We start from the raw sequence: 115,343 nt of genomic DNA, 5'->3' as shown, positions 1-115,343 counted from the left end.
CATTACCGGTCGTTACGGTTGATATGCCCGGATTTCTCATGTGGGCCGCTTTTGAATTTATCGGGCATGTGGAGTGCTAAATGGATAATCTGAATCTGAATAAACATATTTCCGGTCAGTTCAATGCTGAGCTGGAATACATTCGCACCCAGGTGATGACCATGGGCGGGCTGGTAGAGCAGCAGCTCTCCGATGCGATCACCGCCATGCACAACCAGGACAGCGAGCTGGCCAAACGCGTTATCGACGGCGACAAAAAGGTCAACATGATGGAAGTGGCGATTGATGAGGCCTGTGTGCGCATCATCGCCAAACGCCAGCCGACCGCGAGCGATCTGCGTCTGGTGATGGCCATCATTAAAACCATCGCGGAGCTGGAGCGCATCGGCGACGTGGCGGATAAAATCTGCCGTACCGCGCTGGAAAAATTCTCCCACCAGCATCAGCCGCTGCTGGTGAGCCTGGAGTCGCTTGGCCGCCATACTGTGCAGATGCTGCATGACGTGCTGGACGCCTTTGCGCGTATGGATCTCGACGAAGCGGTACGTATCTATCGCGAAGATAAAAAAGTCGACCAGGAATATGAAGGCATTGTGCGTCAGCTGATGACCTACATGATGGAAGACTCCCGCACGATCCCGAGCGTGCTGACCGCCCTGTTCTGCGCCCGATCCATCGAGCGCATCGGCGACCGCTGCCAGAATATCTGCGAATACATTTTCTATTTCGTGAAAGGCCAGGATTTCCGCCACGTAGGCGGCGACGAGCTGGATAAACTGCTCGCCGGTAAAGATCCGAAAGAATAAGCCTGTCGCCCTCGCCGCGCGCGAGGGCCATTTTGGGGCGCGTGTCGCCCCTTTTGCGGATTTTACTCAATACTATAAGGGGTTACCGAGCCCGTTATAAAAGGATGAATCCGTGAAATTACCTTCCCGTACCGCTCTCGCCCTCGCCGCCCTGATTGGCTGCGCCAGTTTACCTGTCTTCAGCGCGCCGCTGCCGGCAACGCCCGATCTGTCTGTTCCGGTCAGTCATTACATCACGCAGGTCAACCCGGATAAATCCATCACCTTCCGCCTGTTCGCGCCCAATGCGCAGCGTGTGGCGGTAGTGCTCGGCGCGACGGCGGACAGCCAGGTATCGCATGAGATGCGCAAAGAGGAGAACGGCGTCTGGAGCTGGAAAAGCGCGCCGATGGCGCCGGAACTGCACGAATATTTCTTTGATATCGACGGGTTTCGCTCCATCGATACCGGCAACCCGTATGTGAAACCGCAGCGCCAGCCGAATACCTCGCTGATTCTGGTGCCGGGCAGCATTATTGATGACCGGGCGGTGCCGCACGGCGACCTGCGCACGCTGACGTACCACTCCGGCGCGCTGAAATCGGAGCGGCGGGTGTATGTCTGGACGCCGCCGGGCTACAGCCGCGAAAGTGAGCCGCTGCCGGTGCTCTACTTCTATCACGGCTTTGGCGATACTGGTCTTTCCGCCGTTACTCAGGGCCGGATCCCGCAGATGATGGATAACCTGCTGGCGGAGGGCAAAATCAAACCGATGCTGGTGGTTATCCCGGATACCGAAACGGATATCGCCAATGCGGTGCCGGAAAACTTCCCGCCCGCTGAGCGACGCAAAGATTTCTACCCGATTAACGCCCGCGCGGCGGATAAAGAGCTGATGAACGATATCATTCCGCTGATCGGGCAGCGATTTAATGTGCGTCAGGATGCGCAAGGGCGCGCGCTGGCGGGGTTATCGCAGGGCGGCTACCAGGCGCTGGTGTCCGGCATGACGCATCTGCAAAGCTTCGGCTGGTTGGCGTCACTGAGCGGCGTGACTACCGCCACGGTGCCGAATGACGACGTGACGAAACAGCTCTCCCGCACGGATGAGGTAAACAGCCAGTTGCGGAACTTTACGCTGGTGGTGGGCGAGAAAGACAGCGTGACGGGCCGCGATATCGCCGGGCTGAAAACCGAGCTTGAGCGCGACGGCGTAAAATTTGATTATCACGTTTACCCGGGACTGGGCCATGAGATGGCCGTATGGCGTCCGGCCTATGCCGAGTGGGTGCAGAAGCTCTTCTGACGGCATCGATGTGGACTGAGTTATAGGTGGGTGCGCTGACGCTTACCCTCCCTACAAAATTCTGCAACCACTTCGTAGGGCGGGTAAGCGTAGCGCACCCGCCGTTGCCAGACGGTTATCGCGTCACATCCCAGCCGCGCGCCCGCCACAGCGCAGGCAATTGCGCCAAATCGGTAAACACCGTCACATTCGGGTGCTCCAGCGGCGGGTTATGCGGATCGGCGCAGAAGTAAAACACCTGCATCCCGGCGGCGATGCCTGCTTTTGCGCCCGCTGCGGAATCATCCACCAGAATGCAGCGATCCACCGCCACCTGCATGGCATCGGCGGCGAAATGCATCAACGCCGGATCGGGCTTCCAGCGCTGAATATCGTAGCCGCTGAACAGTTTGTCAGTGAAATAGCGCAACATGCCGGTTTTACCGAGCGACTGCTGCATTTTGCTCACCGGGCCGTTTGAGACGATACACATCGGCACCGTCACTTTCTCAAGCAGCGCTGCGGCACCCGGGATCTCTTCCAGCTCTGCGTCAAAAAGGCGCGCCACTTCCGCGCGATACACCGGTTCGAGTTCGGCTTTCTCCAGCTGCACGCCATATTCGGCATTGATGGTATCAATGATTTCGTAAAGCTTTACGCCCTTAAAGCGCTTAAACACCTCTTCCAGCTCAAGGGTGATGCCCGCCCGGGCGAACATGTGCACATAAGCGCGGGAGCAGATAACTTCGCTATCCACCAGCGTACCGTCGCAGTCGAAAAATACCGCTTCAATTCGGGACATGCCGTTTCCTGTTGTTGCAAGTTGAACGATTACTCTAAGCGCTTTGCGTCACGCAATCGATGCCGTATAAGCAAATTCAATGAAAAAAAGTCTGTAACGACCGTCAATACTGCGCCGTTTTGGTATAGGATAGCGACGAATTTTTCCCCTCCTTGTACGGAATTAGAGAATGAGCCAACAACCGACGTCCCAGGCCGAAGGGCAGGGATTGCTTGAGCGCGTGTTTAAGTTACGCGCGCACGGCACTACGGCCCGCACCGAGGTCATTGCCGGGGTAACCACCTTCCTGACGATGGTGTATATCGTTTTTGTAAACCCGCAGATCCTCGGCGCGGCTGGCATGGATACCAGCGCAGTATTTGTCACCACCTGTCTTATCGCCGCGTTCGGCAGCATTCTGATGGGCCTGCTGGCAAACCTGCCGGTCGCGCTGGCGCCCGCGATGGGCCTGAACGCCTTCTTCGCGTTTGTGGTCGTTGGCGCGATGGGGCTCTCGTGGCAGGTAGGCATGGGCGCGATTTTCTGGGGCGCTGTGGGTCTGCTGCTGCTGACTATTTTCCGCGTGCGTTACTGGATGATCGCTAACATTCCGGTGAGCCTGCGTATCGGCATCACCAGTGGCATCGGTCTGTTTATCGGCATGATGGGGCTTAAAAACGCGGGCGTTATCGTCGCGAACCCGGAGACGCTGGTGACTATCGGCAATCTCACCTCCCACACCACGCTGCTTGGCGTACTGGGCTTCTTTATCATCGCGATTCTCGCCTCCCGCAACATTCACGCGGCGGTGCTCGTCTCCATCGTCGTGACCACGCTGCTGGGCCTGGCGTTTGGCGATGTGCATTTCAACGGCGTGGTATCAGAGCCGCCGAGCGTGATGACGGTGCTGGGCCATGTCGATCTCGCGGGTTCGCTGGATATCGGCCTCGCCGGCGTGATTTTCTCGTTTATGCTGGTCAACCTGTTCGACTCCTCCGGTACGCTGATTGGCGTGACCGATAAAGCCGGGCTGGCGGATGAAAGTGGCAAATTCCCGCGCATGAAGCAGGCGCTGTATGTGGACAGCATCTCCTCTGTAGCGGGCTCGTTTATCGGAACGTCCTCTGTGACCGCCTATATCGAATCTTCGTCCGGCGTCTCTATTGGCGGACGCACCGGCCTTACCGCCGTGGTGGTCGGTCTGCTGTTCCTGCTGGTGATTTTCCTCTCGCCGCTTGCGGGTATGGTGCCGCCTTATGCTGCCGCCGGTGCGCTGATTTACGTCGGCGTGCTGATGACGTCCAGTCTGTCGCGCGTGAAGTGGGACGACCTGACCGAAGCCGTGCCGGCGTTTATCACCGCCGTCATGATGCCGTTTAGCTTCTCGATCACCGAAGGCATCGCGCTGGGCTTTATCTCTTACTGCGTGATGAAGATTTTCACCGGTCGCCTGCGCGATCTGAACGCCTGCGTGCTGGTTGTGGCGCTGCTGTTCCTGCTGAAAATCGTCTTTATCGACGCGCATTAATCAAAAAGGCCAGCGAATCGCTGGCCTTTTTATTATCAGCGGCTCACCCGCCTGATGTACTCTGCAAACGCGGTCAGCTGGCCGGTCAGGTGATCCAGCGTACTCTGATCCACCACCTCGCCGGTCTGCGTATCGACTTTGTTCTGAATCGCCCCGCCCATAAACTCCGGTTTGTTCATCACCATCGCATCGAGAAACACCAGAATCTGGCGCAGATGATACTGGCAGCGCGCGCCGCCGATGGCGCCCATTGAGCTGGTCTGGATAAGCACCGGCTTGCCTGCGAGCGGCTGGTCGGGCAGACGCGACAGCCAGTCAATAGCGTTCTTCAGCCCGCCTGGCACCGAATAGTTATACTCCGGCGTTACAATCACCACGCCGTCCGCCTCGCGGATCTGCGCGGCTATCGCTTCCACCGTTTGCGGAAAGCCTTCTTCCTGCTGAATATCGGCGTCATAAATCGGGATATCGCGAATGGAAGGCAGTTCAGCGACCGTCATACCGGCGGGCGCCAGTTTCGGCAGCGTGCGGGCCACCATCGCGTTAAAGGAGCCTTTGCGCAGGCTGCCAATCAGCGTCACTACTTTTAGCGTATCAGACATAGAAACCTCCAGGATGGTTAAAGCAGATTAGTTGATAATCATCGCTTTTTCCGAGGGCAGGCTGGTAAAGCGCATCAGACGCGTATCGGGGCTGGTGCTGCGTTTGCGCATATCCGGCAGGCTGCGCCAGCCCTGCACGCTGTCATATTCCCACAGATAGAGCTTTTCAATGGCGGGCGATACCGCGACCGTCCAGATCAGCACATCTTCGGCGTCGCAGGCGGCCTCGACCAGCGGAAACTGCGCCACGCGCAGCTTGCCGGAGCCCGGCAACAGCTGAAATTGCTGGCCGTCATCGTGCTGCTGACCCGTCAGCTTCAGCAGGCTGCGGCGCAGCGTCACCAGCTGCGTGCGCGCTTCCAGCGGATCGTTTTGATTATCTATCCAGATGGTTTCATTTTTGCTGAGCGTGTGGCCGGTTTGCGGCGCGAGCGGATGCGTAAAGGTACGGGTGGCGGGCTGCAATTCCATATCGAGCCCGCAACAGCCTTCTGTGGTGATCGCCACACCCAGCATATTGCCGGTATGGGCGAGCGAGAAATCGGCAAGCCCGGCGTCGGTAAAGCGCGGACGGCCCTGCTCATTCACCACGATTTCAGGCAGTACCGGAATGCCGTAAAGCATAAACACCAGTTCAGCCAGCAGCGAGCGCGATGCCAGAAAGCGGCCTCGGCGGTGCTCCGGCAGGTGCTGCGCGGCTTTCAGCGCGTCGGCGGAAAGCCTGGGGGAGAGACTGAATTCGGGGCCAAGCGTCCCTCTTGCAAAATGCGTTGCCATTTTTCACTCCATGATAATGGTCAGTAACGGTTAATTATCGAATTGGTAAATGCGTAATCTGCAACTCATCAGCCCGATAACGTTTAGGTTTTAATGCCTAATCCGGACGCTGAAAAGTACTCTGTCAGGACTTTTACAAAATTATCGCACAACGTAAGGCAACGCACGGGTAAAAAGGCGCCATCCTGCGCCTTTACGGTAGCGGCAACTTAAGCGGTCAGTGGGATCTCTGGGAGATGCACCACATTGTTATAGAACGATTCCAGATCGTGTTCGGTCAGGATCGGCTCTTTCATTATCAGATGCACATCAAGGATATCTTCAAAGCCCGGCAAAATGTTCAGGCCGTTCGCCAGTGCCAGGTCCTGAGAAATAATCCCGATGCTGCTAAAGCTTTTCATCAGGGAGACGGTAATCAGCTCGCTCCCGGAAAAAATCACGCTCGCCTCCTGAAGGAGCGGCTTATGCCGGGCGGTGAACTTATCAAAACTCGCCGAATAGGGGCACTCCGCCAGCGGCTGCACCAGCGTGGTGGCGGTCGCTGCGCTTTCCGCCGAGCAGGCCGCAATCACTTTGATGTGCAGCCCGGTCAATTTAATGCTGTAGAAGCCAGGCGGTACGTTTCCGCCCAGCACTACCGCAATGTCCGTCTCGTCTTTTGCGATTTTCACCAGATTTTCCGGTGATTCCGACGTGCTGAAAATCACGCTGTAATCGCTCAGCTTGTCGATCATAAAGTTAATGATTTTCTTGTTGGTATCGACAGAGAAGGTGCTGTTGAGGGCAATTCGGATGGGGGTTGTGGTGCTTTTTTTAAGCTGTTCGGCTTTCAGACGCAGGTGTTCGGAAGTTTTGACGACGTTCATAATATAGGGCAATAAATGCGTGCCCTCAGGTGTTAGTACCACACCTTTATTATTGCGGTTAAATATTTTAAAGCCGAAATACTCTTCCGCTTTGTTGAGCTGCGCCGCCAGCGCCTGAATAGTGAGGTTAGCCTCTTCCGCGGCGCAGGTTAACGAACCCATCTGCGCGGTTTTCAGCAGATTCCTCAAAACCTTAATATCCATATGTCACCCCATGACGTGCCGGTCTTTCCTTTATATCAACCACCATAAGAATTATCAATTGATACGCGGTCATTACGCTGGCTGAAAACTCCGGTTTTACCTGTTTTTTCGGTCAGATAGTCCTGAAACAGCCCTGTTTAAAATGATTATTAAGGTGACTGAAAAAGAATTGAATATAAATAACTTAATTAGCTGGTAGTTTAACACAAAACCTCCCTACCACCCTGGATGAATATAGAATATATGTTACAGCTCAATAAAAACATCGGCGATGACCTGAGAAAAAATAAAGCGGTAAATGTTCTGGGTTCTGATTTCTCACTCAGTGGCGGATTTAGCGATTTCGTTAAATTTACGCAAAGCTGGGAAACCATGGGCGTGGATAAATTTTATGGTCAGGCCGATCGCGGCACGCGGTATCGCCGTTACAGTGATTTTGATTACAACCCGGTAACCAAAATATTAACACCACTCGGCCATCGCCCTTATGAGCAGTCGGTAGAACACAATAAATATGTCGGTGGTATTGAGCGTCATTTTGATGATATTACCACCGAGGTACTGCACTCTCCGGTATTACGCTCACTGGTAGAGCTGGATTTCAATGTATATAAAGAAATTCTGCCGCCAGAATTGCATAATGAAGTCTGGCAGTGCCAGATTCATCAAATCCGCATTGAGATTAAGCCGGGGTGCGAACTGGAGATTACGCCGGAAGGTATTCACTGCGACGGCTACCCGTTCAGCGGCGTGCACTTCTGGGGGCGTCATAACGTCGAAGGCGCCATGAGCCAGGTCTTTAAGAAAGATGGCACGCTGGTGGATTCAGGCACCTATCGCAATATTCTGGATACCACATTCTTCCTTGACCGTGAAATGCTGCACTACGTCACCACGGCGTTCAACCCGACAACAGACGCAATGGGTTTTCGTCAGATTATTGCCGTTTCATTTTCAAGGCCGGGGACGGAATATGATATCGTCAAATAAACTCCAGCTTGTTTCCTCTGATGTTGATAAAAACGCGGCGCCAGATGGATTAGTTATTTCTAAAGCGACAATTAACGATGCCTGCAATATCGTCAGCTTTTTAAAATTCTTTAAAGAGGTGGCTTTTTGCGAATGGCAGGATGAAGAACATATTCGCAAAATCGTTGCGGCGGATAATGCCCGCTGTTATTTGGCGAAAGACCAGAATGGTGTTCTGGTGGGCGCTATTATTGGCGGTATGCTTGGCACGCGCGCCACGTTAAATCACATCGCGATTTCACCCATTTTTAGAAATAACAAAATTGGTACGGTACTGACGAAAACCATTCTGAACGATTTTTATCTCAGCGGTATTAAACGTGTCTTTCTGTTTATTGAAGATAAAAACCAGGTCGCGTTCAATTTCTGGCGCTCCCAGGGATTTCAACCGACTACAGGAGAAACGACGTGCGAACTGGATCTTTAAAAAACCTCAATTACGCCGAACGTAGCGATGTTAAAGAGAGCCTGCTGAACGCCTCGCCAATCATGGCGGGGTATTTCGTTGTCGCGTTTGTGTTTGGCGTGATGTGTCTGAACGCCGGGCTGCCGGTCTGGTTTCCGGCGGCGATGTGCCTGTTTGTTTACGCGGGTACGGCGCAGTTTGCTGCGCTGGCGCTGCTTACGTCGGGCGCTTCGCTGCTGCCCATCGTGCTCTCGACGCTGCTTATCAACTCCCGACATATTTTAATGTCGATGTATATGTCGAAGAAACTCGGGCCTGTTGGAATGTCGGGGCTGAAAAAATCGCTCTACGCATTCGGACTCACCGATGAATCCTTTGCGATGCACAGCCAGCGTCTGGAAAGCCGTATCGCCACGACGGCGAGTTATCTGCTGAGCTTTAACGCCTTTTGTCACTTGTCATGGATTGCGGGCGGGTTCGCGGGTGCCGTGGCCTCGGAGTATCTGGCGAAATTCATCAGCTTCAAGCTCGATTATGCACTCACGGCCATGATGCTGTTCGTGCTGGTCGCGCTCTGTAATACCGCCGGTAAGCGCCTCGTCGCACTGGTCTCGATTGCGACCACGATCGGTATGAATTTCATCCATATTTCACCGTTGAACGTCTTCGTGGCGACAGCGGTCGGTTGCGGAGTCGGCGTATGTCTCAAGAAATCTTCCTCCTGATTGTTATCTTCTCCATGATGGCGGTGACGTTTGCCATCCGGCTTATTCCGCTGCATCTGAGCCCGGAGCGCACGCCGCGCTTTATTAACGCGGTGATTGAGTACATTCCGGCGGCGGTGATTTCCAGCATTACGATCCCGGCGCTGTTCTTTCCACAAAACGCGGGGTTCAGTTTATATAACGCCAGCGTTCTGGCTGCGCTTCCCGTCGTATTCACCGCCTGGTTTACGAAGAATTTAATTGTCAGCGTGGTGGTGGGCGTTATCTGTCAGGTACTCGCCAGTCATTTTATTTTTGGGTAATTCACCGCTTCGGCGTACGGATAAAGGATCGACGCTATTAATGAAACGTATTGCCTGCGTGGCCTGCCTTGATCCGAAATTTTCTGTGCATGCGCATACCTTTTTACGTGCCGTGGTGCTTGCCAGACATGGTCAGTGGGTCAAGGATGCTCAGATCAGGCTGTTTGACGACGGCGGCAGTCGGGAGGGCGCGTTACGCGCGGCGCGGGAGATAGCCGCGTGGGGGGCGGATGCTGTCGTCGGGCATTATGTCTCTTCCGCCGCCGATGCCGCCGCGCCTGAATACGCCAGACTAGGCGTGCCGCTGTTTCTCCCTGCCGCGACCGCCAGCCATCTTACGCGCAACGAGACGACCTGGCGGCTGTGCGATAACGACACTGACTACGTCGCCTGGCTGAGAGAGCAAGTAGCCCAGGCGCAGTGGCAGGTCGCCACACCTGAACATGACGGCTCGCTGCATGGCATTAGCGTGTCGGAACAGCTGGCGGCAGCGCTGCCGATTACGCCTTATGGCGCGACGCGGATATTTTCAGGCCGCTACGCCGCGTCGGTTCGTTACGCCATTCGCTGGGCGCATATTGAACTGCCGGGGCGGCTTATTCTGACAGACGACGCAGGATCGCCCGCGCTCGTGCCGGATTTGCTGGCGCACGGTATCGATCCGGATCGGCACGACATCCTGATCGCGGGTATCAGTCCGCACCCTGCGGGCGAAATCGCCCATTTTGTACGCCAGACCTGGCAGCGGCGCTGGGGCGGAGAGCCGGGCGCGTATTTATGGGAAACGCTGGCGGCTATCCAGACGGCGGCAGCATTTCCATACATGCCCGCCCGCACCGTATTAGGGCCGCTGCACTTCGATGCACGGCGCGAGAGCCGCCCTAAAAGTTTTCGGCTCTGGCAGGTCACGCGCCACGGTTTTATCGCTTATCAGCCCATGCCGGAGACGATATGACGTCGCGCTCCGCGTTGGCTGCCGTTTCAACGTTACCCATCTGACTACATGAGGAAATTATGTCAAACCTTGAGCAACTGGCGTATTACCAGAAAAAACTCTCCTTTGAAGCCGATTCATGGGATCTCTATCTCGCGCTTAACGCCGGGGAAAATATTGTCGTCGTGGATGGCCGTAACGAAGAGGCGTACCAGCGCGAGCATATTCCGGGCGCAATTAACCTGCCGCATAAGGCGCTGTGTTTTAACAACACCGCGGAGCTCGATAAATCCAAAGTGTATATCTGCTACTGCGACGGCATCGGCTGCAACGGCTCAACCAAAACGGCCATGAAACTGCTGACGCTGGGGTTTCAGGTGAAGGAGCTTATCGGCGGGCTGGACTGGTGGAAACGCGACGGCTACGCCACTGAAGGGCATCAGGGCCGCGACGGTACGCCGGTCAGCTGCGGCTGCTGATGTACACCGCGTAAGAAAGGTCATGACGGGGAGCGGCTGAAAATGCCGTTCTTTTTTGGCCTGAACCATGCTGCTGGCTAATAAGATCGGTTGTTAAAAACCCGGTTATCGCTGCGTCCGCACATTCATTTTATGAAGCGCAATCAGGTTGATATTGCTGCCAATAATTAACGCTACTGGCGGGAAAATAAGTTACATTTTGCAAAGCCGGTTGGTTGTAAGTTTCGTTATTCAGGAAAGAAGTTTACCGTGCGATGAGGGTGCAAAAAATATGAAAAAAACGGCCCTGTTTTTTCTGTTGGCGGTTTTTGTTTGCCCTTTAACGCAGGCAAGTGAATGTACCCAGGAGAAAGCAGAAGCGGCAGAAAACGCCGTAGATAACCTCAAAACATGGGCAGAGACTTACGAGAGTTATATGCGTTATTCGTCATGTGATGAGGGAAGTATTGGCGAAGGCTATTCTGAAACGATAATTCGTCTTTTGGTTGACCACTGGAGTGAATTACCGACTTTAGATGCACTGGGAAAACGCAACGCGTCGTTCGGACGTTGGGTGCTCAGTCATATCGATTCCACACTCGGTTCTGACGATCTGCAAAAGGTGAGCGATACCGCCAAAATGCAATGCCCATCAGGGCACGTCGCACTTTGCAAGGAAATTGCCGTAGCGGCTTCTGAAGCGATTAATAAAGGTTAATCTGCCTTTAGAATGTCAGTCGAAATATCCCTCATCCAGAAAATAAAAAACCCGCATTAACAGACAGTTAATGCGGGTTAGTGAACGTTCACGTACGAGGATGGGCTAAAACTTACTTACCAATACAGAAGCTGGAGAAAATACGGCCCAGCAGGTCGTCAGACGTAAATTCACCGGTGATCTCGCTTAATGCCTGTTGCGCCAGGCGCAGTTCTTCGGCCAGCAGCTCGCCAGCCCAGGCGCCCAGCAGCTGCGCTTTGCCCTGTTGCAAGTGGTTCGCCGCGTCTTCCAGCGCCTGGAGATGACGACGGCGCGCCAGGAAGCCGCCTTCCATGCTGGTATCAAACCCCATGCTTTGCTTCAGGTGGCTGCGCAGCACGTCCACGCCGTCGCTGGTGCGTGCCGAAAGACGAATAAGTGAGTGACCATTCACTTCGCTTAAGCCTGGGTGTTCGCCGGTCACGTCCGCTTTGTTACGCACCACGGTAATCGGCAGTTTCGCTGGCAGGCGGGCGATAAAATCGGGCCAGATCTGCGCCGGGTCGGTGGCGTCGGTCGTCGTACCGTCAACCATAAACAGCACACGGTCGGCCTGTTCAATTTCCTGCCAGGCGCGCTCAATGCCGATGCGCTCCACTTCATCGCTCGCCTCGCGCAGACCCGCGGTATCAATGATGTGCAGCGGCATACCATCGATATGAATGTGCTCGCGCAGCACGTCGCGGGTCGTGCCCGCGATATCGGTGACAATCGCCGCCTCACGGCCCGCCAGCGCATTCAGCAGGCTCGATTTGCCAGCGTTCGGGCGACCGGCAATGACCACTTTCATCCCTTCGCGCAGCAGGCTGCCCTGACGCGCTTCGGCGCGTACCGCGTCGAGATCGCCTATCACCTCGTTAAGCTGCGCCTCGATTTTGCCATCGGAAAGAAAGTCGATCTCTTCATCCGGGAAATCGATAGCCGCTTCGACAAAAATGCGCAGGTGGGTCAGCGCTTCAACCAGGTGGTTTACGCGTGCGGAAAATGCGCCCTGCAGGGAGTTCAGCGCCGAGCGCGCCGCCTGTTCAGAGCTGGCGTCAATCAGATCGGCGATGGCTTCCGCCTGGGCGAGATCGAGTTTGTCGTTGAGGAACGCCCGCTCGGAGAATTCGCCGGGCTTCGCGATACGCACGCCGGGAATAGTCAGAATGCGCTTTAGCAGCAGATCCAGAATCACGGGGCCGCCGTGACCCTGAAGCTCCAGCACATCTTCGCCGGTAAAGGAGTTCGGGCCAGGGAACCACAACGCGATGCCCTGATCGAGCGCGGTGCCGTCCGCGTCCTTAAACGGCAGATAGTCGGCATAGCGCGCTTTCGGCAGTTTGCCGAGCACCGCCTGCGCCACGTCCCGCGCCTGTTGGCCGGAGACGCGAAGAATGCCCACGCCGCCGCGTCCGGGAGGCGTCGCCTGGGCGACAATGGTGTCGTTATGGCTCATGGTCTTTCTGTCACTCTGTCTGGCGGGGGAGTTTTGCCTGCCCCACGTAAAGAAAAAGGCGGTCATCAGACCGCCTTCCATTTTAGCGTTGCCCTGACCGAATCAGGATTTCTTCTTCTCGCGGCTGTGCAGACCGCGTTTTTCCAGACCGCGGTAGATCAGCTGCTGCTGAAGGATGGTCACCAGGTTGCTGACGATATAGTACAGCACCAGACCGGACGGGAACCACAGGAAGAAGACCGTAAAGATGACCGGCATAAAGGTCATGATCTTCTGCTGCATCGGGTCGGTCACGGTGGTCGGCGACATCTTCTGGATGAAGAACATGGTCGCGCCCATCAGGATCGGCAGAATGTAGTACGGGTCCTGTGCGGAAAGGTCATGGATCCACAGCGCGAACGGCGCGTGACGCAGTTCCACCGAGCCCATCAGCATGTAGTACAGCGCAAGGAAGATTGGCATCTGGATCAGCAGCGGGAAGCAGCCGCCCAGCGGGTTCACTTTCTCCGCTTTATACAGCGCCATCATCTCCTGACTCATACGCTGCTTATCGTCACCCAGACGCTCGCGCATAGCCTGAATCTTCGGCTGCAGCAGGCGCATTTTCGCCATGGAGGTGTACTGCGCTTTGGTCAGCGGGTACATCACGCCACGAACGATAAAGGTGATGGCGATAATCGAGAAGCCCCAGTTGCCCAGGAAGCTGTGGATCCATTTCAGCAGTTTGAACAGCGGCTGAGAGATGAACCACAACCAGCCGTAGTCAACGGTCAGGTCGAGGTGCGGCGCAACGGCAGCCATTTTGTCCTGAATTTCCGGCCCTACCCACAGGGTGCTGGCAAGCTTGGCGGTCTGGCCTGGCTGAACCTGAACCGGCTCAGATTTATAACCGATAGCCGCAACGCCATGACCCAGATCGGCAGTATAGAAGTTGCTGGTTACGTTGCTGGCCGGAACCCACGCGGTCGCGAAGTACTGCTGGAGCATCGCTACCCAGCCGCCTTTAGCGTTCACGTTCAGGTTTTCGTCGTCAGCAATCGTATCGAACTTATATTTCTCGTACTTCTCGTCCGGCGTGGAGTAAGCCGCGCCGCGGAAAGTATGGAGAGCAAAGTTGTTGCTGCCAGTGTCGCGATGGCTCGGCAGATCGATGGTTTGCTTCAACTGACCGAACGAAGAGACTTCGAGCGGCTGGGTGCCGGCGTTCTTCACGTCGTAACCCACATAGACCGCGTACTGACCGCGTTTCAGGGCGAACGTTTTGGTGAAGGCGTTGCCTGCCGCATCGGTGAAGGTCATCGGGATCAGCAGTTCGTCCTGGCCGTCAGCCAGCACATAGGTGTCGCGCTCAACGTTATACAGCGGGCGACCCTGGTTGTTATTCGGGTTGTCCGGGCCGTTACGACCGGTCAGGCCGCTCTGTGCCTGATAAATGAAGTTCGGCGTGGTTTCCAGCAGCTGGAAAGGTTCGCTGGAGCCCAGCTCTTTCGGGTATGCCAGCAGAAGCGCCTGCTCGATGTCGCCACCACGGGTATTGATGGTAAGAGAAAGGACATCGGTCTTAACGGTAATGAGTTTCCCCTGGCCACTGGCCGGTACGCCCTGGCTTGCGGCGCTACCCGCTGCGGTGGTCGTAGTCTGCGTGGTCTGCTGAACCTGGGGTTTTGGAGCTTTATCTTGCTCCCAGGCTTGCCAGATCATGAAAGACACGAACAACAAAGCGATGACAAAAAGATTGCGTTGCGAATCCATCGTTAGTGTTCTCTGGTATCAAAAGGTCCTGGCGGGACGGGGTCGTCTCCACCCGGGTTCAAAGGGTGGCATTTTAATACGCGTTTCACTGTCAACCAACTGCCTTTTAACACCCCAAACCTGCGCAATGCCTCAATTCCGTACTGCGAACAGGTGGGGTGAAAACGGCAATGCGGCCCGAGAAGCGGACTGATGAAGCGTTGATAGACCCGGATGAGGGCTATCAGGAGCCGCGAACCAGGCGACAATGACGACGCCATAATTTTTCCAAAGCTTCCGAAAGCTCCCGGTTATCGAGGTCGGCAATCCCGCGCTTCGCCACCACCACGAAATCCATTGAAGGGAGTTCATGCTGACGTAAACGGAAGCTTTCACGCGTCAGACGTTTAATCCGATTGCGTTCGTGGGCGCGTTTAACGTTTTTCTTGGCGACTGTAAGACCGATGCGGGGATGCCCCAGCGAATTAAGGCGGCCGAGGATGGTGATTTGCGGCGTGCCAGCCCGTTGTGGCTGCTGGAAGACGAAGGTGAATTGAGCGGGAGTTAACAAACGTAACTCCCTGGGAAATGCGAGCTTAACCACTAAAGGGTTAGCTATTACTTGGAAACGGTCAGACGAGCGCGGCCTTTAGCACGACGACGTGCCAGAACCTGACGACCATTTTTAGTAGCCATACGAGCACGGAAGCCGTGAGAACGGTTGCGCTTCAGTACAGACGGTTGAAAAGTGCGTTTCATGGCGATTTCTACCTAAACTTGAATAAATTCACTGACTTTGCGTATGCGCGAACGGCCTGCCGGACGACTTACGCCAAAGTAATCGACGATTAAAGAGGCCGGATTGTAATAATTGTACACTCCGGAGTCAATTCACTTTCCTTATTTCCCGCGCTTTTCTCCTCACTTTGAGGATAAAAAACACGCAAAATTCAGGCGATAAACCGCGCTTTACGCACCGGGTGGGGAATTATACGGGCTCGCCGCCAAAGCGCAAGGATCGTCGCGGATCTTCCTTAGATCGATAACGCGATAATTTCCGGATCGTCATTAATTTTTCCGATATGCCGGGTAAAACGTGCCGCAGCCATCAAAGGATCGATTACACTTAAGCGTCCTGACGCAGGCCTGTGGATAAATCGGGAAGAATCTGTGAGAAACAGGAGATCTCTGGCTCGCTTTAGGCTATGATCCGCGGTCCCGATCGGGATCCCTGATCTCAGCCTCGGGTAAAAAAACCGCAAATAGCGGTTCGCACGCCTCCCGGCTCGGGGCTTGTCGGCGTGTGTCAACAATCATGAATGTTTCAGTCTTCGTCTTTTATCGACTTTTGTTCGAGTGGAGTCCGCCGTGTCACTTTCGCTTTGGCAGCAGTGTCTTGCCCGATTGCAGGATGAGTTACCAGCCACTGAATTCAGTATGTGGATACGCCCCCTACAGGCGGAACTGAGCGATAACACGCTGGCTTTGTATGCGCCAAACCGGTTTGTGCTCGATTGGGTAAGGGACAAATACCTCAATAATATTAATGGATTACTGAATGATTTCTGCGGCTCTGACGCGCCGCTGCTGCGCTTTGAAGTCGGCACCAAACCCCTGACGCAGACGACAACCGCGCCCGCAAGCCAGACCGTAAGGCCTGCGCAGGCCGCGCCCGCGGCGGCGCCCGTACGTCCGGCGTGGGATAACGTGCCCGCTCCCGCAGAGCCGTCCTATCGCTCGAACGTCAACGTCAAGCACACCTTTGATAACTTCGTTGAGGGTAAATCTAACCAACTGGCCCGCGCGGCGGCGCGTCAGGTGGCGGATAACCCCGGCGGCGCGTATAACCCGCTCTTCCTTTATGGCGGCACGGGTCTCGGTAAAACGCACCTGTTGCATGCGGTGGGCAATGGCATCATGGCCCGCAAGCCCAACGCCAAAGTGGTCTACATGCACTCTGAGCGTTTCGTTCAGGACATGGTAAAGGCGCTGCAAAACAACGCTATCGAAGAGTTCAAACGCTACTACCGTTCGGTGGATGCGCTGCTTATTGATGATATCCAGTTCTTCGCCAATAAAGAGCGATCCCAGGAAGAGTTTTTCCACACCTTTAACGCCCTGCTGGAAGGCAATCAGCAGATCATTCTCACCTCGGATCGTTACCCCAAAGAGATCAACGGGGTTGAGGATCGTCTGAAATCGCGCTTCGGATGGGGGCTCACGGTAGCCATTGAGCCGCCGGAGCTGGAAACTCGCGTGGCGATCCTGATGAAAAAGGCGGATGAGAATGATATCCGCCTGCCAGGTGAAGTGGCCTTCTTTATTGCCAAGCGTCTGCGATCCAACGTGCGTGAGCTTGAGGGCGCGCTGAACCGCGTGATCGCCAACGCCAACTTTACCGGCCGCGCGATCACTATCGATTTCGTGCGTGAGGCGCTGCGCGATCTGCTGGCGCTCCAGGAAAAACTCGTCACTATCGACAATATTCAAAAGACGGTGGCGGAGTATTACAAGATCAAGGTCGCGGATCTGCTCTCCAAGCGGCGCTCCCGCTCGGTTGCGCGTCCGCGCCAGATGGCGATGGCGCTCGCCAAAGAGCTGACCAACCACAGCCTGCCGGAGATCGGCGATGCGTTTGGCGGCCGCGACCACACTACGGTGCTGCACGCCTGCCGCAAGATAGAGCAGCTGCGTGAGGAAAGCCACGATATCAAAGAAGATTTCTCCAATTTAATCAGAACATTATCTTCGTGACGCTATGAAGTGACGCTATGAAATTTACCGTTGAACGTGAACACTTATTAAAGCCGCTCCAGCAGGTCAGCGGCCCGCTGGGCGGTCGTCCGACGCTGCCTATTCTCGGCAACCTGTTGCTTCAGGTCGCGGATGGGGCGCTGTCGCTGACCGGCACCGATCTGGAAATGGAGATGGTGGCGCGCGTCGCGTTGGTGCAACCGCACGAGCCGGGCGCCACAACCGTACCGGCCCGTAAATTCTTTGATATTTGCCGCGGCCTGCCGGAAGGGGCGGAAATCGCCGTTCAGCTGGATGGCGACCGTATGCGCGTGAGTTCAGGGCGCAGCCGTTTCTCGCTGTCTACATTACCTGCGGCGGATTTCCCGAATCTGGACGACTGGCAGAGCGAGGTGGAATTTACGCTGCCTCAGGCGACCATGAAGCGCCTTATCGAAGCCACGCAGTTCTCCATGGCGCATCAGGATGTCCGTTATTACCTCAATGGCATGCTGTTTGAAACCGAAGGCGAAGATTTGCGTACGGTGGCGACCGACGGCCACCGTCTGGCGGTCTGCTCAATGCCGGTCGGCCAGCCATTGCCGAACCATTCGGTGATCGTGCCGCGGAAAGGGGTGCTGGAGCTGATGCGTATGCTCGATGGCGGCGACGCCCCGCTGCGCATCCAGATCGGCAGCAACAATATTCGCGCGCACGTCGGCGATTTTATCTTTACCTCGAAGCTGGTCGATGGCCGCTTCCCGGATTACCGCCGCGTACTGCCGAAAAACCCGGACAAAACGCTGGAAGCTGGCTGCGATATTCTCAAACAGGCCTTTGCCCGCGCGGCCATTCTGTCCAATGAGAAATTCCGCGGCGTGCGTCTGTACGTAAGTGAAAATCAGCTCAAAATCACTGCGAATAACCCTGAGCAGGAAGAGGCGGAAGAAATTCTCGACGTCACCTACCCGGGCACGGAGATGGAGATCGGGTTTAACGTCAGTTACGTGCTGGACGTGCTGAACGCGCTTAAATGCGAGAATGTTCGCATTCTGCTGACAGATTCAGTATCGAGCGTGCAGATAGAAGATGCGGCGAGTAGCTCCGCGGCCTATGTTGTTATGCCCATGCGTCTGTAGAGTTTCCAAAAGGGGCTGGTTTACTTGCCATTTCGCCTCCCGGCAGTGCTCGAAATGCTCACGTACTATGTGTACGCTCCGCTTTCTGCGCGCTGTCGGTAACCGAACTGGCTGCGACACCAACGCCCCTGTCTCTGAGAGTATGCACGCCCTGGACCGGAAAAGTTCTTAATGTCACTGACGCGTCTCCTTATTAAAGATTTCCGCAATATCGAAAACGCGGATCTTGCGCTCTCTCCCGGTTTTAACTTTCTGGTTGGCGCGAACGGCAGCGGGAAAACCAGCGTGCTGGAAGCGATTTACACGCTGGGCCACGGACGCGCGTTTCGCAGTCTGCAAATCGGGCGCGTGATCCGCCATGAACAGGATGCCTTTATTCTTCACGGGCGACTGCAGGGCGACGAGCGCGAAGTCTCGGTCGGCCTGACGAAAGATCGCAACGGCGACAGCACGGTGCGCATCGACGGCAGCGACGGTCACAAAGTGGCCGAGCTGGCGCAGCTAATGCCGATGCAATTAATTACCCCGAGGGGTTTACTTTGCTCGGCGGCGGCCCCAAATACAGAAGAGCATTCCTCGACTGGGGATGCTTCCATAACGAACCCGGCTTCTTTGTGGCCTGGAGCAACTTAAAGCGCCTGCTCAAACAGCGCAACGCCGCGCTGCGACAGGTGACCCGCTACGAACAACTGCGCCCGTGGGACCGTGAACTGGTTCCGCTGGCCGAACAGATAAGTCAGTGGCGCGCCAGCTACAGCGAGGCGATTGCTAACGACATGGCCGATACCTGCGCGCAATTTTTGCCGGAATTTTCGCTTACCTTCTCTTTCCAGCGCGGCTGGGAGAAAGAGAGCGACTATGCCGACGTGCTGGAGCGCGGTTTCGAGCGCGACCGGATGCTCACTTATACCGCGCATGGCCCACATAAGGCCGATTTCCGCATCCGCGCCGACGGCGCGCCGGTGGAAGATACGCTGTCGCGCGGGCAGCTCAAGCTCCTGATGTGCGCGCTGCGTCTGGCCCAGGGCGAGTTTCTGACTCGCGAAAGCGGGCGACGCTGCCTTTATCTGATAGATGATTTTGCCTCTGAACTTGACGATGCCCGTCGTGGGCTTCTGGCGCAGCGCCTGAAGGCTACGCAGTCGCAAGTCTTTGTCAGCGCGATCAGCGCTGAACATATTCTCGACATGACGGACAAAAATTCGAAGATGTTCGCTGTCGATCAGGGTAAAATAACGGATTAACCCAAGTTAAAATGAGCGAGAAACGTTGATGTCGAATTCTTATGACTCCTCCAGTATCAAAGTCCTGAAAGGGCTGGATGCGGTGCGTAAGCGCCCGGGTATGTATATCGGCGATACGGATGACGGCACCGGTCTGCACCACATGGTATTCGAGGTGGTAGATAACGCTATCGACGAAGCGCTCGCGGGTCACTGTAAAGATATCGTCGTGACTATCCATGCCGACAACTCTGTCTCGGTATCGGATGACGGGCGTGGCATTCCGACCGGTATTCACCCGGAAGAAGGCGTTTCGGCGGCGGAAGTTATCATGACCGTGCTGCACGCGGGCGGTAAATTTGATGATAACTCCTATAAAGTCTCCGGTGGTCTGCACGGCGTGGGCGTCTCTGTGGTTAACGCTCTGTCGCAGAAACTGGAGCTGGTGATTCGCCGCGAAGGCAAAATCCATCAGCAGACTTACGTGCACGGCGTACCGCAAGCGCCGCTGGCAGTGACCGGCGATACCGAACAGACCGGTACTCAGGTCCGTTTCTGGCCGAGCCACGAAACCTTCACCAACGTCACTGAATTTGAATATGAGATCCTGGCGAAGCGCCTGCGCGAACTCTCATTCCTGAACTCCGGCGTTTCTATTCGCCTGGTCGATAAACGCGACGGCAAGCAGGATCACTTCCACTACGAAGGCGGCATCAAAGCGTTCGTTGAGTATCTGAATAAGAACAAAACGCCGATTCACCCGAACATCTTCTATTTCTCTACCGAAAAAGACGGCATCGGCGTGGAAGTGGCGCTGCAGTGGAACGACGGTTTCCAGGAAAATATCTACTGCTTTACCAACAACATTCCGCAGCGCGACGGCGGTACGCACCTGGCGGGCTTCCGCGCGGCGATGACCCGCACGCTGAACGCCTATATGGATAAAGAAGGCTACAGCAAGAAAGCGAAAGTCAGCGCCACCGGCGATGACGCACGTGAAGGCCTGATTGCTGTCGTGTCCGTTAAAGTGCCGGACCCGAAATTCTCCTCCCAGACCAAAGACAAACTGGTCTCCTCTGAGGTGAAAACGGCGGTTGAACAGCAGATGAACGAACTGCTGGCGGAATACCTGCTGGAAAATCCGAGCGACGCCAAAATCGTGGTCGGCAAAATCATCGACGCCGCGCGCGCCCGTGAAGCGGCCCGTAAAGCGCGTGAGATGACCCGTCGTAAAGGCGCGCTGGATCTCGCAGGGCTGCCGGGCAAACTGGCGGATTGCCAGGAGCGCGACCCGGCGCATTCCGAACTCTACCTGGTGGAAGGGGACTCCGCGGGCGGTTCTGCAAAACAGGGCCGTAACCGTAAGAATCAGGCGATCCTGCCGCTGAAAGGGAAAATCCTGAACGTGGAGAAGGCGCGCTTTGACAAGATGCTCTCTTCCCAGGAAGTGGCGACGCTGATTACCGCGCTCGGCTGCGGCATTGGTCGTGACGAATACAACCCGGATAAACTGCGCTACCACAGCATCATCATCATGACCGATGCTGACGTCGACGGCTCGCACATCCGTACCCTGCTGTTGACCTTCTTCTACCGTCAGATGCCGGAAATCATTGAGCGCGGCCATGTGTATATCGCCCAGCCGCCGCTCTATAAAGTGAAAAAAGGCAAGCAAGAACAGTACATTAAAGACGACGAAGCGATGGATCAGTATCAGATCTCTATCGCGCTGGACGGCGCGACGCTGCATGCGAATGCCAGCGCGCCTGCCATCGCCGGCGAAGCGCTGGAAAAACTGGTGTCTGAGTACAACGGCGCGCAGAAGATGATCAACCGTATGGAGCGCCGCTACCCGCGCGCGCTGCTGAAGGAGCTTATCTATCAACCGACGCTGTCCGAAGAGATGCTGGCCGATGAAGCGAACGTCACCCGTTGGGTCTCTGCGCTCATCACCACGCTCAATGAAAACGAGCAGCATGGCAGCGTCTGGAAATACGATATTCGTGAAAACGCGGAAACGCATCGTTTCGAGCCGGTAGTTCGCGTGCGTACGCATGGCGTCGACACCGATTACATCCTTGACCACGAGTTCGTGACCGGCGGCGAATACCGTCGTCTCTGCACGCTCGGCGAGAAGCTGCGCGGTCTGATTGAAGAAGACGCGTTTATCGAGCGCGGCGAACGCCGTCAGCCTGTGGCAAGCTTCGAGCAGGCGCTGGACTGGCTGGTAAAAGAATCCCGTCGCGGCCTGTCTATTCAGCGTTATAAAGGTCTTGGCGAGATGAACCCGGAGCAGCTGTGGGAAACCACGATGGATCCGGAAAGCCGCCGTATGCTGCGCGTGACGGTAAAAGACGCGATTGCGGCCGATCAGCTCTTCACCACGCTGATGGGCGATGCCGTTGAACCGCGTCGCGCCTTTATTGAAGAAAACGCCCTTAAAGCGGCGAATATCGATATCTGATAATCGCTGCCGCGCTTACCCGCCCTGTGAAACTTTACTGCAGGGCGGGTATGCACAGCGCCTCTGCCACTCCTTTTCCTCTCATCTCACTATGAAATAAGCGGCACTTCGCGCGGCAATCCCATCCCCTTTTCTCGCCCCGACTGCTACTGTGTTTTGAGCACAATCGCGTTAGCATGCGAAAAGACTCATTTATGCAGGGGAACTCATGGCTATCAAACTTATCGCAATCGACATGGATGGCACATTACTGCTGCCCGATCACACCATTTCACCCGGCGTGAAAAACGCCATCGCCGCGGCCCGCGAACAGGGCATTAACGTGGTGCTGACGACCGGCCGTCCGTTTGCAGGCGTAGAGAGTTATCTGCGCGAGTTGCATATGGATAAACCGGGCGACTACTGCATCACCTATAACGGCGCGCTGGTGCAAAAGGCGAGCGACGGCAGCACCGTGGCGCAAACCCCGCTCAGTTATGACGACTACCGTTATCTGGAGCAGCTTTCGCGCGAGGTGGGTTCGCACTTCCACGCGCTCGATCGCACCACGCTCTATACCGCGAACCGCGACATCAGCCGCTATACCGTGCATGAATCTTTTGTCGCCACCATTCCGCTGGTGTTCTGCGAGGCGGAGAAAATGGACCCGGACATGACCTTCCTGAAGGTGATGATGATCGACGAGCCGGAAATCCTTGATAAAGCCATTACGCGCATCCCGCAGGACGTCAAAGAGAAATATACCGTGCTGAAAAGCGCGCCTTACTTCCTGGAGATCCTCGATAAGCGCGTCACCAAAGGCACCGGCGTGAAAGCGCTGGCGGAGGTTTTAAACATCCAGCCGGAAGAAGTGATGGCGATAGGCGATCAGGAAAACGACATTGCGATGCTGGAATATGCGGGCGTTGGCGTGGCGATGGAAAACGCCATTGATGCGGCAAAAGAAGCGGCAAATTTTGTGACCCGTTCAAACCTGGAAGATGGCGTCGCGTACGCGATTGAGAAATTCGCCCTGCGTTAAGCGGGAATGTTGACGCGCCGCCCGTTACTGGCGGCGCGTCAGAAAGGCGCTTTCGGCTGCAAAGCCATCTTCAGCCTCGCCTCGCCTGAAAGAGCGGGGTTGCCCCCGCCCGACAGGTTGCTACTTACCGGATTCGTAAGCCAGAAACGCAGCAAACTCCCTTTGCCCGTCCTTCAGCCTCAGTTCGCACAGCGAATGACGCGTCAGAAATGTGAACATTAACAACGTTATACATATCATTAATACACACCAGAACAGGGTGCTTCGCAGCAGTTTCATGGCCTTCTTCTCCTTGCCTTTCGGCGGGTAAGAGGCTACGCTGATGGTGTCTAGGCATCAGTGGGCCTCGTTGGTTAATTGAAAAAATTACCTTCGGGGCTTTCTTCTTTCTGCCTCACCATCACTGCATTTCTGCCGACAGCATGAGGCAAAAAGCCTCAAGCGCCGCCGCCATTATAAATCGTCCATCCTGCGTCAGACTAACGAAAACCTACGGGCATTTTGCTGAATTTTCACGTCTTTTGTGTAACGTTTTCCCGTAAATCACGTCTTTTTAGGATCCATCTCTCTACCTGATGAATCACACCCTGCGCGTTCTTCCGATATATCCTTTTGTCGTTTTTGTGATCTAAATTGTAGTACAACCATAATTGATTGTACTACATTGAACTCATCAGCACGGCCACCCGCGTCACGGTTGTACTTCAAAAATGCGGCGAAAATCGGCGGTCAGGGTAAAGTAAGCGAAGAAACCTCGCGTGAAAGGAACCCATAACATGACCAAAACCGATCGCATCATTGTGACGCTGGGCCGCCAGATTGTTGGCGGGAAATATGTACCGGGCGCGGCACTGCCCGCTGAAGCGGATCTGTGCGAGGAGTTTGAAACCTCGCGCAACATCATTCGCGAAGTGTATCGCTCGCTGATGGCGAAGCGGCTCATTGAGATGAAGCGTTATCGCGGCGCGTTTGTCGCGCCCCGTAATCAGTGGAACTACCTCGATACCGAGGTGCTCCAGTGGGTGCTGGAACATGACGACGATCCGCGCCTGATTGCCTCGATGAGCGAAGTGCGCAACCTGGTTGAGCCGGCTATCGCCCGTTGGGCGGCAGAGCGCGCCACCTCAAGCGATCTGGCGCGTATTGAGGCGGCGCTGAATGACATGATTGCCAACAACCAGGATCGCGACGCCTTCAACGAGGCAGACATCCGTTATCACGAAGCGGTGCTGGAGGCGGTGCATAACCCGGTGCTGCAACAGCTCAGCGTGGCGATCAGCTCCCTGCAGCGGGCTGTGTTCGAGCGTACCTGGATGGGCGATGAGGCCAACATGCCGAAAACGCTCCAGGAGCATAAAGCGCTGTTCGATGCGATACGGCATCAGGACGGCGAGGCGGCGGAGCAGGCGGCATTAACGATGATTGCCAGCTCGACAAAAAGGCTTAAGGAAATCACATGACATCTCGCTACATCGCTATCGACTGGGGTTCCACCAATCTGCGCGCCTGGCTTTACCAGGATGAACAGTGCCTGGAAAGCAGGCAATCGGAGGCGGGCGTCACCCGCCTCAACGGCAGAACCCCCGAAGCGGTGTTAGCGCAGGTGACCGAAGGCTGGCGCGATGACGCCACGCCCGTGGTAATGGCGGGCATGGTCGGCAGCAACGCAGGCTGGAAAATCGCCCCTTATCTGCCTTGTCCGGCCCGTTTTGCCGATATCGGCAGCCAGCTCACCACGGTGGCGGAACGCGTCTTTATTATCCCTGGTCTGTGCGTGAGCCGGGACGATAACCGCAACGTCATGCGCGGTGAGGAAACCCAGTTGCTCGGCGCCCGCGAGCTGGCCCCCGCGCCGCTCTACATCATGCCCGGCACGCACTGCAAATGGGTACAGGCGGATGCGCAGCAGGTAAATGATTTCCGCACGGTAATGACCGGCGAGCTGCACCATCTTTTGTTAACCCATTCATTGATTGGCGCGGGCCTGCCTGAACAGCAGTCGGACGCCGATGCTTTTGCCGCGGGCCTTGAACAGGGCGCTGAAACCGACGCGCCGCTGACCCGCCTGTTTGAAGTTCGCGCCGCCCATGTGCTGGGAAGCCTTGCCCGCGAACACGTCGCCGAATTTCTTTCCGGGTTGCTGATTGGCAATGAAGTGGCAAGTCAGCTTCGCCACTGGCAGCCAGGCCGCACGTCCCCTCTCACGCTGGTCGCCAGCCCTTCGCTTGCCAGCCGTTACCAGTGCGCCCTGTCGCTGCTGGGATATACGGCCCGGGCGCTTGAAGGCGACCGCGCATTTCAGACAGGCATAAGGAGTCTCGCTCATGCAGTGGCAGAATAAACTTCCGCTCATCGCCATCCTACGCGGCATCACGCCCGACGAGGCGCACGACCACGTTGCGGCGGTCATCGACGCCGGGTTCGACGCAGTGGAAATCCCGCTTAATTCGCCGCAGTGGCGCACCAGTATCGCCGCGATGGTCAAAGCGTTTGGCGATCGCGCGCTGATTGGCGCAGGCACGGTGTTAAAGCCGGAGCAGGTGGATGAACTGGCAGAGATGGGCAGCAAGCTTGTCGTCACGCCCAATATTCAGCCGGAGGTTATCAGGCGCGCGGTGAGCTACGGCATGACCGTCTGCCCGGGATGCGCCACGGCGACCGAGGCGTTCAACGCCCTCGAAGCGGGCGCGCAGGCGCTGAAAATCTTCCCGTCCGCCGCTTTCGGCCCCGATTACATCAAAGCATTAAAAGCCGTACTGCCGCCGGAGATCCCGGTGTTTGCGGTCGGCGGCGTCACGCCGGAGAACCTGGCGGTGTGGCTGAAAGCAGGCTGCACCGGCGCCGGGCTTGGCAGCGATCTCTATCGCGCCGGACAGCCGGTTGAGCGCACGGTCGCGCAGGCGAAAGCATTTGTTAAGGCGTATCGGGAGGCAGTGCAATGAAAATAACCAAACTAACGACATACCGTTTACCCCCCCGTTGGATGTTTCTGAAGATTGAAACTGACGAAGGTGTGGTGGGCTGGGGCGAGCCGGTCATTGAAGGACGGGCGCGGACGGTCGAGGCGGCGGTGCATGAGCTGGGCGAATACCTGATTGGCCAGGATCCGGCGCGCATCAACGACCTGTGGCAGGTGATGTATCGCGGCGGCTTTTACCGCGGCGGCCCGATCCTGATGAGCGCTATCGCCGGTATCGACCAGGCGTTGTGGGATATTAAAGGCAAAGTGCTGAACGCGCCGGTGTGGCAGTTAATGGGCGGTCTGGTGCGCGATAAAATCAAAGCGTACAGCTGGGTTGGCGGCGACCGTCCGGCAGAAGTTATCGCCGGTATTAAAACGCTGCGCCAGATAGGTTTTGATACGTTTAAATTAAACGGCTGCGAAGAATTAGGCATTATTGATGATTCGCGTAAAGTCGACGCGGCGGTGAATACCGTGGCGCAGATCCGTGAAGAATTTGGCAGCGATATCGAATTTGGGCTTGATTTCCACGGTCGCGTCAGCGCGCCGATGGCGAAAATATTAATTAAAGAGCTGGAGCCGTACCGCCCGTTATTTATTGAAGAGCCGGTATTAGCCGAGCAGGCGGAATATTATCCGCGTCTCGCCGCACAAACGCATATTCCTATTGCGGCGGGCGAGCGTATGTTCTCGCGCTTTGAATTTAAACGCGTGCTGGAAGCGGGCGGGCTGGCGATTCTGCAACCCGATTTATCGCATGCGGGCGGCATTACCGAGTGCGCGAAAATCGCCGCGATGGCGGAGGCGTATGACGTCGGCCTTGCGCCGCATTGCCCGCTCGGGCCTGTCGCGCTGGCGGCCTGTCTGCATATCGATTTCATCTCGCGCAATGCGGTGTTCCAGGAGCAGAGCATGGGCATCCACTATAACCAGGGCGCCGAGCTGCTTGATTTCGTTAAAAATAAAGATGATTTCAAAATGGAAGGCGGTTACTTCCAGCCGTTGATGAAGCCAGGGCTTGGCGTGGAGATCGACGAAGAACAGGTGATAGCGCGCAGTCAGCAATGCGCCGACTGGCGCAATCCGTTGTGGCGGCATGCCGATGGTTCCGTTGCCGAGTGGTAATGTCCGTCATATTTCGCGCTGTGGGGGCGTTGGCTTCGCTAATTCGCCCCAGTCACATAGTTTACTATGCTCCTGGGGACTCATTATCTTGCCGCCTTGTTGCAACACGAACTATTCAGGACAATGTAATTCCGGCTTTTGCGAAAATTATTTCGCGTATTGATTAAATGAAGATTAGCCCGGCTCGCCGGGCGGTAAACCCGAATATAAAAACACACCCTCTGTATTTTACAGGGCATGGTGAGCGGCCTCGCTATGCCCTTATTCTGGAGACAGAACGTTATGGATATTTCTGTAACTGCTGCAAAACCGGGGCGTCGTCGTTATCTGACGCTGGCGATGATCTTTATTACCGTGGTGATTTGTTATGTCGACCGCGCCAATTTAGCCGTCGCGTCGGCGCATATTCAGGAGGAGTTTGGCATCAGCAAAGCGGAAATGGGCTACGTCTTTTCCGCCTTCGCCTGGCTCTATACGCTCTGCCAGATCCCCGGCGGCTGGCTTCTCGACCGCATGGGCTCGCGGCTGACCTATTTTATCGCCATTTTCGGCTGGTCGGTGGCGACGCTGTTTCAGGGCTTCGCAACCGGGCTGATGTCCCTGATTGGCCTGCGCGCCATCACCGGCATCTTCGAAGCGCCCGCGTTCCCGACCAACAACCGTATGGTGACCAGCTGGTTCCCGGAGCAGGAACGCGCCTCGGCGGTCGGGTTTTACACCTCCGGGCAGTTCGTCGGGCTCGCGTTTCTCACGCCGCTGCTTATCTGGATCCAGGAGCTTTTAAGCTGGCACTGGGTATTTATCATCACCGGCGGGATTGGGATTATCTGGTCGCTCGTCTGGTTTAAGGTGTATCAGCCGCCGCGGCTCACCAAAGGCATCAGCCAGGCGGAGCTTGATTACATCCGCGACGGCGGCGGCCAGGTGGACGGCGACGCGCCCGCCGCGAAAGCCGGGCGTCAGCCGCTCTCCCGCGCCGACTGGAAGCTGGTGTTCCATCGCAAACTGATAGGCGTCTATCTCGGCCAGTTTGCGGTCACGTCCACGCTCTGGTTCTTCCTGACCTGGTTCCCGAACTATCTCACGCAGGAGAAAGGCATCACGGCGCTGAAAGCGGGCTTTATGACCACCGTGCCGTTCCTCGCGGCGTTCGTCGGCGTGCTCCTCTCCGGCTGGGTGGCGGACCGTCTGGTGCGTAAAGGCTATTCGCTTGGCGTGGCGCGCAAGCTGCCGATTATCTGCGGTCTGCTGATCTCCACCTGCATTATGGGCGCGAATTACACCAACGATCCGACGTGGATTGTGGTGCTGATGGCGCTCGCATTCTTCGGTAATGGTTTTGCGTCGATCACCTGGTCGCTGGTGTCGTCGCTGGCCCCGATGCGGCTGATTGGGCTTACCGGCGGCATGTTTAACTTCGTCGGCGGGCTGGGCGGTATCACGGTGCCGCTGGTGATTGGTTATCTGGCGCAGGATTACGGCTTTGGCCCGGCGCTGGTGTACATCTCGGTCGTGGCGCTCATCGGCGCGCTCTCTTACATCCTGCTGGTCGGGGAGGTGAAACGCGTCGGCTGAGGCCGTCACGGAAGGCAGGGACGCCTGCGACGGAATGCGCAGATAACGCGCCGCCGGTCACCGGCGCGCGTTACGTATCAACATATAACAACCATAAACCTGCCGGGTTTGCCACGGCAGGAAAAGAGGGTTCTGCTATGCATACCGATCTGTACTCGACCACCCTGCGGCAGCTTAACGCGAAGATAATCCCGTTTATCATCCTCTGCTACTTTGTCGCTAACCTCGATAAAACCAACATCTCCATCGCGGCGCTGCAAATGAACGCCGATCTCGGCCTGAGCGCCAGCATGTATGGCCTCGGCGTCGGGATGTTCTACATCTCCTACATCATTTTTGAAATCCCGAGCAACGTCATCATGACGAAGGTGGGCGCCCGCATCTGGATAGCCCGCATCATGATAACCTGGGGCATCGTCAGCGCCGGGATGTCGCTGGTGCAGACGCCAACGCAGCTCTACGTCATGCGCTTTTTGCTGGGCATGGCGGAGGCGGGCTTTACGCCGGGCATCATCTATTACATCTCCTGCTGGTTCCCGAAGAGTAACCGCGCGCGGGCGATGTCGTTCTTTTACATGGGCTCGGTGATGGCGTCGATCATCGGCCTGCCGATCTCCGGCTCTATTCTGAACATGCACGGCATCGCCGATATCGCAGGCTGGCGCTGGCTGTTCGCCATTGAGGGCATTCCGGCGATAGTGCTCGGCATTATGGTGCTGTGGCGACTGCCGCAGACGCCGGACCACGCCCCCTGGCTGTCGACGGAACAGAAAGGCTGGCTGAAGGCGCAGCTGGCGCGCGACAACGCGGGCGTGGAAGTCGGTAATAACCACAGCTGGCTGAGCGCGCTGAAAAACAAAACTGTGCTTCTGCTGAGCCTGGTCTGGTTCCTCCAGGCGTTTGGGTCTATCGGCATTACGCTGTTTCTGCCGCTCATCATCAAAAGCATGGCGAGCGATCAGAGCAACATCGTTGTGAGCCTGCTCTCTGCGGTGCCGTTTATCGCCGCCTGCGTGTTTATGTATCTCAACGGTCGCCACTCCGACACCACGAAGGAGCGCTCCTGGCATCTCGGCCTGCCGCTGATCCTCTCCGGCGTGTCGCTGGCCATCGCTATCTGGTCCAGCAATCTGCTGGTGGCCTACGGGCTGCTGGTGCTGACGGTGGGCTTTAACTTCGCCCTTACGCCGATCTTCTGGGCCGTCACCACCGAAAAACTCGCGGGCGTGGCCGCTGCCGCCTCTATCGCGTTTATCAACACCGTGGCGAATTTCGTCGGGCTCGGCCTGCCGCCGGTGCTCGGCAAAATCAAAGACGCGACGGACAGCTACCACTACGGGCTGTTGATTGTGGCCGTGGCGCTGATCCTCGGCGGCATTATTGGCGTGCTGGTCTCACGCCCGGCGCGCCCCGGCGTAGCTGGACCGTCCGCTTCACTTAAACAGGGGTCCCGATGAAACCGATTGTGCTTAAACACGCGTATCTGCCGGATGCGCTGACGGTTGAACTGCGCGAGCGCTACGATCTGCGTGAATTTTCGCAGATGTCTGACGCCGACGTAGAGGCGATTGCAGGCGACATCACGGCGCTTGTCACCAACGGCGAAGCGGTGGTGACGCGGGCGTTTATCACGCGGCTCCCGGCGCTTTCGTTGATTGCGGTGTTCGGCGTCGGTTATGACGGCGTGGACGTCGCAGCGGCGCGCGAGCGCGGCATCGCCGTCACCCATACGCCGGGCGTGCTGACGGATGACGTGGCCGATCTCGCCATTGGCCTGATGCTCGCCACGTCGCGCCGTATCGTCGCCGCGCAAAAGTTTATCGAGCAGGGCGGCTGGCAGCAGGGCGGTTTTACGTGGACGCGGAAAGTCTCCGGCGCGCGGCTTGGTATTTTCGGCATGGGGCGTATCGGGCAGGCCATCGCCCGCCGCGCGCAGGCGTTTGATATGGCTATCTCTTATACCGGCCGCCAGCCGCGCAGCGCGCTGCCGTACCGCTTTGTACCGGATTTACAGCAGCTGGCGCAGGAGAGCGATTTCCTGATGCTCTGCGCGCCAGGCGGCGATGCCACGCGCGGCGTGGTCAATGCCGCCGTGCTGGAGGCGCTCGGGCCGCAGGGCATACTGATTAACATTGCGCGCGGCAGCGTGGTGAATGAAACGGCGCTGATTGCGGCGCTGGAGCGTGGCGCGATTGCCGGCGCCGGGCTGGATGTTTTCACGGATGAGCCGAACGTGCCCGCGGCGCTGCAACAGCGCGACAACGTCGTCATCACGCCGCATATGGCGAGCGCCACGTGGGAGACGCGGCGCGAGATGTCGCGGCTGGTGCTGGAGAACGTCAACGCCTGGTGTACAGGCGAGCCGCTGATTACGCCGGTTCCCTGATAGGCTTTTTTCGCGGAATCTTTTACCCTGAGGCCCTCTTTGGCTTCAGGGTTTTCTCTTGATGAAACAGCTCACGTTCGCCCCACGTCACCATCAGCTCACCAATATTAACGTCTGGACGCCCGACAGCCAGTGGCTGGCGTTTGATGTGCGCCCGTCCGGCGCGTCGTTTACCGGCAAAACCATTGAGCGCGTCAATGTCGGGACCGGCGAGGTGGAAGTGCTCTACCGTGCGCCCGACGGCGCGCACGTGGGCGTGGTGACGGTGAGCCCCGTGGCGGAGCAGTATGTTTTCATTCACGGCCCGGAGAACCCGGACGACACCTGGCGCTACGATTTTCATCACCGCCGCGGCGTGGTGGTGGAAAACGGCGCGGCAGAGAATCTCGATGCGATGGATATTACGCCGCCGTTTACGCCCGGCGCGCTGCGCGGCGGCAGCCATGTGCATGTCTTCAGCCCGGACGGCGCCTGGCTGAGCTTCACCTATAACGATCACGTCCTGCATGAGCGCGATCCGGCGCTCGATTTGCGGAACGTCGGCGTGGCGCTGCCGTTCGGGCCGGTCACGCCGCCCTGCACGCACCGGCGCGAATACGCAGGCAGCCGCTGGTGCGCGCTGGTAAGCCGCACCACGCCCGCGCCGCGCCCCGGCAGCGATGAGATCAACCGCGCGTATGAAGAGGGCTGGATTGGGCTGCATGGCTATCAGAACGCCGACGGCACGCGGCAGCGCCGCGCGCTGGCGTTTATCGGCGATACGCTGACGCAGGCAGGCGTGAAAGCGCCGGAGCTGTTTATCGTGGATTTACCGCAAGACGAGGCCGCGTGGAAAACGCCCGGCGACGCGCCGCTTGCAGGCACGCTGGACGCTATGCCCGCGCCGCCCGCGGGCGTCATGCAGCGCCGTCTGACATTCACGCACGATCGCCGCTATCCGGGGCTTGCCGCCACGCCGCGCCACTGGGTGCGCAGCAATCCGCAGGGTACGGAAATCGCCTTTTTGATGAACGATGATAACGGCGTGGCGCAACTGTGGCTCATTTCGCCTGCGGGCGGCGAGCCGCGTCAGGTGACGCAGGGCGCACAGGGTGTGGCATCGGCGTTTAGCTGGCACCCGTCGGGCGAGGCGCTCGGGTTTATGCAGGACAACCGGATTGTGCTGTGCGATGCTCAGACCGGCGAGATAACGCCGCTCACGCCGCCGCAAACGGCGGCGATTTCAGCGGATGCCGTAGTAATATCACCGGATGGAAAACGCATCGCCTGGATGCAGGAGACCGACGGTTTCCGCCAGATCTGGATGACGGAAACCGGGCGGTAATCAGGGCGCGGGGGGAATGACAGCGTTAATGGCGAAGGACTTCTTTTCGCTCTCTTCCACCCGTGATTTCACCGATTTATCGGTACGGAAGGCGTCCCACGGGATAAGCAGCGTGTCCGCTATCGCCGTAAAGGGGAGATCGAGCGCCACCAGCGGCTTCAGCCCCAGCTGGTGTCGTCATCGGCGAGCATCGTCGCACTGGCGCGCGTGCCGGGATAATACCCCTGCTCGCCGCCGCCGGTGTGCGACATGACGCTGGAACAGCCGCCAAGCAGCAACGCGCTGCCGCAAAAAATCACTTTCCCGAGAGTATTGTTCATTTTCATTCTTCTGTTGTGTCGTCGCATCGCAGGCGTCAGACATGAGATATAACGCCCCTGAATCAGAATGAATAGCGCGCCTTTGCCGTCCTGTGGCAGCGCTCGCAGTTTAGCATAAGATGCTGTTACTCCCAGTCTACGCAAAGAAATGTAAATCGACAAAAAAAGGCCGATTTCGGCCCTTGAAAAGCGTCGGGCCGCACCCATTTTTGGATCGTGGTCGCAGGGAGGATGCCGAACGGGTCTCCCGCCACAGCCGCCTGTCCTTTAAGGAGGGCGATGTTAACTCTCGCTGATTTCAGGAGTATGTATGCGTAACTTTGATTTATCCCCGCTGTATCGTTCCGCCATCGGTTTTGACCGTCTTTTCAATCTGCTTGAGAACAACCAGAGCCAGAGCAACGGCGGTTACCCTCCGTATAACGTCGAGCTGGTAGATGAAAACCACTACCGTATCGCCATTGCCGTGGCAGGCTTTGCGGAAAGCGAGCTGGATATTACTGCCCAGGACAACCTGCTGGTGGTGAAAGGCTCCCACGCGCCGGATCAGAAAGAGCGTACCTACCTGTATCAGGGTATCGCCGAGCGCAACTTCGAGCGCAAATTCCAGCTGGCCGAAAATATCTTCGTGCGTGGCGCAAATCTGGTGAACGGCCTGCTCTACATCGAGCTTGAGCGCGTGATCCCGGAAGCCAAAAAACCGCGCCGTATCGAAATCGGTAACTAATTTCGCCGGGTCGCCGCAGCGGCCCATATTTGTCGTTCCGTGCTCGCCGAACGGGAGCACAGCCAGTTAACGCACTGGCGTTTTCACTCGCTTCAAAGAAGGAGAGATACTATGCGTAACTATGATTTATCCCCGTTTTTCCGTCAGTGGATCGGTTTTGACAAACTGGCCAACGCGCTGATGAACACCGCTGAAAGCCAGAGCTTCCCGCCCTATAACATCGAAAAAAGCGACGACAACCACTATCGCATTACCCTTGCGTTAGCCGGTTTCCGTCAGGAAGATCTGGAAATTGAGCTGGAAAACACCGTGCTGCGCGTGAAAGGTACGCCGATGAAACCGGAAAACGAACCGAAATGGCTCCATCAGGGACTGGTTGTTCAGCCCTTCAGCCTGAGCTTCACGCTGGCTGAGCATATGGAAGTCTCCGGCGCGACCTTCACCAACGGGCTGCTGCACATCGATCTGGTGCGCAACATTCCGGAGGCGCTGGCCCCGCAGCGTATCGCCATCGGCCAGCCGCGCGCTCAGGATGACGAGCGCGTCATTGAAGGCGAACGCCCGGCGCTGAGCCATAGCGAAACCGAAAACCAGTAACGGCATCTCATGAAAAGGCCCCCGCAGCGGGGCCTTTTTTTATGCGTAACCGTCCGATCATCACAATACTGGCGGGCGAACGCGATGCAGGTGGTAATCCACCTGATAGTCGCTGGTATTGCGGAACATCACCGAGTAATTGAGAAACTCGCCGTTATCGCTGTAGGAGAGCGACGTAATGCGCAACAGCGGCGTCTGCTCCTGCACGTTCATCATCGCCGCCAGCTGTTTATCCGCCAGCACCGGCGTCAGGCTTTCATAGTTGCCGCTGATGGTAATGCCGCACTCCTTCTCGATGTAATCAAATTTCGAGCCCTCCAGATGCGCCAGCGACAGGGTGCGGAACAGCTTCACCGGCATATAGCTGTCTTCCAGCATCAGCGGCTTGCCCTCGACATAACGCACCCGGCGCGAGAAGTAGATACGTTCGTTTATCTGAATGCGCAACTGGCTGGCGATGGCGGGCGGCGCGGGCATCACTTCAAACTGCAACACCTTGCTGTGCACGTCTTTCCCTTGCTGACGCAGCACCTCAGCCAGCCCCGTCAGGCTGGTGGTTTCGTGGTGCACGTCTTTGCGCGCCACATAGGTGCCGCTGCCGTGACGGCGCACCACCAGCCCCCAGTCCACCAGTAAATCGACCGCTTTGCGAATCGTCATGCGCGCCACGCCAAACTCCTGCGCCAGCGCTTTCTCGCCCGGCAGCGGGCTGCCGATGTGGTAGTCCGATGAATTCAGGCGCAGACGCAGCCGTTCGGCAATGGATTTGTAGATCACCTGTAGACCTCTTTACGCCTGTTAGCGGGGAGATAGCCCCTGAAGATGTCCAGATTTAACAGGAAAAGTAGACCTGAGTGCACAAATTAAAACCATGAATGCGATCACGGATCGCAGCGGCGCGCCATGTTCGCGGCAGGGTTAGTTTTTATGCTCACTTCAGGCCACCAGAAAATCATTAAGGCCTCAAACCCTACAGGTTGTTACATGAGGATGTAAAAATGCTCAGTCAAATACAACGATTTGGCGGCGCCATGTTTACCCCGGTGTTGTTATTTCCTTTCGCCGGGATGGTCGTCGGCCTTGCCATCATGCTGCAAAATCCGCTGTTTGTGGGCGAGGCATTAACCGCGCCCGATAACCTCTTCGCACAGATTATTCATATTATCGAAGAGGGCGGCTGGGCGGTGTTTCGTAATATGCCGCTGATTTTCGCGGTCGGCTTGCCGATTGGCCTGGCGCGTCAGGCGCAGGGCCGGGCCTGCCTGGCCGTGCTCATTAGCTTTCTGACCTGGAACTATTTTATTAACGCGATGGGCATGACCTGGGGTCATTTCTTTGGCGTGAATTTCGCCGCCGACCCTGTCGCGGGCAGCGGGTTAACGCTCATTGCCGGGATTAAAACGCTTGATACCAGCATTATCGGCGCGATTGTCATCTCCGGGCTTGTGACGGCCATTCATAACCGTTATTACGAAAAATCGTTACCGGTCTTCCTCGGTATTTTTCAGGGCACCTCATTTGTGGTGATTATCGCGTTCTTTGTGATGATCCCCTGCGCCTGGCTCACGCTGCTGGGCTGGCCGAAAGTACAGATGGGCATTGAGTCATTACAGGCGTTCTTACGCTCCGCTGGGGCGCTCGGCGTCTGGGTCTATACCTTCCTTGAGCGCATTCTGATCCCGACAGGGCTGCATCACTTCGTCTACGGCCCGTTTATCTTCGGCCCGGCGGCGGTGGAAGGCGGCATTCAGGTCTACTGGGCGCAGCATTTGCAGGAATTCAGCCAGAGCACGGCGCCGCTCAAATCGCTGTTCCCGGAAGGCGGCTTTGCGCTTCACGGCAACTCGAAAGTGTTCGGCTCGGTGGGCATTGCGCTGGCGCTCTGGTACACCGCCGAGCCGGAAAACCGCGTCAAAGTCGCGGGGCTGTTGATCCCCGCGACATTAACGGCGGTGCTGGTGGGCATCACCGAACCGCTGGAGTTCACCTTCCTGTTTATTTCTCCGCTGCTGTTCGCGGTGCACGCGGTGCTGGCGGCCACGATGGCGACGCTGATGTATGTTTTCGGCGTCGTGGGCAACATGGGCGGCGGCCTGCTTGACCAATTCCTGCCGCAGAACTGGATCCCGATGTTCCATAACCACGCCGGGATGGTGTTCACCCAGATTGGCATCGGCTGCGGATTTACCGCGCTCTACTTCGTCGTCTTCAGAGCGCTTATCCTGCGCCTCGACCTCAAAACGCCAGGCCGCGCCGAAAGCGACATCAAGCTCTACAGCAAAGCCGATTACCGCGCCGCGCGCGGGCAGACTACGGCGGCGGCGCACTCCGCTGCCGGTCAGGCCGCCGGTTTCCTTCAGGCGCTCGGCGGCGCGGAAAATATCGAAAGCATCAATAACTGCGCCACCCGGTTGCGCATCACGCTCATCGACATGGCGCAAACCCAGAGTGACGACGTCTTTAAAGCCCTTGGCGCCCACGGCGTGGTGCGTCGCGGCAACGGTATCCAGGTGATTGTCGGCCTGCACGTTCCTCAGGTGCGCGACCAGCTTGAATCGCTGATGAAAACCCCTTCCACGAACCCACTATCCCCCATGACGGAGGCTGTATCATGAAAAAATTCTCAGTTGTCATCGCAGGCGGCGGCAGCACCTTTACGCCCGGCATTGTTCTGATGCTGCTGGCTAACCGCGATCGCTTCCCGCTGCGCGCGTTGAAATTCTATGACAACGACGGCGCGCGTCAGGAGATCATCGCCGAAGCGTGCAAAATCCTGCTGAAGGAGCAGGCACCGGAGATCGAGTTTACCTACACCACGGACCCGCAAACGGCCTTCACCGACGTGGATTTTGTGATGGCGCATATTCGCGTCGGCAAATACCCGATGCGCGAACAGGATGAAAAAATTCCGCTGCGTCATGGCGTGGTCGGCCAGGAGACCTGCGGCCCGGGCGGGATCGCCTACGGGATGCGCTCTATCGGCGGCGTGCTGGAGCTCGTGGATTACATGGAGCAATATTCGCCGAACGCCTGGATGCTGAACTACTCCAACCCGGCGGCGATTGTGGCGGAAGCCACCCGCCGTCTGCGCCCGAACGCCAGAATTCTCAACATCTGCGATATGCCGATTGGCATTGAAGGGCGGATGGCGAAAATCGTCGGTCTGGGCAGCCGCAAAGAGATGCGCGTGCGCTACTACGGCCTTAACCACTTTGGCTGGTGGACATCGATTGAAGATCTGGAGGGCAACGATCTGATGCCGCGGCTGCGCGAGTATGTGGCGCAGCATGGCTATGTGCCGCCTTCAGAGGACGCGCATACCGAAGCGAGCTGGAACGACACCTTCGCGAAAGCGAAAGATGTGCAGGCGCTGGATCCGGACACCATGCCGAACACCTACCTGAAATACTATCTCTTCCCGGATTACGTTGTGGCGCATTCCAACCCGACGCACACCCGCGCCAACGAAGTCATGGAGCATCGCGAAAAACAGGTCTTTGACGCGTGCCGCGCCATTATCACCGCAGGCCACTCGTCGGCAGGCGAGCTGGAGATAGACGAACATGCGTCGTATATCGTCGATCTGGCGACCGCTATCGCCTTTAACACTCAGGCGCGGATGTTGCTGATTGTGCCGAACAACGGCGCTATCCATAACTTTGATGCCGATGCGATGGTCGAGATCCCGTGTCTGGTGGGTAAAAACGGGCCAGAGCCGCTGACGGTCGGCGATATTCCGCATTTCCAGAAAGGGCTGATGAGCCAGCAGGTGGCGGTAGAGAAACTGGTGGTGGACGCCTGGGAGCAGCGCTCACGGCAGAAACTGTGGCAGGCGATCACGCTGTCGAAAACCGTCCCCAGCGCGTCGGTCGCGAAAGCGATTCTCGACGATCTGATTGAGGCTAACAAAGACTACTGGCCGGAACTGCACTAACGTTACGCCCCGCCTTACCGACCGGCATCATCACGGTGCCGGTCGCGCCGCTTCTGCTCCTCTGCGACGCCCGTTTTACGTTATGCTGAGCGTGCACAGGTAAAACAGGGAGCCGTCATGAAAATTTCCCGTCTCGGCGAGGCGCCGGACTATCGCTTTTCGCTGGCCAACGAACGTACGTTTCTGGCGTGGGTGCGCACCGCGCTGGGGTTTCTGGCCGCGGGCGTCGGGCTCGATCAACTGGCGCCGGATTTCGCCACGCCTGTGGTACGCGAGGCCGTATCGCTGCTGCTCTGTTTCTTCGCGGGGGCGCTCGCCATTTACGGTTACCTGCGCTGGTTGCGCAACGAAAAGGCGATGCGCCTGAAAGCGGAGCTGCCCTATACCCGCATGCTGGCCTTTATCAGCGGCGTGCTGGTCGTGGTGGCGCTGGCGGTCATGCTGGTGGTGTTTTATGCCGGGTAATCCACGCGATCCGGGCCTGCAACCGGAGCGCACGTCGCTTGCGTGGGTTCGCACGCTGCTTGGCTACGGCGCGCTGCTGGCCCTGGCGTTGCGCCATGCGTGGAATAATGCGGGTCTGCTTATCTGGCTGGCGCTGGGGTGTCTTACGGCGGTGGCCGGGATGATTTACGTTTATGCCCGCAAACGTCACCTGACCGCGCTGGTGCACGAGGATTTTTCCGCGCCCGGCCAGGTGCGGGCGAAACTGGCGATTGCGCTGGCCGTCTGCGCGCTGGCGCTGCTCTTTGTGGTGACGCATCTCCATGCGCTGATGCAGTTGCTTGCCGAATAACACATCCGCAGACTACCCGGCCTGCGCGGATCCGTGCTACATATTCCTGATTCCTGTTCCCGATACGGTCGCCATGAAAACGCTGCTCCCCCTCGCTTTCCTGCTGCTCTTTACCTCCGCCCATGCCGCGCCGCCCGCAAGCGACGGCGAGCCGCTGACGGCCCAGCGCTACAGCGCGCAGCTGGGTGTCGGCATGGATGTCGACTGGGCGCGCACCGAACGCGGCATCCGCGAGTTCGATCCGCTGGCGGTACGCGATTTTCAGCAGCGCGGCATTCGCCACGTGCGGGTACGAGTGGCGGGCGACGCCACCGAAGAGCGCCTGATCCATTTGCGCAAAATCGTCGAAGCCTGCGAGCGCTACGACATCATCCCGATTATTTCTTATCAGGCCGACGCGTTTAAGGCGGACCCAAGCGCGCAGAACGCCGCGAAAGTGGTGGCCTGGTGGAGCGCCGTGGCGAACTACTTTGGCAGCGAACATCCGTTGCTGGGGTTCGATCTGATTTATGAGCCTGCCGACAAGCTCAACCACAACCCGCAGCAGCTCAACCGGCTGTATGGCGACGTGATCAAAACCATTCACCATGTGGATGCGCAACGGATGATATTTATCGCGCCACGCTTTCGCGCCGTGCCGGAAGATCTCCCGACGCTGAAACTGCCGCCCCAGAGCAGCCATTACGTGCTGGCCCAGTGGCATATTTTCCCGTGGGGGCCGCTGCGCGCGAATGGCAAATACCCGTGGACGTCCGGCACGGCGGCGGAAAAAGCGGCGATCCGCGAGCGCATTAACAGCGCTCGCCACTGGCAGCAGAAAACCGGTCATGTCAGCTGGGTGGGCGGCTGGTCGGCAGCGCAGACGGTGAAAACCACGCCGTCGGCGACGACGCTCGCATTCGCCAGTTTTATGGCCTGCGAGCTGAAAAAGGCGGGCATTCCGTATGCGCTCAATGCCGCCAGTCAGTTTTACGACGGAGAAGAGGGCGCCTGGCGACCCGCGCAGGCCGCCCTGCTGGATGCAATGATGAACCCGACCTGCGCCCCTGACAGCGCGCCGGGGCATGTTCGCGTTAAATCGTCTGCTCCGGCATCCGCTCACGGTGCGCCAGCGGCAGCCAGCACGCCAGCATCAGCACACCCATCGCCGTCATCAGCATCCCGAGGCTAAACTGCCCGTTTTGCGGCAGCAGCGCGGATGACCACGCCAGCAGCCCGGACCCGCAGTTTTGCAGGCCGCCCACCAGCGCGCCGGCGGTGCCTGCGAGGAACGGGAACGGCTCCATCGCGCCGCTGGTGGCGAGCGGGAATAGCATCCCGGCGCCGAAGAAAAAGAGCGCGGCGGGAATAATCAGCGTCCAGATATTCATGATGCCAAGCCACCCCGGCAGCCACATCAGCACGCCCGCGCAGAGGCAACTCAACACCGCCTGCCACATCAGCGTGGTGAAGCGCTTATGCGTGCGCCCCGCAAACCAGGCGCCGAAAAACGCCGCCGGGATCGGCAGGATAAACAGCACGCTCACCGCGAGGCTGCTCAGCCCAAGCCCGGCGCCCATCAGCACGCCGGAGCAGGCTTCGAATACCGCCACGCCCGCGAGCGCGGCAACCAGCATAATCAGATAGCAGTTAAAGCTGGCGGTGCCGAACAGCAGTTTGTAGCTCGCCAGCAGGCGGGGGCGCTGCGCCTGTACCGGGCGCGTTTCCGGCATCCAGCGGAACATGCAAAACGTGACCACGACGGCAAGCGTAAGCAAAAACGCGAAGCAGGCGCGCCAGCCCCAGAGCGTATCCAGCAGACCGCCGAGCAGCGGCGCCACCAGCGGGCTCACCAGAATTCCCATATTCAGCAGACTGTTTGCCTGGCGCAGCGCCGGGCCTTCATAGAGATCGCGCGGCAGGGTTCGCGCCATCACGCCGCCCACGCCGGTGCCCATCCCCTGTAAACAACCGGCTGCGATCAGCACCGGCAGGCTTTGCGCGGCCAGCGCCACCAGCGTCGCCAGGATAAAAATCAGCAGTCCTGTAAGGATGACCGGGCGGCGGCCGATGCGGTCTGAAATCGGCCCGTAAATCAGTTGCGACACGCCGTAGGTGAGCAGATACGCCGCCATCACGCTCTGCACCGCGCCTTCACGGACGTTCATTTCCAGCGCGATATCGGCGATGGCCGGAATATAAATCGTCTGCGCCATCTGCCCGACGGCGACAAGCAGGATCAACATCATTAACAAATGACGGTTAGCGAACATTCTCATCATGGTTATTCGATATGCACAGGTGAAGGAAACAGGATATATCTCTGTATGGATATTAAATGCGAGAGAAATATACCGCATGTGCGGGGATTATCCAGTCAACTGTCACGGCATCGCGATTCATAGCAGGCAGCTTTTACGGACACTCATCGGAAAGATTTATTGCCACTGTGAATGACGCCACGGCAGGAAGCCGCGACGCGCTTCAGGCCGCAAACGGCAGCGTCAGCCGGTGCGTAATATGCGGGTGGTCCATCGGCAGAAAGCCGGCCTGTAAATAAAAGCTGAAGGCGGACTCCGGCGCGCGGATATTAAGATAATCGAAAGCGCTGTGGGCGTGATGGGCCAGCGTCACCAGCAGCTGATTGCCGACGCCAACGCGGCGTACCGCATGGCTGACATAAAGATGGCGCACGCGTCCGGCGCGAGGATGGGTATCAAAAGGGTCGCGGTTCAGACCGCCGACGCCGACCAGCGCGTCGCCAAGAAATGCGCCGAGCAGCCGTTCGCCGGGGGCGGAGAAGGCATTACTGCCGTCCATCCAGTGGACGGCGAGCCGGTCCAGCATGGTGAAGCCGAGCGCCTGACTCTCTTCACGCAGCCGGTCAAAATCGATGCCGACCGGGGTGACAGACCTGATAGTGATGATTCCTGACATCGTTCCCTCCTGGTGGATGTACCGTGTTAAAGAGGGGCGGTTGCCCGCCCCTCTTTGGTGCGGCCTGAACCTGAGTTACCGAAGGAACTTCAGGACAGCATCAAGCAGTTGCAGGACTGCAACAATGAGTTTCAGGATAAGGATAAACAAATCCACTCCGCTCATACGCGTCTCCTCTGGTAAAAGGAGCACCAACTGGCGTACCTCTCCGCTGCCTGTTGCCAGTTGTTTTGTTGGCGTAACACAGTGTGCTCTCTCGGGGTTAAGGCACTGACGGCACCACCCGTTTCAGCCAGGACTCTTTATTGCGCCCGTTTAAATGCGGCCCCGTATCGCACGCTGTGACAGCAACATCATTATAGATAAACACTGTATAAATGAACAGTATTTTCTGGACAAGAAAGGGAGAGCTGGACCATACTGATTAAAAGCCACTGCTGCGCCGCGCGCCAATTGCGGGTGTGCGCATTTCATCGTATAGTTACCCTGTTGACGTAACACAGTGTGCTTTGCGGCTACCAACCGCAACAGTAACTGAAAAAAACCTCGCCCCGGCGGGGTTTTTTTTCATCCCTGCCTCATAAACATTATGCGCAAAGCCGATCTGACCCTTCCGGAATAATCACGCGTAATAATATTCACATCCGTAGCGAAAGGCAGAGTAAAAAAGCGACATGCACGACATATTTCGCACTGTTTGTAAGGAAAATCTGATGACAAAAAAGCGCAATCAACTGCATTTATGCTTTCCAGGCAAATAGGTTTTTGGGAAAACGCAAATGCATTAGCACTATTTGCTGTCATCATTATTTAATGAAATTTTACTTAAGATCCTGCAGTGTGTTTTTTGGCGTGAATTTCCGCACCCACTAAATATGGTAGCTTCATATATTCACGCCTTCTTAATAATGTGTTTTCAGATTAATCCTAGCGTCTTGCCGGCCCGCTTTCTCTCCTTAAGCCCCCCTCATAAAGCGTTACGCTTTCCTGTTACTTTTACTTGTAAATCAATCGCTTAATATATTCAAAACAAATAATTTCGATTCGATATATTTATTCTTTGACCGATTATTTCGTGCGCTTAAGGGCGGAAAATTCCTAAAAATGCGCTATTGAATTAAACAGGTGGCTGTTTTCACCAGAATGCGCGCCAGACCTGGTGTTGAATTGTCATCAGGGTTATGTAGAATTTTCTCGCTCTGCCTCAGAAATATGCGTAAAACGTCCGGGTTTACTTCGGTAAAGCTCGTGCGGTAGCTATCTCTGAAGAAAATGAAATTCCTTCACCGAAATGGCATAATCTTCACTGGCAATGACAACTTTTTAGTCATAGCCTGAATCCAGAAGCCGTTATTTCTTTGTATACAGAATATATTTGCAACGGAAACCATCGATGAATATGCGAATCGTATTAGCCCTGCTGTTTGTGTTAGGCGTAGCGGGTTGTAAAACGCCGCCTCCTGCCGTTACGGATGACACTATCGTGACCAGTGTGGTTAATGGCGTCACGCTCACCCACCGCCACGCGGTGATCCCGCCAAAAGAGTTCGAGCCTGTTAACGAAGAGTACCGCGCGATGTACCCGGCGTCGGTCATGACCCGCCCTGATTTCGGCGGCAAAGTCGTTCGTCAACTGGAAACCGGCAAAACCTATAACGTACTGGGCCAGGTTGAAGACCATTGGCTGGCGCTGGCCGATCAGGGTGAAGAGCAACTGATTGGTTATGTTCCGCTGCGCGCGGCAGTGAAAAGCGATCTTTATGACGCGACCGTCAGTAAACAGATCCCGAAACTGCGCCGTAAAGCAGCCAAAGCCAACTGCGTAACGGTGGATGGCAATAGCAAAGCCTGTAAAAACACCAAAAGCGGAACCTGGGTTATTGATTAATCCTGATTCAATGAGCCACACCTCATGAAAAACCGTACCGTTTTACGCCAGGGCTTCCTGGCGTTTTTGATTGCCGCTCTCACCTTACTGAGCGGCTGCTTATCGTCTTCACGCAGCGTTCCTTCCCAGTACAGCCTGCATTTTCAGGCTCACCCGCAAATTAATAATTCCGCCCCGCTGAAAGTCCGGGTGCTGCTTTTGAAATCCGATGCCGACTTTATGTCTGCCGATTTCTTTTCGCTGCAAAACAATGCTCAGACCGTGCTGGGAGCGAACCTGCTCAACAGCGACGAGTTCTTCCTGATGCCAGGCCAGCTGGATAAAACCCTCAGCGGCCAGAGCTCGCTTGACGCGCGCTACATCGGCGTGATGGCGGAATATCAGGCGCTGGACGGCAAGAAGTGGCGAATCTCGCTCCCGCTCCCCGCACCCACGGACTCCAGTATTTACAAATTCTGGAAATGGTCATCCGACGAACTTGAGGCGAAAGTGTTTCTTGACGTCAACGGGATCCGCGTCATCAACGAATAATCAGCGCCCTTACAGGACACCAGTATGAACAAAGCAGAAAAAGTGGTCTGGACCGAAGGGATGTTCCTGCGTCCGCACCACTTCCAGCGTGCGGAAAGTTTCCTGCAACATCACATCCGCGAATGGGGTTCGTTGCAGCGTCCGTATCTCTGGGGATTTCTCGATCTGGAATTTGACGAGGCGATGCTGCGTCAGGGACGCGTGGCGCTGAGCTACGCCAGCGGTCTGCTGCCGGACGGCACGCCGTTCTCTTTCCGCGACGCCCGCCACGGCCCGGCGCCGCTCGCCATCCCCGATAACCTCACGCACGAGCGCGTGGTGCTGGCGTTGCCCGCCCGCCGCGCCGGACGCGAAGAAGTGATTTTCAGCGAGGCGGCCGATTCGCTCGCCCGCTACGCCACCTTTGAAGAAGAGGTGGAAGACGACAACGCGCTGGCGGTCGGCGCGGCGACGGTGCAGTTTGGCCGCCTGCGTCTCAAGCTGATGCTGGAGAGCGAACTGACCGCCGAGTGGACCGCCATTGGCGTCGCGCAGGTCATTGAAAAGCGCAACGACAACCAGGTGCGTCTCGACACCAGCTACATTCCGCCGATGCTTAACGCCATCAACAGCGGGCCGCTCTACAGCATGCTCAACGATCTGCATGGCCTGCTCGGCCAGCGCAGCCAGCAAATCAGCCAGCGCTTGCGCCAGCCGGGCCGGTTTAACACCTCCGAGATGGTGGAGTTCATGCTGCTGTCGCTGATTAACCATCATCTGGGCCACGTCACGCATTTAAAAACGCTGCCGTTGCTGCACCCGGAAACCCTCTGGCGCGACTGGCTGGCGTTCGCCTGCGAGCTCACCACCTGGACGGCGCAGCGCGCGCCGGATGCGACGCTGCCGGTTTACGACCATGACAACCTGGCGGGCTGCTTTGGCAAACTGACGCTGATGCTGCGCCAGGGCCTGTCGCTGGTGATGGAAGAGAGCGCCATTCAGCTGCCGCTCACCGAGCGTTCACACGGGCTCAACGTCGCCACCGTGCCGGAAAGCAACATGGTGCGCGAGTTCGGTTTCGTGCTGGCGGTCAAAGCCAACGTGCCGGGCGAGGCGCTGCAAACGCACTTCCCGGCGCAGATGAAAGTCGCGCCGGTCACCAAAATTCGCGATCTGGTGCAGCTGCAACTGCCGGGTATGGTGCTGCGCGCCATGCCGGTTGCGCCGCCGCAGATCCCGTGGCATGCCGGCTACAGCTATTTCGAACTGGAAAAGGGCGGCGAACTCTGGAAAGAGATGGAAAAATCCGGCGCGTTCGCGCTGCATCTCGCCGGTGAATTCCCGGGCCTTGATATGGAGTTTTGGGCCATTCGCAGTACGAATGAATAACACGACGAGCGCTCACTATGGAACCACAAGCCACCGGCAGCGATGCCATTCTTTCCGGCGCCAGCAGTAACAATCCGCTGGTCGCGGCGGCCAACCCGCTGCTTAACGCGATCCCGCAGATTCGTCATTCTGTTTCGCATGAAGATCAGGCCGGGCTGCGCCAGCGTCTGATCGATGAGATCCGCCGCTTTGAAGTGCGCTGCCAGCAGGCGGCGCTGCCTTACGAAGTGATCGTCGGCGCGCGCTACTGCCTGTGTACGGCGCTCGATGAAGCGGCAGCGCTCACGCCGTGGGGTAGCCGTGGCGTCTGGTCCGGCAGTGGTCTGCTGGTGACGTTCCACAACGAAACCTGGGGCGGCGAGAAATTCTTCCAGCTCCTGGCGCGGCTGTCGCAAAACCCGCGCGAGCACATCTTTCTGCTGGAGATGATCAACTACTGCCTGCTGCTCGGCTTCGAAGGGCGCTATCGCGTCATGGACAACGGCCGCACGCAGCTTGAAACCATCAAACAGCGCCTGTGGCAGATGATTCGCAGCGTGCGCGGCAGCTACCCGCCGCCGCTCTCGCCGCATCCGGAAGATCAACCGGTGCTGCGCAAGCTCTGGCGTCCTGTGGTGCCGCTGTGGGCCTGCGTGGCGCTGGCCGGTTTCCTGGCATGTCTGTTCTTTATCATTCTTAACTGGCGGCTTGGCGATAACACCAGCCCGGTGCTGGCGAAGATTTACCAGACGCCGCTGCCGGAAGTCACCGTTCAACAGCCCGCGCGAGAAGTGGCGCCAGTGCTTAACCTGCGCGGTTTCCTGCGTCCGGAAATTGAAGCGGGCCTGGTGGCGGTGCGCGACGAAGCCGATCGCAGCGTGGTGATTCTGAAAGGCGACGGTCTGTTCGCGTCCGCCTCGACCGTGGTGCGTGACCGTTATGAACCGGTTATCGACCGCGTGGCGCAGGCGATGAACAACGTCAGCGGCAAAATCCTCGTGGTGGGCTACAGCGACAACGTGCCTATCCGCAGCGCGCGTTTCGCTTCTAACTACGAGCTGTCGCTCTCGCGCGCCGAATCGGTACAGAAAATGCTCCAGGCGCACCTCGCCGACCCGAGCCGCGTCAGAGCGCAGGGCCGTGGCGAGATGGACCCTATCGCTCCGAACAATACGCCGGAAAACCGCGCCCGCAACCGCCGTGTAGAGATAACTCTGCTGGTGTCGCCGGATAACACTCTGGCCGAGCTGAACGGATTGCCGCAAGGAAACTAAGGATGCTGAATATTCTCCTTTCAATAGTGACCAACCGCATCTTGTGGGGGTTCATGGGCGTTACCGCGCTGTCTGCGGTCGTCTGGATGATAGGGCCCCTGCTGTCTATCGTCGACAGCCGCCCGCTGGAGTCGGAAACCAACCGTATCATCAGCATTGCGCTTATCTACCTGATTTGGGTGCATAGCCACATCGTGCCGCGGCTTTACAACGCCTGGCTGAACCGCAAGCTGATGGACAAACTCAACGAGGGCAAGCCGGCGGAAGAGGGCGGCGACTTCAAGCGCCTCGGCAATGACGATCAGGTGCTGGCGGACCGTTTCGACGAAGCCGCGCAGATCCTCAAAAAAGCGCACTTCAATGCCCCAGGCCAGCGCGGCCAGTGGACGCAGCGCTTCAGCACGCAGTATCTCTATCAGCTTCCCTGGTATGTGATTATCGGCGCGCCGGGCTCCGGTAAAACGACGGCGCTGGTTAACTCCGGCCTGCAATTCCCGCTGGCGGATCGCTTTGGCAAAACCGCGCTGCGCGGCATTGGCGGCACCCGCAACTGCGACTGGTGGTTCACCAACGAAGCGGTGCTGCTGGATACCGCCGGGCGTTACACCACGCAGGAGAGCGAACAGGCGCAGGACGCCGGTGAATGGCTGAGCTTTGTCGATCTGCTGCGTAAATACCGCCGCCGCCAGCCGATTAACGGCGTGATCATCACCATCAGCGTCTCTGACCTGCTGACCCAGTCCCCGGAAGCGACGCAACAGCAGGCCGTTAACCTGCGCCAGCGTCTTGGCGAGCTGCATGAGCAGCTCGGTATCCGCTTCCCGGTCTATGTGCTGGTCACCAAAGCCGACCTGCTGAAAGGCTTTCGTTCTTACTTCGGGCGCTTCGATAAAGCGCAGCGCGACCAGATCTGGGGCTTCACGTTCCCGTGGGATCGCTCAAAACAGGCCGATTTCGACCTTTTAGGCGCGTTTACTCAGGAATTCGCGCTGCTCCAGCAGCGTCTGGACGCGGGCCTGCCGGATACCCTGCTCGCGGAGAGCGACCCGAAAGCGCGCGCCGAGTGTTATCTGTTCCCGCAGGAGTTTGCGGCGCTGCGTCCGCTGCTCGCGGATTACCTCAGTACCGTTTTCGCCCGTTCCAACTTTGAAACCGAATTCTCGCCGCGCGGGATTTATCTCGCGAGCGGCACCCAGGAAGGGCTGCCGTTCGACCGCGTGATGGGCGAACTCAACCGCGCGCTGTCGTTGCCGTCAGGCGGCAAAGAGGGCGACAACTGGGATTCGGTCAGCAAAGAGGCGCCTATCCCCGGCGGCAAAGGACAGAGCTTCTTTATTAAAAACCTGCTCCAGAACGTGATTTTCCAGGAAGCGGGCATCGCCGGGCAAAACCGCTGGTGGGAGCTGCGCAACCGCGCGGTGCTGTGGTCTGGCTACGCGGCGCTGGTAGCGCTGTTACTGGTGCTGGGCGGCCTGTGGCTTACGAGCTATGGCAATAACAAAGACTACCTGGCGGAAGTGGAAGGGAAAGTGCCGGGCGTCGAGCGCCAGAGCAAAGCGCTGCAAACCACCACCGGGCGCGATCTCTTCAGTATGCTGCCGTTCTTTAACAGCCTGGTGGAGCTGCCGAAGAGTAAAGCGTTTGACCTGAACTCGCCGCCGGTGACGTATCGCATGGGGCTTTATCGCGGCGATGACGTCAACGACGCCTCGCAGGCGCTCTACCAGAAAGCGCTCCAGGAGATGCTGATGCCCGCCGTGGCGCAGCTCATCACCGGCTGGGTGCGCAACGACAACGGCAGCGACGTGGAATACAGCTACGAAGCGCTGAAGGCGTACCAGATGCTGTACCAGCCGAAGCACTACGACGGCAAATTCCTGCACTCCTGGGTGATGCTCAATCTTGAGCGTAACCTGCCGCAGAACGTCACCCAGGCGCAGCTTAACCAGCTCGAATGGCACCTGACGCAACTGCTGGAGCCGCAAATCCAGACCTCGCCGTATGCCAAAGATGAGTCGCTGATTAGCCGCCAGCAGGCGATGATCAACCAGAAGCCGCTGTCGCTGCGCGTGTATGGCCGCCTCAAACGGTTGCTGGAGCGCGATGAAAATTTAAAGCCGGTGTCGCTCGCCACGCTTGGCGGCCCGCAGAGCGAGCTGGTCTTTTCGCGTAAAAGCGGCAAGCCGGTCAGCGACGGCGTGCCGGGGCTCTACACCCCGAAAGGTTACTGGGAAAGCTTCAACGGCCAGATTGATAACGTCACGGCTTCGCTGCATGACGACGATGCCTGGGTGCTGGGACTGACCACCGCGCAGGAAGATAAAACGCAGACGGACAACGCGGTGCGCCAGCTCTATATGCGCGACTTTATCAGCCAGTGGGACAGCTACCTGGCGGATATTCAGCTTAACAACAGCGCCGATCTGAACCAGCGCATCAACACGGCCCGCGTGCTCTCCAGCAGCAACTCGCCGCTGCGCCGTCTGGTGATGAACTTAAGCCAGGTGCTGACGCTCTCCCGCGCCGAGCCGCAGGCGGGCGAAGCGCAGGCGAAAGAGCAGGGCAACCGCGCGACCCGCACCCTGGAAGCGCTGTTCAGCGACCGCGAAAGCGGGGCGACCACGGCCGCCGCCGCGCCGCAGACGCCGGAACAAGTGGTGACCGATCACTACGCGCCTATCATCGAACTGGCGCAGCCGCTGGAGAAAGGCGGCAAAGCTATCGTGTTTGATGACTTCATCAAACAAATCGATGAACTCTACCGTTACCTGACCGCCGTGCAGGATGCCGCTAACAGCGGTATGCCGCCGCCGGGGGGCGAGGCGATCAGCCGCTTACAGGCGAGCGCCGGGCGTCTGCCGGGCGGGTTGCAAAATATGTTCAGCCGCATGGCGGTCGGGGCGAGCAGCGACACCCAGCAGCGTGAGCTGGAAAACGTCCGTAAGCGTATCAGCGTGGAAGTCGGCAGCTTCTGCCGCCAGGCGATCGCGGGCCGTTATCCGCTGGTGCGCTCCGCCAGCAGCGAAGTGACGCCGGACGATCTGGCGCGCATGTTCGCGCCGGGCACCGGGCTGATGGACAGTTTCTTTCGCGATAACCTGACTAACAAAGTCGACACCACCCAGCAGCGCTGGCGCTTTACGCCAGGCATCGACGGCAAAACGCTGCCTGGCAGCGAAGGGGTGCTGCGTCCGTTCCAGCAGGCGCAATATATTCGCGACGCGTTCTTCGCCAACGGCGCGACCACGCCGTCTTATCGCGTGACGGTGCGCACCGTGCGGATGGATAACGACATCCTGACGCTGTCGCTCGACGTTGACGGTCAGCTTCTGCGTTACAGCCACGGCCCGCAGGCGGTCCAGCTGATGAGCTGGCCGGGCAGCGGCGGCACGAATCAGGTGCGTATGCAGCTCGGGCTTGCCAACGGCACCACCTCGACGCTGGTGACCAACGGCGCGTGGGCGCTGAACCGCTTTTTCGATCGCGCCCGCATTGCGCCGGGTGCAGGAAGCCTGAGCCGCCAGGCGACGTTTTCGGTTGACGGACATAGCGTGACGCTGGAATTCACGCCGAACAGTATCCGCAACCCATTCCAGCTCCCTGGCTTCGCATGCCCTTAACCGCAAGGAACGGATAATGAGTCATTACCCTGCGATTAGCTGGTACGGGAAACTGCCCAGTGCCGGCGACTTTCTCCAGCGCCGTTTTCCCGATGCTCTGCAACGCCAGTGGTCACACTGGTTTCAGGTAGGGCTGCTGAACTGGCAAAAAGAGGATGAACAGCGCGAGACGGGCAACCGGCAGTTTGCCAGCGCGCCGGTCTGGAATTTCGTGGTGCCGCCGATGCTCGGCAGTCAGCAGGTGCAGATGGGCTGCCTGATGCCAGGACGCGACAGCGTAGGGCGTCAGTATCCGCTCCTCGCGACGGTGGCGTTCAGCCCCGCCGAGTGGACGCCGCAGCATCTGGCGATGGCCGAAGACTGGTATCAGCAGCTCGGTCGCGTGCTGCATCACGCGGTGCGCAACGCCTTCTCCGCCGAACAGCTCGACCAGGCGGTGTTAGCAATTCCGTCGCCCGCGCTGCCGGCGCCCGAGAATCGCTCGGAAATTCTGGATGTGATTGGTTATCAGGAGACGCCAGTGACGCTGAGCTGGCGTCAGGCGGCAGAGTGCTTCGAACCGCAGCGTCAGACCAGCTTCTGGTGGACTAATCGCAGCGACGGCTATCCGCTCTACACGCATGTGCACAGCGGCAATTTTACCGGGCAGCTCTTTTCGCTGTTGTTTGATCCGGCGGGCGGTGCGCGTCCGGGTCGCCACGGGCTCTACCCGCCCATGTTCGAATAAGGCAGTTCGATGGATATTGAAACCCTTCTTACTCCGGTGAGCCCGGAGCAGCCGTGCGGCGAAAACCTGGAGTACGACGCCGATTACCAGGCGATGGAACAGGCAAGCCAGGGCAAGGCGGAACAGCAGTTCGGCGACACCATTATTCCGGCAGAGCCGGCGGACTGGACTAAAGTTGAAAAGCTGGCCCTGTCGCTGCTTGAGCGTACCAAAGATCTGCGCGTCATGCTGGCGCTGACTCACGCATGGGCCAAACGCCGCGGCCTGCCGGGCTATGCCGACGGGCTGCTGCTGATCCAGGAAGCGCTGACGCGCTACTGGGAGCCGCTCTATCCGTTGCTGGAAGAGTACGGCGAAAAAGATCCGTTCTACCGTATTAACGCGCTGGCGGGCCTTGGCGATAAATCCGCCCTGACCGGCACGCTGCGCACCGCCACGCTGCTGCGCAGCAACGGCGATGAAATTACGCTGCGCGACGCGCAGTCGTTGCTCGACAACAGCAAAAGCGAATGTCCGGGTTATCCGGGCGGTCGCCCGCGACTGGTGGATGAACTCGCGCGCGGCGATCAGCCGGGCATCGAGGCGATAGTCCAGATCCACACGCGGCTGGAAACGATCCGCACCATTCTGGTTAACCACCTCGGTGAGAGCGGCGTGCCGGAGATGGAGCAGCTCCAGAAGCTGACCAGCATTGTGGCGCTGGCCTGCCAGAGCGGCGAACCCCAGGCGCCGCAGGATGTGCAAGACCCGCAGGCGCAGACCGATGACGCGCCTGCCGCCACGACGACCCGCGCCCCGGCGCGCGTGGTGGAAACCGACTGGCGCAACGTGCAGTTACAAACGCGCGACGACGCCCAGTTAATGCTTGAGAAAGTGAAGCAATATTTTGCCCGGCATGAGCCGAGCCACCCCGCGCCGCTGATGATTGAGCGCGTGCAGCGACTGATTGAAATGAATTTCATGGATCTTATTCGCGACCTGGCGCCTGACAGCGTGCATCAGGTGGAAAACATTATCGGACGCCGGGAATAACGGCGTTCCCCTTTACGGCGACAGGCATGAGGCCCGCCGCCCGAAATTCACCGCGCATCTTCGATGGAGAACATCATGCCAATGAGTAACAGTGGGCAGAAATTTATCGCCCGTAACCGCGCGCCGCGCGTGCAGATCGAGTACGACGTGGAAATCTACGGCGCGGAACGCAAAATTCAGCTTCCGTTTGTGATGGGCGTGTTTGCCGACCTGGTCGGGAAGCCGGTCGATCCGCAGCCTGCGGTGGACGAACGTAAATTCCTTGAGATTGATATCGATAACTTCGACGAGCGTATGAAAGCGCTCAAGCCGCGCGTGGCGTTCCAGGTGGACAACACCCTGACCGGCGAAGGCAAACTGAATATCGATCTGACGTTCGACAGCATGGACGACTTCCTGCCGGACGCCGTCGCGCGTAAGGTCGAGCCGCTGAACAAGCTGCTGGAAGCCCGTACTCAACTTTCTAACCTGCTGACCTACATGGACGGTAAAAACGGCGCCGAAGAGCTTATCGCGAAAGTGCTTCAGGATCCGACGCTGCTCAAATCACTGAGCCAGATGCCGAAAAATGACGATGGCACGAAAGGTAACGAGGAGTAATCGATGAGCAATTCTTCTCAACAACAAGAGCTGCAGTCGCAGCAGGCATTCAGCCAGGACGAATTCAGCGCGCTGCTCAGCAAAGAGTTTCGCCCGAAAACCGACCAGGCGCGTTCGGCCGTCGAAAACGCGGTAAAAACCCTGGCGCAGCAGGCGCTGGAAAACACCGTCACCTTCTCAAACGACACCTACCGCACCATTCAGAACCTGATTGCCGGTATCGACGAGAAGCTGTCTCAGCAGGTTAACCAGATTATTCACCACGACGAGTTCCAGAAGCTGGAAAGCGCCTGGCGTGGCCTGAACTATCTGGTCAACAACACTGAAACCGACGAGATGCTGAAAATCCGCTTTATGAGCATCTCCAAGCAGGAACTGGGCCGCACCCTGAAACGCTTTAAGGGCGTGGGCTGGGACCAGAGCCCGATCTTCAAGAAAATCTACGAAGAAGAGTATGGCCAGTTCGGCGGCGAGCCGTTTGGCTGCCTGGTGGGCGACTACTACTTCGACCACAGCCCGCAGGATGTTGAACTGCTGAGCGAAATGGCGCGCATCGGCGCGGCGGCGCACTGCCCGTTCATCACCGGCACCGCGCCGAGCGTGATGCAGATGGAATCCTGGCAGGAGCTGGCGAACCCGCGCGACCTGACCAAAATCTTCCAGAACACCGAGTACGCCGCCTGGCGCAGCCTGCGCGAGTCGGAAGATGCGCGTTATCTGGGCCTCGTCATGCCGCGCTTCCTGTCGCGCCTGCCGTACGGCATTCGCACTAATCCGGTGGACAGCTTCGACTTCGAAGAAGAGACCGACGGCGCGAACCACAGCAACTACAACTGGTCCAACGCGGCCTACGCGATGGCGGCCAACATCAACCGTTCCTTTAAAGAGTACGGCTGGTGCACCTCCATTCGCGGCGTGGAATCGGGCGGCGCGGTAGAAAACCTGCCGTGTCACACCTTCCCGAGCGACGACGGCGGCGTGGACATGAAATGCCCGACCGAAATCGCCATCAGCGATCGTCGCGAAGCGGAGCTGGCGAAAAACGGCTTTATGCCGCTGATCCACCGTAAAAACTCCGACTTCGCCGCCTTTATCGGCGCGCAGTCGCTGCAAAAACCGGCGGAATACCACGATCCGGACGCCACCGCGAACGCCCGTCTGGCAGCCCGCCTGCCGTACCTGTTCGCCTGCTGCCGTTTCGCGCACTACCTCAAGTGCATCGTTCGCGACAAGATCGGTTCTTTCCGCGAGCGCGACGAAATGGAACGCTGGCTGAACGACTGGGTGATGAACTACGTGGACGGCGACCCGGCGAACTCCTCTCAGGAAACCAAATCCCGCAAGCCGCTGGCCGCGGCCGAGGTTCAGGTTCAGGAGATCGAGGACAACCCAGGCTACTACGCCGCCAAGTTCTTCCTGCGTCCGCACTACCAGCTGGAAGGCCTGACCGTTTCTCTGCGTCTGGTCTCCAAACTGCCGTCTCTGAAGAGCAACGAGGCGTAACGCTGCCTCAGGCCGTAAGGGCATTCCTTACGGCCTGCCATACCATGCAGACTCACAGGGAAACGTGATGAAAATACATCTTGCGCTGGCAAGCGCCCTGCTGGCGCTGTCGGCGGTGTCCGTCGCCAGCACCACGGTTTATGAATATCCGCGGGCAGAGGATTTGCCTGAGGACAGTACATCGGTATTTCCGCGCGATCCGGCGTTATTAACCGCGCAGGACAGCCGTATCACCGCGGCGCGTTTTTTTAATGCCTGGAGCAACAGGCAGAACGAACGCGAGCGTATTAAAGCCGATATGTATTTCGTGGGCGTGATGGATGCGACCGAAGGCCTGTTGTGGTGTTCTGAAAGACCATCAAAGCCTGGGACTTTGGGTGAAATAACGTACGAGTATTTCGCTAAATTACCGTCTGAGCGGCTTAAGAACGCGCAAGCCAAAACGCTTATCGTTGAAGCGTTAAAAGAAAATCATGCCTGTAAGTAAACGCTCATGAAAAACTGCTTTTTACTGCTGCTGTTTATCTGCACAACCGGGTCAGCGAACGCTATTCAGGATCCTGTCGCGTTTATTAAAGATAAGCCGTACACGCAGGTGGTGAAAGATATGGTGCTGGCGCGCTGTATCGCGCAGGTTTCTGAACCCGGTTCTGCATTCTCGCGGGATGCGGCGCATACCGCGAATGCATTACGTGTATGGATACCTTTTGACATAGAAAACGGCGACAAAAAAATTAACGCCCTGATCAAGCAGTTTAAAGACACCGTTAATCCTTCGCACAGTGAATATGACCAGAAGAGCACAGGGCTTACGTTGAATTGTTTGCGCTTATATCACAGCCCTGAACTGGATAAAGCGGCGAGAGACGTGTTGTTTGAAAACCCTGACCACACCTGGAATCAGGATAATCCTGATAAATAATCGCAACGTCATTTTTTAATGATTGCATGAATTAATGAATTCAATCTCTCCTGGCGAGAGAGTGAGTATTCCTGAACACACAATCCTGTTCGGGAAAGAGGCAGAGGTAAAATATGGATGGTTTTATTCAGCCCCATGCTTTCCTGTTTGCCATATTAAGCGCTTTTTCGAAAGCAATAATCGTCATTAACGAAGAGTAAATATTATGGCTATTGATATGTTCCTGAAAGTAGACGGTGTAACCGGCGAATCTAAAGATTCTAACCACACCGGCTGGACCGACATCACCTCTTTTTCCTGGGGCGCATCCCAGCCGGGTAATATGAGCGTGGGCGGCGGCGGCGGTGCCGGTAAAGTGAATTTCAACGATCTGCACGTTAACGCGCTGATCGACAAATCCACCACCGCTATCCTGAAGCACTGCTCCAGCGGTAAGCACCTGACCAAAGTTGAGCTGTCTGTCTGCAAAGCAGGCGGCCAGCAGGTGGAATACACCCGTATCACTCTGGAAGATGTGCTGGTGACTTCCGTTCAGTACACCGGTGCTGACAACGGCGACACCGTTGGCGTTACTTATGCATTCCAGGCTGCGAAAGTGAAACAGCAGTACTGGGAGCAGACTGCGACCGGCGGTAAAGGCGCAGAAACCAGCGCTGGCTGGAACATCAAAGAAAACAAAGAAGCGTAATCATAGTGAGCCCGCAAGGGCTCACTTTACCTTTTCAGGGATCAGGGATGGTGAAGCAGTTCTGTGTGGCATTTATTTTTACAGGGTTGTTCGCGTCGCAGGCGTTAGCCCGCACCACAACTTACAGCCCGGAAGAGTATCTAAGAAATTACGCCCTAAGCACCTGTATTGCGCAGGGCTATCAGTCTGAAGAAGTGAAAAACGACGCGGCGGCCGCAGCGAGAGGCTATCTGGAGTTCGGGGATTATTCGCTTGAGGCGCATACGGCGGTCATTGCGCCTGGTAAAACCTTTCTTGAGAAAACGTATGGCAGCCAGTCGGGCGAGCCGATGACGCTCGCGAAATGCATTGATTTCATGCACAGCCGCGAACTGGACGCGCTCATACGCCGTTATAAAAATCAGCCGGACCAGTAAGCAGGCTGCGAGAAAATTCATCATGTTAAAAACACGTATCGCCGCTTTCACAGTTTTCGCGTTCTCTTTCCACGCCGCGCTGGCGCAACCGCTGGCATCCGTCAGCGAATTCACGCAGCCGCAGATTTTTACCGAGTGGGTACAGAACCGCTGCATGGGCTACATCGCCGACAGCGCCGCGCTGAAGGAGGACGCCAACGCCAGCGCCGCTGCCTGGCTGGAGGCGAGCGAGTTACCGGTTGAGGCGTTCAATGAAGCGGATACGCTTATCACCCAGGCGCTGAAAACGCCCGCGGGCGGCACAGCGAAAAGCGATTACCGGGTGCTGAAATGTTCGTTGATTGCGCATAGCCCGGAGATTGCCGCGCTGTATCAACAATTCGCCGGGCGAAAGACGTCGCGAGGCGTAGAAAATTTTTAAATCAGCCAGGCGCGACAGCAACTATGTTTATGCGCAGCGATGATGTTAATAGCGCTTACATACATCTTATCAATAGAATAACCTCGTCCGGTTGTGAGGCGCGAGGCACCACGACAGGCAGTCACGGGCAGCGCGCAGGCGCGGCTCTGTTCCTTAGCACACAAACGTCGGACGTCTGATAAGACCCACGACGTTTGAGCGCTAATAACCCCAGGCAGGAATACGCTATGCGATTCACGATTACTACCAACAAGCCCGGCCACCAGCCTCCTCAGAGCAGCTGTGACTTCTACCCGCCGGGCGGCACGATTGGCCGTGGTACGGATAACAATCTGGTACTGCCGGATAACGAAAGAACGATTTCCCGCCTGCAGGCGATTGTCCATATCTCCGCCGACGGCGAGTGCCGCATTACCAACCGCGGCAACGTCACCCGCGTCGTGCTGAACGATATTCCGCTGGAGCGCGGTCGTCAGGTTGAGCTGCAGGACGGCGACGTGCTGGGCATTGACGACTACCGCATTCAGGTCAGCGATCTGGCGCTGAGCGCGCAGCCGGTCATCGCGATGGCCGCGCCGAAACCGCACGTCGCGCCGCAGCAGCCTCAGGCGCCGCAGCCTGCGCAACCGCAATCGCAGGCACCGCAGAAAGCCGACGCGCAGGACAACGCGCCGACGGCGGTGCCGACCGAAATCTGGGACAGCCTGATGCAGGAGTTTTCTATCTCCGACAGCATCAGCCAGGGGCAGACCCAGAGCGCCCGCCCGAAAACGCCGGAAGCGCAGCCGTTTAACCCGTTCAACGCCCCGAAAGAGGTGGATCGCAACCCGGAAGATCCGCTGGCGCACTTCCAGAGCGTCGGCAACGAGCCGCTGTTCGGCAATGAAAGGGTCAACCCGGACAGTCTGTTTAAAGATGACACGCCGTTCGATAAAGACAGCATTTTCAACGATGTGACGCCGACCACGCTGGTGCCGCCGTCTGACAACCGTCAGGCCGCGAAGCCGCAGGCGCCGCAAAAAGAGAACGAAGAAGAGCTCGATCCGCTGGCGCTGTTTGGCGGCGTGGGCTCCACGCCGGTACAGAGCCGCAGCGACGATCCGCTCGGCCTGATGATGGGCGGCGCTGTGCCGCTGACGCCGCCGGATGAACTTAACGCCGGCGCCGCGCCATTGACGCCGCCGCCGTCCGCGCAACCGGACGCTGAACCGGTTAAACCGCAGGCTTCACAAGAAAAACCGCAGCCGGAGATGACGACCTCGCCGCTCGCACCGAACGCCGACGATTCGCTGGACCTGGCCTCGCTCGCCGGTTCGCCGTTATTCCCGGAAGAAGTGCCGGAAGATCCGGTCACGCGCGTGGAAGTGCAGCCGACGCCGCCGGAAGTGCAGGATTACGCCGGTATTACGCTGCCGACGCCGCAGACGGTGGTGCGCAGCGCCGCGCAGACGCCAAAAGGCCGCCTGCGTATCGACCCGGTGCAGTCGCCGACCAGCCAGGGCGGCGTGTCGACGGCGTCTAACGGCGATGTGCTGAACGGCGAGTTGCTGGAGGCGCTGCTGGAAGGCATGGGGCTTGGCGAGCTGCAACCGACGCCGCAGTTCGACCGCGACAATATGCGCCAGCTTGGCCAGATGCTCAGCATGTTTTCGCAGGGCACCGTGGCGCTGCTCTCCTCGCGCTCGATCCTCAAGCGCGGCGTAAAAGCCGACATGACAATGGTGCTGGATGACGCGAACAACCCGTTCAAACTGCTGCCATCGGGTAAAACCGTGCTGATGCAGATGTTCGGCACCCGTATGCCGGGCTTTATGCCGCCGAAAAAATCGGTGCGCGACGCGCTTATCGATCTCCAGGCCCACCAGCTTGGGATGATCGCCGGTATCCGCGCCATCATCGCCGCCATGCTGCAATCCTTTAACCCGGAGCAGCTGGAAGAAGAGGCGAAGCGCGATGGCGCTATCTCTCGTCTGGCGCTGCCGGCGAGCCGCAAAGCCGCGCTGTGGGATTACTTTGTGCGTCATTACAGCGATACCGCCGGTGAAATCGAGGACGATTTCCATACCCTGTTCGGCGAAGCCTTCCTGCACGCTTATGACATGGAAGTGAATCAGTACAAAGACTCACAAAGCGGATCGGAAGAAGAATGAATATCAGCACGGCCTCACTCTCCAGACAGGGCGAGCGCGCCAGCAACCAGGATCAGACCGGAGAGACCATCGGCGAACGCTCCGCCTGCTTCGTGGTGTGCGACGGGATCGCCGGCCTGCCGGGTGGCGACGTCGCCGCAGCGCTTGCGCGCAATGCCATTCTCTCGCGTTTTGACGGGGAGCAGCATCTCAACGCGCAATACATCCGCGAGTATGTGAATCAGGCGAACCACGCTATCCGCGCCGAGCAAAAGGCGGTGCAGGATTATCACCGCATGGGCACGACGCTGGTGAGCCTGTTTATCGACCGCGACTATCACCTGGCGTACTGGGCGCACGCGGGCGACAGCCGCCTGTATCTGTTTCGCCGCGGCTGGCTCTATCACGTCACGACCGATCACAGCCTGGTGCAGCAGATGAAAGACGCCGGGCACCAGACTGACGGTGTGAACAGCAACCTGCTCTATTTCGCGCTCGGCATGGGCGATGAAGGGCGCGAGGCAAGCTACAGTGATGTAGTGCCGATTGAAGACGGCGACGCGTTTTTGCTCTGCACCGACGGTTTCTGGCACGGCGTGAGCGAAGAACAGATGAAAAAATCCCTTCATATGGTGAATACCCCAGATGAATGGCTCACTCTGATGAATCAAATACTGTTGAAAAATGGTGAGCAGGGGCATGATAAGCAGGATAATTACAGCGCCGTAGCGGTCTGGGTAGGATCGCCCCAGGATACGACGCTGCTGCACACGCTCTCTGACGCAGCGCAGTTTTTCCCTCTTCGAGATTAAAGGCTAACAAGGACTTTTATGAAACTTTGGCTTCCGGGTCTGGCTCTGCTTGCGGCGTCATCCAGCGTCTGGGCAGATAATTACCGTATCGTTCAGTCAAATACCCTGAAACTGGATGTCTGGGTAGACAACATTAAAGACAACACGCCGCAAAGCTGGTGCGGCCCTGAGCTGCCGCTGCGCATCGTGACCAGCGGCGATAAGACGCCGAAAGTGCTGGATAACTTTATGCCGCGTCTCGGCTCGCTGCTGGAAAGCCAGTGCGGCAAGCTGAAAACCGTACGCTGGCAGCTGAACGACACCCAGGGCAAAGCGCTGGCGCATGGTACGGCCACGAAAAGCGGCGAGTGGAATCCGGTGGTGACGCCGCAAACCGAGCCTGAGCAGACCACGGCCGCCGCGACGCCGACCACCGCCGATACTCTGCCGCAGGGCCGCCCGGAAGATCTCTCTCCGCCAGCGGACCGCACGCCGTGGCTCGAATTTAACCTTCAGGACGGCTGCCACCTGCGCACCTTCTGGAAAGGCGGCGCGGACGCCAAAGCCCTGTTTATTCCGGCGAAAGACGACGGCATCTGCGAAAAAGGCGGCTGGCTGAATGGCCGCAGCGAAGTCACTCAGATGGGCGAAGCGGGCGAGAAAAAAGTCGCGGTGACCTTCGTACACGGTTTCCCGATTGTCGGCATTAATGCGGGCGTCGACGCCGATAACCTGCTTATCACCAGCGTTAATAACGAGCGCATGGTCGTCAGCGATGGCCGCTCCGCCCAGAGCTGGATGATCCTGCCGTATAACAGCGAGCAGAACGTCTGGCAGGCGCAGGGCACGGTGGCGATTGAAATTTCCCGCGAGCAGGCCAGCGACGAAGCGCGTCTGCGCACGCGCTTAGAAGAAGTCCGCAAAGTCTGGTCCAGCTATGTCGCGCCGGGCACGACGCTCAATATTCTGTTGGTCGAAGCGCTGCATCCGCAGCTGCGCGACCCTGCGGCGGGCGCTTACCGCGCGCTGTAATGACCGTTAACCGCCAGGAGCCGTTATGAACACGCTGTATCAACAACTGGCTGGCGCAAGCGTCAGCGACGCGCTGAGCCGCCTTGAGGCCGACATCAAAGCCCAGCCGGGCAACGCCGATCGCCGCGCCGCGTTTGTGCAGTTTCTCTGCCTGAACGCCAACTGGACCCGCGCGCTCACCCAGCTGAAAAGCTGGGCCGCGCTGGCGCCCCAGGCGCAGCCGACCGTGACGCTGCTGCAACAGGCTATCGAAGGCGAGCAGCAGCGCGCCGAAGTGCTGGCGGGTCGCGCGCGTCCGCGGATGCCGGGCGAACAGTGGCCGTGGCTGGATCTGCTGCTGAAAGCGCTGGCGGAAACCGACCCGGCGCGCGCAAGCAGCCTGCGCAACGACGCGCTGGAACAGGCCGAGGCCAATCCTGGCGAGCTGACGCTGGCGGCGGGCGACGCGCCCGGCGAGCCGGTGCGTTTTGACTGGCTGATGGACGGCGATGCGCGTCTGGGGCCGGTGTGCGAGCTTATCGTTAACGGCAACTACTTCTGGGTGCCGTTCAGCGCTATCGCGTCGGTTCGTTTCCAGGCCCCGGCGAGCGTCACCGATCTGGTGTGGCGTCACGCGATGGTGCAGCTGGTGGACGGCACCGAACAGGTGTGCCAGATCCCGGCGCGCTACCCGCTGGAAACCGGCGCGGAAGACCGCTTCCTGCTGGCGCGCACCACCGAGTGGCAGCCGCTGGACGCGGAAGGCATTCATTATCTCGGCGCGGGTCAGAAAGTCTGGCTGAGCGGCGAACAGGAGTTCGCGCTGCTGACGCTGGATACGCTCGCTTTCGGGCTACCGGACGACGCATCGCATGAATAAACCGTATCAGGATGACGACAGCGGCGATCTGCTGCGCCACGGCTACCGTTCGCGCCGCAACGCCTCGACGGTCACCGCACGCGACAAAATGCAGCCCTCGCTGCTGGACCGTCTGACCGATAACGCGCCGGACAAGCGTCAGGAGCCGGCGAACAGCAATCTCGTCTCCCACAGCGCGCTGCGTCGCCAGGTGCTGCGCGATTTGCAGTGGCTGTTCAACACCATTAATAACGAAGCGCAGCAGGATCTCAGCCGGGTGGACCATGTGCGCCGCTCGGTGTTTAACTTCGGCGTGGCGCCGCTCGCGGGCAAGCGGATGTCGGAGATTGAGTGGGGCGACATCCAGCAGCGGCTTACCGAGGCGATTTTGCACTTCGAACCGCGCATTCTGCCGCAGGGGTTGCAGGTGCGCTGCGTCTGTGACACCAAATCGCTCGACCTGCACAACGTATTATCTATCGAGATTAAAGGCCGCCTGTGGTGCGTGCCCTGGCCGCTCGAATTTCTGTTCCGCACCGATGTGGATCTGGAAAACGGCCATTTTGAGCTTAAAGACGCGGGGTAAACATGGACAGTAAACTGCTCGAATACTACAACCGAGAGCTGGCGTATCTGCGCGAAATGGGCGCGGAATTCGCCGAACGCTACCCGAAAGTGGCGGGCAGGCTCGGTATGCGCGGCATTGAAATCGCGGACCCGTACATCGAGCGCCTGATGGAAGGCTTCGCCTTTCTCACCTCCCGCGTGCAGCTCAAAATGGACGCCGAGTTTCCGCGCTTCTCCCAGCGCCTGCTGGAGATGCTCGCGCCGAATTATCTGGCGCCGACGCCGTCAATGGCGATTGCCGAACTGCACCCGGACAGCGCCAAAGGGGATTTAAGCAACGGGTTCGTGGTGCCGCGCGGCACGATGATGGACAGCCAGCTTCTGAAAAAGAACGGCGTCACCTGTAGCTACGCTACCGCCCATGACGTTCGCCTGCTGCCGCTGCATATCAGCCTGGTGGAATTAGGCGGCGTACCGGCCGACGCGCCGTTAAGCCAGCTCGGCTTAAGCCAGCGCGGCGCGGTCAGCGCCCTGCGCGTGCGCATCGCGTGCGACGGCCCGGTGCTGCTCAACCATCTCGATTTCGACCGCCTTGATTTCTTCCTGAGCGGGCCGGATATCCAGGCGCTGCAACTGCTGGAGCTCCTGATGGAGCACCGCGTCGGCATCTTCTGTCAGACCGTCGGCCCGAAACCGTCACGCGTGGTGCTCGACGATGACGCGCTGCGTCAGGAAGGCTTTGAGGCCGACCAGGCATTGCTGCCGGACGATCTGCGTAATTTCGACGGCTACCGCCTGTTGCAGGAATATTTCGCGTTCCCGGCGCGCTTCCAGTTCTTAAGCCTGCGCGGCATCAGCAAGCTGCTGGCGCAGAGCGGGCAGGCGAACGCGTTCGATATCATCATCCTGCTCGATAAAACCGACACGCCGCTGGAGCGCGTGGTGGATAAAAGCCACCTCGCGATGCACTGCACGCCGGTCATCAATTTGTTCCCGAAAATCGCCGAGCGCCAGAAGCTCACCGAGGGCTTAAGCGAATACCACCTGGTGGTGGATAACATTCGCCCACTCGATTACGAGATTTTCTCGGTCAGTAAAATTTACGCCAGCGAAGACGGCCAGCGCGACGATCAGATTTTCCGCCCGTTCTGGAGCACCTGGAGCCGCGACGGCGGCAACTACGGCGCGTATTTCTCGATGCGCCGCGAACAGCGCGCGCTCTCGGAACACGCGCTGCGCTACGGCACGCGTACGGGGTATATCGGCTCCGAGGCGTTTGTGTCGCTGGTGGATGCAACCCACGCGCCCTGGCGCGACGAGCTGCGCTATATCACCGCCGAAGTGATGTGTACCAGCCGCGATCTGCCGCTGATGCTGGCGCAGGATATGGGCCAGTTCGTGCTGCCGGATTCCATGCCGGTGCGCGCGCTTACCATGCGCAAAGGGCCGACGCCGCCGCGTCCGGCGCTGGCCGAAGGATTCAGCACCTGGCGGCTTATCAGCCAGCTGCAAATGAACTATTTAAGCCTGATGGACGCCGAAGATGGCGAAGGCGCCGCCGCGCTGCGTCAGCTGCTCGGCCTCTACGCGCGCCTGGCGGAAGCGCCGGTGGCGCGCCAGATTGACGGCATTCGCCACTGCGTGCTGGAGCCGGTGCATCGCCGCGTGCCGGAGCCAGGCCCGATTGTCTTCGCCCGCGGCGTCGGGATTTCGATGACCGTCGACGAACAGGCGTTTTCCGGCTCCAGCCCGTGGCTGCTTGGCAGCGTTCTGGAGCGCGTCTTCGCACGCCTGGTCTCGATGAACAGCTTCACCGAGTTCACCCTCAAGAGCCAGCAGCGCGGCGAAGTGGGTTACTGGGGCCCGCGGATGGGTAAAAGGGCGCTGATATGAGTGAGACGCTGCCACAGAACGCGCCGGTAAAAAGCGCGTCCCGGCTGCCGGAAAACTACTGGCAACAGATGATGGCCGCGCCGTGGCGCTACGATCTGTTCCAGATGCTGCGCCGTCTCGACGCGCAGGGCGGCGAACGCTACCGTTTAGGCCGCGCGCCGCTGCCGCGCTTTGAGCCGCTGCGCATCGGCCAGCAGCCGTCGATGGCCTTTGCGCCGTCGACGCTTGCCGCGGTGAAACCGCGCGACAACACGCCGCTGCACGATGTGTCGATTTTAAGCTTCGGCCTGTTTGGCCCGAACGGCCCGCTGCCGATGCACCTGACCGAATATGCGCGCGAGCGTCTGTATCATCATCAGGATGACAGCCTGAGCGCGTTCGCGGATCTGTTTCATCACCGCCTGACGCTGCTGTTCTACCGCGCCTGGGCCGATGCCCAGCCGACCGCGTCGCTCGACCGCGCCGACGGGCCGCGCATTGAAAAATACCTCGCCGCCCTTATCGGCATGGGCCAGCCGGGGCAGATGGAAAAGGGCAGCCTGAGCCACCACGCGCGCTATTCGCTGGTCGGCCATCTGACCCGCAACGGGCGCGACGCCGAAGGGCTCGAAAAAATCCTGCGCCACTATTTCCGCGTGCCGGTGACGATTGTGCAGAACATCCCGCAGTGGATGCCGTTAACCGAGCGTGAGAAAGCGCGTCTCGGCGCGGGCCGCCGGATACCGCGCTTGGGCAACGCCGCGTTTCTCGGCGTGGCGGTGCGCGACGTACAGCATAAATTTCGCATTGAACTCGGGCCGCTGGATGAAGAGACCTATCAGCGTTTTCTGCCCGGCGAGCCGTGGGTTGAGGAGCTGCGCGACTGGGTGCGTCAGTATATGGGCATTGAGTATGAGTGGGAGGTGCGCGTCATTCTGCGCGCCGATGCGGTGAAAGGCGTCACGCCTGGCGGCACGGGCCGTCTGGGCTACAGCGCCTGGCTTGGGAAGCAGCCCACCCCGCAACCGCGCGGCGATCTGGTTTTTCGCGCGGAAAGTTAACATGCTTCGCCCCGTATGCTTTACGAAATGAACGGGCGAGGAATAACCAATTTATTGTCATGCCCGCCCGCGATTTTCTGAAAAAAACCGGGCGTAAATTACATCAAACACCAGAATTCATGCCTGCCCCGTCTTCCGCCGTTCCCTGGCAGGAAACGGCCGGGGAGGGGCATCGTTATCTGACACACACTTCATCATCTTCAAACGGAACCGATCATGTCAGAAATCAGCCGTGCCGTACTGTTCGGCAAACTGGATACGCTGTTGTTTACCTCGCTGGAAAGCGCCACCTCCTTCTGCAAGCTGCGCGGCAACCCGTATGTGGAGCTGGCGCACTGGCTGCATCAGCTGATGCAGCAGCAGGACGGGGATTTACAACATCTGATCCGCCATTTTTCACTGGATGAAGAGGCGCTGAGCCGGGATATCGTGGCGGCGCTGGATCGCCTGCCGCGCGGCGCAAGTTCCGTTTCCGATCTCTCGGAGCATATCGACAGCGCGGTGGAGCGCGCCTGGGTGTACGGCTCGCTGAAATTCGGCGTGACGCGCATTCGCGGCGGCCATCTGCTGATCGGCATTCTGAAAACCTTTAACCTGGCGAACGTGCTGAAAGGCATCTCCAGCCAGTTCAACCGCATCAGCGCCGACCTGCTGGTCGAGCAGTTCGATGCGATTTTCGCGGGCAGCAAAGAGGCCCAGCAGGCGGTCGCCGCCGCGCCGGACGCCGCCGGTAACGCGCCGGTGCAGCAGGGCACGCTCGCGCAGTACGGCCAGGATCTCACCGCGCGTGCGCGTGAAGGCAAAATCGATCCGGTGGTCGGGCGCGATGAAGAGATCCGCCAGATGGTGGATATTCTGATGCGCCGCCGTCAGAACAACCCGCTACTGACCGGTGAAGCGGGCGTGGGTAAAACCGCGGTCGTGGAAGGCCTGGCGCACCGTATCGCCGCAGGCGATGTCCCGGAGCCGCTGCAAAACGTGCAGCTGTGGCTGCTCGATATCGGCATGTTGCAGGCGGGCGCGGGCATGAAAGGCGAGTTCGAAGCGCGTCTGCAGGGGCTTATCAATGAAGTGCAGTCCAGCGCCACGCCGATTGTGCTGTTTATCGACGAAATCCATACGCTTATCGGCGCGGGCGGCCAGCAGGGCACCGGCGATGCCGCCAACCTGCTGAAACCGGCGCTGGCGCGCGGTCAGCTGCGTACCATCGGCGCCACCACCTGGGCGGAATATAAAAAATACATCGAGAAAGATCCGGCCCTGACGCGCCGCTTCCAGACCGTGCAGGTACATGAGCCGGATGAAGAAAAAGCCGTGCTGATGCTGCGCAGCACCGTTTCGCCGCTGGAGAAACATCACCGCGTGCTGCTGCTGGATGAAGCGGTCAGCGCGGCGGTGAAACTGTCGCACCGCTACATTCCGGCGCGCCAGTTGCCGGATAAAGCCGTCGCGCTGCTGGATACCGCCTGCGCGCGCGTCGCTGTCAGCCAGAGCGCGCCGCCGCCGCAGTTAGAAGATTGCCTGCACCGCATCGCGGCGCTGGACGTCGAAGCGGAAATCGCCGAGCGCGAAGCGCGCGTGGCGGTGGGCGACGGCGAGCGCGTGGCGCGTCTGAATGCCGAGCGTGAAGCGCTGGAAGCCGAACGCGACGCCCTGACCGCCCGCTGGGAAGAAGAACGCGCGCTGGTGGATGCGATTATCGCTCTGCGCGCCGAGCTGCATATGGCTGATGAAGAAGCCCAGCCTGCGCTGCGTGAAACGCTGGCGGAGCGCCAGAAAGCGCTGGCCGCCGTGCAGGGCGACGCGCCGCTGTTGTTCGCCGCGGTGGACGCGAACGTCGTCGCGGCGGTGGTCTCCGACTGGACCGGCATCCCGCTGGGCCGCATGGTGAAAAACGAAATCGACGCGGTGCTGAAGCTTGCCGACACGCTGAACCAGCGCGTTATCGGCCAGCGTCACGGGCTTGAGCTTATCGCCAAACGCGTGCGTACCTCCCGCGCGCGCCTCGACGACCCGAACAAGCCGGTGGGCGTCTTTATGCTCTGCGGCCCGTCCGGCGTCGGTAAAACCGAAACCGCGCTGGCGCTCGCCGAGTCGCTGTACGGCGGCGAGCAGAACGTTATCACCATCAACATGAGCGAATTCCAGGAGGCGCATACGGTCTCCACGCTGAAAGGCGCGCCTCCGGGCTACGTGGGCTACGGCGAAGGCGGCGTGCTGACCGAAGCGGTGCGTCGTCGTCCTTACAGCGTCGTGCTGCTCGATGAGATTGAAAAAGCGCACCCGGACGTACATGAGATTTTCTTCCAGGTGTTCGATAAAGGCTGGATGGAAGATGGCGAAGGGCGTCATATCGATTTCCGCAACACGATTATCATCCTGACGTCTAACGTCGGCACCGATCTTATCAGCGCCATGTGCGCCGACCCGGACCTGATGCCGGAGCCGGAGGCGCTCAGCGGCGCGCTGCGTCAGCCGCTTTTGCAGGTTTTTCCGCCAGCATTGCTGGGCCGATTGCTGGTTGTGCCGTATTATCCGTTAAGCGACGCGATGCTGGCCGAAATTGTGAAATTGCAGCTTAAGCGGATCCAGCGTCGTCTTGAGGAAAATCACGGTATTATTTCCGAATTCGACGACAGCGTAATTACCCAGATTGTGGCGCGTTGCACCGAGGTGGAATCCGGCGGCCGTATGGTCGATGCGATTCTTACCAACACCCTGCTGCCGCAGATGAGCCAGATACTGCTCACCGCCAGCGCGCAGGACGAGAAATATCGCCGTCTGCGCGTGACGTTCGAGCAGGGTGAGTTTCAGTGTCAGTTTGCGGCGTAACGCCATCATCAAGCAGAGAGTTTTCCAAACATGACGGATTACGAAAACAACCGGACTGTACCCAACGCCCTGCCGATTGGTTACCGTTTCAATGAGTTTGAAATTAAGGAAGTGATTGGTGGTGGCGGTTTCGGCATTGTCTATCGCGCCTGGGACCATCAGCTTGAGCGTACCATTGCGATTAAAGAGTTTATGCCGTCGTCGCTGGCGGTGCGTAATGACGACATGCGCCTGGTGTTGCGCAGCGACCGCTTCAGCAAAGCGTTTACCGCGGGCCTGAACAGCTTTATCCAGGAGGCGCGCCTGCTGGCGCGCTTCAACCACCCGAACCTGCTGCATGTGCTGCGCTTCTGGGTGCAAAACGATACCGCCTACATGGGCACGGTGTTTTACAGCGGCACTACGCTGTCGCGCCTGAGCAAACAGCACCCGGAGATGATCAACGAGGCGTGGATCCGCCGCACGCTGCCGATGCTGTTCGGGGCCATCAAAACGATTCATGACGAAGGTTACCTGCACCGCGATATCTCGCTGGATAACATCCAGATCCAGGATAACGGTCTGCCGGTGCTGCTGGATTTCGGCTCCGCGCGCCGCAGTATCGGCAACGTCTCCGATGAGACGGAAACCATGCTGCGTCCGGGCTTTGCGCCGATTGAGCAGTACACCGACGACAACGAAAGCGAGCAGGGCCCGTGGACCGATATCTACGCGCTGGGCGCAGTGCTGCATACGCTGATTATGGGCTCGCCGCCGCCGGTGAGCGTGGTGCGCAGCATCGCCGACAGCTACCGTCCGCTCGCCGAGCTGCGCCCGGAAGGCTATTCGCTGCCGCTGTTACAGGCCATCGACCGCGCGCTGGCGCTGAAAATGGAAGACCGTCCGCAGTCGATCGATGAATTCGCCGCGCTGATTGAAATGCCGGTCGCCGGGCTCGATGACGTCATGAGCGTGAAAAAGCCGGGCACCATGCTGGTGCCGGTGGAAGAAGAAGAGACCACACCTGCCGCCGCGACGGGCTGGCGCCGTTACAAAGTGCCGGGGCTGATTGCCGCGGGCGTGCTGGTGGGCCTGGTTGCGGGCGGATTGTTGTTTAGCGGCGGCGACGATAACTCTGCGTCGGACACCGCCAGCAACGACAGCGCGCCGCGTGAACAAGCGCCTGCGCAGCCGCCGGTGCAGAACACCACGACCGCGCCGGCGACCACGACGACGCAGGACGCCGCGCCGGAGCAAAACGCGCCGGTACAGGGCGCGCTGGTGGCGCAGATTTACGTGCGCATGGGCGAGGGCGAGCAGTTGTCGCTTAACGGCAAAACGCAGACCGTGACGCCTGCCGAGAACGGCTTCGCCTCGCTGCAACTGCCGACCGGCAATTATGAGCTCATCATTAAAGGTCGCGGCCAGTCCCGCAGTCAGACCATCAATGTCTCCCGTCCGGGCACCTGGCTTGTAAACCCGTAAGGATACCGGGAGGCGTTACCGGCGGCGGATTGCCCGTTGCCACCCCACGGCGCCTCCCGTCCTGATTCCGGCTTGTGCTTCATAAAATGCCGGCAGGCGAATACCCGCTACAGGACAAAGCGTATGTACCACATCAAAATTGTCTCTATTTTCCGCGAGAACGTTCCGCCTGCGCAGTTTGAAAGGATTATGCGTCCTGACATCGCCGCGCAGTGGATAATGTCTGTGCCGGATAACACCGTGCGCACGCTGTTTACGCGTTACGATCAGTTTCAGCCTTCGACCCGTGCGAACCCGTATCAGTCCGGGCGTGACTTACGCAAGCTGATTGCCGATGAATTCTGGCATGGCAACCTGGTGGCGATTGATGAAAGCTCGCGGCCCTGGTCGCCCACCACCGAGCTTTACTACATTAATAAGAAAGGCGAACTGGAGCCGACCCACGCGCCCCGGTCCCTGATGTTTCCGTTAGGTAGCATTATCGTTCGCTATGGCGCGATGGTGCGTGTCTATCGGACGCTTCCGCCGCCGACCGTCAGACCAGCCCAGGTCGTGAAATCAAAAGCCGCAGCGGGCCCTGAGCTGGCGACGCCGGGCAAAGATATGAAGCAGACCGCCGCGCAGCTTAAAGCGATGACCAAGGCGGAACGCTGGCAGGCGCGTAAAGATCTCATCAGCAAGGGCAGCGGTAGTATCTACCCCGATGCGCAGATCGCCGCGAAGCGTCTGGCGGAGAACAATATCGCCGTCGAAAAAGCCAAGCTTGCGGAAAACGTCTACAAGACGGTTAACCCGCTGGAAACCACACCCGGCGTGCCGGAGGGCTGGAAGGATATCAGTAATGACAGCGCGGCCCTGAATAAGCTCGGCCTGAAAAGCAATATGCTGTATGACGACCCCGCCTCGCCCAATTTTCTGGCGCGCGTTTACCAGCCTGACCAGGCCGTCTTTGGCAATGATATGAACCCGACGGTGGTCTTCAGGGGCTCAAGGGAGCCAGAGTTTGCCTCGATAGGAGATAACCTCTCTTCGCTGTGGAACAAAGGCGAGCTGGCGCCGGTGAAAAACGGGGCTGACTGGTCGAACAACTTCGCACAAGGGATGGGCAAGAATTCCACCTATTACCAGAATGCGGTGTCTATTGGCGATAAGCTGGCGATGTCGGGCCAGAACGTGGATATCGCGGGTCACTCACTGGGCGGCGGCCTGGCTTCCGCCACCTCCATGGCCAGCGGTAAACCGGGCTGGACCTTCAACGCCGCCGGTCTCAACAGCGACACCGTGGAAAAATATGGCGGCACTGTTCTGGGTAAAACAGATGATATCCAGGCCTACCGCGTTGAGGGCGAGTTGCTGACGAAAGCGCAGGAAGTGAATGTCTGGGAAGACCTTAAGTCGATGAAAGGCCTTCCCGTGCCGACCCTGCTTAAAGAAGGCGTTTCTGCGCTCAGCCCCAATGCTGCGGGGATTCCACACGATCTGCCCGGCGGCACGGGAAGCGCGCTTGATCGCCATGGCATCGGGCAGGCGATTAACTGTATCGAGCAGCAAAAAGACGAAGACATTGCCATCATCGGGAGCCGCCTGTGAAAAATCTCTTTTGGGGCTGCCTCGCGCTGTGTTTTACCTTCATGATTCAGGGGTGTAAGCAAGATATGGATTTAAATCCGCAGGACTACTTCAGCGGCCAGCAACTGACGCTTGCTAAAGCTATCGAAGACGGCAAGGTTGAAGACGTCGAAAAACTCGCGCCGGAAACCGACCTGAATAAACCCGGCCAGCAGGACATGACACCGTTATTCTGGGCGCTGGGAAATGCCTTAAATGATAAAAAAACACCTGACCAGTTAACGATCATTACCGTGCTGGTTAAGGCCGGAGCCGATCCGCTCCAGCCGCGTCCGCAGGGGCAAAGCAGCGCGGCTGAGTTTGTACTCAACGCTGACAGCGGCGACTGGATCAAGGCGATGCTCGACGGCGGTTTATCGCCGGACGCGAAAGATAAAACGTCCCATGAGCCTATTATTTTTGAAACCATTAAAGCCAAAAATACTGAAACGCTGAAAGCCATGCTCGATGCGGGAGCCAATATCAACGTTACGGATGAACTGAACAGCTCCCTGGTATTTGAGGCGTTGAATTTCCACGCTTATGACCATGTTTTACTGCTGCTGGAAAGAGGCGCCGACCCGGAAATCCGGGCCAATAATGGCTGGACGATGGGCAACCAGCTTGAGCGTTTCCTGAAGCGGGCAAAAGCGGGCAGCGACGAGTATCAAAAGCTCACTGAAATAAAAGAGAAGCTCATTGAGCACGGCGGAAAATGGCCGCCCGCCCCGGTTAAATAATTCCTGCACGACCTTACCCGCTGACACGCGCCTGCATAATTCCTGATTATGCAGGCGATATCATTTCTGATGCCGCGGGTTTTCTCCCTTTCTGCTTTGCCGCTACACACGCAATCGCATAAGACATTATGGAATGAAGACTATGCTCAACCGAATCACCGTTCAGCTCCCGGTCGAGGGGCTGCTTTTCTGGAAACTCTCCGGGCGCGAGGCGCTGTCGGAGCCGTTCATGTTCACCCTGACGCTGCTCGGCACTGACGCACGCGCCGACCGCAGCGCGCTGCTGGGGCAGCCGGTGACGGTGACCATCCCGACCCAGGCGCTGATGACGCCGCGCTACCTCAACGGCAAGGTGACCCGCGTGGCGGTGACCGCCGTGGAGCTTTCCGGCACCCGCTACGCGGCCTATGAGCTGACGGTGGAGCCGGACCTGTGGCCGATGCATCGCGACCGTAACCTGCGTATCTTCCAGGGCCAGACGGTGCCGCAGATAGTGAAAACGCTGCTCGGCGAAAGCCGGGTCAACATGGAAGAGCGTCTTTCCGGCAGCTACCGGGTCTGGGAGTACTGCGTGCAGTACCAGGAGAGCAGTCTCGACTTCATCAGCCGCCTGCTGGAGCTGGAAGGCATCACCTATCACTTCCGTCACGAGCAGGACCGCCATACGCTTATCCTCACCGACGCCCCCGGCCAGTATGAGCCGTTCCCGGGCTACGAGACCATTCCGTACCATGTGACCCCTTCAGGCGGCAGTACAGATGAAGAGGGCATCAGCCAGTGGGCGCTGGAGGACAGCGTGACGCCGGGCATCTACAGCCTCGATGATTACGACTTCCGCAAGCCGAACGCGTGGCTGTTCCAGGCGCGGCAGAACCCGCTGTCGCCGCAGCCGGGGAGCATTGACGTCTACGACTGGCCGGGCCGCTTTGTGGAGCACGGTCACGGCGAGTTCTACGCCCGCATCCGCCAGGAGCGCTGGCAGGTGGAGCACCGCCAGACGCAGGGCTCCGGCACCGCGCTGGGCATCGCGCCGGGCCACACCTTCGTGCTGCGCAACGCCCCGTTCTTCGGGGATAACGGCGAGTACCTGACCACGGTGGCGCATTACCGCTTTGAGGAAAACCGCTACGCCAGCGGCCCGGACAGCAACACCCTCCACGAAATCCGCTTTGAAGTGATACCGGCGGACGTGCCGTACCGCCCGTCGCAGAAGACGCCGTGGCCCAGAACTTACGGCCCGCAGACGGCGAAGGTGGTCGGCCCGCAGGGCGAGAGTATCTGGACCGACAAATATGGCCGGGTGAAGGTGAAGTTCCACTGGGACCGTCTCGGCAAGGGCGACGACACCAGTTCCAGCTGGGTGCGTGTGTCGAGCGCGTGGGCGGGCCAGGGCTTCGGCGGGGTGCAGATACCGCGCGTGGGCGACGAAGTGGTGGTGGACTTCATCAACGGCGACCCGGACCGCCCGCTGATTACCGGGCGCGTGTACAACGAAGCGAGTATGCCGCCGTGGGCGCTGCCGGCGGCGGCGACGCAGATGGGCTTTTTAAGCCGCTCGAAGGACGGCTCGCCGGACAACGCCAACGCCCTGCGCTTTGAAGACAAGGCGGGCGAGGAGCAGGTGTGGCTGCAGGCCGAGCGCAATCTCGATACCAAAGTGAAAAATGACGAGTCGCATACCGTCCACGGCGCGCGCAGCCATTATGTACGTAAAAATGAATTACATCGCGTCGAAGAGAATCAGATTCAGGCGGTTAAAGGCGGCACCGAAATCCTGACAGGAAAGGGCAAGCTGGACGCCGTTGTTGAACAATATGTTCTGGCCTCAGGAACCAAGCTGCGTCTGGTCTGCGGTGAAAGTGCCATTGAACTCAATGCAAACGGCAAAATTAATCTGATCGGTAAAGATTTTAATTTCTTTGTCGAAGGGGATGGCTATATTACGACAGGCGGTAAGCTACACCTTAATACTGCCGGTACACAGCCAGGAACGACCGCGCCGGGTTCGGGTCATAAAGAAAATATAAAGACTGCGGTAGAACAACATTTTACGCCGCAGAAAAGTGTAAAAAATGCTACTCCGGCTTTAGCCACCGCGCCAGCCAAAACAAGCATAAAACCTGCTCCCGCCCTTAAATCATCTCCACCATTGAAAGGCGATTACGTCTATAAAAACGATCCTTCCGACTCACAAATAATGCCTTTCAGCGAAGATGTTGTTAAGGAGATTAATAAATCACCAACGCTGCAGACACAGATGAAAGCTTTAAAATCCCAAGGATGGTCAATCCTGCCAGGCCCAAAAGGCGGAGGATGTTATACAGATGTCGCGAACAAGTTTATTGTTATGGATCCAGAATATATGGAAACACCCACTGATACTGTGCAAACACTTGCGCATGAGGCTGGTCATGCGCTATATCCGGTTGCTGAAGATTACTCCAGCCGGGAAAATTTTATTAATAGTCAACTCATGGATGAAGGTGGAGCAACGTTGAATAATATTAAAGTTCAGCGTGAAATTCTGGCTAATGGCGGTATCGATATTGATATCGCAGGCTCCGAAGAAAATTTGGCAGCGTATAATTCAATCTATGACAAAATGGACCGTGGTGACTTATCTCGAACTAGCGCAGCACAAGCTATAGGCAAAATATATGGCAAAGGTGAAATAGCTTCAGGTGGAGATGTAAATTATGCGGACAAGTACGGGGCCTTTTATGATAGTAAAATGGGAAAATAATCCCTGACGCTGCCATTTAGTATGTTGATATTTATGAGGGCACTATGGTGATTAATATAATAAAGACAAGCTTTGTTGTTTTTATAATCTCTTCATTATTTAATTTTACTTATGCAGGACAAAAAGACATGAATCAAGATTCCTTATGGGGCATTGTCAAAGCATTAAAATCCGTTTGGGGCAAACAAGCAGACGATGTCAGCCAGCTTCTTAAACAGCCTCTCGTCCGAACAGTGGCAACAGCGGACAATCGCTTCACATCCGCCACCTTTGCGTTAATGGATGGGACACGGATAAGCGATCTTGATGTGCGTCTGTGGAACAATGGTGAAAAATCGGTCTCGCTGGTTTCGTTTATTGTTGATACGCCTTGTATAACGCTTGAGCAAGTCAGAGAACATTTCCCTGATGCTAGACTATTTAACATACCGAAGGGACATGCCGTCGGACAAATGATCGGTTACCGGACTGCAAGAGATGACCGCGGACTTGCCTGGGCTTTTAGTTTCCCGGAACAGGATTCACGGTGTCTGAAACGTATCACGATGGCTAAGTATGAATATTAAGCGCAGGTACTCTTAACCCGCTCTTAATTATTATTTAGCGTAAAAATCTTATTACAGGCCCCACCATGAAATATACCCTTCAGGAAGGTTCATTTTCCCTTTTTCCTGCCGCCTGGCAGGACACCAGCATGACGATGTTACGCGACGATGAGAGCGGCTTATCGTTAATTGTCAGCCGCGGCGCAATTCCGGATGACAGCGATTTTGAAAAAGAATTCCACCGCCAGTGGGAAGTGCTGCGCGCACAAATGGGTGAGATTCAACAGAGCGAGTTTGCACGTATCCTGGTCGGACAGCCTTCGCACCGCGCGGTGGAAGTTGAAACCGCGTTTGTACGTCAGGATCAGCAGATCTGGCAAAAGCAGTTTGCTGTACAGGCGCTGGATGCTCCACGCCTTTTAATCTTCACCCTTTCCGCGCTGCGCCCCTTCACTGATGAAGATGTGGAACGCTGGAATACGATCAAACAAAGCCTGACGCTGCATAAATAATGGAATACATGGCATGAGCGACAAACATGCAGCCCGCCAGGGCGATAAGATTATTCACTCCAGTGTCTTTGCAGATATCACAAGCCTTGTAGCTGAAGGTCTCGCGTATGCGGCAATTGGCTCGGCGGTAGCAGTCGCCGCAACGGCCGCCGCGCCGCTTGCGGGTGCTGGCGCTGCGGCGGCGGGGCTGGCGGCGATAGGTTCCAGCTGTGCACTGAGCGGAATTATCGGTGGTATCCTGGCGAATGCCGCAGGCATCACGGATGACATCAGTAATATGGCGACGGGGATCGGCAATGCGATTTTCCCGCCATCACCGGCTGGTTTCATCGCCACCGGCTCTGCCAACGTGCTGACCAACAAACTTCCGGCTGCTCGCGCGGCAGGCAAACTCACGCCAGGCGACACGCCGCCGCCGGAGCCGCAAAAGCCTGGCAGTTTCGCCGACTACGGCGGTATGTTGCTTTCCGCAGCGGCGCAGTTCGGCAGCGAGATGTGGCAGCCTACGGTCGCGACTGCCGCGCCAGGGACCTCGTCGCTGGAGCTGGATACCGTGCTTTGCGATAAACATTCCGGCCCGCAATACCTGGCGGAAGGGTCAAAAAGCGTCTTCATTAACGGTCAGCCTGCCGTACGCGCCAAAGATCGCACCACCTGCGAAGCCACTATTTCGGACGATGTGTCGCCAAACGTCATTATCGGTGGTGAAACGCTGACGGTGCGCGACATCAAAAGCGGTAAAACCGCAGGGCTGGCGGTAGCGATGATTGCCCTTTCGCTCATTCGAGGGCGCCCCGGCAACATTCTTAAAAATATGCCCTGCGCTTTAGTGTCGGCAGGCGCCGGTATGCTCACGGATATGGCGATAAACGCGGTTTTCGCCTCATTCCACCCCGTTCATGCCGCCACCGGCGTGAAGGTCCTGAACGACAATAATGAACTGGACTTCTCACTGCCTGGTCGTTTTCCCCTGCGCTGGCAGCGCAGCTATAACAGCTTAACCACCCGCGAAGGATTGTTCGGCCTTGGCTGGGCCACGGCATTCGACAGCTACCTGACGCTGGAAGATGGCGAAGCCACCTGGTTTGACGAGACCGGCCGTGAGTTGCGCTTTACGCTGCCGCCGCTGAACCAGGCGCTATACAGTATCAGCGAAGGGCTTATCGTTCGACGCAATGAGAACGGCGATGTGGCGATCGCCGACGACGATGGCGCCGTCTGGCGTCTGTTCAAACCCACCCGCGGCAACCCTTCAGTACTGCGCCTCGCGTCGCTGAGCGACGAATATGGCAATGCGCTGGAAACTGGCTGGGATGAACATGGCCGCCTGGTGCGCATTCACGACGCGCCGTGCGCCATTGATGTCACGCTGCGCTATGAGGATGAGCGCTTTCCACGGCGTGTCACTTCAGCCTCACATTTTGACGGCGACAAAACGTGGCCGCTGGTGACTTATCGTTACGACGGACGCGGGCAACTGACGGCGGTCACCGACGCAACCGGCATCACGACGCGCGAATATCGCTATAACGATGCTGGCCTGATGATCTGGCACCGGTTACCCGGCGGGCTGGAGAGTGAATATCGCTGGGAGAAATTCGATCACTGGCGCGTGGTAGAGAACCGCACCAGCACCGGCGACGGTTGCCGTATCGCTTACGATCTGACCGCAGGGCTGACGACGGTCACGCAATACGACGGCCAGACGCGTCAGCATTACTGGAATAAGCAGGGGCTTATCACTCGTTTTGTCGATGAGCGCGGCGAAACCTGGCGTTACGAGTGGAATGAACACGATCTGCTGACCCGCCGTATCGACCCACTGGGTAACGCGACCACCTTCGTCTATGACGACATGGGTAACCGGGTGCAAGAGGTGGATGCTGAAGGCAACATCCGCGCCACGCAGTGGCTGGAGCATCGTGCGTTACCTGCGGCTATCACTGAGGCAGACGGTACCGCCACACGTTTTTACTACGATGAGCACCATGGGCTGGAGCGCATCGTCGATGCGCTCGGGCAAACCACACTGTTGCGCCGCGACGAGTGTGGACAAATCGTGGAAGAGGTGGATGCGGCGGGTAACAGCCGCCACCAGGAATATAACGACGCGGGGCAAGTCATTCGCGCGACGGACTGTTCGGGGCGCGTTACCCGTTACCGCTATCACCCGCTTGGTTGGTTAAGTACTGCTATCTCAGCGGATGGCGAAGAGACCCGCTATCACTACGATGCCGCAGGGCGTCCGATCCAGCTGGAACGCCCGGAAGGCTGGGAAGAACGCCTGTTATGGAATGCGCGCGGTCTGCCTGAGGCGCATGAAGGGGCTGACGGCAAGCGCAGCGAATTTACTTATGATGCTGCGGGGCGTCTTGTTTCAACCTCTAACCCGAAGGGGGAGACAGTGCGCCGCCGCTGGGACAGTCGCGGCCGCCTGATTGAACTCGAAAATGAAAAGGGCGAGGCATACCAGTTCCGCTGGGGCGCGGATTCCCGGCTGCTGGAGGAAGAAAGTTTAGACGGCGTGATTACCCGCTACGGGTATGACGCCTGTGGACGCACCATCGCTCGTACTTTCGCCGCCGGGCATCCGGAAGCGATAACCCATACTTTCGCCTGGAGCGCGGCCGGGCAGCTTCTTTCACGCACGACGCCGGAAGGCCAGATCCGCTACGACTACACGCCAGCAGGGTTAATCAGCCGTATCGCACTGCATGCATCGCTTGCGGAAAACGTCTGGAGCCGCGAGGCGGAACAGGAGCTGCGCTTTGAGTATGACGCCCTGGGCCGCGTCATCGGCGAACAAAGCGAAAACGGCGCGCTGGGCTGGACTTACGATGCGCTCGGCAACCGTACTTCTGTGCAACTGCCCGACGGGCGAATGCTGAAAAACCACTTCTACGGCAGCGGTCATCTGTTGTCCATTGCGCTCGATAACCTGCCGGTCACGGATTTTACCCGTGATGAACTGCACCGCGAGCTGAGCCGTACACAGGGGTTACTCACGAGCCGCAGCGAGTATGACCGGCTGGGCCGCCTGACGAGGCGCGATGTTTTCACCGGCGATGCGCAACGCCCCGCGCCGCGCCGCTGGTCTCGCCGCTGGGATTATGATTATCGCAACAACCTCATCCGCGAGGAGCGCGACGATAACCCCTTCAGCTGGTACCGCTGGAAATATGACAGCGCAGGGCGTCTGCTGACGCAGGACGGCACGCTGCCGGGCCAGGAACAGTGGCAGTGGGACGCGGCGGGCAATCCGCTTGACGACAGCGCGACGCAGACGGTGCGCTTTAACCGCGTGACGCAGCTTAACGGCATCCAGTGGCGTTATGACATTCATGGCCGCACGGTAGAGAAAGATAACGGACAGACCCGCTGGCGCTACCGCTACGACGGCGAGCACCGTCTGACGGACGTTATCAGCCAGCCACGTGACCGCAATAAGCCGCAGGTGGAGGTGAGCTTCCGCTACGACCCGCTGGGGCGGCGCATCAGCAAGACCCGCCGTCAGTTTCTGGCGGGGCAACCCACCGGTAAAGCGGTCACCACGCGCTTTGTCTGGGAAGGGTTCCGGCTGCTACAGGAAATCCATGACGAGGTACCGCTCACCTACGTTTACAGCGACCCGCACAGCTACGAGCCGCTGGCGCGCATCGACGGCACGCAGGCCCCGGATATTTACTGGTTCCACAACCAGCCGAACGGCACGCCGGAGCGGCTGACCGATGTGGAAGGCCGGGTGCGCTGGGAAGGGCGAAACAGCGCGTGGGGCAAGCTGGCGCATGAGTCGACGCCGCTGCCGACGGGCTATAACCAGAACCTGCGTATGCAGGGCCAGTACCTGGATCGCGAAACCGGGCTTCACTACAATTTATTTCGTTACTATGACCCGGACTGCGGCAGGTTCACGCAGCACGACCCGATTGGTCTGGCGGGCGGTATCAATCTGTACCAGTTTGCGCCGAATGCGCTGGGATGGGTGGATCCGTGGGGGTTGAATAAGACAACATTTTATCATGCTGGAGACATACAAGGGGATATCGATCCATCAAAAGGGCGTGTTGGATTAGATTTTAATCCCGCTAATCATGGGGGTTTTTACGTTACAACCGACAGGGCTCAGGCGACCGAATGGGCGAATATGCGAAATCATCCATCCATAACAGAATTCGAAATCCCAAATTCAGAGTTAGAAAAACTAAACATAAAAACCTTTGATAAAGCAAATAGCGAATGGGCTGAGTTTGTAACGAAGGGACGAGAAAATACGTTAACCCATAATTATGATGCTGTTAGTGGACCTATGCTCGCCAATCCAGGCGCAGTGCGAAAAGGTGCTTCTCCACGGCCCATAGGCCAACAATTAGCTGTATTCACTAGTAAAGCAGCAAAACTATTCAATAAATACAAAAGTAAGGGTTGTAAAAAAAATGATTGAAAAGAAAAATATTACCGATGGAATTATTTTTGAAGAGAATGAATCTTCAGCCAATAAAATAGTTTTCAATTTCCGCTCATGGGTAACTGTTATTATTGGGCTGGTTATTAAATACACTGATAAAAGTAAACAAGAGGCTGAGGGTTTAGTATTCCAATCGCCTATAATATGTGGTGCTTTAAATAATTATATGAGTGTAGCTTTGCGAAGCCATGAAACTGAATATCATTGGGCAATGACTATAGTATATGGTGAGAGGTATTGGGATAAAAATATTAGCGCAGAGGAGCCGCAGGATTATTTCGAATGGGAAAGTGAATATAGATTAAAAAACAATCTTGCAAAAGAGTCTTTCGAGTTTTTTGATGGTTCTGAGTAATACATGGTTTTTATGTTGTAAATTTTTAGCTTGGGATTGTGAAATGTGAACCCCGTTTTACTAATTTCTGAAAACAAACCTTTGAGGAATCAAAGATCTGGTTTCTTAAAGTTACAGGCTCCCATTTGTTTTGATAGAGTTCAAAAGATGATGTCGAGATGTTTTTATGATGATTGATGACAAACTCTACCATTACGCGCTAGGAATGATCTCAAATAAATTCCAATCCTTTGTAAAGGACAATAAAGATTATCAAAGCTCGTCATACATAAGCAATGCGCAACATGAATTGCGAATAATGAAGGCGCATAGAGAAAACGCAAAAATCACAGGGTTAAAGGCTCAAGGACTTGAAGATTTAATTTCGGCGCTTGAAGCGTTCAATAAAGAAAATGTATGTGTAATCAATATTCGTAATAAATCATATTCCTTTAAAATTTATTCTGATGAAAACAACACAGAGGTATTAGGTGTAATAGTTCTTAAGTTAAGGAAGAAATCAGATGAAGAAATTCGTTATGGAAAAGAGGTTCTTGGGATTAAAACCGCTCCTCCTGATCCAAGTAATCATAATTGAATATTATCATTAATTATTACAACATCTTGATTGATACGGATGAACTATTTAAGATCATTGACGAGAAACCAATTAAACCCTGATATAATGAGTAACAAAAGGATTGAAAGATTTAAAGTGGATGATGCGGATATTCATTGGTCTGTTGATGCAAAGGAAATGAGTTTACATATAGAGGGCCTTGATCAAGCTATGCTGGATGATCATCGCCAGAAAATTATTATACTATGTAATGCTCGGCCTCTCCCTGAAAAATTAATTGTCTTAGATGAATGTGGAAATAAGATTCATTTTTTTTCTCCACCAGACGGTGCTAACTTTTATTATTTAACTAAAAATAGTATGCGGGAAGTTTTAGTAGTGTGCGTTTTTAATGAAAAATTTGAAGGGTGGCATGATTGGCACTTTTCTATTGATATTAAAAACAAAACGCTGGTCAAAATGTCTCCGGCTTATTGAGTGGCATAAAATGTTACAGAAAGTGCCGTCTGGGTATGCCATGCAGGAATATCTTGCGTTTTCGGATGTCTACCTGACGCCGATTCCTCATCTTAAACGTTTTACGGCAACGCAACGGTTGAGCAGGGCCACGCACACGTAATGTCAGTGCGTGACAGTATAATGTCTTTGAGGCAATGGAATGTTTTTCGTGGGATTGGTTTTTTTCCTGGCGTGCGCGCTGTATATCATCTGGAAAGGTAAAACGTCCTTTACTCGCAGGCAGTGGCTTTTCTTTGGTCTTAAGCTTGTCGGCATTTTTATTATTTTCGAGGTCGTCTCTTTCGTTTTTCTCGCGATGGCGCTCGTCTGGAATATCTTCTCTCCTGCCGCAGCTGAACATTACTCATGCATCCTGCTTCTGTCAGCCATTGTGCTGTGGGGATTGCAGTTTGCTTCTGTGGGCATAAACACGCAGTTTTTTCTTATTATGAAATTTCATGAGAATTTCAATCAGGATAATTATCAGGCAATACAGTCAGCCGTTAAAAATATCCGCCCGGTAGCGCCATTAGTACTCAGGGCAGCGCTTTCGCTGGGCGCCGCGCTGATTTATTACGGGATATGGCTCGCCCCGTTTCATCTGCAATGACAGGAAGTTAAATGGAAATTTCAACACTCATCTTAAAAAGTTTGCACTTTCTCCTGCCAGCAGGGTTTGTGGCGATTATTATTCATATTATTATCAAAGATAAAAAGGCAGAGAAAAAGAAGAAAGCTATTCTGAACGACCCTCTGTATATCGATGCCGAACTCCTGAACGTGATACCGGGCACGCCCTCGCAGGATGGCATCGTGAACATCACATTAAAATACCAGTATCCGCTCCCGAATGGGGAGATGATGATTCAGGATAATGTCCTGACCGCGATAGAAACTATGGACCTGTTTAAATTTCAGAAGGGTGTCAGCATCCCGATAATCTGTCTTAAATCCGATCCGCGTCAGAATATGCTGAAGATGCGCAATGTGCTTGAAGTCAGGCTCGAAAATCACAAATGGCCCTGGCAAAAGAAAAAGCAATAAAGGCAACCTTAAGAAAATGAATCGATAGGTTATCTTAGACTTTAACTTATCCGCACTGCGTTTATTCGCAAGAAAGATAACCGTTCTGTAATATTCCTCAGCGATATGGACTGAAGTTATGCTCAACCGAATCACCGTTCAGCTCCCGGTCGAGGGGCTGCTTTTCTGGAAACTCTCCGGGCGCGAGGCGCTGTCGGAGCCGTTCATGTTCACCCTGACGCTGCTCGGCACTGACGCACGCGCCGACCGCAGCGCGCTGCTGGGCCAGCCGGTGACGGTGACCATCCCGACCCAGGCGCTGATGACGCCGCGCTACCTCAACGGCAAGGTGACCCGCGTGGCGGTGACCGCCGTGGAGCTTTCCGGCACCCGCTACGCGGCCTACGAGCTGACGGTGGAGCCGGACCTGTGGCCGATGCATCGCGACCGCAACCTGCGTATCTTCCAGGGCCAGACGGTGCCGCAGATAGTGAAGACGCTGCTGGGCGAAAGCCGGGTGAATATGGAAGAGCGGCTGTCGGGCAGCTACCGCGTCTGGGAGTACTGCGTGCAGTACCAGGAGAGCAGTCTGGACTTCATCAGCCGCCTGCTGGAGCTGGAAGGCATCACCTACCACTTCCGCCACGAGCAGGACCGCCACACGCTGGTGCTCACTGACGCCCCCGGCCAGTACGAGCCGTTCCCCGGCTACGAGACCATTCCGTATCACGTCACCCCATCAGGCGGTTCAACCGACGAAGAGGGCATCAGCCAGTGGGCGCTGGAAGACAGCGTGACGCCGGGTATCTACAGCCTCGATGACTACGACTTCCGCAAGCCGAACGCGTGGCTGTTCCAGGCGCGGCAGAACCCGCTGTCGCCGCAGCCGGGGAGTATTGACGTCTACGACTGGCCGGGCCGCTTTGTGGAGCACGGTCACGGCGAGTTCTACGCCCGTATCCGCCAGGAGCGCTGGCAGGTGGAGCACCGCCAGACCCAGGGCTCCGGCACCGCGCTGGGCATCGCGCCGGGCCACACCTTTGTGCTGCGCAACGCGCCGTTCTTCGGGGATAACGGCGAGTACCTGACCACGGTGGCGCATTACCGCTTCGAGGAAAACCGCTACGCCAGCGGGCCGGACAGCAACACCCTCCACGAAATCCGCTTTGAAGTGATACCGGCGGACGTGCCGTACCGCCCGTCGCAGAAGACGCCGTGGCCCAGAACTTACGGCCCGCAGACGGCGAAGGTGGTCGGCCCGCAGGGCGAAAGCATCTGGACCGACAAATATGGCCGGGTGAAGGTGAAATTCCACTGGGACCGCCTCGGCAAGGGCGACGACACCAGCTCCGGCTGGGTGCGTGTGTCGAGCGCGTGGGCGGGCCAGGGTTTTGGCGGGGTGCAGATACCGCGCGTGGGCGACGAAGTGGTGGTGGACTTCATCAACGGCGACCCGGACCGCCCGCTGATTACCGGGCGCGTGTACAACGAAGCGAGTATGCCGCCGTGGGCGCTGCCGGCGGCGGCGACGCAGATGGGCTTTTTAAGCCGCTCGAAGGACGGCTCGCCGGACAACGCCAACGCCCTGCGCTTTGAAGACAAGGCGGGCGAGGAGCAGGTGTGGCTGCATGCTGAAAAGAATATGGATACCGACATCGAGAACGATGAAACGCATTCGGTAGGCAGCAACCGCACCAAAACCATTGGCGCCAATGAAACCACGACGGTGAAGAAAAACCGCACGGAAACGGTCGTGGAAAATGAAACGATCACGGTGCATCAGAACCGCACAGAGACGGTGGATGGCAACGAAACCATCACTATTCATTCCAACCGTAACGAGACGGTCGATCAGAATGAAGAGGTGCGTATCGGGCAAAACCAGAGCGTGACCGTTAACGGCGCCCAGACGCTGCGCGTCGATAAGACCAAAACCGAGACCATTGCGCTCGCCTCCATGCTGAACGTTGGCCTCGCGCAAAACACCAACATTGGCGCGGCGTATGTGCTGAACGTCGGCGCGGGCTGGATGACTAACGTCGGCGCGATGCAGATGCATAACGTGGCGCTCAAATATTCGGTGAACTCCGGCAAAGATCTCAGCCTGTCTGCGGGCACCACGGCGGATTTCAGAGCGGAAGATAAAATCACGCTGGTCTGCGGGGAGTCGATGATTGTGCTGGAACAGAACGGCACCATTACGCTTAGCGCCAATAAGATCAAGATGGTCGGCGAGAAGGTCATCGACATCGACGGTACGGAAATCAATATCAACTGATATGGAAAACTTCACTAATCTCAGCGCTTTCCCGGCCATGCTGTTTGATTCGTTCGACCAGAACGATCACGGCTTCAGCACCGTTGTCGCAAGAATCAGTTACGATCTCGATATCGCCACGGGCGCGCTGACGCTGTGCGACGATCAGGGCGAACTCGTGGAGCAGGATATCTGTTACGGCGAGCCGGGTTACAGCAGCGTCCGGTTTGAAAGCGATCTGGCGCCCTATAAACCCTGGATGGATGTCGTTATTAACGCCAGCGCCTGGGCGCCGCAGGATAAACCCGCGCGCAGCTTTACCGTTGGCGCGCAGATTGGCGAGACGACCCGTCTGTTACGTATTCACGGGCCACGCGAGTGGTGGAACGTGATGGCAGGCTGGCGGCTGACCGATCCTGAACCCCTGCAGACGCTTGAGCTGCGCTACGAATATGCGGCGGGCGGGATGTATACGTTGCCGGACGATCAGGTGGTCGCCGCGCAGGAAAACACGGTCGGGATGGGCTGGTACCCGCGCGAGGTCAGAAAGCACCTGAAAAAAGACCGGCTGCCCGCCCCGCAGATTGAGTGGGTTACCCAGCCGGTGAAAAAGATAGACGAAGCGGGCCTGGCCGCCGGGTTTGGTTTCTATGGCCGCGGCTGGCAGGGGCGCATTGAGCACGCCGGCACGTATGACGAAAACTGGAAGCAAAACCGCCACCCTTTTTTGCCGAAGGACTTTCGTTTTGACTACTGGTGCGGCGCGCATCCGCTGTTGCAGTTTCCGCTGCCTGCGCCCTTAAGCGCGGTTCCTGTGACGCTGAAATATCTCATCTCCGCGCGTGACAAAGCCGATCAGGAGATTCGCTTTCAGGTGCCGGTTGAAAGCCTGTTTGTTTTTATCATGACGCAGAAAGGCGCCGGGGTCGCGCAGGACATGACGCTCGATACGCTGGTGGTGGATGTGCCCGCGCGTAAAGTGCATTGCAGCTATCGCACCGTGATGTCAGAGCTGATGGAGCCGGTGATGACCGAGCTGCGCTTTATCGCGCGTGAAGAACGACACGCGCAGGTCGCACGCGCGCGTCAGCGGCTTACCGATCGCGAATCGGCAGACTTTTTGCCGCTACCCCCGTCGTTATTAAACCTGAAGGAAAGAGGCGCGCATGGCTGAGAACTTTGCCGCCCGTAAAAACGGGAAATATAAACTGGTCTGCCTGGCGCCGGATATGTGCTTTACGCCAGGGATCCAGCCGCCGGTGCCCTATCCGGTGACCGCCACGCTGGAGCCTTCAAAAAGCACCGTCAATTCGGTGAATTTTGGCCGCAACCCCGCTTTTGTCTACAACCAGAGCTTTGTGCCAACCACCATTGGCGATGCGGCGGGGCGCAATAAAGGCGTGGTCAGCGGCACGGTAGAGGGCGACTGCTGGTCTATTGAACACAGCCCGGACACTAACGTCGGCGGGCATCCGCTCAACCGCGTGCAGGATACGTTCGCCATGAACGGCAAAGCCAACGGCGGCCGTGGCGGGAACTTCACCAAGAAAGAGACCTGGGAGCGGCGTAAGGCGCTTATCGCGAAGGGTAAACAGAGCAGCGACCCTAAAGCCCAGGCGGCGGCACAGCGGCTTGAGCAGAATAACGTGGCGGTGGAAAAGGCGCGTCTGGCGGATTACGTGTATGAGCCTCGCGATCCGTCGAAACCCACCCCGGAGATCCCGGCAGGCTGGAAAGATATCTCTAACGATCCGCAAGCGCTCGCAAAATATAACCTGACCCCTAACGACTTCCAGGTGAACGGCGCGCCGCAGTTTCGCGCGCGGATGTACGCGCCAGACGAAGCGGTATTCGGCAAAGATATGACGCCCTCCGTCGTGTTCCGCGGCACGCAGTCGGGGCCGGACTGGGGCGTCAATGCCAAACAGGCGTTTGGTGTCGAAAACCCTTACTACAAACGTGCAGTCAGGATAGGCACCGCGCTGGAGCAAAGTAACGCGCCTGTCGACTGCGTCGGACATTCGCTGGGCGGCGGGCTCGCCTCCGCCTGCTCGCGCGCCAGCAACAAGCCTGGCTGGACATTCAACGCGGCGGGTCTTAACAGCGGAACGGTCGAGAAGTATGGCGGCAACGTGCTTGAGAAGAGCGTGACGTCAGAGAACATCAATGCCTACCGCGTTAAAGGCGAAGTGTTAACCGGTCTGCAGGAGCCAGGCGTGCTGGGCACGATAGGTGTGGTCGGGGCGCTTGGCGCGCTGGGCGCAAAACTCGGCGGCGTGTTTGGCGGCATTATTGGCGCGGGCCTCGGCGTCGTTATCGCCGCGCTGCCCGCCGCCGTAGGCAAAAAGCATGATATGTCGGGCGGCCAGGGCAACCCGGTAAACCGCCATTTTATGAGCCAGGTCATTCCCTGTATCGAGGCAGAAAAAGCAGAGGATGAGGCTATACTGATGGCTTTATAAGGAGCGCAGCATGAAATCATTACGAAGGCTAATTTGCAGTCTCTTCGCCGGGCTGGCACTCTTCTCCGTAGTAATACCTGGTCATGGAAGTACGAATATGAAACAAGCAGCGCCGGAAGTTTATTTTAGCGGTACGCAATTACAGCTTGCTCAGGCTATTGCCGAGCACAATCTTTCCGAAGTTAATGCATTAGCGAAAAGCACAAATTTAAATAAACCCGGCAGTCAGGAAATGACCTTGCTGATGTATGCGCTGTTAGAAGCCACCAATGGCGATGCGAAATCGCTGGATATTGTGACCGATCTGGTGAAAGCGGGCGCGGATCCGCTACAGGAGATCCCGGATTTCGGCAGCCCGGCGGCCGTAATGGCGAGCTCCAATAATCCGGCCTACATTAAAGCCCTGATCGCGGGCGGCCTCAGCCCGAACGCCATGACCAACTACCAGCCTTTAATTTTTAACTCGGCAACGGAAAATTCCTTTTCGGTTTTAAAATATCTGTTATCCGCAGGCGCGGATATCAATAAAACCGACAGCGCAGGGAAAACGGTGCTTATGGTGGCGCTCGCCGATATGGAGCTGGATCAGGTGGAATATCTGTTAAATCATGGCGCAAATCCCAATATCGTCACCCCGGCGGGCATGAGTTTTAGCTCAATGCTGCAGAGCGTCATGAAGCGCGAGAGCGACAGCGGTAGCCGAACCGTCAATAAGCTTGAGGAAATTCGCAGGCTGGCAATCAGTAAAGGAATGAAATAACTTCACCGTTCTTTTATATTCCCCGATAAATTTTCATTCTATCCGCGTCGCGTTCAGAAATGAGCGTGGCGCGTATTATTTAAATCATCCTTACGTTAATTTTACGGTTTATTGCGCAAAGCAATAAACCTGACGACTTTTATTCAGAACACGCAATCCATCGCAGGGAATTTACATGGCGACAGGAAATACTATTGGTAAATTACAATATGCGCCGGCACCGAAAGGCAAGGTTGCGGCTGGCAGCGCTAACCCGCCTAAAAAGAAAAGCTGGTGGGGCGACTGGGGCGATATTGTACACACCGGGCTGGATGTCTTAGGGGCGGTGCCGGTACTGGGCGTGGTGGCGGATGGCGCTAACGCGGCGATTTATGCCGCCGAAGGCGACTACGGCAACGCGGCGTTATCTGCGGCGTCAGCGGCGGCGAACTTCGTACCGGGCGGCGGCGCGGCGTTTAAAGCCGGTAAAATGGCGGCGAAAGCTGGTAAAGCGATAGAGGCGGCCAGCGCGACGAAAGGGCTGGTAAAAGAAACCGCGAAACTCGCCGAAAAATCCGCGTTTAAAGCGGAAAAAGCGGCAGCCAAAGCCGAAGGAAAAGCCGCCAAAGAAGGCGCAGAGGAAACGGTAAAGGCGAAGAAAGCGGGCAGCGAGAAAGGCGGCAGCGATAAAGGCAAAGCGAAAAAAGAGACCGAACCGTGCAAAATCCCGAATACCGCCGCGGTCGAGCCGCTGGTCGGCAGCCCGGTTAACGCCATTCTGGGCATCAAAGTGCTGTTCGGTAACGAAGATAACGATTTTGCCTTTCCGGCATCCGTGCCGCTTAACTGGCAGCGGTATTACTTTTCCGATGAAATCGGCAACGGCTGGCTCGGGCAGGGGTGGTTTTTACCGCTGTCGCTGGAGGTTCGCGCGCAGGATGACATCCTGCTGTTTATCGACGAGCAAGGGCGTGAAATCGAGTTCCCGTGGCCAGAGCCGGGCCATCCGCCCAGGCTGCACCGCTATGAACAGCTCTCGCTGTCGCAGCCTCAGCCAGGCGAGTTTCGTATTTTTACCGCCGATGAAGCGCGCTGCTGGCATTTTACGCACCAGGCGCAGCCGGGCCGCTGGCTGCTCACGGCGATAAGCGACCGGCATGACAACCGTTTAACGCTGCACCACAACGCGCATCATCAGCCTGAACAGATAACCGACAGCGCCGGACGGCGGTTTTTCGTCCATTTTGCCAGGCTCACCCTTGCGGATAACGACACGGCTGAACGTATCGTCGGCGTCAGCGTCTGCCACCCCTCCGACCCGCTTCACGCCGAAAGCCTCTGCCGCTACGACTACTCGCCGCAGGGCGATCTCATCGCCGTCAGAAATGGCCAGGGCGAGGTGCTGCGCGAATTCCGTTACCGCAACCACATCATGGTGGCGCACCGCCGCGCGGGCGAAATGGAGTGTTTCTACCACTACGATAAACACGAACCGTCCGGGAAAGTGCTGGCGCATCGCGACAGCCTGGGCGGCGAATGGCGCTTTGAATATGGCGCCGCCAGCACCACAGTGACCGATGCGTCAGGGCGCGTGACGCGGTACGAATATGACGACAACCATGAGCTGCTGGGCTATCAGGACGCCGCTGGCGGCTATACCCGGTTCCGTCGCAACGTTCGCGGGCAAATGACGCAGCTGACCGACCCGGCAGGCCGCGTCACGCGCTACCGTTACGATGAGCGCGGCAACTGTACCGCCGTGACCGAGCCGGACGGGCAGATGACGCGCATCGATTACCACGAGCGCTGGAATCTGCCGGTGCGTGTTACCGATATGCAGGGCGGTACACGCGAATATGCGTATGACGTCGCCGGCAATCTGATTCGTTTCATGGATGAACTGGGCCGTATCACGGAATATAACCACGACGATCGCGGCAACCTGGTGCGCATTCGCGATGCGGCGTCGGGTATTCAGCGTCTCTCCTGGAACAGCGCGGATTTTCTTATCAGCCACACCGATTGTTCGGGGCGTACCACCACCTTCGGCTATGACAAATATGGCTGGCTGAAAGAGCAGATCGACGCGGCGGGCAACCGCACGCTGATTAACAACCGGCAGGATGGCCTGCCGCGGAGTATTGTTCACCCGGATGGCGCGACGGAGACCTTTGAGTTTGACCGCTGGCAGCGCCTTACCGCCTGGCGCGACGCGCAGGGGCAGCTCACGCAATGGAAACTGGCGCCGGATGGCCTGCCGCTGGCGCGTACCGATGCGCTCGGGCATCAGGTGAAATATGAATATGATCTGGCGCGCCGCCTGACCACGTTGATAAATGAAAACGGCGCGCGTTATGAGATGGAATATGACCTGCGCGACAATCTTATCCGCGAGACCGGGTTTGACGGCTGCACCACCCGTTACCGCTATGACGCGGGCGGTTTCCCGACGGTGCGCGAGGAAGAAGGCAACGGAGACGGCACCGTCATCCGCACGCATTACCAGCGTGACGAGGCCGGGAGGTTGCTGGAAAAACTGGTCGCGCGCAGCGGCGAGGACCAGTGGCAGCGCACGCGTTACCGGTATGATTCCCTTGGGCGGTTGATTGCGGGCATCAACCACGGCGGCCGCGTGGAGCTGGAGTGGGACGCCGCCGGACAGCTGACGCTCGAACGTAACCTTATTCGCGGCGTCAGCCATGAATTACGTCATCAGTATGACGAGCTCGGCAACCGCACCGTCACCACCCTGCCGGATGGCCGCGAGCTGAAAAACTTCTACTACGGCAGCGGCCACCGTATTCAGGTGAACCTCGGCAGCCGGGTTATCAGCGAAAGCGAGCGCGATGTGCTGCACCGGGAAGTTCGCCGCACGCAGGGCACCATCAGCAGCGAGTATGTCCATGATGAAATGGGGCGGCTGGTCAGCCAGCGCGCGGGGCGTAACGGGAAAATCGCGGTCGCGCGTGATTACGCCTGGCGGCGCGACGGCCAGCTGTTGCAGATGGTGGATAAATACACGGGCGAGCATCGCTACGACTACGATGCGCTGGGCCGGCTGACCCGCGCCCGCGAAGAGCATTTCGCCTTCGACCCGGCTCATAACCTCCTGAGCGACACCAGCGCGCCGCCGCTGCACGACAACCGCCTGCGCGTGTATGAGGACAAACGCTGGGATTACGATAATTTCGGCAATGTCACCGCCAAACATATCGCCCGGCACACCACGCAGCGGTTCCGGTGGAACGCGGAGCATCAACTGGCAGAATCCGTCACGGTGCGTAACGGTGCCGGGCAGCGCACCACCTACGGTTATGACGCCTTCGGCAGACGCAGCTGGAAGCAGGACGCGTTCGGCGTGACGACCTTTGTGTGGGACGGCAACCGCCTGCTGAGTGAATCACGCGGCGGGCGCAGCCACCTGTGGATTTACGAAGACGACAGCTTCGCGCCGCTGGCGCAAATCAGTCTGGGCACGGGCGACACCGAACACGACGCAGAGGTGTACTGGTATCACAATGATGTGTCGGGGATGCCGCGCGAGCTGACCGGCGCGGGCGGCGAAATCGCCTGGCGGGCCGAATACCGCGCCTGGGGCAACACGCTTCGCGTGGAGCACATCGGGACACGCGCCGGCGAGCCGGTGTATCAGCCGTTGCGCTACCAGGGGCAGTATTTTGATGCCGAGACGGGTTTGCACTATAACCGTTTCCGCTACTATGATCCGGATGCGGGGCGCTTTATCAGCCAGGACCCGATAGGGCTCGCGGGCGGGATAAACCTTTACCAGTATGCGCCGAATCCGCTGGTGTGGGTGGATCCGCTGGGGTTGACTCGTGGAAAGACATACATTGTTACTCGTAACATGAGCGCAGCTGAAGCTGACCTGACCAAAAGTGCTGGAGGATTAGTTCCAGGAATGACTAATGGTCGTCCTGACCGACGGGCAAAGTGGATTAATATTGATGGTGCCAATTACGATGCAACTACTAATCCTAAGCCTACCCATCAAGCCCGTTTTGAAATTACTCAAGAAGGATACGATATGCTTAATGGCGGGAAAGTTACTGATGCTGGAAGAGAATCAGCCCAAACAAAAAATATTCTTTCCAAACCGAACGAGCCAGGAGCGAGAGGCATCGGATCTGACATGATAGATGATTTCAATAAGCATATAAAAAGCGTTAGTGTAGAGGAAATACAAAAATGCAAAAAGAAAAGAAAGAGATAGTTGTTTGTGTCGATAAAATGTTCAAAGATTACTTTTCTTGTTTAATGCGAAAAGAGATTGGAGATAATATTTATTTTGATAATTTTGAATATTCTTCTTGTGATGATAATACGACTCAACTGTTTTTCAAAAAAAATGAAGATGAAACCTTTTGTGAATGGGATTTAGAGTTGCAGCCTGAAGATCCTCATTATAAATATGATCCTGACACAACTATTCTCCTTAAGGATAAATATCCATTGCTGAACGTCTATGATGAACAGGTTTTTCATCATATCATTTTTTCGGTTAACTCTGTAACAACAGTTCCTGAGATAAACCAGTATAATCGTATAAATGCATTTATGAAGATGTATTGTTTCTTCCAGTTATCAAATATGAAGAAAAATGAGAATGATGTATCTGTATTTATAAAACATAGAAAATTTCTATTTCGATATTTTTTGATTTCCCATCCCGTTAATGAAGAAACTTTAAATGCATTTACTATAAGTGATTTGGGAAAAATTATTCACACTGCTTCAAATGTTGCATTAAAAGATTATGCCTCTGACTATTATGACTTTTATATAGAAAATTATGAGAAACTATCAGCAGAAATTGCTATTGATAAAGACGAAATAGAAGCTGCCAAGTGTTTACATCTGTCTCTTATCGATATGATTGAGAATGGTGGCTTCACGCTGAAAATTCCCTCTCCAGATGTCTCTATCGATATGAATCTGGTCAACGATTCAAGCTATTTCATTAAGGCTTACCTCGATAATAAGCAGATCATCATACGCGATGTTGTTAATCTTCTTAATGGGGGAAATTCCCACAGTGAATATTGCCTGAACTTCATTTTACAGAACTTTGTAATTTATATCCTCAGTAAGGATTTCGGAGAGATCTATCACTTCTTAAATTGCTTTTCTGAATTAGAGCAGAAGCGCGCGATCGTCAATCTTTTATTTAAAAATGCTATTTTTATTAAAGCAATAATGGATGAGAAGTTAATGGCCTGGGATAATATTAAAGATATAGCCTATTTATTTGATGACGAAGCGAAAAAGATGTACAGACTTTGATTATCAGATTGACGTTATAGTAATTCTGGAAGTTGGATATGAATTCGTGGCATAATGATCAGCAAGAAATACTTAATCTTTTAATCCAGCAAGAGTTTTCCGCTTTATACGAAAAATATCAGGATGATGAAATTTATGCTGTCGTTTTAGTGTTAGATGACGATGCTCTTTCAAGCTATATGGCTATATCTACAAAGGAAAGCATTGGAAATATGCATAAGGGCATTGAGTGGGAGGGTTATTCCTGGGTGCTTGGTTTTTTTGATGATAATGATGATGTCGGCGTCCGTTCTTTCACGACTATAATGATGGAGCATTATAATAAACATATCCTTCCTTTACTGCCTGAAGGATATGACTTTGATCCTGAAAGAGGAAGAAATATTAATCTCTATGTAAATGCCATGAAAAAGGCAAAACAACAGCTATGTCTCTCTCTCGGCAGTAACGTAAATAATATTGTCTTTTATATTACTATCCCCGGCGAACCGGAAATTGATCATGCTTCTGCTATGGAAATCAATGAGCCTTCAGAAAATCTGAATTGGTTCATTAAGACTTATAAGTATTTTTTATAAAAGTAATCGACCGTAATTTATTAAATAAAAGCTACATCCCTGCCATACCGCGCATTCAAGGACTGATATGATGCCTTTAACGCTCATACTGCTTCATCCCAAAAAGCTCTTACCTTTTCTGGTCCTCTGTAGCCTGGGGGCGTTCGCTGATGAAAGGTTTTCCGGCCAGTGGGAAGGCGAGAATGAGGCAGGATCTGTGCTAACGCTGGACCTGAAGCAAAACGCGCAGGTGATAAACGGCACTTACTGTTACATCACGCAGCGCGGCAACCGTATCGACTGTACTGCGCCCGGGGATAACAATCTGCACGGCATCATTGCGGGCAATCGGGCCGATGTAATGTTTGATTCCTCTTTCGGCGGCGTTAACGGGCAGGCGAGTCTTGAGCTTGAAGGCGACAGGATGACGTGGCGGCTCATCAAGGTTCCTGTAAAAGGTGGCTATTATGCGCCGCAAACATTTACCCTGACTCGTAACCGTGATGGTATGCAATCCAGGTAACGGTATTACACTGATAAACCACTACCTGCTGCCTGTCCGACGTTAATAAGATGATTCATAGTGAATACATGGAACCCCCACGTCAGACAAATTAACAACCCTCCCTTAAGGATAATATGTTTTTCATTCGTCATACCGGAAAGATGATTACCGCTGCGTTAATAACAATGTTAATGCTTAGCGGCGCTTCAGCTACTACGCCCTCCGCCAGCCTCTGGACGTTTATTGCGGCGATGCGCTCATCCTTAGCGGATATCAACATCGCCACGCTTAACCACGCGCCTTTAAAATTTCAGCTGGATTCTCAGAACGAATACATCAACTTTTACCGGGCGGAAGATGTCGCGTTTACTGCGCCAGGGAAGCTGACCGATATTGAATTGCGGCTGAGCAGAGATCCGCATGAGAAAACGCTGCTGTTTATCTCTCACTGGCAGGGGCCGTGCCTGACGCTTAACGAGATTAAACAGCATTACCCGGTGTTGACGATAACCGACACTCCACGCGGCCATTCGCAAAACGAAGTGACCAGTTACACCACGCCTGCCGGTGCGTCTGGCGAAGCCGTCACGTTCAGCTTTACCGCGAAAGCGCCAGATTGCTTAAACGACGTCATTATTAGCCGGGAGAAGTAACGCCCGGCGCGCAGCCTGAGCGATGATGCCGGTACGACGAGGCGCCCTGCGCTCGCCAGTGAACTTTCAAAGCCGCACGCCGCAGAGGCACAAATCCCCAGCATCATGCAGAGCAATTCCCATGCGCCGGGGTAAATAATCCGTTATTTGCTCAACCCACCATTATTAGTGGTTCCCTTAAGCTAAATATTATCCTTTCATATAAAAAGCCTTTCCCAGCGCGGTCAGTAAAAGAAAATCCTCTTTCTTTCATGAATATTTCAGCGCGTGATTAGTGACGTCCTCCATAAAAACAGCCTGCTGTTCCCCGGAATTTATGCCAGCTATCAACCTCTACCCGTACTGGAATCAGAATAGTCTGTATATTCAGAATAATGGCGGTTTTTCGATGAGTCACTTGTTGGTATATTTACACAGCGCACGCGCGTCGTTTGTATATGGCCTTTATTGCCGCTTCGTTACCTGACATTTCCTGATATGGCTTAACCTCGATCGAGGCTATGGCAGCGGTAGCCGTATTATGAAATTTCATGTCGCCTGCAATATGAAATTAACTAAAACTGCAAAGTGTTTCTGGCAGAGTGTCTGCTGCGCGGCCAGAAGCCTGAAAGGTATGCGTCATTTGCTGCTGTGCTGTGATTTACGGGCATAGCCAGGTGGGTGTCTCCGGCTCTGGTATGCACCGCATATACACATAGGGATGGAAGTTATGTTTAACCGAATCACCGTTCAGCTCCCGGTCGAGGGGCTGCTTTTCTGGAAACTCTCCGGGCGCGAGGCGCTGTCGGAGCCGTTCATGTTCACCCTGACGCTGCTCGGCACTGACGCGCGCGCCGACCGCAGCGCGCTGCTGGGCCAGCCGGTGACGGTGACCATCCCGACCCAGGCGCTGATGACGCCGCGCTACCTTAACGGCAAGGTGACCCGCGTGGCGGTGACCGCCGTGGAGCTCTCCGGCACCCGCTACGCCGCCTACGAGCTGACGGTGGAGCCGGACCTGTGGCCGATGCATCGCGACCGCAACCTGCGTATCTTCCAGGGCCAGACGGTGCCGCAGATAGTGAAAACGCTGCTGGGCGAAAGCCGGGTGAATATGGAAGAGCGTCTGTCGGGCAGCTACCGGGTCTGGGAGTACTGCGTGCAGTACCAGGAGAGCAGCCTCGATTTCATCAGCCGCCTGCTGGAGCTGGAGGGCATCACCTATCACTTCCGCCACGAGCAGGACCGCCACACGCTGGTGCTCACTGACGCCCCCGGTCAGTACGAGCCGTTCCCCGGCTACGAGACCATTCCGTATCACGTCACCCCATCAGGCGGCAGCACAGACGAAGAGGGCATCAGCCAGTGGGCGCTGGAGGACAGCGTGACGCCGGGCATCTACAGCCTCGATGACTACGACTTCCGCAAGCCGAACGCGTGGCTGTTCCAGGCAAGGCAGAACCCGCTGTCGCCGCAGCCGGGGAGCATTGACGTCTACGACTGGCCGGGCCGCTTTGTGGAGCACGGCCACGGCGAGTTCTACGCCCGTATCCGCCAGGAGCGCTGGCAGGTGGAGCACCGCCAGACCCAGGGCTCCGGCACCGCGCTGGGCATCGCGCCGGGCCACACCTTTGTGCTGCGCAACGCGCCGTTCTTCGGGGATAACGGCGAGTACCTGACCACGGTGGCGCATTACCGCTTCGAGGAAAACCGCTACGCCAGCGGGCCGGACAGCAACACCCTCCACGAAATCCGCTTTGAAGTGATACCGGCGGACGTGCCGTACCGCCCGTCGCAGAAGACGCCGTGGCCCAGAACTTACGGCCCGCAGACGGCGAAGGTGGTCGGCCCGCAGGGCGAAAGCATCTGGACCGACAAATATGGCCGGGTGAAGGTGAAATTCCACTGGGACCGCCTCGGCAAGGGCGACGACACCAGCTCCGGCTGGGTGCGTGTGTCGAGCGCGTGGGCGGGCCAGGGTTTTGGCGGGGTGCAGATACCGCGCGTGGGCGACGAAGTGGTGGTGGATTTCATCAACGGTGACCCGGACCGTCCGCTGATTACCGGTCGCGTGTATAACGAAGCGAGCATGCCGCCGTGGGCGCTGCCGGCGGCGGCGACACAGATGGGCTTTTTAAGCCGCTCGAAGGACGGCTCGCCGGACAACGCCAACGCCCTGCGCTTTGAAGACAAGGCGGGCGAGGAGCAGGTGTGGCTGCAGGCCGAGCGCAATCTCGATACCAAAGTGAAAAAAGATGAAACCCACAGCGTCGGCGGCTCGCGGGTGGTTGCTATCAAGCAGGACTACACCGGCAAAGTCGAAGGTAAGCAAGAACACGCCATTCAGATGAGCCGCAATGAGCTGGTCGGCGGGCAGTACGACATCAAAGGCCAGGGCACGGTGACCATTTCTTCTGCGACCGGCATCCGCCTGGTCACGGGTGATTCGGTACTGGAGATGGGGGCGAACGGTGAAGTCAATCTCTACTGTACAAAATTCGCGATTAACGCCAGCGGCACAGGGCAAATCAATACCGGCGGCACGCTCGATCTGAACCTCAAGAAGCAACCGGACAAAGCGACAAGCGTCGCGCCGACGCCTGCGGATATCCAGAACGAAGTGGCAAAAACATTTAATTCCGACGGAGAAGGGCAGGCATGAGCCAGGTGAAATATACGTTATCAGAAGGGACGCTGACGCTGCCGGAAGCCGTGCAGGATCGCAGCATGACGATATTGTCACTGCCGAAAGCGGGGGCCTCTCTGGTGCTGACGCGCGCCTGGGACGTCAAGCCCGGCGAAGAAGAGACTTACCTGAAAAGCCAGGTCGCCAAAATCAAACGCGACATGAAAAAGTTCACCGGCGGCGACGTGACTGACACCCGGATGGGCAGCAGGCCCGCGCAGGAAGTCACGATGCGTTTTGAAAACCACGGCGTGACGGTTTATGAACAGCTGGCGACCACGATGCTTGAGGATCACCTGCTGGTCATGGCGATGAGCCGCACCGCGCCGTTTGATGAAGACGCGCTGGCGATATGGGAATCCATTAAAGCGGGTCTGGAATTTACGCCTGGAGAGGGAGCATAAGCGTGTCTGAACCGTTAGCTGCCCGTTATCAGGACCCGCTCATCCACAGCTCTCTGCTCGCCGATGTCGTCAGCGGTGTGGTCGAAGGCGCCATTTGTCTTGCTGCGTTTACGGCGGGTGCGGCGATGATGACAACGGGGCTTGGCACGGTCGCAGGCGTTGTACTGATTGCCGCTGTTTTCGGCAGCGGCATCGCGGAAGAGGCAGGCGATCTGGTCGGCCAGGGTGTTGATGCCGTGCTGGATTTCTTCGGCTGGCGTGGGCCACCGGATGCCTTTATTACCAGTGGCTCGCACAACGTTCATATCATGGATCTCCCTGCCGCCCGTGCGGCGGGTACGGTCGATCATGATTATCTCAATACGCCTATCCCGGCAGAGAGCTTTGCCGATAAGGCGAAGGCGTTCGCGATAAACACGGCGGTTACCATTCTCGAAGTGGCGCAGTTTACGCTGCACCCGTTTGATAATCTGGCTGCGGGAGCCGACGCGATTGCGAGCAGCGGCTGGCAGGGCGTGAAAAATTTCGCGGGCAGCGTCTGGGATAACTTAACCCAGCCGGTCGTGGCGGGGGCCAGCCCTTTTGCTAAAGAAGCGCCGCTGGATACTGTCGAGTGCACCAAAGGCCATACGATCACCGGCGGTAACTTCCTGGCGGAAGGTTCGAAAAAAGTGCTGATCAACGGTCAGCCCGCGTGCCGTGATGGCGATCGCAGCACCTGCGAAGCAAAGATAAAAGTTAAAGAAAACACGCGTGTGCGCATCGGCGGCGAAAGCATTGTGGTGCGCGATATCCGCAGCGGTAAAAATTTCTGGGCGCGGCTTATCGGTAACGCCATCGGCAGCCTTGGACCGGGAATATTGCGCAATCTCAGTAAAGGGATGTTAAAGGCGATATTCAGCCGCCAGATCCTGAAAACCTTTTGCTGTCAGCTCGCCGCCGATCTCGGCATGGGATTAACCACGTTCGGGCTGATTCAGGCGGGGAAAGTGGGCAGCGAAGCGCGCCACACGCAGCACCCGGTGGATATCGCCAGCGGCGCGAAAATCCTCGCGGGCGGCGAAGACCGCGATTTCACGCTGGAAGACCGCATTCCGCTCATCTGGCAGCGTGTTTACAACAGCCGCAATCTGGCGACCGGTATGCTCGGTACCGGCTGGCTGCTGCCGTTTGAGACCCGCTTCTTCCGTCTTGAGAACAATCAGTTTATCTGGCGCGATATGTCGGGCCGCGATCTGGGCTTCGGCGAGCTGACCCCCGGCGACGTGGTGGATTATCTCGAAGACGGCGTCACGCTCTATTACACCGTCAGCGGCACGCTGATGCTCCAGATGACGAGCGGCGAATATCACGTCTACGAACCGGACCCGACGCGTCCGGGCGAGTGGCGGCTGTTCCGCATCTACGATCGTCACGAAAACTGCCAGTATTACAGCTGGGATGAACACGGCAGGCTGGCGCGCATTTCCGGCGACAACGAAGCGCTGGATGTCGAACTTGCCTACGAGAAATCGCATGGCCGTCTCGCCAGCGTGCACCAGGTATGCAACGGCGAGCGCCGCCTGCTGGTGACTTATGGCTATAACGAAAACGGCCAGTTGATCGAGGTCACCGACGCGGACGGCATCGTCACGCGCCGCTTCGGCTGGGATCGCGCCAGCGACATGATGGGCTGGCACAGCTACTCCACCAACCTCAGCGTGCATTATCAGTGGCAGCCCGCCGCCGATGCGCCCAACTGGCGCGTGTGCAGTTATCAGGTGCTGGACGACCAGGACAACGTGCTGGAGCGCTGGCGCATCGACGCCGACGAGGCGAAACGCTGCGCCACGGTAAGCTGCGACGCGGGTTTCTCGACGCGCCACTGCTGGGATTTCCTCTACCGCATCACGGAATACACCGACCGCCACGGCGGCGTGTGGCGCTACGAGTGGGCAGATTATGCCGAGCTGCTGAAAGCGGCCACCACGCCGGACGGCAGCCGCTGGGTGTATGGCTACGACGAGCACGGCAACCTGACGGAAGTGCGCGATCCGCTCGGCAACAGCACATTCACCACGTGGCACCCGGTGTTCGCGTTCCCGGTGAAGGAAGTGCTGCCGGACGGCGCCGCCTGGCAGTATGAATACAATGCGCGCGGCGATGTGGTGGCGCTCACCGACCCGAAAGGCGGCGTGACGCGCTTTGAGTGGAACGAGCAGGGCGACCTGGTTCAGCAGACCGACGCGCTGAACAACACGCACCGGTTCTGGTGGAACGAGCGCGGACAGCTGGTGCGCGACGAGGACTGCTCCGGCAACCAGAGCCAGCGGCTTTACGACGACGCGGGGCGGCCGCTCAGCGCCAGCGACGCCGAAGGCAACACCGACCGCTGGGCGCTGACCGCGGCGGGGCGTCTGCGCACCTGGCGACGGGCGGACGGCCGCGAGACGCACTACGAATATGACAACGCCGGGCTGCTCTGCGGGCAGGACGACGACGGGCTGCGCGAGCGCAAGGTAACGCGCAACGCGCGCGGGCAGGTGGTGAGCGCCGCCGACCCGGCAGGCCATCTGACGCGCCTGCGCTATGACCGTTTTGGCCGTCTGACGACGCTGGTGAACCCGAACCGCGAAAGCTGGCGGTTTGAGTATGACGCCGCGGGCCGCCTGACGGGCCAGCGCGACTACGCGGGCCGCCTGACGGAATACCGCCACGACGCGCTGGGCCAGGTGACGGAGGTGATCCGCCATCCGCTGCCGGGCAGCCCGGACGCGCCGCTGGTCACCGCGTTTGAATATGACGTGCTGGGCCGCCTGACTGCGCGGGAAACCGCAGAGCACCGCACCGAATACCGCCACGACACGCTGTCGCTGGAAATCCGCCGCGCCACGCGCGCCGAATGGCGGCAGGCGCTGCTGGAAGAGCGCGAACCGGCGTGGGACGCCGTGCTGGTCTTCACCCGCAATGCCGCGGGCGAACTGGTGAGTGAGGAGAACCACGGCGGGAAGTTTGAGTATGAGTACGACGCGCTGGGCAACCTCAGCAGTACAACGTTTCCGGATGGCCGGGAGCTCGCCACCCTGCGCTACGGCACCGGCCACCTGCTGGAGATGCAGCTGCGCCACGGCGGGGCCACGCACACGCTGGCGGCATACGGCCGCGACCGCCTGCACCGGGAAATATCCCGCAGCCAGGGTGTGCTCTCACAGGAGACCCGTTACGATTCCGCAGGCCGCGTCACCCAGCGCACGGTGCTGGATGCGCGACGCGAACTGGTGTTCGAGCGTCGCTACCGCTGGGACCGCACCGACCAGATAGTCCAGCAGATACACACTGACTCAACCCCTGCCACGCCGGGCGAGAAATACAGCCAGTACCTGTGGGGCTACGATGCCGCGGGCCAGGTCACAAAAGCTGTCGAACCGCAGAAAGAAGAGCGCTTCTTCTGGGACGCCGCGGGCAACCGCACTGAGGAGCACCGCAACCCGGTGTGGCACAACCTGCTGCTGCGCCTCGACGGACTGAAGCTGGATTACGACGGGTTCGGGCGACTCACGCGCCGTCAGGATAAAAGCGGCGTAGTGCAGCATTTTGCCTACGACGATGAGCAGCGGGTAAAAGAGATTCGGTTTGAGGGGAACACGAAGTTCCGCCGGGTGGAATACCGCTACGACCCGCTGGGGCGACGCACGCATAAAATCCTGTGGCGCTACGGAGAGAAAGACCCGGAAACCATCCGCTTCGACTGGCAGGGTTTACAGCTTGCAGGTGAACAGAGCGACCGGGAGCCTGACCACTACGTTCAGTACGTTTACACCGAAGGCAGCTACGAACCGCTGGCGCGGGTCGACAGTGTGTATGACGACTGTGAGATTTACTGGTACCACACCGAACTCAACGGCCTGCCGGAGCGGGTTACCGACGCGAACGGCCAGACCGTCTGGCGCGGACAGTTCAGCACCTGGGGCGAAACCGAACGCGAGCTCAGCGTGCCGCAGTGGCAGGTGCCGCAGAACTTACGCTTCCAGGGCCAGTACCTCGACCGTGAAAGCGGGCTGCATTACAACCTCTTCCGCTATTACGACCCGGTTGCCGGGCGTTACACCCAGATGGACCCGATTGGGCTTCTTGGTGGGATTAATACTTATGGATATGTGCCGGACCCATTAACTTGGGTAGATCCGCTTGGTCTGTGCTTCAGTAAGCGCTTGGGTGATTTTGGTGAATCCCATGTTAAATCTCAGCTCGAACGCTCAGGAAATTATGCAGATGTTTTTTCAGTGCAAAATAAATCTAATAACGGTATTGATTTAGTCGGCTTAAGACATGACGGGAAATATGACTTCTTTGAAGTAAAAACAAATACAACCGGATCTGTCGGCAAATTAAGTGATCGGCAGCTAAGTTCAAAAGATTTTATTGAAACTGTTCTTGGAACAGATGTCCGGAAAGGAGGCTATGACCTTAACGGGCACAGAGTCAATGATATGTTGGATAATATAGGTGATACTTATGTTGTCGATGTTTTCGTTGAAAGAGCCTCTAATGGGCGTTGGTTTGTTTCAAAGTATTTGATGAGTATTTGGGAGTAACGGAGTCAATAAATGAAGAAACTAATTAAAGAAATTGACGGTATTGTTAACTACGTCACCAAAGATGAGAAGCAGTCATATGAAGACCTTAACGAGAGATTAGCCCGTTACCTGGAAGGGGAAACAGATCTTTCATATAAGTATTTTGTAAATGAAAAGGTAGGCTATCGTGTTGTACAAGAAGATATAGCCTCTGCCCTTTCGAGGAAATTTGACGAGTTTGCTGTATATGCAAAGGATTTCTACGCCAATAAAGATGAAGATAGCTTCAATAAGTTAATTAATATTTATTATATTCAACTGCTCGCAGTAACATCAGCTCTATTTATGAAAAAGAGGTTGCCTGCGTTTTTGGATTCCAATATCAGTTCTTTAGGCTTACTTTCTTTTGTTTTTTTTAAAAAAGAAGAACAGTTTAATGTTATGAAATACCTTTACTTTTTTCTTGAAAATAAAGTAAATGAGGCTAAGAGTAAAGGTAATCAAAATTTGGCTCGCTGTGAGGCGGGACATAGCATTCTTCCATTGTTCATTGCGGTAGGTAATGATTTTTTTGAAATAAAAAAAGACTTTATACCTTTTAAAGACTTGTTTGATGGGAATGGTGTTTCCCTTAGTGAGGAAGTTACAGAAAATTTCAATGAGATATATGATTTCGCTTATAATAATTTTTTAAGTGATGACGCTGAGGTTGTGAATAAGGTCTTTACCTCTTTGGGGGATTTTCACGCTGAAAACTGTCGTAAAGATTCCAAAAAGTTTTATGTCTTTGATGCTACTGAATGGCAGTTTTTACCAAGTGAAATTTTATGTTTATTAAAAATAAGAGTCAATGCTGGTAAGGACATTGATTTTGTTTCTCATCCGACCATTGATATTTTTAAGCCTTTCATAAAAAAAGGCGATTTTACTTTAACCAGTGAAAATATAAAATTTAGAGATGTGATTTATAAGAATCTCCTAAATTAAAGTTTGCATTGTCTTATGTTTTAATTTTCCTTAACCATAAGTTCATTTAAGCCTGGCCGCGCGGGAAAAATCTCCCCACCCGCGCTGCGCTACGGCACCGGCCACCTGCTGGAGATGCAGCTGCGCCACGGCGGGGCCACGCACACGCTGGCGGCGTACGGTCGTGACCGTCTGCACCGGGAAATTTCCCGCAGCCAGGGCGTGCTAGCGCAGGAAACCCGTTACGACTCCGCAGGCCGCGTCACGCAGCGCACGGTGCTGGATGCGCGCCGCGAGCTGGTGTTCGAGCGCCGCTACCGCTGGGACCGCACCGACCAGATAGTCCAGCAGATACACACCGACGCGACTCCGGCGACGCCGGGCGAAAAATACAGCCAGTACCTGTGGGGCTACGATGCCGCGGGCCAGGTCACAAAAGCCGTCGAACCGCAGCGAGAAGAGCACTTCTTCTGGGACCCGACGGGCAACCGCACCGAGGAGCACCGCAACCCGGTATGGCACAACCTGCTGCTGCGCCTCGACGGGCTGAAGCTCGATTATGACGGGTTCGGGCGGCTGATTCAGCGGCGGGATAAGTTTGGTGTTATCCAGCAGTTCTCGTATGACGATGAGCAGCGGGTAAGGGAAATCACCTTCACCGGTCATGCGGAATTCAAAAAAGTGGAATACCGCTACGACCCGCTTGGCCGACGCACGCACAAGATTCTCTGGCGCTATAACGACCCGCAGCCGGAAACCATCCGCTTCGACTGGCAGGGCCTGCAACTGGCCGGTGAACAGAGCGACCGCGAGCCGGACCACTACGTTCAGACGTTTACACCGAGGGCAGCTACGAGCCGCTGGCGCGCGTCGACAGCGTTTTCGACGACTGCGAGATTTACTGGTACCACACCGAACTCAACGGCCTGCCGGAGCGGGTGACCGATGCGGACGGCCAGACCGTCTGGCGCGGGCAGTTCAGCACCTGGGGTGAAACGGAGCGCGAACTCAGCGTGCCGCAGTGGCAGGTGCCGCAGAACCTGCGCTTCCAGGGCCAGTACCTCGACCGCGAAAGCGGGCTGCATTACAACCTGTTCCGCTATTACGACCCGGTGGCGGGGCGTTATACCCAGATGGACCCGATTGGGTTAGCGGGCGGGATAAATACGTATGCTTACGTGGGTGATCCGCTGACGTGGGTGGACCCGTTGGGGCTTGCTGTTGATCCATTAGTTAAATTAGAAGAACGTGGCTATAGCGGCGTAGTTAAAACACCTGGTGGAGGGTTAGATTATTCAAATAGTAACGCGCTTTATAATAAAAAGCCGGGTGTGAATCCTATTGTGAAAATAGAGTACTCTGGTGATTATGCAATTGACTTTGAACGGGCTAATTATGAGGCTGGTTTAAACCAAAAAACTACCCCAAGTGGTTATGTCTGGCATCATCTTGATGACTATGATGCGGAAACGAATAAAGGCACGATGCAGCTTGTTGAAAAGCCGTCACACCGTGGTATTAATCATAATGGTGGGGTGAGTCAGTATAAAGCTGCGACGGGTAAACAATATGTACATCCAGGTCGTTTTAGGAGTAAAGGAACATGCAACATATTATAGTGGATTCAGAAATAGGTTTAACGCAAGAAGACTTTGTAGAGCTTGAAAAAAAATTCAACTGGAAGTTTCCGAAGACTTTTAAAGAATTTTACCTCAATAACAACGGAGGTGAGCTAGCGGATGAATATGCTGATAATGATTTTTTACTAAGTGGTTTTATTCCTTTCAAATATGGTTCTGCTCCAATAGAAAGAACCTATAAGGATTTGGTTGATGATTTTCCAGAGCTGAAAGATTTTGTTCCCTTTGCTGATGACCAGGGCGGCAACTGTTTCCTCATTTCAATGCGCAAAAAGGATTACGGGAAAGTATATATATGGTTAATGGATGAAAAAGAGTTGGCATTCGTTATTGATTCATTTGATGCCTTAATTAATGAAATAGAGTAATCGACCTAGCCTAGGTGTAATCATGCCTAGGCTTGTCTACATAGTTCCTTATAATTAAGTATGTTAGTTATATGAGCTCAATATATATTAAAGTAAAATCCCGTTGAGCTGTATTGCAGACTAATAAACCAGCACGCAGTCGGCCCATTAACCACTTTTGGGGCTTGATAAAGCTATTTAGCCCAAAATGTACTTCTAAATAGGTCATCATCATTCTGATTGCACCCGGTGTTCGCGTTCCCGGTGAAGGAAGTGCTGCCGGACGGCGCCGCCTGGCAGTATGAATACAACCCGCGCGGCGATGTGGTGGCGCTCACCGACCCGGCGGGACACCTGACGCGCCTGCGCTACGACCGCTTCGGCCGTCTGACGACGCTGGTGAACCCGAACCGCGAAAGCTGGCGGTTTGAGTATGACGCCGCAGGCCGCCTGACGGGCCAGCGGGACTACGCGGGCCGCCTGACGGAATACCGCCATGACGCGCTGGGCCAGGTGACGGAGGTGATCCGCCATCCGCTGCCGGGCAGCCCGGACGCGCCGCTGGTAACCGCGTTTGAATATGACGTGCTGGGGCGTCTCACCGCCCGGGAAACTGCAGAGCACCGCACCGAGTACCGCCACGACACGCTGTCGCTGGAAATCCGCCGCGCCACGCGCGCCGAATGGCGGCAGGCGCTGCTCACACCGAACCCAACGGCCTGCCGGAGCGGGTGACGGACGCAGACGGCCAGACCGTCTGGCGCGGGCAGTTCAGCACCTGGGGCGAAACCGAACGCGAACTCAGCGTGCCGCAGTGGCAGGTGCCGCAGAACCTGCGCTTCCAGGGCCAGTAAACCGTTCCCGGATAAACTAAAATTAAAGTTGAATAATAAGGTAGCTGAAATGACATTGAAAAATATTTTAAGCGAGTTATCTGATAAAAATTTAGCAATAAAAAATGCTATAAGCCTTTTGCCATCCAAGAGTATTAAGACTGACAAGACTATCGTTGAGACGCTAACAAAATTAGCTTACTATTTGTTTATTGCTGAGAAAGAGCACGAGGCGATGGTAATTTGTGATGAATTAGCAAATATAAAATTTAATAATGACTATGATTACTGGGCTTGGGTTGAATATGTTTTATGTTTACGCATAGAGCTAAGCTTGAAGCTTATAAATCCCGAAAAGAAAGAAATATCAATAACTATCATAAAAGAAGCTCTGGATTCAGGTGAAGGGTTGGTGAAAAAAATTAGAAATCAGGTTCATAAGCGATTTATGAACGGTGAGGAATTTAGTATAAATGAAGTCGAGAGTAAGAATTATGACGCGGAATTTGAAGCAAGAATGATTTGTCTGATGAAATTACTCAAGGCAAAAGCCTTCGGTGGTTCAGATTTTTTTAATCCCAACTTCGTTAATGCAGAGGTCAAAAAGAATTTAAAAATATTAAAGGCAATGCTAAGTGATCTTGATAGGAATGAACTCATCCCATTTACGTGATGTATGGGGTTATATAAGTTACTTTTCTCTTGTTGTCTTAATGATTGAGCTTACGTCTTCGGCCAGCTTGATTTCATTAAGTAAAACTTAACCTTATAAGAAAAGTTTCTGCAATTTAATGATTGATATTTAAAATGGGCTTAAGCCATTTAAATGTAACTTTTGGTTGAAAAGTGTTGGTTGTAATGCTCAATTTTGGTGAGTATTATCTGAGGCGGTAGTGCATATTACTGGATTTTTTAAGAAATAGTAACCATAGAGAGCCGCTGTCTGTGCTCATAGCTATTGTTAACATTATTATTTCTACAGTGTAAAAGGAATATCACGACACATAACATCTCAAGGAAAAATGTCAGAAATTAAAGATAAATCAAGGATGGCTGAAAGCCCTGATGATGAGGTCTTATCTCAATTATACGGGCATTAAAACATGCAGCTGCATATTATTAAGCTCAAGATATGGTTCCCCAAAAAGGCGTATAGATTGTTATTCTTTCCAGAATAATTTACAGGGTGCGCTAACGCATTGTTCGAAACACAGGAACCTCACTGCGTCAGGACTTTGCTCTGAAGTTGACAGATACATCGAGGACGTTTTTCCTGTCATTAAAAGAAAGCGACTACGGTTGTGTCTATCTCTATGCACAAGATGGCGATGCCCTCTTTGAGATTGCAGACTCATTTGATGATTTTATACGTGCCTTATACTGGCTTTAAATGCGCCTATTTTCAGGATAAAGGCGAGATAGCGCCCGGCGGCTTTTTCTTTTTTTATCGCCTTTCAACCATTATCAGCCTGATTTAACCTGCCGCTTTTTATCAATTAATGCTTATCTGTTGCCGCATGGGTTATATTGCCTGATCATATACACAGTAAAATTATAAAAAAATATCAACTTATGGCAGCTTTTGCATAACCGCAGAGCATATAACCCACTGTCTCTGTTGAAGAAATTTCACATAAGGCAGGAAATTTCCGTCAGGTCTTTTAATTGGCAGACGAAACGCGTTATCCTCTGCCGGAAATGAGTTTTATCTTAACGTAAATAAATCCATCAGTATTGTGAGCTCTTTATTATGTCGGTCACCCGTGCGGTGCCGTGTTTTCTTTTTTAGCAGGTAGCAGAGCGTGTTACGCCCAAAATAGATAAAGACTAAGTTATGAATTTATTCCCCGTTAGTGACAGTAACGTAAGTGAATTAACCTTTGTTGTTTCCCGAACCTCTGCCAATGCGGATGATAAAGTCCATGCCGTCGCGGCCCGCATCGTCAGAGAAATGGAAACGTCTCTACCCGACTTCCGTCTGCAATCAACGGAAATGACCATTATCGACGGCGAACCGGCGGTCGATATGTTTTATCAGTATATGGAAGACAATACGCCGGTGTTCCAGCGCCAGACGGTGATTCTGATAAATGATGCGCAGGAAGGCAAAAAAATGGTGTGCTATATCGGCACCTGCCTTGGTGAGTTTCTGGAGTCACATCACTGGCAGTATCAGGAAATTATGCAGAGTATTAAGTTTCACCGTCAGCGAAAAAGCGCCTGAGGACGTGTGTAGCGCAGGGAAGGGATGAAAGAGCGCCGCCCGAATGAGCGGCGCAGAGTATTACGCTTTTTTCGCTTCTTCAGCGGCTTTCACGATAACCGCGAACGCGTCCGCCTTCAGAGAGGCGCCGCCAACCAGCGCGCCGTCGATGTCCGGCTGGGTGAAGAGTTCTGCCGCGTTAGCCGCGTTTACAGAACCGCCGTACTGAATGATAACCTGCTCGGCGACTTTCGCGTCAGCTTTGGCGATGTGGTCACGGATGAACTTGTGAACCGCCTGCGCCTGGGCCGGGGTAGCGGATTTGCCGGTACCGATAGCCCATACGGGTTCGTAAGCAATCACAACGCCTTCGAACGCGGCGGCGCCCTGGGTTTTCAGCACGGCGTCAAGCTGACGTGCGCACACTTCTTCCGTTTTGCCCGCTTCGTTTTCGGCTTCGGTTTCACCGATGCACAGTACCGGAACCAGACCCTGCGCTTTCAGCACGGCGAATTTCTTCGCGATCAGCTCGTCAGATTCCGCGTGATAAGTACGACGCTCGGAGTGGCCGATAATGATGTATTTCGCGCCGATATCTTTAAGCATTTCAGCGGAAGTTTCACCGGTGAACGCGCCGGAGAGGTTAACGTCGACGTTCTGAGCGCCAAGAATGATGTGGCTGCCAGCGGCGGCTTGCTTCGCCAGATCCAGATACATCGCCGGCGGGGCGATCGCTACGTCACAGCCAGATACGCCAGCCAGCTCTTTACGCAGGTTAGCTACCAGCTCGTTTACCATGTGGCGGCTGCCGTTCAGTTTCCAGTTACCCATCACTAAAGGATGTCGCATTTTCATTCTCCACGCGCTAAGCGAATTAAGGAATATTGCTGCCTGTCAGGCAGCGCGGTCTGTGAAACAGTATAGAGATTCGAACCTGGAAAGGCTTTGCTTTTTGTCATTTATTGCTCCCTTCCAGCGTTTGCGATAGCGCCAGCTTAATCGGTTCAACAGCGAAGGTCAGGCCCTTTTCGCCGCTGTCTGCCACTATATAACGAATCGCGCCCTCCGCCTGGCTGAAGTAGCGTTTGCCCTTGCCATCGGTCAGTAAGCGCGTCAGCCGCTGCTGGCTCTGCGCTTTGCCCATTTTCGGCGTGAAACTCCTGAGCAGCGCCGCCATATACTCCAGCGCTTTGGCTTTCGCGGCTTTCTGCTCCGGCCCCTGAATGGGCAGCCAGGTTATCTGGATGCTTTTGATTTTCAGCGTGCCGCGCTCCAGCGCCGTGGAGGCATAGAGATTTTCATTAATTTTGCTGGCCGCGCGCATCAGATTGACCTTATCGCCTTTCACGTCGATGGCGCGAAATTCATTGAGCGGCAGTGCAGGGTTGTCGGCATTGAACCGTTCGCGAAACTGGGAAATCGAGAGGTCAAAGGTGGGCGAGCCGGGCAGCAGGTATGGCGCGGTCGGCGTCAGCGTCTGTGGGTCGGTTTCGGCATCGGCGAAGCACGCCGCCAGCGGCAGCGTCAGAAAAAGAAGATAAAACAGCGGCTTCATGATTCACCTTTCCCGGTTGCGTATCACAGCGATTAAAACCATATCGGGCTGGCTTGTCAAAACCCGTCCGCACCAGGGTAAACTGTGCGCCACGCACACAGTAAGGTTTACGCTATGACCCTTCAGCAGTGGTTATTCTCTTTTAAAGGCCGTATTGGCCGCCGTGATTTTTGGGTATGGATGGCGCTTTGGGTAGCGTCGATGATTATCCTTTTTACCCTGACAGGCAACGATTTACTCAATACGCAGACCGCGGCTTTTATGCTGGTTTGTCTGCTCTGGCCGACGGCGGCGGTAGTGGTGAAACGCCTCCACGACCGCGGCAAATCGGGCGCGTGGGCGCTGTTGATGATCCTCGCGTGGATGCTGCTCGCCGGTAACTGGGCAGTGCTGGGCGGCGTCTGGCAGTGGGCCGTGGGGCGCTTCATCCCGACGCTTATCATGGTCATGATGGTGCTGGACCTGGGCGCGTTTCTTGGCACCCAGGGCGAGAACAAATACGGCAAAGAAACGCTGGATGTGAAGTACCGCTGATTACCAGTAGTGCTCCGCCGTCATATGTCCAGGTCGGCGGCGCAGATGCTTCGCCATCTGGCGGGTATCTTTCAGCAACTGCTGCGTATCGCGCACCATCTGCGGGTTACCGCACAGCATGACGTGACTGGTCGCGGTGTCCATCGGCAGCCCGACCGCCTCTTCCAGCGCGCCGCTCTCAATCAGCGCCGGCACGCGCCCGGTCAGCGAGCCAGAGACCGTTTCACGGCTCACCACCGTCTGTACCCGTAACTTGCCTTCGTAGCGCTGTTGCAGCTCCAGCATCAGCGGTAAGTAGCTCAAATCCTGGGCGTAGCGCACCGCGTGCACCAGCACGATATTTTTGAAGCGCTCCAGATCTTTGCCTTCCTGCAGAATCGACAGATACGGGCCGATGGCGGTGCCGGTCGCCAGCATCCATAACGTCTCGCACTCGGGAATTTCTTCCAGCACGAAAAAGCCCGCCGCGTCGCTCACCACCATCACTTCATCACCGGGCTGCATCGCGTGCAGCCTTGGGCTGAGTTTGCCCTCCGGCACCGTCACCAGATAAAACTCCAGATCCGGGTTGCCCGGCGCGTTGACGTAAGAATAGGCGCGCTGCACGCGCTCGCCGTCAATCTCAAGACCCAGCTTGGTGAATTGTCCGGCGGTGAAAGGCGCGACAGGGGCGTTAACCACGAGACTGAAGAGAGAATCGGTCCAGTGCTGAACCCGAACCACTTTACCTGTAACCCAATCCGCCATGTTTCGCTCCTGTGTTAACTGTTGCTTTATCTTCGCCAGCGCCGCGTGGCATTTCCAGCCCGAACGGGCCGGAAAGCTCATTCAGACAAACGATTACAGAATGTGCGTCTGGATCTCCGGGTCTTTGCGATCGAGATAGTGAATCGACTGAATACGACGAATGGTGCGCGATTTGCCGCGGATCAGCAGCGTCTCGGTGGTGGCGATATTGCCCTTGCGGGTAATGCCATCCAGCAGATCGCCTTTGGTGATGCCGGTCGCCGAGAAAATCACGTTATCGTTATGCGCCATCTCATCAAGCTTCAGCACGTTGCCCGCCACGATGCCCATCGCCTGGCAGCGCGCCAGCTCCTGCTCGCCGATGCGGCGGTTTTCCGGCGTGTCGCCTTTCACGATGTGGCGCGCCAGCAGACGGCCCTGCATATCGCCATCCAGCGCGCGGATTACCGCCGCCGAGACCACGCCTTCCGGCGCGCCGCCGATGCCGTACAGCACGTCGACTTCGCTATCCGGCATGCAGGTCAGAATAGAGGCCGCCACGTCGCCGTCGGGAATGGCGAATACGCGCACGCCGAGCTGTTGCATCTGCGCGATGACCGCATCGTGGCGTGGTTTGGCAAGAATGGTGACGGTGAGTTCGCTAAGCGATTTACCGAGCGCGGCGGCGATGTTTTTCAGGTTCTGCTCAAGCGGCAGATTGAGGTCGATAACGCCTTTCGCGCCGGGGCCGACAATCAGCTTTTCCATATACATATCGGGCGCGTTCAGGAAACTGCCCTTATCGCCCACGGCCAGCACCGCCAGCGCGTTAGCCTGGCCCATCGCCGTCATGCGCGTGCCTTCAATAGGATCGACCGCGATATCGACCGCATCGCCGTTACCGGTGCCGACCTTCTCGCCGATGTAGAGCATCGGCGCTTCATCGATTTCTCCTTCGCCAATCACAATCTGCCCGTCAATATCGACTTTATTGAGCATAATGCGCATGGCGTTAACGGCCGCGCCGTCGGCGAGGTTTTTATCGCCGCGTCCCAGCCACTTGTACCCGGCCAGCGCCGCCGCTTCGGTGACGCGTGAAAATTCGATGGCAAGTTCTCGTTTCATGACTCTTTTCCGCAAGATTAACTGCGTCGGAGTGTAGCACAGAGCGGGTAACGGCTGTTACGGAGGGGCTGACCGGAGGGAGGAGGACAGAAGCGCTACGCGGCCACCGAAGCTACTTCTGGAAGGCTTTTTTTAAGCTTATCCTTGAGAGCAATTCGGTCAGGGAAAGGACCATGGTGGAGCGCACAACCTGCTGGTAGCGCTGTTTTTGCATCTGGATCAGCTGTGGGTCGCTGCTTTCGAGGGCGGGCGGCGCGGGAGGCAGCGCGACAACGCAATGCAGCTCGCCGAAGGGTCCGAGGATTTCATCGTCGGTAAAGGCGTAGTCGTTGCCGTCGTGATTCAGCTCTTCGCGCAGCGCCATCAGGAGTTCGCAGTCTTCATACTCGGCGCGGCTTATCACGCCGAGTCCATAAATCAGCTTCAGGCGTACGGAGAGATCGCCCAGCGGGCCGCTGCCGTCGAGCAACGGCTCAACGGCGTATTTGACCGCGTAGTCGTCTTTACGGAACACCTGCAACACCAGAATATTGACCGCCTCGGTGAGCAGTTCAACGGCGGCGATCAACAAACTTCTTACGGTTTTGCCAGCATTCAGACGCTCAAGCACACGGTTTTCAAAGGCCTGGGTTTCTTCCATCATTGCCTGCATATCTGACACGTCATCAGCGGGCGCAGACTCAGCCGCGCCCGTTATTCATTACGCTGTTGCGTTATACGCCTGTACGGCCAACGCCACGACATCGCTGTTGGCGTCCAGACCGGAAACCTGCGCCAGCGCGGCCTGCGGGCCTTTATCGGCGATAAGCTGCGCCAGCTCCTGCGCCTGCGGATCGTCTTCACTGCGGAAATGCATCGCGGCGGCGATACCCAGCACCAGATTCTGGTGCGGCAGGCCATATTCCAGCGTGCCCAGCAGCGGCTTAATGAGACGGTCGCCCGCGCTCAGTTTGCGCAGCGGCTGACGGCCAACGCGTTCCACGTCGTCTTTCAGGTACGGGTTTTCAAAACGGCCGAGAATTTTCTCGATGTACGCGGCATGTTTCGCGTCATCGAAGCCGTAGCGTTTAATCAACACCGCGCCGCTCTCTTCCATCGCGCCGCGCACCACCAGACGAATTTTCTCATCCAGAATCGCGTCGCGAATGGTCTGATGACCGGCCTGTTTTCCGAGGTAGGCGGTTATAGCATGCCCGGTGTTCAGGGTGAAGAGCTTGCGTTCAACAAATGCCATCAGATTGTCGGTCAGCTCCATGCCCGCGATAGTAGGCAGTTCGCCTTTGAACTGGGTTTTGTCGACAATCCACTCGCTGAAGGTTTCAACGGTTACTTCCAGCGGATCGCGCGCGGCGGATTCCGACGGCGGCACGATACGGTCAACGGCGGAATCGACAAAACCGACGTGGCTTTCCACCCAGGCTTTGTCACTCTCTGCCAGCGCGTTAAACACGTGGGTTTTCAACTGGCTGGTGCCGCGCACCATGTTTTCACAGGCGATGATATTGAGCGGGCGCTCGTTACCCTGCGCTTTGCGTAGCGCCAGGCCTTTGGCGACCGCCGGGGCGATGCGCTCCAGCACGACGGGGCCGACGGCGGTCGTCACGAGATCGACGGTGGCGATAAGCGTCACAACATCGTCACTGGTGCTGTTGACCGCGTCCACGCCGGAAACGGTATCCGTCTGCTCCTGCTCGCCCACCACGCGCACCTGGTAGCTGTGACGCGCGTTTAAGGCGTCCAGCACCGTCTGGTTCACGTCGGCGAACGTCAGGCCGATGCCTGCGTCAGCGAGCAGTTTGCCAATAAAGCCACGACCAATATTACCTGCGCCAAAATGTAATGCTTTCATGGGAATACCTTCTTACTTAAAGCGGAAACTGTATCACCCGAGAGGGCGGGGGAAAGGGTGCTGCGTGCGACCTCCCTTTCCCTTGCCCTCTCCCTGTGCGGGAGAGGTAAGGTTGCCCTGGTGGAGCACAAACATCTCAATAGCTTCTCAATAGCGAAGAGAGGGACAGTGTCCCTCTCTGCATGGTCTTACGCCACGGTTTTACCGGAGAGCAGCGCCAGCACTTCATCGACGCTGTTGGTATGCGCCAGGCGCTCAATCACGCTTTCATCATCTAGCGCATTGGTCAGGCTGGTAATAACCTGAATGTGTTCGTTATTGCGCGCCGCGATACCAATCACCAGGCGGGCGATATCGTCTTCTTCTTCACCGAAACGCACGCCCTGCGGATACTGGCAGAACACGACGCCGGTTTTCAGCACGCGGTCTTTGGCTTCAACGGTGCCGTGCGGAACCGCGATGGACTCGCCGAGATAGGTCGGGGTGAGTTTTTCGCGCTCCAGCATCGCGTCTACATATTCCGGCTGAACGTAACCGCCTTTCACCAGCTGCTCGCCCGCAAAGCGAATCGCCTCTTCTTTATTCGCCGCCTGACGGCCCAGGAAGATGTTGTCTGCGCTGAGCTTAAACAGATGGCTGTCGTTGGCGTCGAAGCTGTCCTGCAGGCTGGTGCGGACTTTCTCTTCGTTCTGCGTATGACGCTGCGCGGCAACCAGACGTTCGGTCAGGCCGGCGTACAGGCCGCTGTCCAGGAAGTTGGTCAGCGAAATGTGCTGCGCGTGCGGCGCCTGACGCATGGCGCGCTCGGTTAAATCGCGGTGGGTGATAACCAGATCCACATCGCCCGGCAGGCTGTTAATCGCGCTGTTGGTGACGGAAATATGGCTCAGGCCCGCATCCTGCACTTTCTTACGCAGTACGCCGGCGCCCATGGCGCTGGAGCCCATACCGGCGTCGCAGGCGACGATGATTTTACGCACGTGGCTCAGGTCGTTGCTCAGATCCGCGTTCGC

At 56.8% G+C, this 115,343-nt stretch carries 103 protein-coding genes and 6 pseudogenes (2 of these 109 only partly in view); 86 read left to right on the top strand and 23 right to left on the bottom strand.

Annotated features, from left to right (window positions below; translation table 11 throughout):
• From pstB to AB8W27_RS20690, 3 genes are all read left to right on the top strand, one after another.
• A protein-coding gene (pstB, locus tag AB8W27_RS20700; RefSeq protein WP_007765773.1) for a phosphate ABC transporter ATP-binding protein PstB crosses the window boundary here: on the top strand, positions 1-22 show its end. It extends 752 nt beyond the left edge of the window; 22 of the gene's 774 nt are visible here — the last part of the coding sequence; its start codon lies beyond the left edge, outside the window; its stop codon occupies positions 20-22.
• A 58-nt stretch (positions 23-80) separates the two neighbouring features.
• Positions 81-806 carry a phosphate signaling complex protein PhoU gene (gene phoU, locus AB8W27_RS20695; RefSeq protein WP_004387543.1) on the top strand — a complete coding sequence of 242 codons (726 nt, stop codon included), beginning with the start codon at positions 81-83 and terminating at the stop codon, positions 804-806.
• A 151-nt stretch (positions 807-957) separates the two neighbouring features.
• Positions 958-2,091 carry an esterase gene (locus AB8W27_RS20690; RefSeq protein ID WP_369833012.1) on the top strand — a complete coding sequence of 378 codons (1,134 nt, stop codon included), beginning with the start codon at positions 958-960 and terminating at the stop codon, positions 2,089-2,091.
• A gap of 115 nt (positions 2,092-2,206) precedes the next feature.
• Here the strand turns inward: AB8W27_RS20690 and yieH are convergent, their stop codons facing one another.
• A complete protein-coding gene (gene yieH / locus AB8W27_RS20685; protein WP_041923029.1) occupies positions 2,207-2,872 on the bottom strand; it encodes a 6-phosphogluconate phosphatase in 666 nt (221 codons plus the stop codon).
• A 169-nt stretch (positions 2,873-3,041) separates the two neighbouring features.
• Between yieH and AB8W27_RS20680 the strand changes: the two genes are divergently transcribed.
• Positions 3,042-4,379, top strand: coding sequence for an NCS2 family permease (locus tag AB8W27_RS20680; RefSeq protein ID WP_012814716.1), 1,338 nt, complete (start codon positions 3,042-3,044; stop codon positions 4,377-4,379).
• A 35-nt stretch (positions 4,380-4,414) separates the two neighbouring features.
• Here AB8W27_RS20680 and AB8W27_RS20675 read toward each other — a convergent pair whose 3' ends face one another.
• The 3 genes from AB8W27_RS20675 to AB8W27_RS20665 all read right to left on the bottom strand — a co-directional run bounded on the left by AB8W27_RS20675 (position 4,415) and on the right by AB8W27_RS20665 (position 6,828).
• The gene (locus AB8W27_RS20675) at positions 4,415-4,981 is read right to left on the bottom strand and encodes an NADPH-dependent FMN reductase (protein ID WP_007765780.1); all 567 of its coding nucleotides are present in this window, start codon (positions 4,979-4,981) and stop codon (positions 4,415-4,417) included.
• Between the two features lie 27 nt (positions 4,982-5,008).
• Positions 5,009-5,758, bottom strand: coding sequence for a 4'-phosphopantetheinyl transferase superfamily protein (locus AB8W27_RS20670; RefSeq protein WP_012814718.1), 750 nt, complete (start codon positions 5,756-5,758; stop codon positions 5,009-5,011).
• A gap of 209 nt (positions 5,759-5,967) precedes the next feature.
• Positions 5,968-6,828, bottom strand: a complete 861-nt coding sequence (locus AB8W27_RS20665; protein ID WP_012814719.1) for a LysR family transcriptional regulator — start codon at positions 6,826-6,828, stop codon at positions 5,968-5,970.
• Between the two features lie 243 nt (positions 6,829-7,071).
• Here AB8W27_RS20665 and AB8W27_RS20660 point away from each other — a divergent pair, with 243 nt between their 5' ends.
• The 7 genes from AB8W27_RS20660 (at position 7,072) to AB8W27_RS20630 (ending at position 11,400) form a co-directional block, all read left to right on the top strand.
• The gene (locus AB8W27_RS20660; protein WP_012814720.1) at positions 7,072-7,818 is read left to right on the top strand and encodes a 2OG-Fe dioxygenase family protein; all 747 of its coding nucleotides are present in this window, start codon (positions 7,072-7,074) and stop codon (positions 7,816-7,818) included.
• Positions 7,802-8,284 (top strand): GNAT family N-acetyltransferase, encoded by a 483-nt coding sequence (locus tag AB8W27_RS20655; RefSeq protein WP_041923030.1) that lies wholly within the window; start codon positions 7,802-7,804, stop codon positions 8,282-8,284. Before AB8W27_RS20660 ends, AB8W27_RS20655 begins: the two co-directional genes overlap by 17 nt.
• The gene (locus tag AB8W27_RS20650; RefSeq protein ID WP_007765790.1) at positions 8,266-8,988 is read left to right on the top strand and encodes an AzlC family ABC transporter permease; all 723 of its coding nucleotides are present in this window, start codon (positions 8,266-8,268) and stop codon (positions 8,986-8,988) included. Before AB8W27_RS20655 ends, AB8W27_RS20650 begins: the two co-directional genes overlap by 19 nt.
• Positions 8,964-9,290 (top strand): AzlD domain-containing protein, encoded by a 327-nt coding sequence (locus tag AB8W27_RS20645; protein ID WP_007765791.1) that lies wholly within the window; start codon positions 8,964-8,966, stop codon positions 9,288-9,290. Before AB8W27_RS20650 ends, AB8W27_RS20645 begins: the two co-directional genes overlap by 25 nt.
• 40 nt (positions 9,291-9,330) lie before the next feature.
• On the top strand, positions 9,331-10,245 hold the full coding sequence (locus tag AB8W27_RS20640) for an amino acid ABC transporter substrate-binding protein (protein ID WP_012814723.1): 915 nt from the start codon (positions 9,331-9,333) through the stop codon (positions 10,243-10,245).
• 59 nt (positions 10,246-10,304) lie between these two features.
• Positions 10,305-10,703 (top strand): rhodanese-like domain-containing protein, encoded by a 399-nt coding sequence (locus tag AB8W27_RS20635; RefSeq protein WP_007765793.1) that lies wholly within the window; start codon positions 10,305-10,307, stop codon positions 10,701-10,703.
• Between the two features lie 271 nt (positions 10,704-10,974).
• Complete coding sequence (locus tag AB8W27_RS20630; RefSeq protein ID WP_012814724.1) at positions 10,975-11,400, top strand: hypothetical protein; 426 nt, start codon at positions 10,975-10,977, stop codon at positions 11,398-11,400.
• A 112-nt stretch (positions 11,401-11,512) separates the two neighbouring features.
• Here AB8W27_RS20630 and mnmE read toward each other — a convergent pair whose 3' ends face one another.
• From mnmE to rpmH, 5 genes are all read right to left on the bottom strand, one after another.
• Positions 11,513-12,877, bottom strand: a complete 1,365-nt coding sequence (gene mnmE, locus AB8W27_RS20625) for a tRNA uridine-5-carboxymethylaminomethyl(34) synthesis GTPase MnmE (protein ID WP_012814725.1) — start codon at positions 12,875-12,877, stop codon at positions 11,513-11,515.
• Between the two features lie 102 nt (positions 12,878-12,979).
• Positions 12,980-14,629, bottom strand: coding sequence for a membrane protein insertase YidC (gene yidC / locus AB8W27_RS20620; protein ID WP_012814726.1), 1,650 nt, complete (start codon positions 14,627-14,629; stop codon positions 12,980-12,982).
• A 2-nt stretch (positions 14,630-14,631) separates the two neighbouring features.
• Complete coding sequence (gene yidD, locus AB8W27_RS20615; protein ID WP_004386003.1) at positions 14,632-14,889, bottom strand: membrane protein insertion efficiency factor YidD; 258 nt, start codon at positions 14,887-14,889, stop codon at positions 14,632-14,634.
• A complete protein-coding gene (gene rnpA / locus AB8W27_RS20610) occupies positions 14,853-15,212 on the bottom strand; it encodes a ribonuclease P protein component (protein WP_012814728.1) in 360 nt (119 codons plus the stop codon). The genes yidD and rnpA overlap by 37 nt, the downstream gene beginning before the upstream one ends.
• 14 nt (positions 15,213-15,226) lie before the next feature.
• Positions 15,227-15,367, bottom strand: a complete 141-nt coding sequence (gene rpmH / locus AB8W27_RS20605; RefSeq protein WP_000831330.1) for a 50S ribosomal protein L34 — start codon at positions 15,365-15,367, stop codon at positions 15,227-15,229.
• Positions 15,368-15,976: 609 nt separating this feature from the next.
• On the opposite strand from rpmH, the gene dnaA reads away from it, so the two are divergent.
• The 5 genes and pseudogenes from dnaA (at position 15,977) to yidA (ending at position 23,188) form a co-directional block, all read left to right on the top strand.
• The gene (dnaA, locus tag AB8W27_RS20600) at positions 15,977-17,362 is read left to right on the top strand and encodes a chromosomal replication initiator protein DnaA (protein WP_041923031.1); all 1,386 of its coding nucleotides are present in this window, start codon (positions 15,977-15,979) and stop codon (positions 17,360-17,362) included.
• Positions 17,363-17,379: 17 nt separating this feature from the next.
• Positions 17,380-18,480 (top strand): DNA polymerase III subunit beta, encoded by a 1,101-nt coding sequence (gene dnaN / locus AB8W27_RS20595; protein WP_007765832.1) that lies wholly within the window; start codon positions 17,380-17,382, stop codon positions 18,478-18,480.
• Positions 18,481-18,651: 171 nt separating this feature from the next.
• Positions 18,652-19,724 (top strand): annotated as a pseudogene (gene recF / locus AB8W27_RS20590) (DNA replication/repair protein RecF).
• A 28-nt stretch (positions 19,725-19,752) separates the two neighbouring features.
• A complete protein-coding gene (gene gyrB, locus AB8W27_RS20585; RefSeq protein ID WP_012814730.1) occupies positions 19,753-22,167 on the top strand; it encodes a DNA topoisomerase (ATP-hydrolyzing) subunit B in 2,415 nt (804 codons plus the stop codon).
• Between the two features lie 208 nt (positions 22,168-22,375).
• Positions 22,376-23,188 carry a sugar-phosphatase gene (gene yidA / locus AB8W27_RS20580; RefSeq protein ID WP_041923032.1) on the top strand — a complete coding sequence of 271 codons (813 nt, stop codon included), beginning with the start codon at positions 22,376-22,378 and terminating at the stop codon, positions 23,186-23,188.
• Positions 23,189-23,308: 120 nt separating this feature from the next.
• On the opposite strand, the gene AB8W27_RS20575 is transcribed toward yidA, so the two are convergent.
• Both AB8W27_RS20575 and AB8W27_RS20570 read right to left on the bottom strand, forming a co-directional pair.
• Positions 23,309-23,428, bottom strand: coding sequence for a type I toxin-antitoxin system Hok family toxin (locus tag AB8W27_RS20575; RefSeq protein WP_108695446.1), 120 nt, complete (start codon positions 23,426-23,428; stop codon positions 23,309-23,311).
• Positions 23,376-23,525: pseudogene (locus AB8W27_RS20570) on the bottom strand (DUF5431 family protein); the annotation flags it as partial. The pseudogene AB8W27_RS20570 and the gene AB8W27_RS20575, both read right to left, overlap by 53 nt.
• Positions 23,526-23,964: 439 nt before the next feature.
• Between AB8W27_RS20570 and dgoR the strand changes: the two are divergent.
• The 8 genes from dgoR to AB8W27_RS20530 all read left to right on the top strand — a co-directional run bounded on the left by dgoR (position 23,965) and on the right by AB8W27_RS20530 (position 32,560).
• Positions 23,965-24,648: a D-galactonate utilization transcriptional regulator DgoR gene (dgoR, locus tag AB8W27_RS20565; RefSeq protein WP_007765843.1), complete on the top strand. Its 684-nt coding sequence runs from the start codon at positions 23,965-23,967 to the stop codon at positions 24,646-24,648.
• Positions 24,645-25,529 (top strand): 2-dehydro-3-deoxygalactonokinase, encoded by an 885-nt coding sequence (locus AB8W27_RS20560; RefSeq protein ID WP_012814734.1) that lies wholly within the window; start codon positions 24,645-24,647, stop codon positions 25,527-25,529. The genes dgoR and AB8W27_RS20560 overlap by 4 nt, the downstream gene beginning before the upstream one ends.
• On the top strand, positions 25,513-26,130 hold the full coding sequence (locus AB8W27_RS20555) for a 2-dehydro-3-deoxy-6-phosphogalactonate aldolase (protein WP_012814735.1): 618 nt from the start codon (positions 25,513-25,515) through the stop codon (positions 26,128-26,130). The genes AB8W27_RS20560 and AB8W27_RS20555 overlap by 17 nt, the downstream gene beginning before the upstream one ends.
• Complete coding sequence (dgoD, locus tag AB8W27_RS20550) at positions 26,127-27,275, top strand: galactonate dehydratase (protein WP_012814736.1); 1,149 nt, start codon at positions 26,127-26,129, stop codon at positions 27,273-27,275. The genes AB8W27_RS20555 and dgoD overlap by 4 nt, the downstream gene beginning before the upstream one ends.
• A 237-nt stretch (positions 27,276-27,512) precedes the next feature.
• Complete coding sequence (locus tag AB8W27_RS20545; RefSeq protein WP_041923033.1) at positions 27,513-28,850, top strand: MFS transporter; 1,338 nt, start codon at positions 27,513-27,515, stop codon at positions 28,848-28,850.
• 137 nt (positions 28,851-28,987) lie between these two features.
• Positions 28,988-30,307, top strand: coding sequence for an MFS transporter (locus AB8W27_RS20540; protein WP_041923034.1), 1,320 nt, complete (start codon positions 28,988-28,990; stop codon positions 30,305-30,307).
• Entirely contained in the window at positions 30,304-31,236 is a 933-nt protein-coding gene (locus AB8W27_RS20535) for a 2-hydroxyacid dehydrogenase (RefSeq protein ID WP_012814739.1), read from the top strand. The genes AB8W27_RS20540 and AB8W27_RS20535 overlap by 4 nt, the downstream gene beginning before the upstream one ends.
• A gap of 61 nt (positions 31,237-31,297) precedes the next feature.
• Positions 31,298-32,560, top strand: a complete 1,263-nt coding sequence (locus AB8W27_RS20530) for a DUF3748 domain-containing protein (protein ID WP_012814740.1) — start codon at positions 31,298-31,300, stop codon at positions 32,558-32,560.
• Here the strand turns inward: AB8W27_RS20530 and AB8W27_RS20525 are convergent.
• Positions 32,561-32,886 (bottom strand): annotated as a pseudogene (locus AB8W27_RS20525) (YceK/YidQ family lipoprotein). It abuts the gene before it with no gap.
• A gap of 304 nt (positions 32,887-33,190) precedes the next feature.
• Here AB8W27_RS20525 and ibpA point away from each other — a divergent pair.
• Both ibpA and ibpB read left to right on the top strand, forming a co-directional pair.
• Entirely contained in the window at positions 33,191-33,607 is a 417-nt protein-coding gene (ibpA, locus tag AB8W27_RS20520; RefSeq protein ID WP_007765875.1) for a small heat shock chaperone IbpA, read from the top strand.
• Between the two features lie 111 nt (positions 33,608-33,718).
• A complete protein-coding gene (gene ibpB / locus AB8W27_RS20515) occupies positions 33,719-34,204 on the top strand; it encodes a small heat shock chaperone IbpB (protein ID WP_041923035.1) in 486 nt (161 codons plus the stop codon).
• Between the two features lie 60 nt (positions 34,205-34,264).
• On the opposite strand, the gene AB8W27_RS20510 is transcribed toward ibpB, so the two are convergent.
• A complete protein-coding gene (locus tag AB8W27_RS20510; RefSeq protein ID WP_012814743.1) occupies positions 34,265-34,981 on the bottom strand; it encodes a GntR family transcriptional regulator in 717 nt (238 codons plus the stop codon).
• 221 nt (positions 34,982-35,202) lie between these two features.
• Here AB8W27_RS20510 and AB8W27_RS20505 point away from each other — a divergent pair, with 221 nt between their 5' ends.
• The 5 genes from AB8W27_RS20505 (at position 35,203) to AB8W27_RS20485 (ending at position 40,105) form a co-directional block, all read left to right on the top strand.
• Positions 35,203-36,819 carry an alpha-glucoside-specific PTS transporter subunit IIBC gene (locus tag AB8W27_RS20505; RefSeq protein WP_012814744.1) on the top strand — a complete coding sequence of 539 codons (1,617 nt, stop codon included), beginning with the start codon at positions 35,203-35,205 and terminating at the stop codon, positions 36,817-36,819.
• Positions 36,816-38,138 carry a 6-phospho-alpha-glucosidase gene (locus AB8W27_RS20500; protein ID WP_041923036.1) on the top strand — a complete coding sequence of 441 codons (1,323 nt, stop codon included), beginning with the start codon at positions 36,816-36,818 and terminating at the stop codon, positions 38,136-38,138. Before AB8W27_RS20505 ends, AB8W27_RS20500 begins: the two co-directional genes overlap by 4 nt.
• Positions 38,139-38,255: 117 nt before the next feature.
• Positions 38,256-38,603: a YidH family protein gene (locus AB8W27_RS20495; RefSeq protein ID WP_007765897.1), complete on the top strand. Its 348-nt coding sequence runs from the start codon at positions 38,256-38,258 to the stop codon at positions 38,601-38,603.
• A complete protein-coding gene (locus tag AB8W27_RS20490) occupies positions 38,593-38,934 on the top strand; it encodes a DUF202 domain-containing protein (RefSeq protein WP_012814746.1) in 342 nt (113 codons plus the stop codon). The genes AB8W27_RS20495 and AB8W27_RS20490 overlap by 11 nt, the downstream gene beginning before the upstream one ends.
• A gap of 73 nt (positions 38,935-39,007) precedes the next feature.
• Positions 39,008-40,105 carry a cellulase family glycosylhydrolase gene (locus tag AB8W27_RS20485; protein WP_041923037.1) on the top strand — a complete coding sequence of 366 codons (1,098 nt, stop codon included), beginning with the start codon at positions 39,008-39,010 and terminating at the stop codon, positions 40,103-40,105.
• Here the strand turns inward: AB8W27_RS20485 and emrD are convergent.
• From emrD to tisB, 3 genes are all read right to left on the bottom strand, one after another.
• Entirely contained in the window at positions 40,008-41,186 is a 1,179-nt protein-coding gene (gene emrD, locus AB8W27_RS20480) for a multidrug efflux MFS transporter EmrD (RefSeq protein ID WP_081469628.1), read from the bottom strand. The genes AB8W27_RS20485 and emrD overlap by 98 nt on opposite strands.
• Positions 41,187-41,397: 211 nt before the next feature.
• A complete protein-coding gene (locus AB8W27_RS20475) occupies positions 41,398-41,850 on the bottom strand; it encodes a GNAT family N-acetyltransferase (RefSeq protein WP_012814749.1) in 453 nt (150 codons plus the stop codon).
• A 75-nt stretch (positions 41,851-41,925) separates the two neighbouring features.
• Positions 41,926-42,015, bottom strand: a complete 90-nt coding sequence (gene tisB / locus AB8W27_RS20470) for a type I toxin-antitoxin system toxin TisB (RefSeq protein ID WP_032803729.1) — start codon at positions 42,013-42,015, stop codon at positions 41,926-41,928.
• Between the two features lie 1,228 nt (positions 42,016-43,243).
• On the opposite strand from tisB, the gene AB8W27_RS20465 reads away from it, so the two are divergent.
• The 54 genes and pseudogenes from AB8W27_RS20465 to AB8W27_RS20200 all read left to right on the top strand — a co-directional run bounded on the left by AB8W27_RS20465 (position 43,244) and on the right by AB8W27_RS20200 (position 108,562).
• Positions 43,244-43,738, top strand: coding sequence for a hypothetical protein (locus AB8W27_RS20465; protein WP_012814751.1), 495 nt, complete (start codon positions 43,244-43,246; stop codon positions 43,736-43,738).
• Between the two features lie 24 nt (positions 43,739-43,762).
• Positions 43,763-44,269 carry a type VI secretion system lipoprotein TssJ gene (gene tssJ, locus AB8W27_RS20460; protein WP_007765905.1) on the top strand — a complete coding sequence of 169 codons (507 nt, stop codon included), beginning with the start codon at positions 43,763-43,765 and terminating at the stop codon, positions 44,267-44,269.
• A gap of 24 nt (positions 44,270-44,293) precedes the next feature.
• Positions 44,294-45,637, top strand: a complete 1,344-nt coding sequence (tssK, locus tag AB8W27_RS20455) for a type VI secretion system baseplate subunit TssK (protein ID WP_007765906.1) — start codon at positions 44,294-44,296, stop codon at positions 45,635-45,637.
• A gap of 17 nt (positions 45,638-45,654) precedes the next feature.
• Positions 45,655-46,890, top strand: coding sequence for a DotU family type VI secretion system protein (locus AB8W27_RS20450; RefSeq protein WP_007703845.1), 1,236 nt, complete (start codon positions 45,655-45,657; stop codon positions 46,888-46,890).
• Between the two features lie 2 nt (positions 46,891-46,892).
• Complete coding sequence (tssM, locus tag AB8W27_RS20445; protein ID WP_041923038.1) at positions 46,893-50,510, top strand: type VI secretion system membrane subunit TssM; 3,618 nt, start codon at positions 46,893-46,895, stop codon at positions 50,508-50,510.
• A gap of 16 nt (positions 50,511-50,526) precedes the next feature.
• Positions 50,527-51,237, top strand: coding sequence for a type VI secretion system-associated protein TagF (tagF, locus tag AB8W27_RS20440; RefSeq protein ID WP_007765908.1), 711 nt, complete (start codon positions 50,527-50,529; stop codon positions 51,235-51,237).
• Between the two features lie 9 nt (positions 51,238-51,246).
• The gene (tssA, locus tag AB8W27_RS20435; RefSeq protein WP_012814755.1) at positions 51,247-52,269 is read left to right on the top strand and encodes a type VI secretion system protein TssA; all 1,023 of its coding nucleotides are present in this window, start codon (positions 51,247-51,249) and stop codon (positions 52,267-52,269) included.
• A 75-nt stretch (positions 52,270-52,344) separates the two neighbouring features.
• The gene (tssB, locus tag AB8W27_RS20430; RefSeq protein WP_041924088.1) at positions 52,345-52,869 is read left to right on the top strand and encodes a type VI secretion system contractile sheath small subunit; all 525 of its coding nucleotides are present in this window, start codon (positions 52,345-52,347) and stop codon (positions 52,867-52,869) included.
• A 3-nt stretch (positions 52,870-52,872) separates the two neighbouring features.
• A complete protein-coding gene (gene tssC / locus AB8W27_RS20425; RefSeq protein WP_007765912.1) occupies positions 52,873-54,372 on the top strand; it encodes a type VI secretion system contractile sheath large subunit in 1,500 nt (499 codons plus the stop codon).
• Positions 54,373-54,439: 67 nt separating this feature from the next.
• Positions 54,440-54,859, top strand: coding sequence for a Rap1a/Tai family immunity protein (locus AB8W27_RS20420; protein WP_012814758.1), 420 nt, complete (start codon positions 54,440-54,442; stop codon positions 54,857-54,859).
• Between the two features lie 6 nt (positions 54,860-54,865).
• Complete coding sequence (locus AB8W27_RS20415; RefSeq protein ID WP_012814759.1) at positions 54,866-55,294, top strand: T6SS amidase immunity protein Tai4 family protein; 429 nt, start codon at positions 54,866-54,868, stop codon at positions 55,292-55,294.
• Between the two features lie 205 nt (positions 55,295-55,499).
• Positions 55,500-55,982, top strand: a complete 483-nt coding sequence (locus tag AB8W27_RS20410; RefSeq protein ID WP_004386969.1) for a type VI secretion system tube protein Hcp — start codon at positions 55,500-55,502, stop codon at positions 55,980-55,982.
• A 47-nt stretch (positions 55,983-56,029) separates the two neighbouring features.
• Positions 56,030-56,398, top strand: coding sequence for a T6SS amidase immunity protein Tai4 family protein (locus AB8W27_RS20405; protein ID WP_041923039.1), 369 nt, complete (start codon positions 56,030-56,032; stop codon positions 56,396-56,398).
• Positions 56,399-56,420: 22 nt separating this feature from the next.
• Positions 56,421-56,819, top strand: coding sequence for a T6SS amidase immunity protein Tai4 family protein (locus AB8W27_RS20400; RefSeq protein WP_012814762.1), 399 nt, complete (start codon positions 56,421-56,423; stop codon positions 56,817-56,819).
• Positions 56,820-57,046: 227 nt separating this feature from the next.
• Positions 57,047-58,969, top strand: coding sequence for a type VI secretion system-associated FHA domain protein TagH (gene tagH, locus AB8W27_RS20395; RefSeq protein ID WP_041923040.1), 1,923 nt, complete (start codon positions 57,047-57,049; stop codon positions 58,967-58,969).
• Complete coding sequence (locus AB8W27_RS20390) at positions 58,966-59,760, top strand: PP2C family serine/threonine-protein phosphatase (protein ID WP_038858490.1); 795 nt, start codon at positions 58,966-58,968, stop codon at positions 59,758-59,760. The genes tagH and AB8W27_RS20390 overlap by 4 nt, the downstream gene beginning before the upstream one ends.
• A gap of 18 nt (positions 59,761-59,778) precedes the next feature.
• A complete protein-coding gene (locus tag AB8W27_RS20385) occupies positions 59,779-60,771 on the top strand; it encodes a hypothetical protein (protein WP_041923041.1) in 993 nt (330 codons plus the stop codon).
• Positions 60,772-60,796: 25 nt separating this feature from the next.
• Positions 60,797-61,630, top strand: coding sequence for a type VI secretion system accessory protein TagJ (locus AB8W27_RS20380; protein ID WP_012814767.1), 834 nt, complete (start codon positions 60,797-60,799; stop codon positions 61,628-61,630).
• Positions 61,623-62,195 (top strand): type VI secretion system baseplate subunit TssE, encoded by a 573-nt coding sequence (gene tssE / locus AB8W27_RS20375; RefSeq protein WP_007703894.1) that lies wholly within the window; start codon positions 61,623-61,625, stop codon positions 62,193-62,195. The genes AB8W27_RS20380 and tssE overlap by 8 nt, the downstream gene beginning before the upstream one ends.
• A 2-nt stretch (positions 62,196-62,197) precedes the next feature.
• Positions 62,198-64,069 (top strand): type VI secretion system baseplate subunit TssF, encoded by a 1,872-nt coding sequence (tssF, locus tag AB8W27_RS20370; protein ID WP_012814768.1) that lies wholly within the window; start codon positions 62,198-62,200, stop codon positions 64,067-64,069.
• On the top strand, positions 64,066-65,109 hold the full coding sequence (gene tssG / locus AB8W27_RS20365; protein WP_012814769.1) for a type VI secretion system baseplate subunit TssG: 1,044 nt from the start codon (positions 64,066-64,068) through the stop codon (positions 65,107-65,109). The genes tssF and tssG overlap by 4 nt, the downstream gene beginning before the upstream one ends.
• A gap of 216 nt (positions 65,110-65,325) precedes the next feature.
• The gene (tssH, locus tag AB8W27_RS20360) at positions 65,326-67,941 is read left to right on the top strand and encodes a type VI secretion system ATPase TssH (RefSeq protein WP_012814770.1); all 2,616 of its coding nucleotides are present in this window, start codon (positions 65,326-65,328) and stop codon (positions 67,939-67,941) included.
• Positions 67,942-67,971: 30 nt separating this feature from the next.
• Entirely contained in the window at positions 67,972-69,405 is a 1,434-nt protein-coding gene (locus AB8W27_RS20355; RefSeq protein WP_012814771.1) for a serine/threonine-protein kinase, read from the top strand.
• Between the two features lie 123 nt (positions 69,406-69,528).
• Positions 69,529-70,995: a hypothetical protein gene (locus tag AB8W27_RS20350; RefSeq protein WP_041923042.1), complete on the top strand. Its 1,467-nt coding sequence runs from the start codon at positions 69,529-69,531 to the stop codon at positions 70,993-70,995.
• Entirely contained in the window at positions 70,992-71,753 is a 762-nt protein-coding gene (locus tag AB8W27_RS20345; RefSeq protein ID WP_041923043.1) for an ankyrin repeat domain-containing protein, read from the top strand. The genes AB8W27_RS20350 and AB8W27_RS20345 overlap by 4 nt, the downstream gene beginning before the upstream one ends.
• A gap of 142 nt (positions 71,754-71,895) precedes the next feature.
• Positions 71,896-74,496 carry a type VI secretion system Vgr family protein gene (locus AB8W27_RS20340; RefSeq protein ID WP_041923044.1) on the top strand — a complete coding sequence of 867 codons (2,601 nt, stop codon included), beginning with the start codon at positions 71,896-71,898 and terminating at the stop codon, positions 74,494-74,496.
• A gap of 44 nt (positions 74,497-74,540) precedes the next feature.
• Positions 74,541-75,062, top strand: coding sequence for a hypothetical protein (locus AB8W27_RS20335; protein WP_041923045.1), 522 nt, complete (start codon positions 74,541-74,543; stop codon positions 75,060-75,062).
• Between the two features lie 65 nt (positions 75,063-75,127).
• Positions 75,128-75,553: a DcrB-related protein gene (locus AB8W27_RS20330; RefSeq protein ID WP_012814776.1), complete on the top strand. Its 426-nt coding sequence runs from the start codon at positions 75,128-75,130 to the stop codon at positions 75,551-75,553.
• Positions 75,554-75,566: 13 nt separating this feature from the next.
• Positions 75,567-79,994 (top strand): RHS repeat-associated core domain-containing protein, encoded by a 4,428-nt coding sequence (locus AB8W27_RS20325; protein ID WP_081469629.1) that lies wholly within the window; start codon positions 75,567-75,569, stop codon positions 79,992-79,994.
• The gene (locus tag AB8W27_RS20320; RefSeq protein ID WP_012814778.1) at positions 79,987-80,373 is read left to right on the top strand and encodes a hypothetical protein; all 387 of its coding nucleotides are present in this window, start codon (positions 79,987-79,989) and stop codon (positions 80,371-80,373) included. The genes AB8W27_RS20325 and AB8W27_RS20320 overlap by 8 nt, the downstream gene beginning before the upstream one ends.
• A 166-nt stretch (positions 80,374-80,539) precedes the next feature.
• Positions 80,540-80,950, top strand: coding sequence for a hypothetical protein (locus AB8W27_RS20315; protein WP_071820256.1), 411 nt, complete (start codon positions 80,540-80,542; stop codon positions 80,948-80,950).
• Positions 80,951-81,067: 117 nt separating this feature from the next.
• The gene (locus AB8W27_RS20310; protein WP_282913979.1) at positions 81,068-81,409 is read left to right on the top strand and encodes a hypothetical protein; all 342 of its coding nucleotides are present in this window, start codon (positions 81,068-81,070) and stop codon (positions 81,407-81,409) included.
• 181 nt (positions 81,410-81,590) lie between these two features.
• Positions 81,591-82,040: a hypothetical protein gene (locus AB8W27_RS20305; protein WP_012814781.1), complete on the top strand. Its 450-nt coding sequence runs from the start codon at positions 81,591-81,593 to the stop codon at positions 82,038-82,040.
• Positions 82,041-82,051: 11 nt separating this feature from the next.
• The gene (locus AB8W27_RS20300; protein ID WP_007766007.1) at positions 82,052-82,474 is read left to right on the top strand and encodes a hypothetical protein; all 423 of its coding nucleotides are present in this window, start codon (positions 82,052-82,054) and stop codon (positions 82,472-82,474) included.
• Between the two features lie 118 nt (positions 82,475-82,592).
• Positions 82,593-84,731 carry a type VI secretion system tip protein TssI/VgrG gene (locus tag AB8W27_RS20295; protein ID WP_041923046.1) on the top strand — a complete coding sequence of 713 codons (2,139 nt, stop codon included), beginning with the start codon at positions 82,593-82,595 and terminating at the stop codon, positions 84,729-84,731.
• A gap of 1 nt (position 84,732) precedes the next feature.
• Positions 84,733-85,884 carry a DUF2169 domain-containing protein gene (locus AB8W27_RS20290; protein WP_012814783.1) on the top strand — a complete coding sequence of 384 codons (1,152 nt, stop codon included), beginning with the start codon at positions 84,733-84,735 and terminating at the stop codon, positions 85,882-85,884.
• The gene (locus AB8W27_RS20285; RefSeq protein ID WP_012814784.1) at positions 85,877-87,172 is read left to right on the top strand and encodes a PAAR-like domain-containing protein; all 1,296 of its coding nucleotides are present in this window, start codon (positions 85,877-85,879) and stop codon (positions 87,170-87,172) included. Before AB8W27_RS20290 ends, AB8W27_RS20285 begins: the two co-directional genes overlap by 8 nt.
• Before the next feature lie 97 nt (positions 87,173-87,269).
• Positions 87,270-87,932, top strand: coding sequence for an ankyrin repeat domain-containing protein (locus AB8W27_RS20280; protein WP_041923047.1), 663 nt, complete (start codon positions 87,270-87,272; stop codon positions 87,930-87,932).
• 175 nt (positions 87,933-88,107) lie between these two features.
• Positions 88,108-92,142, top strand: a complete 4,035-nt coding sequence (locus tag AB8W27_RS20275) for an RHS repeat-associated core domain-containing protein (protein ID WP_041923048.1) — start codon at positions 88,108-88,110, stop codon at positions 92,140-92,142.
• Positions 92,118-93,212 carry a hypothetical protein gene (locus AB8W27_RS20270; protein ID WP_041923049.1) on the top strand — a complete coding sequence of 365 codons (1,095 nt, stop codon included), beginning with the start codon at positions 92,118-92,120 and terminating at the stop codon, positions 93,210-93,212. Before AB8W27_RS20275 ends, AB8W27_RS20270 begins: the two co-directional genes overlap by 25 nt.
• A 38-nt stretch (positions 93,213-93,250) precedes the next feature.
• Positions 93,251-93,790, top strand: coding sequence for a DUF4303 domain-containing protein (locus AB8W27_RS20265; RefSeq protein ID WP_012814788.1), 540 nt, complete (start codon positions 93,251-93,253; stop codon positions 93,788-93,790).
• 67 nt (positions 93,791-93,857) lie between these two features.
• Positions 93,858-94,292: a hypothetical protein gene (locus tag AB8W27_RS20260; protein ID WP_041923050.1), complete on the top strand. Its 435-nt coding sequence runs from the start codon at positions 93,858-93,860 to the stop codon at positions 94,290-94,292.
• Positions 94,293-94,408: 116 nt separating this feature from the next.
• Positions 94,409-94,927, top strand: a complete 519-nt coding sequence (locus AB8W27_RS20255) for a hypothetical protein (RefSeq protein WP_041923051.1) — start codon at positions 94,409-94,411, stop codon at positions 94,925-94,927.
• A 709-nt stretch (positions 94,928-95,636) separates the two neighbouring features.
• A complete protein-coding gene (locus AB8W27_RS20250) occupies positions 95,637-97,568 on the top strand; it encodes a type VI secretion system tip protein TssI/VgrG (RefSeq protein WP_283986395.1) in 1,932 nt (643 codons plus the stop codon).
• The gene (locus tag AB8W27_RS20245) at positions 97,565-97,996 is read left to right on the top strand and encodes a DcrB-related protein (protein ID WP_012814792.1); all 432 of its coding nucleotides are present in this window, start codon (positions 97,565-97,567) and stop codon (positions 97,994-97,996) included. Before AB8W27_RS20250 ends, AB8W27_RS20245 begins: the two co-directional genes overlap by 4 nt.
• 2 nt (positions 97,997-97,998) lie before the next feature.
• Positions 97,999-102,570: an RHS repeat-associated core domain-containing protein gene (locus AB8W27_RS20240; protein ID WP_012814793.1), complete on the top strand. Its 4,572-nt coding sequence runs from the start codon at positions 97,999-98,001 to the stop codon at positions 102,568-102,570.
• Positions 102,571-102,582: 12 nt separating this feature from the next.
• The gene (locus tag AB8W27_RS20235) at positions 102,583-103,539 is read left to right on the top strand and encodes a hypothetical protein (protein ID WP_012814794.1); all 957 of its coding nucleotides are present in this window, start codon (positions 102,583-102,585) and stop codon (positions 103,537-103,539) included.
• 36 nt (positions 103,540-103,575) lie between these two features.
• Positions 103,576-105,137: pseudogene (locus tag AB8W27_RS20230) on the top strand (RHS repeat-associated core domain-containing protein).
• Positions 105,122-105,526: an SMI1/KNR4 family protein gene (locus AB8W27_RS20225; protein ID WP_012814797.1), complete on the top strand. Its 405-nt coding sequence runs from the start codon at positions 105,122-105,124 to the stop codon at positions 105,524-105,526. Before AB8W27_RS20230 ends, AB8W27_RS20225 begins: the two are co-directional and overlap by 16 nt.
• Positions 105,527-105,748: 222 nt before the next feature.
• Positions 105,749-106,207 (top strand): annotated as a pseudogene (locus AB8W27_RS20220) (hypothetical protein); the annotation flags it as partial.
• 29 nt (positions 106,208-106,236) lie between these two features.
• On the top strand, positions 106,237-106,359 hold the full coding sequence (locus tag AB8W27_RS20215; RefSeq protein WP_012814799.1) for an RHS domain-containing protein: 123 nt from the start codon (positions 106,237-106,239) through the stop codon (positions 106,357-106,359).
• Between the two features lie 49 nt (positions 106,360-106,408).
• Positions 106,409-107,011 carry a DUF6707 family protein gene (locus AB8W27_RS20210; protein WP_012814800.1) on the top strand — a complete coding sequence of 201 codons (603 nt, stop codon included), beginning with the start codon at positions 106,409-106,411 and terminating at the stop codon, positions 107,009-107,011.
• Between the two features lie 594 nt (positions 107,012-107,605).
• Positions 107,606-107,728: pseudogene (locus AB8W27_RS20205) on the top strand (SMI1/KNR4 family protein); the annotation flags it as partial.
• Positions 107,729-108,172: 444 nt separating this feature from the next.
• The gene (locus AB8W27_RS20200) at positions 108,173-108,562 is read left to right on the top strand and encodes a DcrB-related protein (RefSeq protein ID WP_012814802.1); all 390 of its coding nucleotides are present in this window, start codon (positions 108,173-108,175) and stop codon (positions 108,560-108,562) included.
• Between the two features lie 60 nt (positions 108,563-108,622).
• Here the strand turns inward: AB8W27_RS20200 and tpiA are convergent, their stop codons facing one another.
• Together tpiA and AB8W27_RS20190 are read right to left on the bottom strand one after the other, a co-directional pair.
• Positions 108,623-109,390, bottom strand: coding sequence for a triose-phosphate isomerase (gene tpiA / locus AB8W27_RS20195; RefSeq protein ID WP_041924091.1), 768 nt, complete (start codon positions 109,388-109,390; stop codon positions 108,623-108,625).
• A 106-nt stretch (positions 109,391-109,496) separates the two neighbouring features.
• A complete protein-coding gene (locus tag AB8W27_RS20190) occupies positions 109,497-110,096 on the bottom strand; it encodes a YiiQ family protein (RefSeq protein ID WP_012814804.1) in 600 nt (199 codons plus the stop codon).
• Positions 110,097-110,210: 114 nt separating this feature from the next.
• Between AB8W27_RS20190 and AB8W27_RS20185 the strand changes: the two genes are divergently transcribed.
• The gene (locus AB8W27_RS20185; RefSeq protein WP_007766068.1) at positions 110,211-110,630 is read left to right on the top strand and encodes a DUF805 domain-containing protein; all 420 of its coding nucleotides are present in this window, start codon (positions 110,211-110,213) and stop codon (positions 110,628-110,630) included.
• Here the strand turns inward: AB8W27_RS20185 and fpr are convergent, their stop codons facing one another.
• The 5 genes from fpr to AB8W27_RS20160 form a co-directional block, all read right to left on the bottom strand.
• Entirely contained in the window at positions 110,631-111,377 is a 747-nt protein-coding gene (gene fpr / locus AB8W27_RS20180; RefSeq protein WP_041923053.1) for a ferredoxin--NADP(+) reductase, read from the bottom strand.
• 93 nt (positions 111,378-111,470) lie between these two features.
• Positions 111,471-112,481 (bottom strand): class II fructose-bisphosphatase, encoded by a 1,011-nt coding sequence (gene glpX, locus AB8W27_RS20175; protein WP_041923054.1) that lies wholly within the window; start codon positions 112,479-112,481, stop codon positions 111,471-111,473.
• Between the two features lie 112 nt (positions 112,482-112,593).
• Complete coding sequence (mtlR, locus tag AB8W27_RS20170) at positions 112,594-113,133, bottom strand: mannitol operon repressor MtlR (protein ID WP_007704067.1); 540 nt, start codon at positions 113,131-113,133, stop codon at positions 112,594-112,596.
• Between the two features lie 48 nt (positions 113,134-113,181).
• Positions 113,182-114,330 carry a mannitol-1-phosphate 5-dehydrogenase gene (mtlD, locus tag AB8W27_RS20165; protein WP_007766081.1) on the bottom strand — a complete coding sequence of 383 codons (1,149 nt, stop codon included), beginning with the start codon at positions 114,328-114,330 and terminating at the stop codon, positions 113,182-113,184.
• A 188-nt stretch (positions 114,331-114,518) separates the two neighbouring features.
• A protein-coding gene (locus tag AB8W27_RS20160; RefSeq protein ID WP_012814808.1) for a PTS mannitol transporter subunit IICBA crosses the window boundary here: on the bottom strand, positions 114,519-115,343 show its 3' portion. 1,095 nt of this gene lie beyond the right edge of the window; only the last 825 of its 1,920 coding nucleotides appear in the window; its start codon lies beyond the right edge, outside the window — the gene reads right to left on this strand; its stop codon occupies positions 114,519-114,521.

The organism is Cronobacter turicensis, from assembly GCF_041222865.1.
Taxonomy (GTDB): Bacteria; Pseudomonadota; Gammaproteobacteria; order Enterobacterales; family Enterobacteriaceae; genus Cronobacter; species Cronobacter turicensis.
Note: the sequence above shows the minus strand (reverse complement) of the source record. Positions and strands in the feature narration are given on the sequence as shown.

Excerpts from the sequence above, each read along its gene's own strand:
- phoU (WP_004387543.1), top strand. The coding sequence starts at position 81 with ATGGATAATCTGAATCTGAATAAACATATTTCCGGTCAGTTCAATGCT.
- yieH (WP_041923029.1), bottom strand. The coding sequence starts at position 2,872 with ATGTCCCGAATTGAAGCGGTATTTTTCGACTGCGACGGTACGCTGGTG.
- AB8W27_RS20680 (WP_012814716.1), top strand. The coding sequence starts at position 3,042 with ATGAGCCAACAACCGACGTCCCAGGCCGAAGGGCAGGGATTGCTTGAG.
- AB8W27_RS20675 (WP_007765780.1), bottom strand. The coding sequence starts at position 4,981 with ATGTCTGATACGCTAAAAGTAGTGACGCTGATTGGCAGCCTGCGCAAA.
- AB8W27_RS20670 (WP_012814718.1), bottom strand. The coding sequence starts at position 5,758 with ATGGCAACGCATTTTGCAAGAGGGACGCTTGGCCCCGAATTCAGTCTC.
- AB8W27_RS20665 (WP_012814719.1), bottom strand. The coding sequence starts at position 6,828 with ATGGATATTAAGGTTTTGAGGAATCTGCTGAAAACCGCGCAGATGGGT.
- AB8W27_RS20660 (WP_012814720.1), top strand. The coding sequence starts at position 7,072 with ATGTTACAGCTCAATAAAAACATCGGCGATGACCTGAGAAAAAATAAA.
- AB8W27_RS20655 (WP_041923030.1), top strand. The coding sequence starts at position 7,802 with ATGATATCGTCAAATAAACTCCAGCTTGTTTCCTCTGATGTTGATAAA.
- AB8W27_RS20645 (WP_007765791.1), top strand. The coding sequence starts at position 8,964 with ATGTCTCAAGAAATCTTCCTCCTGATTGTTATCTTCTCCATGATGGCG.
- AB8W27_RS20640 (WP_012814723.1), top strand. The coding sequence starts at position 9,331 with ATGAAACGTATTGCCTGCGTGGCCTGCCTTGATCCGAAATTTTCTGTG.
- AB8W27_RS20635 (WP_007765793.1), top strand. The coding sequence starts at position 10,305 with ATGTCAAACCTTGAGCAACTGGCGTATTACCAGAAAAAACTCTCCTTT.
- AB8W27_RS20630 (WP_012814724.1), top strand. The coding sequence starts at position 10,975 with ATGAAAAAAACGGCCCTGTTTTTTCTGTTGGCGGTTTTTGTTTGCCCT.
- mnmE (WP_012814725.1), bottom strand. The coding sequence starts at position 12,877 with ATGAGCCATAACGACACCATTGTCGCCCAGGCGACGCCTCCCGGACGC.
- yidC (WP_012814726.1), bottom strand. The coding sequence starts at position 14,629 with ATGGATTCGCAACGCAATCTTTTTGTCATCGCTTTGTTGTTCGTGTCT.
- yidD (WP_004386003.1), bottom strand. The coding sequence starts at position 14,889 with ATGGCGTCGTCATTGTCGCCTGGTTCGCGGCTCCTGATAGCCCTCATC.
- rpmH (WP_000831330.1), bottom strand. The coding sequence starts at position 15,367 with ATGAAACGCACTTTTCAACCGTCTGTACTGAAGCGCAACCGTTCTCAC.
- dnaN (WP_007765832.1), top strand. The coding sequence starts at position 17,380 with ATGAAATTTACCGTTGAACGTGAACACTTATTAAAGCCGCTCCAGCAG.
- gyrB (WP_012814730.1), top strand. The coding sequence starts at position 19,753 with ATGTCGAATTCTTATGACTCCTCCAGTATCAAAGTCCTGAAAGGGCTG.
- yidA (WP_041923032.1), top strand. The coding sequence starts at position 22,376 with ATGGCTATCAAACTTATCGCAATCGACATGGATGGCACATTACTGCTG.
- AB8W27_RS20575 (WP_108695446.1), bottom strand. The coding sequence starts at position 23,428 with ATGATATGTATAACGTTGTTAATGTTCACATTTCTGACGCGTCATTCG.
- dgoR (WP_007765843.1), top strand. The coding sequence starts at position 23,965 with ATGACCAAAACCGATCGCATCATTGTGACGCTGGGCCGCCAGATTGTT.
- AB8W27_RS20560 (WP_012814734.1), top strand. The coding sequence starts at position 24,645 with ATGACATCTCGCTACATCGCTATCGACTGGGGTTCCACCAATCTGCGC.
- AB8W27_RS20555 (WP_012814735.1), top strand. The coding sequence starts at position 25,513 with ATGCAGTGGCAGAATAAACTTCCGCTCATCGCCATCCTACGCGGCATC.
- dgoD (WP_012814736.1), top strand. The coding sequence starts at position 26,127 with ATGAAAATAACCAAACTAACGACATACCGTTTACCCCCCCGTTGGATG.
- AB8W27_RS20545 (WP_041923033.1), top strand. The coding sequence starts at position 27,513 with ATGGTGAGCGGCCTCGCTATGCCCTTATTCTGGAGACAGAACGTTATG.
- AB8W27_RS20540 (WP_041923034.1), top strand. The coding sequence starts at position 28,988 with ATGCATACCGATCTGTACTCGACCACCCTGCGGCAGCTTAACGCGAAG.
- AB8W27_RS20535 (WP_012814739.1), top strand. The coding sequence starts at position 30,304 with ATGAAACCGATTGTGCTTAAACACGCGTATCTGCCGGATGCGCTGACG.
- AB8W27_RS20530 (WP_012814740.1), top strand. The coding sequence starts at position 31,298 with ATGAAACAGCTCACGTTCGCCCCACGTCACCATCAGCTCACCAATATT.
- ibpA (WP_007765875.1), top strand. The coding sequence starts at position 33,191 with ATGCGTAACTTTGATTTATCCCCGCTGTATCGTTCCGCCATCGGTTTT.
- ibpB (WP_041923035.1), top strand. The coding sequence starts at position 33,719 with ATGCGTAACTATGATTTATCCCCGTTTTTCCGTCAGTGGATCGGTTTT.
- AB8W27_RS20505 (WP_012814744.1), top strand. The coding sequence starts at position 35,203 with ATGCTCAGTCAAATACAACGATTTGGCGGCGCCATGTTTACCCCGGTG.
- AB8W27_RS20500 (WP_041923036.1), top strand. The coding sequence starts at position 36,816 with ATGAAAAAATTCTCAGTTGTCATCGCAGGCGGCGGCAGCACCTTTACG.
- AB8W27_RS20495 (WP_007765897.1), top strand. The coding sequence starts at position 38,256 with ATGAAAATTTCCCGTCTCGGCGAGGCGCCGGACTATCGCTTTTCGCTG.
- AB8W27_RS20490 (WP_012814746.1), top strand. The coding sequence starts at position 38,593 with ATGCCGGGTAATCCACGCGATCCGGGCCTGCAACCGGAGCGCACGTCG.
- AB8W27_RS20485 (WP_041923037.1), top strand. The coding sequence starts at position 39,008 with ATGAAAACGCTGCTCCCCCTCGCTTTCCTGCTGCTCTTTACCTCCGCC.
- emrD (WP_081469628.1), bottom strand. The coding sequence starts at position 41,186 with ATGTTCGCTAACCGTCATTTGTTAATGATGTTGATCCTGCTTGTCGCC.
- AB8W27_RS20475 (WP_012814749.1), bottom strand. The coding sequence starts at position 41,850 with ATGTCAGGAATCATCACTATCAGGTCTGTCACCCCGGTCGGCATCGAT.
- tisB (WP_032803729.1), bottom strand. The coding sequence starts at position 42,015 with ATGAGCGGAGTGGATTTGTTTATCCTTATCCTGAAACTCATTGTTGCA.
- AB8W27_RS20465 (WP_012814751.1), top strand. The coding sequence starts at position 43,244 with ATGAATATGCGAATCGTATTAGCCCTGCTGTTTGTGTTAGGCGTAGCG.
- tssJ (WP_007765905.1), top strand. The coding sequence starts at position 43,763 with ATGAAAAACCGTACCGTTTTACGCCAGGGCTTCCTGGCGTTTTTGATT.
- tssK (WP_007765906.1), top strand. The coding sequence starts at position 44,294 with ATGAACAAAGCAGAAAAAGTGGTCTGGACCGAAGGGATGTTCCTGCGT.
- AB8W27_RS20450 (WP_007703845.1), top strand. The coding sequence starts at position 45,655 with ATGGAACCACAAGCCACCGGCAGCGATGCCATTCTTTCCGGCGCCAGC.
- tssM (WP_041923038.1), top strand. The coding sequence starts at position 46,893 with ATGCTGAATATTCTCCTTTCAATAGTGACCAACCGCATCTTGTGGGGG.
- tagF (WP_007765908.1), top strand. The coding sequence starts at position 50,527 with ATGAGTCATTACCCTGCGATTAGCTGGTACGGGAAACTGCCCAGTGCC.
- tssA (WP_012814755.1), top strand. The coding sequence starts at position 51,247 with ATGGATATTGAAACCCTTCTTACTCCGGTGAGCCCGGAGCAGCCGTGC.
- tssB (WP_041924088.1), top strand. The coding sequence starts at position 52,345 with ATGCCAATGAGTAACAGTGGGCAGAAATTTATCGCCCGTAACCGCGCG.
- tssC (WP_007765912.1), top strand. The coding sequence starts at position 52,873 with ATGAGCAATTCTTCTCAACAACAAGAGCTGCAGTCGCAGCAGGCATTC.
- AB8W27_RS20420 (WP_012814758.1), top strand. The coding sequence starts at position 54,440 with ATGAAAATACATCTTGCGCTGGCAAGCGCCCTGCTGGCGCTGTCGGCG.
- AB8W27_RS20415 (WP_012814759.1), top strand. The coding sequence starts at position 54,866 with ATGAAAAACTGCTTTTTACTGCTGCTGTTTATCTGCACAACCGGGTCA.
- AB8W27_RS20410 (WP_004386969.1), top strand. The coding sequence starts at position 55,500 with ATGGCTATTGATATGTTCCTGAAAGTAGACGGTGTAACCGGCGAATCT.
- AB8W27_RS20405 (WP_041923039.1), top strand. The coding sequence starts at position 56,030 with ATGGTGAAGCAGTTCTGTGTGGCATTTATTTTTACAGGGTTGTTCGCG.
- AB8W27_RS20400 (WP_012814762.1), top strand. The coding sequence starts at position 56,421 with ATGTTAAAAACACGTATCGCCGCTTTCACAGTTTTCGCGTTCTCTTTC.
- tagH (WP_041923040.1), top strand. The coding sequence starts at position 57,047 with ATGCGATTCACGATTACTACCAACAAGCCCGGCCACCAGCCTCCTCAG.
- AB8W27_RS20390 (WP_038858490.1), top strand. The coding sequence starts at position 58,966 with ATGAATATCAGCACGGCCTCACTCTCCAGACAGGGCGAGCGCGCCAGC.
- AB8W27_RS20385 (WP_041923041.1), top strand. The coding sequence starts at position 59,779 with ATGAAACTTTGGCTTCCGGGTCTGGCTCTGCTTGCGGCGTCATCCAGC.
- AB8W27_RS20380 (WP_012814767.1), top strand. The coding sequence starts at position 60,797 with ATGAACACGCTGTATCAACAACTGGCTGGCGCAAGCGTCAGCGACGCG.
- tssE (WP_007703894.1), top strand. The coding sequence starts at position 61,623 with ATGAATAAACCGTATCAGGATGACGACAGCGGCGATCTGCTGCGCCAC.
- tssF (WP_012814768.1), top strand. The coding sequence starts at position 62,198 with ATGGACAGTAAACTGCTCGAATACTACAACCGAGAGCTGGCGTATCTG.
- tssG (WP_012814769.1), top strand. The coding sequence starts at position 64,066 with ATGAGTGAGACGCTGCCACAGAACGCGCCGGTAAAAAGCGCGTCCCGG.
- tssH (WP_012814770.1), top strand. The coding sequence starts at position 65,326 with ATGTCAGAAATCAGCCGTGCCGTACTGTTCGGCAAACTGGATACGCTG.
- AB8W27_RS20355 (WP_012814771.1), top strand. The coding sequence starts at position 67,972 with ATGACGGATTACGAAAACAACCGGACTGTACCCAACGCCCTGCCGATT.
- AB8W27_RS20350 (WP_041923042.1), top strand. The coding sequence starts at position 69,529 with ATGTACCACATCAAAATTGTCTCTATTTTCCGCGAGAACGTTCCGCCT.
- AB8W27_RS20340 (WP_041923044.1), top strand. The coding sequence starts at position 71,896 with ATGCTCAACCGAATCACCGTTCAGCTCCCGGTCGAGGGGCTGCTTTTC.
- AB8W27_RS20335 (WP_041923045.1), top strand. The coding sequence starts at position 74,541 with ATGGTGATTAATATAATAAAGACAAGCTTTGTTGTTTTTATAATCTCT.
- AB8W27_RS20330 (WP_012814776.1), top strand. The coding sequence starts at position 75,128 with ATGAAATATACCCTTCAGGAAGGTTCATTTTCCCTTTTTCCTGCCGCC.
- AB8W27_RS20325 (WP_081469629.1), top strand. The coding sequence starts at position 75,567 with ATGAGCGACAAACATGCAGCCCGCCAGGGCGATAAGATTATTCACTCC.
- AB8W27_RS20320 (WP_012814778.1), top strand. The coding sequence starts at position 79,987 with ATGATTGAAAAGAAAAATATTACCGATGGAATTATTTTTGAAGAGAAT.
- AB8W27_RS20315 (WP_071820256.1), top strand. The coding sequence starts at position 80,540 with ATGATGATTGATGACAAACTCTACCATTACGCGCTAGGAATGATCTCA.
- AB8W27_RS20305 (WP_012814781.1), top strand. The coding sequence starts at position 81,591 with ATGTTTTTCGTGGGATTGGTTTTTTTCCTGGCGTGCGCGCTGTATATC.
- AB8W27_RS20300 (WP_007766007.1), top strand. The coding sequence starts at position 82,052 with ATGGAAATTTCAACACTCATCTTAAAAAGTTTGCACTTTCTCCTGCCA.
- AB8W27_RS20295 (WP_041923046.1), top strand. The coding sequence starts at position 82,593 with ATGCTCAACCGAATCACCGTTCAGCTCCCGGTCGAGGGGCTGCTTTTC.
- AB8W27_RS20290 (WP_012814783.1), top strand. The coding sequence starts at position 84,733 with ATGGAAAACTTCACTAATCTCAGCGCTTTCCCGGCCATGCTGTTTGAT.
- AB8W27_RS20285 (WP_012814784.1), top strand. The coding sequence starts at position 85,877 with ATGGCTGAGAACTTTGCCGCCCGTAAAAACGGGAAATATAAACTGGTC.
- AB8W27_RS20280 (WP_041923047.1), top strand. The coding sequence starts at position 87,270 with ATGAAACAAGCAGCGCCGGAAGTTTATTTTAGCGGTACGCAATTACAG.
- AB8W27_RS20275 (WP_041923048.1), top strand. The coding sequence starts at position 88,108 with ATGGCGACAGGAAATACTATTGGTAAATTACAATATGCGCCGGCACCG.
- AB8W27_RS20270 (WP_041923049.1), top strand. The coding sequence starts at position 92,118 with ATGCAAAAAGAAAAGAAAGAGATAGTTGTTTGTGTCGATAAAATGTTC.
- AB8W27_RS20265 (WP_012814788.1), top strand. The coding sequence starts at position 93,251 with ATGAATTCGTGGCATAATGATCAGCAAGAAATACTTAATCTTTTAATC.
- AB8W27_RS20260 (WP_041923050.1), top strand. The coding sequence starts at position 93,858 with ATGATGCCTTTAACGCTCATACTGCTTCATCCCAAAAAGCTCTTACCT.
- AB8W27_RS20255 (WP_041923051.1), top strand. The coding sequence starts at position 94,409 with ATGTTTTTCATTCGTCATACCGGAAAGATGATTACCGCTGCGTTAATA.
- AB8W27_RS20250 (WP_283986395.1), top strand. The coding sequence starts at position 95,637 with ATGTTTAACCGAATCACCGTTCAGCTCCCGGTCGAGGGGCTGCTTTTC.
- AB8W27_RS20245 (WP_012814792.1), top strand. The coding sequence starts at position 97,565 with ATGAGCCAGGTGAAATATACGTTATCAGAAGGGACGCTGACGCTGCCG.
- AB8W27_RS20235 (WP_012814794.1), top strand. The coding sequence starts at position 102,583 with ATGAAGAAACTAATTAAAGAAATTGACGGTATTGTTAACTACGTCACC.
- AB8W27_RS20225 (WP_012814797.1), top strand. The coding sequence starts at position 105,122 with ATGCAACATATTATAGTGGATTCAGAAATAGGTTTAACGCAAGAAGAC.
- AB8W27_RS20210 (WP_012814800.1), top strand. The coding sequence starts at position 106,409 with ATGACATTGAAAAATATTTTAAGCGAGTTATCTGATAAAAATTTAGCA.
- AB8W27_RS20200 (WP_012814802.1), top strand. The coding sequence starts at position 108,173 with ATGAATTTATTCCCCGTTAGTGACAGTAACGTAAGTGAATTAACCTTT.
- tpiA (WP_041924091.1), bottom strand. The coding sequence starts at position 109,390 with ATGCGACATCCTTTAGTGATGGGTAACTGGAAACTGAACGGCAGCCGC.
- AB8W27_RS20190 (WP_012814804.1), bottom strand. The coding sequence starts at position 110,096 with ATGAAGCCGCTGTTTTATCTTCTTTTTCTGACGCTGCCGCTGGCGGCG.
- AB8W27_RS20185 (WP_007766068.1), top strand. The coding sequence starts at position 110,211 with ATGACCCTTCAGCAGTGGTTATTCTCTTTTAAAGGCCGTATTGGCCGC.
- fpr (WP_041923053.1), bottom strand. The coding sequence starts at position 111,377 with ATGGCGGATTGGGTTACAGGTAAAGTGGTTCGGGTTCAGCACTGGACC.
- glpX (WP_041923054.1), bottom strand. The coding sequence starts at position 112,481 with ATGAAACGAGAACTTGCCATCGAATTTTCACGCGTCACCGAAGCGGCG.
- mtlR (WP_007704067.1), bottom strand. The coding sequence starts at position 113,133 with ATGCAGGCAATGATGGAAGAAACCCAGGCCTTTGAAAACCGTGTGCTT.
- mtlD (WP_007766081.1), bottom strand. The coding sequence starts at position 114,330 with ATGAAAGCATTACATTTTGGCGCAGGTAATATTGGTCGTGGCTTTATT.